A 115,343-nucleotide genomic window follows, 5' to 3' on the forward strand; every position below is an offset into this window, starting at 1 on the left:
GAGCTGTCCTCGGCGCGGGCGTCGAGCATCGTGCGCATGCTCGCGATGCAGGGTGTAAACCCCGGACGCCTGGCGTCGGTGGGGTATGGTGAGTTCCAGCCAGTGGCGAATAACGCCACGGTAGAAGGCCGCGCCAAGAACCGCCGGGTAGTGCTGGTGGTATCCCGCAACCTGGATGTGCGCCGCAGCCTGACCGGCACCGGCACCGCTAATGCAACACCGGATGCGGCCTTGAAGCGGGCTGGCACACAAACTGCACCGGCCCCTGCAAAGCCGCCGGTGCGTCAGAGCTCCGTCAATTCTCCGTCACCGGCTCAATAACCTATGCAATGTCTCGGTCGCGCCTGTGCCCACCGGGAGGAACTAACCGAATGAGAGTCTGGGCAGTTGCCAATCAAAAAGGTGGAGTCGGCAAGACCACCACCTCCATCGCCTTAGCCGGCTTGCTGGCCGAGGCGGGCAAGCGTGTGGTCGTGGTCGACCTCGACCCCCACGGCTCGATGACCAGCTACTTCGGCTACGACCCGGATGCGCTGGAACACAGCTGCTACGACCTGTTCCTGCACAAAGGCAGTGTGCCGGCCGACCTGCCGGGGCAACTGCTGCTGCCCACCAGCAACGACAACATTTCCCTGTTGCCGTCGAGCACCGCGCTGGCCACCCTTGAGCGCCAGTCGCCGGGGCAGAGCGGCCTGGGCCTGGTGATCGCCAAGACCTTGGCGCAACTGTGGCAGGACTTCGACTACGCCATCATCGACAGCCCGCCGTTGCTCGGCGTGCTGATGGTCAACGCCTTGGCGGCCAGCCAGCAACTGGTGATCCCGGTACAGACCGAGCACCTGGCGGTCAAAGGCCTGGAACGCATGGTCAGCACCCTGGCGATGATCAACCGCTCGCGCAAGCAGGCGCTGCCGTACAGCATCGTGCCGACCTTGTTCGACCGCCGTACCCAGGCGTCCCTCGGCACCTTGCGCGTATTGCGCGATGCCTACCCGGATACCATCTGGAACGGCTACATCCCGGTGGACACGCGCCTGCGTGACGCCAGCCGCGCCGGCCTCACGCCGTCACAGTTCGACGGCAAGAGCCGTGGCGTGATGGCCTACCGCGCGCTGCTCAAACACCTGTTGTCCCAGCAACTTGTGGCGCAGGTGGCTTGATGAACCGTCCTGTCGAACTTAAGACCCGGCCACAACTGGCACTGGAATCCTACCTGGATGCCCTGCTGCAGGAGGCGACCGCCGAAGAGTTGCCCGAGCCGATTCTGGTGCTTGAGCCAGAAAGCACGCTGGATGAATTCCAGTTGGCAGTGCTCGAAGAACAAGCCCGTGATGCCCACGTTGCCCCGGTTGTAGCGCCATTTGAGCCCGTGGTGGTCGCCCCGGTGGTGGTCGAGCCGGTGGTCGAAGTGCACCTGCCGCCGAGCATCACGCCACCGCCGGTCACTGGTGATGGTCGCCCAAGCTGGGCTGCCGAGCCGTTCGAGTGCCTGCTGTTCGACGTCGCCGGCTTGACCCTGGCGGTGCCGCTGGTGTGCCTGGGCTCGATCTACTCTCTGGAAGGCCAAGAGTTGACGCCATTGTTCGGGCAACCGGAGTGGTTCCTCGGCATCCTGCCCAGCCAGGCCGGCAACCTCAAGGTGCTCGACACAGCGCGCTGGGTGATGCCCGACCGCTACCGCGACGACTTCCGCCAGGGTTTGCAATACGTGATCTCGGTGCAGGGCTACGAGTGGGGGCTGGCGGTGCATCAAGTCAGCCGCTCGTTGCGCCTGGACCCGAACGAAATCAAATGGCGCAGCCACCGGGGCCAGCGGCCTTGGCTGGCGGGCACCGTGATCGAACACATGTGCGCATTGCTCGACGTGTCCGAATTGGCCGAGCTGATCGCCAGTGGGGCCGTCAAGTCGATGCCCGGTAACACACGCAGTTGATTGAACAATAAGGGCCGCGCGCAAGTGCGGCCAACGAAGTACACACGCCGTTTCAACGGCATTTGAAGGGGTCAGGGGTATGAACAACAAGTCAGCGTCCGCACAAGGTTTGGATGATCCGATCCTGCAATGGGTAACCTTCAAGCTGGACAACGAGTCCTATGGCATCAACGTAATGCGCGTGCAGGAAGTGCTGCGCTACACCGAGATCGCGCCGGTACCGGGTGCGCCGAGCTACGTGCTGGGCATCATCAACCTGCGCGGCAACGTGGTGACGGTGATCGACACCCGCCAGCGTTTTGGCCTGGTGCCGACCGAAGTCAACGACAACACCCGTATCGTCATCATCGAAGCCGACAAGCAAGTGGTCGGGATCATGGTCGACAGCGTGGCGGAAGTGGTTTACCTGCGCCAATCGGAAGTGGAAACCGCGCCGAACGTCGGTAACGAAGAATCTGCCAAGTTCATCCAGGGCGTGTGCAACAAGAACGGCGAACTGCTGATTCTGGTTGAGCTGGACAAGATGATGAGCGAAGAAGAATGGTCGGATCTGGAGAACATCTGATTGTTTCTTGAAGCGGCAGTGATCGTCCTGGCCCTGTTGTGGGTCGGGACGTTGGCCTTCCTGCTGCGCTATTTGCGCCAGCAACGGGAAGTGGCCCTGCAACAGGCCGAGCGCGACGCCGTGCGCGACCGGCGTGTGGTCGAGCTGGCCAAGCGTGTCGATCACTTCCAGCAAAGTGCGGTGCGGGTCGGGGACGAGGTGCATGAACTGCGCGCGATCCTCGCACCGTTGCCGGACAAGCTGGCGCAGATCGAGCAGCGTGATCCGTCGAGCCTGTCGTTTGCCCAGGCGGCGAAGCTGGTGGGCATGGGCGCGACGGTGGATGAGCTGACCCAGTCTTGCGGCCTGACCCAGGCCGAGGCGCAGTTGATGAGCAAGTTGCACAAGAGCTGATCCTTGGTTTCATCCCAACTGTAGTGAGCGGGCTTGCCCCGCGCTGGGTGGCGAAGCCGCCCCAATCCAGGTACCTCGGTCTTCCTGAAAAACCGCGTCGGCCCGTTTGGGGCGGCTGCGCCACCCAGCGCGGGGCAAGCCCGCTCACTACAGTTGTGTAGATCGGGATATGAAGCTGTACAAAAGTTGAATTTTTGTCGAGTCTGGAGAAATCAGCTCTAGGCCTCGAGATAGAGCCTTCAACACTAAAATCCGAGCCTTTCCCACCCCCCGTTTTTGCGAAATGTGTCACAAGGCCATACATCCCGATGGCACTTTTATGTCTTTGTGGTGACCAACCTGCGCATGTAGGAAGTTTCACTCACAAGGATGCGAAATGTCTTTCGACGCTCTACCTAGAACAAAACCCTCTGTTTTGCTGCAGTCTTGCGTCGCCACCTGCTCCCTTGTCGGTTTTCTAACCAGCGCGGCGGCACTCGCGGCTGAACTTCAAGTGCCTGCCCAGCAATTGCTCCTGCAGCAACAACGTGAACGTGCCCAGCGCGAGCAGTTGGAGCCGTCCCCCGACGTGCGTCTCGAAGCTCCGCAAGACAGCACCGGCACCCTGCGTCTGCCGCGCAATGAAACGCCGTGCTTCAAGATCGACCGCGTGGTCCTCACCGGCGAGCAATCCGAAGATTTCCAGTGGGCCTTGCGTGCCGCCAACCCGAGCGACGATCCGGTGCTGGGCCAATGCATCGGCTCTGCCGGTATCAACCTGACGATGAAACGCATCCAGAACGCGATCATCGCCAAGGGCTTCATCACCACCCGCGTCCTCGCCCAGGCCCAGGACTTGAACCAGGGCACGCTGGCGTTGGTGCTGGTGCCGGGGCGCATCAAGCACATCCGTTTCGCCCCGGGCACCTCCAGCCGCGCCAACTACTGGAACGCCATGCCCGCGTCGCCTGGCGATGTGCTCAACCTGCGCGACATCGAACAGGCGCTGGAAAACTTCAAGCGCGTGCCCACCGCCGAAGCCGACGTGCAGATCACGCCGGCCGAAGGCGCGGACGCGCAGCCGGGGGAGAGCGATGTGGTGATTGCCTGGAAGCAGGCGATTCCGGTGCGCGTCAGCCTGTCGGTGGACGACTCCGGCAGCAAACAGACCGGCAAATACCAGGGCAACGTCGCCCTGTCGCTGGACAACCTGGCGAGCCTCAACGACCTGTTCTACATCAGCTTCAACCACGACCTGGGCGGCGGTCAGAGCGGCGATCGCGGCTCGAAGGGCCACACCGTGCACTACTCGGTGCCCTACGACTATTGGCAGTTGAGCCTGACGTCCAGCGAATACGACTACCACCAGACGATCGCCGGGGTGAACCAGGCCTATTCCTACAGTGGCCGCAGCCGGACCAACGAGGTGCAGCTGTCACGGGTGATCTACCGCGACGCAGTGCGCAAGACCACCGTGTCGGTCGGCGGCTGGAGCCGCACTTCCAGCAACTACGTCGAAGACACCGAAATCGAATCGCAACGGCGGCGCATGGCCGGTTGGCAGGCCGGGATCAATCACCGTGAATTCATCGGCGCCAGCACCCTCGACCTTGGCGTGGGTTATCGCCGTGGCACCGGCGCCCGCGATGCACTGCGTGCCCCCGAAGAAGAAACCGGCGAAGGCACCTCGCGCTCGCAGATCATCAGCGCCAACGCGCAATTGCAGGTGCCGTTCACCCTGGCCGATCAACGCCTGCGTTACGTCGCGGGCTGGCGCGGGCAGTGGAACCGCACGCCGCTGATCCCTCAGGACCGCTTTTCGATTGGCGGGCGCTACACCGTGCGCGGCTTTGACGGCGAGCAGATCCTGTCGGCCGAACGCGGCTGGACGTTCAGCAACGACCTGGGCCTGAGCCTGGCCAACACCGGCCAGGAGCTGTACCTGGGCGTGGACTACGGCGAAGTCGGCGGGCATTCCACCCAGCACCTCGCGGGCCGACGCCTGGCTGGTGCGGTGGTGGGCCTGCGCGGCGGCTACAAGCAGTTTTCCTATGACATCTACACCGGCAAACCCCTGGAAAAACCCAAGGGTTTCCAGACCGCCGACGTGACCAGTGGCTTCAGCGCCAACTGGTCGTTTTGAAGGAGCCCAGCATGCGCCACGACACCCTGGAGGTGCTCGCCCCCGAGCGCGCCGACAGCGCCATCGACGAAGCCCAGGTGCTGGGCTCGGCGGTGTGGCTGTGGATGCACTCGGCGGCCCATCGCGATGCGCCGTTGCACAGCCTGTCGAGCCTGTTGTTGCCGGCGATCAAGCGGCGTCAGTTCATCTTGATCAGTGAGGAAGGGCGGCCGGTGTTTTTCCTGTCATGGCTCAACCTCAGTGCCGAGGCCGAGGCGCGCTACCTGCGTGCACCCGCGGTGTGCCTGCCGGCAGAAGACTGGGACAGCGGCGATCGGTTGTGGGTCAACGACTGGGTTGCGCCGTTCGGCCATACCCGGCGGATCAGCCGCTTGCTGCTGCGGCGTCTGTGGCCCACGAAGGTGTTCCGCGCGCTGCACCACAAAGGCGAAGAGCGCGGTTTGCGCGTCTTGAACTTCCAGGGTATCGCCGTCCTGGACCTGGAGGCGCAAGCCTGGTTTGCCACTCACCCGTTACCCAGCGACGCGCTCTGATCGGTCACCGCGCAAAGGATTTGCATGAACAAGCATCTATTTCGAGTTGTCTTCAACCGCGCCCGTGGCCTGCTGATGGTGGTGGCCGAGAACGTCAAGAGTGCCTGCAAGGCCCCCGGCACCACACGCGCCGTGGCCCAGGCCGGCCCGCTGGTGGCGACGCTCACGCCCCTGCGCTTTGCGCTGATGCTGGGCATGGGCTGGGTCGCGCTGGTCGCGCCCGTCCAGGCTCAGGTCGTGGCGGACGGCTCCGCGCCTGCGGGCCAGCGCCCGACTATCGGCGCCGCCGGTAACGGTGCGCCCGTGGTGAACATTACGGCGCCGAGCGGCGCGGGCGTGTCGCGCAACACCTATTCGCAGTTCGATGTGGACAAGCGCGGGGTGATCCTCAACAACGGCGCGACCAACAGCCAGACTCAACTGGGCGGCTGGATCGAAGGCAACCGCGCGCTGGCCAACGGCAGCGCACGGGTGATTCTCAACGAGGTCAATTCGAACAACCCGAGCCAGTTGCGCGGCTTTGTCGAAGTTGGCGGTTCCAAGGCCCAGGTGGTGATTGCCAACCCGTCGGGCATCACCTGTGAAGGCTGCGGTTTTATCAACGCCGACCGCGCCACGCTGACCACTGGGCGCGCGCAGTTCGAGAATGGCTTGATCAGCGGCTATCAAGTCTCGGGCGGCAAGGTCACGGTCGGCGGCGCAGGCATGGACAGTACCCGCGCCGACTACACCGAGATCATCGCGCGCACCGTCGAGGTGAACGCCGGGATCTGGTCGAAAGACCTGACCATCAAGACCGGCACCAGCGGCCAGCCGCCGGCAGACACGCCCGCAGTGGCCATTGACGTGGCGCAGCTGGGCGGCATGTATGCCGGCAAGATCACCCTGGTCGGCAACGGCGCCGGTGTGGGCGTGCGCAACGCCGGGCAGATCGGCTCCAGTGCCGGCGAAGTGGTGATCAGCAGCGACGGGCGTATCGAAAACCGTGGCCAGATCAGCAGCGCCACCGACCTGACGGCCACGGCCGACAAGGGCATCGACAACAGCGGCACGCTGTTCGCCCAGGGCAACCTGGCGCTGACCACTGGCGCCGATATCGACAACAAAGGCATCGCGTCGGCCCAAGGCAATGCACGCCTGAGCGCCACTGGAGCGATTCGCAGCCACACAGGTTCGGCCCTGGCGGCGGGCGTCGACAGTGCCGGCAAGCTGGGCAACAGCGGCTCGCTGACCCTGACCTCGGCGGGCACGATCACGACCAAGGGGCAGAACCTCGCGGCACAAAAACTCACCGCCAACGCCGCCCAGGTCGACCTGAGCGACAGCCAGACCTCGGCCCAGACCGTCGAGCTGACCAGCACCAATGGCAACCTGGACCTGCGCCGCAGCCGCGTCACCGCAGGCCAGGCGCTGACCGCCAACGCCAACCAGAGCTTGCTCAGCGATGCGGCCCAGGTGGGCGCGGCGCAGATCAGCGTCACCGCGCTGGACCTGTCCAACGCCGCCGGCAAATGGGTCCAGACCGGCAACGGCGGCATGCGTGTGACCGTCACGCGCAACCTCGATAACACCGGCGGCACCCTCGCCAGCGGCGGGCGCCTCGACGTGAGTGCCAACACCCTGGGCAACCGTGGAGGCCTGGTGCAGTCCGGTGCGCAGGGCGACCTGGCCGTCACTGCGCGCGAGCACCTGGACAACGCAAACGGCAAGCTGGTGACCGCCGCGCAACTGACCCTCGACGGCGGCACCCTGGATAACAGCAGCGGGCAGATCACCGCAGGCGGCGCGCTGGGTATCAACGCCGCGCAGTTGAACAACGCCAAGGGCACCGTCGCCGCCACGCAAAACCTGACAGTCACCGCCGGTAGCGTATTGAACCAGGGCGGTACGCTTGGTTCGGTGGCCGGCGATCTGCTGCTCAACAGCACTACCACAGCGCTCGACAACACCGGCGGCCGCCTCGAGGCGACCAAGGCATTGACCGTCAACGCCCAAGGGTTGACCAACAGCGGTGGCGTGGTCACCGCCGCGCAACTGCGCGTCGACACCCACGGCCAACAGCTGGACAACAGCGGTGGCACCCTCAACGCCAGCGACACCCTGACCCTCGACAGCGGCGCGCTGAACAACGACGGCGGCATCGTGCAGGCCAAGTCGAGCCTCAAGGTGGACACCCATGGCCAGTTGCTGACCAACCGCGATTCGGGCAGCACCGGCGGCATCCTCGGCCAGCGCGACGTCACCGTGCACGCCGGGCAGTTGCTCAACGACCGTGGCTTTATCGGCAGCGCCAGCACCTTGCAGGTATACGCCCAGCAACTGAGTAACCAGGCCGGTCTGTTGCGTGCCGACGGGCATCTGTTGCTGAGCAGCGCCAGCGTGGATAACAGCAGCACCCAGGGCGCCAACCAGGGCATCAAGGGCCAGTCTGTCGCGATGGATGCAGACAATGTCAGCAACCGCAGTGGTTCTATTGTTTCCGACACCACCCTGAGCGTCACCGGCAGCGGTACCGTGGACAACGAACAGGGGATTCTCTCGGCCGGTAGCAACCTGACCGTAGCCGACCGCGACCTCGCGCAAAAACGCCAGGTCATCAACAATGGCGCAGGCACCTTGATTGCCGGCCAATCGCTGTTGATCGACAGTGCCAACTACACCGGCAGTGGCAAGGTGTTGAGCCTGGGCGACCTGACGTTCCGCCTGACCCAAGACTTCATCAACAGCGGCCTGTTCCAGGCCAACGGCAATGTGGCACTGGCGACCGCCGGGCGGCTGACCAACGTGGGCACCTTGCAGGCGGGCAACCTGCTGCGCCTCGACGCCAACGTGATCGACAACGGCGCCGCTGGCGTGATCAGCGCACGTAGCGTGCAGGCCAATGCGGCCACACAACTGGACAACCGTGGCCTGATCGACGCCGAGACCACTCGCCTGGGCACCGCAACCCTGAACAACCTTGGCACCGGGCGCATCTACGGTGATCAACTGGCGATTGCCGCCGGCACGCTCAACAACACCCTCGAAGGCGCATCGGCCGCGACCATTGCCGCACGCAACCGCCTGGACATCGGCGCGCAGGTCCTCAACAACCGCGAACACGGGCTGATCTTCAGCACCGGCAACCTGTTCATCGGCGGTGCACTGGATGCCAACGACCAGGCCAGCGGCCAGGCGCAGGTGTTGAACAACGCCAGTGCCACCGTCGAAGCGCTGGGCAGCCTGACTGTCAACGCCAGGCAGATCAACAACACCAACGAACACTTCGCCACCCAGCAAGTGCAGGTGTCCACCCAGGCGTTGCAGGAATACCTGCTGTCGGGCTCGACCAACCGCTACCTGCCGGGGCAGATCTCGCTGTACAACGACGAGGTGCTGCACCTCGTCACCCCGGAAGGCTACGGCACGCGCTGGAACCGCTATGACTACACCCGCACCGTCACCCAGACGCAGATCGTCGCTTCGGACCCGGCGCAAATGCTCGCCGGCGGCAATATCAACCTGATTGCCGACCAGGTGTACAACGACAAGAGCCGGATCATCGCCGGCCAGGCGTTGAACGCCAGCGTCGGTTCGGTAATCAACACCGAATTGAGCGGCCAGAAAGTCACGTCCGACAGCGGCACTTTGTCCAGCTACTACCGCATCCAGCGCAAAGGCCGTGACCGCCAGGGCCTGAACGTCACGGCCTATACCCCGGCGCCGTTGATCGAGCAGATCTCGCTGACGCCGACCGTCTTTACCGAGTACGCGGCCATCAACGGCACGGGCACCCAGGTCGGCGCGCTGGTGCTGGCCAAGGTCACCGACAGCGCGGCGGGTACCGGTGACCTGGCCGGTGCCGGGCGCACCTATGCGGTCAGCCCGATCAGCCAGGTGCAGGCGCTGACCCAACAGAACGCGACCGGCGCGGTGGAGCAGATCCGTACCGGCGGTTTCAACCCGGACCTGCCCAACAGCAGCCTGTACCAGATCAACCCGAACAGCACCGCCGGTTACCTGGTGGAGACCGACCCGCGGTTTGCCAACTACGGCAAGTGGCTGTCGTCGGACTACATGCTCGAACGCCTGAACCTTGACCCGGCGGGCACTCAGCAACGCCTGGGCGACGGGTTCTACGAGCAGAAGCTGATCCGCGAACAAGTCGCGCAGCTCACCGGGCGCCGGTTTGTCGACGGCTATGCCAGCGACGAAGCGCAATACCGCGGCATGATCGACAGCGCCGTGACCCTGGCCGACCAGTGGAAACTGATCCCGGGCGTGGCGCTGACCGCCGAGCAAATGGCGCAGTTGACCAGCGACATCGTGTGGCTGGTGTCCAAGGACGTCACCCTGGCCAGCGGCGAAGTGCGCCAGGTGCTGGTACCGCAGGTGTATGTGCGGGTTCGCGAAGGCGATGTGGATGGCTCGGGCGCGTTGATGGCCGGGCGCACCCTGAACCTGGATGTACGCGGTGACCTGGTCAACTCGGGCAGCCTGGCCGGGCGCGACGGTGTGACCATCAGCGTGCAGAACCTCGACAACCTCGGCGGGCGCATCCAGGGCAACGACGTGTCGCTCAATGCCAGCCAGGACCTGAACAACATCGGTGGCCTGATCAGCGCCAACAGTCGCCTGGCGTTGAGCGCCGGCAATGACATCAACGTGCGTTCGATCACCACCGACAGCACCAGCGAGCAGGGCATCCGCACCGCGTTGTCGCGGGTGGCCGGGCTGTACGTGTCGGCCCCGGCGGCGAACCTGATTGCCACGGCGGGCCATGACATCAACCTGCAAGCGGCCCAGGTCAGCAACACGGGCGTCGGCGGCAAGACCGCGCTGGTGGCGGGCAACGACATCACCTTGAGCACGCTCAAAGAGTCCTATACCCAGGCCAACCAGTGGGACGGCGACAACTGGCGCAAGGAAGCCGGGCGCAATGAGGTCGGCAGTTCGGTACAAGCCAACGGCGACATTCGCCTGGGCGCCGGGCGTGACGTGCAGGCACGCGGTGCGCTGGTCAACAGTGACGCCGGCGCGGTGTCGGTCAGCGCGCTGCGCGACATCAACGTCGAGGCCAGCGAGCGCTTCAACAGTGCGGACGAGGCGCACAAGGTCAAGGGCAGCAACGGCATGTTCTCCAGCAAGACCACCACCACCCGCGACACGGTGGCCCAGACCACCGCGCAAGGCTCGACGTTCAGCGGCGAGCAGACGGTGATGCAGGCGGGCAACAACATCACCCTCACCGGCAGCAACGTGGTCTCGACCTCGGGCACGGCGCTGGTGGCGGGCAATGACATCAAGGTGTTGGCGGCCACTGAGACCCTCGACGAAAAACACACCAAGGACGTGAAGACCAGCGGCATGTTCAGCGGCGGCGCGATTGCCGTCACCATCGGCTCGCAGCAGCAGACCAACAAGGACAGCAGCCAGCAGATCACGGCCGCCGCCAGCAGCGTCGGGTCCACCGACGGCAATGTGCTGATCAGCGCGGGCGGCGAATACCGCCAGGTTGGCAGCAATGTGAGTGCGCCCAAGGGCGATGTGTCGATTGACGCATCCGAGGTCAATATCCTCGAAGCGCGCAATCTCGCCGCGCAGCAACAGGAGCAGCGCTTCAAGCAGACCGGCGTGAGCCTGACCCTGACCAACCCCATCGTGAACGCGGTGCAAACCGGCCAGCGCATGAACAAGGCCGCCGATCGCACCGACGACAAGCGCATGAAAGCCCTCGCCGCGCTGAACACCGCCTGGGCCGCCAGCGAAGCCCATACCCAGGTGATGGCCGACCCGGCAGCGGCGGGCGGGATCAACTTGAGCATCGCCTTGGGCATGAACAAGAGCGAGAACAAAAGCGAGCAGACTTCCAACACAGCGGCCGGCTCGACGGTAGCGGCGGGGCACGATGTGTCGATTGTGGCCACGGGCGGCAAGCGCAACAACGACCTGACCGTGCAGGGCAGCCAGATCACTGCCGGCAACGATGCGTTGCTCAAGGCCGACGGCAATATCCTGCTGGCGGGTGCGCAGAACACCATCGAGCAGCACAGCACCAACAAAAGCGTGAACGGCAGCCTGGGGATTGGGATCTCTTTCGGCAGCGAGAAAAACGGCCTGAGTTTCAACGCTTCAGCCTCCCAGAGCCGTGGCAATGCCGATGGCAACGACTTGGTCTGGAGCAACACCCACGTGACAGCGGGCAACCAGGCCAGCCTGATCTCCGGCAAGGACACCACCCTGCGCGGTGCAGTGGTCTCGGCCGACAAGGTCAAGGCCGACGTCGGCGGCGACTTGAATATCGAGAGCCTGCAAGACACCAGCACATTTGCCTCCGAGCAGAAGAGCATGAGTGCCGGCATCAGCATCTGCATCCCGCCGGTCTGCGCTGGCGCGGCGACGGCCAGCTTCAGCTCGAGCAACACCAAGCAGAAGTCCAACTTTGCCAGCGTCATCGAGCAATCGGGCATTCGCGCCGGCGACGGTGGTTTCGACCTCAACGTACGCGGCAACACCGGCCTCAAGGGCGGCGTGATTTCCAGCACCGACAAGGCCATCGCCGACGGCAAGAACAGCCTGACCACCGGCACGCTGACCGTGGCCGACATCCACAACACCTCCGAAGCCAGCGTCAAGACGTCAGGGGTGGAGCTCAGTTCGGACATGCTCGACGGCAAGCTCGGCACGGCCAAGGCGCTGCTCGCCAACAGCCTCGCCAACGGCTCGGACTCCGACTCCGCCGCCAGCGAGACCCGCAGCGCCATCAGCGCTGGCACCCTGGTCATCACCAATGCCGAGCGCCAGCGCGTGGTCGCCGGCATGAGCGTCGACCAGACGATTGCCAACCTCAACCGCAATACCGAGGCTGCCCATGCTGCCGTGGAGCGTCTGGACGTGGCGGAAATGGGGCGCAAGGTCGAGGCTGAGCAAGAGATCAAGCGTGAGTTCTACAACCAGGTGTCGCTGCTGGCGGATGAGGCGTATCGCAAGATCTTCCTTGAGAAGGCGCGGGTGTATGAGGTGTTGAAGGATGAGAATGGCAAGGCGCTGCTGCTCGATGGCAAGAAGGTTCAGTACCGCGAGTTGAGCGACGAAGAAAAGCAGCACCTCAAGCCTGGCCCGGACGGCAAGGTACATATCGCCAACAACGGCATTTTCAACGACGCCGACGGTGCCGCCAAATATGCCGAGCAACACAGTTCGGCCGACACTGGGCCGCAGTATCTGATCCATTTCGAGAAGGCCAACAACTTCACGTCGGAGTTGATGATCGCGGCGTATCAGAAGAACCTGGAAAACGATTTCTGGGGCCTGTCCAACGCGACGGTGCAGACCAAGGAATACATGGTCCAGTTCGGTCAGAGCGGGTTGCATATCGACGGGCATAGCCGTGGCACCATGACCACGGGCAATGCCATGGAGTCGTTGGTACGTGATCAAGCGAACGTTGGGCTGTTGGGTGATACATCGATGAACTTCTTCGGGGCGGCGTATGGGGTGAAAAAGGCCGATACGCTATTGGGGATATTGCAGGACCGTACAAAAATCACCTCGGCGGAACAGCGCGACGGGTTGATCTTGAAGTATCAGAACCATGACTTCGACCCCGTTGCCCGCACACCGGGCGTAGGGTTCAACCCGGGGACTGGCGGCAACATTCCCGATGGCAGTAATCGCTTGTGGGAGTGGTTGAAGGTATTTGGTGCTGAGAACACCGTGCATAACTGCTACGCCAATGGCGGAGAAGCGTGCCGCAAATACTGGAGCCACTCCCCCACGGGCAAGCCAGAGTTCGTCAAGGTCCCGCAATCATGAGGAATCCGAATATGTTCAAGATTACCGTTATGTTGAGTCTGTGCCTTTTGGCACTCGGCGCGTGTACGCCCTTCCAGCCTCCGCCTGGGTCCTACACCCAATGGAAAAAGAAGGGGGTCTCCCAGCAGGGCGTCGACGACGCAATGCGTGCTTGCGGGTACACCAACCTTGATGGTGTGGGAGACAAGTCGCCAATTGATGTGGTGCTGACGCGCTTCTACTGCATGAAGGATGCAGGTTTTACCCGCAAGGACAACCTGGACCTGTGCAAGGAAGGCCGCATCGGCGAATCGCCGGTTTGCGAAGGCCGCCGCTAATCCATCACTAAAAGGAACCAAGGAATGATCGATCTACGCAATGGACTGTACGGCGCCGCGCTGGTGCTGGCGGCAACCACCCTGGGCGGTTGCGCCTCGTCGGCCGCTGTTACGGGCGAGCCAGGAGTGAATATGGGTGACAGCTACCAGAAGGTACTCGCCGTGGTCAGCCGTAACAACACCGTGACCAAGCAAGTCGATGGCCAGGGCTTTCGCGCCGAGGGCTATTCGCCGATGTTCAAGGATTGCCGCGCCAAGTACTTCCTGTTCCAGGGCGCCGATGGCTTGCAGCGCGTGAGCTACGAGCCGGCGCCGCACCTGTCGGTCAACCAGAACTGCCGCCAGCCCCAGTAGTGAGCGGGCTTGCCCCGCGCCGGGTGGCGAAGCCGCCCCAATCCATACACCGCGTTTATCCTGTTAAACCGTGTCGCCAGGTTTTGGGGCGGTTTCGCCACCCAGCGCGGGGCAAGCCCGCTTACTACAAGGATGTGCTGATGAAGTATCCAAGCGTTATTGCTGTTGTGTTGTTCGCGCTAAGCGGCTGCGGCCAGGTGGCGAACATCCGTTCGTTGTCCACCGGCTACGTACCGCCGCAAAGCGGCGAGACTGCGCGGGTGCGCATTGTCACCGACGGCCTGGTGCGCGCCGTGCCTGGGCGTGATTGCCTGGACTGGAACGTGCCGGGCGCCGGGGTGATGGCGTCGGTGAAAGCAGGTTTTCCCGATCACAACGGCGAAAACCTCGGCATGCCCGGGCCGATCTACTCGTGGGCCGGTGCGGTCACGTCGGAGTTGGTGGTGCCGGCGAACAAACCCATCGCGTTCCATTATCTGGGGCGGCTGCAATACCCTCGCCAGTGCGCCAAGACCATGACCTTTGTCCCCAAGCCAGGGCGTGACTACATGGTGCAGGCGTCCATGTCGGCAGATTGTTCGATCCTGCTCGACGAGTTGCCGGTGGACGGCAAGCAATGGCTGCGGATCGAACCGACCCCGGTGGGCAAAGTCCCGATGTGCAACGCGATGGATAATTTCTAGGGCGGCAGATTAATTTGCCTCGCCGATGGCTTTTTTCCGGTTGCCAAAGGTCCACATCCTTCATGCACCTTTGAATCCAGGAGTAAGCCCGCTATGACCAGCCCCAAGGCACTGTTGATCCTTCACGGCAAGCAAGCCCTCAACGAGGACGTGCGCGCCGCGGTGCTGGCTCGGCGTGAGCAGGGCTGGGAGTTGGCGGTGCGCGTCACGTGGGAGGGCGGCGACGCCAGGCGCCTGGTGCATGAGGCGCTGGACGCGGGCTACACCCACCTGATCGCCGGCGGCGGGGATGGCACCTTGCGCGATGTCGCCGAAGCCATGGCCCAGGCCAAGACCGACGCGAGCCTGGTGCTGATGCCCCTGGGTACCGCCAATGACTTCGCCCGCGCCGCCGGTGTGCCGCTGGCGCCAGCCGAGGCCCTGGCCCTGTTGGACGTGCCGCCCAAGGCCATCGACCTCGGCCAGGCCGGCGAACAGATTTTTCTGAACATGGCCACCGGCGGCTTCGGCAGCCAGGTCACCGCCAACACCTCCGAAGACCTGAAAAAAGTGCTGGGCGGCGCCGCCTATCTGTTCACCGGGCTGACGCGCTTCAGCGAGCTGAAGGCGGCCTATGGCGAACTGGAAGGGCCGGGCTTTCACTGGAAGGGCGACCTGCTCGCGCTGGGCATCGGCAACGGTCGCCAGGCGGGCGGTGGGCATGTGCTGTGCCCGGGGGCGATGGCCGACGATGGGCTGCTCGACATCAGCATCCTGCCGGCGCCGCAGGAAGTGGTCGGCACGTTGCTGACCCTGATGACCGATGGCGGTCTGGACAATATCTTCGTGCGGGCGCGGTTGCCGTGGGTCGAGATCAAGGTGGCCGACGGGCTGTATATCAACCTCGACGGCGAGCCGCTCAAGGGCGACGACTTGCGTTTCAGTGCACTGCCCAAGGCCTTGCGCGTGCACCTGCCGGTGGGTTCGCCGCTAGTCGTCGAGGCTGATGATTTGCTCGCGCACCGCGAATAACACCAGGCCCGCCACGTCGAAAATCTGCAGGCGCTTCATGATCTGCGAACGGTGCGCCTCCACGGTCTTGATGCTCAAGCCCAGGCCGTGGGCGATCTCCCGGGTGGACTTGCCGCGCACGATCAAACGCAAAATCTCCAACTGGCGCGCCGTGAGGTTGTGACTGTGGGCGATGGCCGCGGCGGGCGCCTGGTTGCGCACCAGCGCCTGGTTGATCACCGTATGGGCAATCGCCGGGCTCAGGTAGCGTTCGTTGTTGCGCAGCGCCAGCAGGGCATGTTCCAGCTCGCTGGCGCTGGTGTCCTTGAGCAGGTAGCCGTGGGCGCCAGACTCCAGGGCACGCATGATCAGCTCCGGGTCGGTGTGCATCGACAGGATCAACACCTTGCACTTGGGATGGGCGCGCTTGAGCTGCTGCAACGCGTCCAGGCCGCCCATGTGCTTCATCGACAGGTCGAGCAGCACGATGTCCGGTTGCAGCGCGTCGAACTGCGCCAGCAACTGCGCGCCGTCGCCAGCCTCGCCGACCACCGCATAGCCGGGTATATCCATGATCAGCGCGCGCACGCCAGCCCGGATCAGCGCGTGATCATCCACCAGCAGTAAATTGCACGTCACTCTAGCACCTTAGGCGCGCTGGCCCGTTCGAGGGCGCGGGGTGCCCAGGGGAAAAGGGCGTCGATCCGCGTGCCGCAGCCTGGCTGGCTGAGCACCGCCAAGGTGCCCCCCAGTTGATCGATGCGCTCGACCATCCCGGCCATGCCCCGTTGCCCTTCCAGGCCGGGGTTGGAGGCGGGCAAAAAACCCTGGCCATCATCGCAGATGCTCAGCGACAGGCCTTCCGGCAAGCGTTGCAGGCGCACCCGCAGGTTGCGCGCCTGGGCGTGGCGCAACATGTTGGTCACCGCTTCCTGGGTGATGCGAAACGCGGCCACGGCCATTTCTTCGGGGATGCCGGTGAGCCGTTGCTGGCACTCCAGGCTCCAGTGGATGGGGGTGTTTTCCAGGGTCTTGAGCAGGTGCGCGCGCAGGCTCGCTTCCAGGCCCAGGCTCGCCAGCTGGCGCGGGTTGAGGATGGCGGACACATCGCGCACTTTCGCCAGGGTTTCACTCAGGGTGTTGCACAGCACCGTGCATTGGCCTTGCAGCTCTTGGGGCATGCGCCGTTGCAGCCATTCGCTTTGCAGCTTGGCGGCGGTCAGCAGTTGGCCAATGTCGTCGTGCAGTTCACGGCTGAGGCGGTGGCGTTCGTTTTCCTGGACTTGCAGCAGGCGGTCCGCCAGTTCCTGGGGTTGGAACTTGATGGATTTACGCGAGGACCACTGTTGCAGAGCAACGATGCTCAAGGTGCTCAGGTTGAGCAGGAGCAGCGCCAGCGGCACCGGCGCAGAGCGGCTGTAGGCCCAGAGGCTGATCAGCAGCGAACACAGGCACAACGCGAGAATGATGCGACGTGCCTGACTGCGGGAAATGGATTTGGCGAGGAGTGACTTGAGGCTGGCGTACATAGCGGATGCTTTTTCAGTTTTTATGCATCATGAAGTTGAGTCACTTCGAGGGCTGCATGGTAACACTTTGATTACCGTTGGTCGCCAAACGTCACTTTAGCAACGAAGGTTATATATCGCCGCTCGCGCTGTATAAGCGTGTGCTTATAACCGGCGTTATTTTGCCGGGATATAAGTGCACGTCGCGTATTAATTAATGTTGTCGTTTTTGGATAAGTCATTGATTAAAAGCGACAACTTTACCCAATCAGCATACAGTCATGACGCGTGATGCAGGCGCTGCTGTGGTTTATGGCCGAAGTTTTTCTGCGGGATCTGCAAGGCCACCGTCGCAATCAAAGTGGTTTGTTCGCTTTCGTCCAGGCCCAGTTCGCCGGTACGCGTGTCGATCAGTTCCAGTTGCCAGGCCAACAACGTCAGGCAGGCATGCAACGCATCCAGGGCCTGATCATGCAGTTGCAGCGGGTTGACGGCGTTGGCAATCAGGTACTGGATGTGCCGCGAGAATTCGCTGATGGCCTGCAGGGCCAGGCTATCGGCCTTTTCGGCTAGTTTGGTGAGGCTGAGTTTCATGCAGTCGATCGCATCGCTGTCGTTGCGGATCAGATGCAGGTGGCTCAGGCATTCTTCCGACTTGGCTAGCAGTGTTTCCGCTTCGAGCAGAAACTCTGGAAGTGCGGTTTGCCATTCGTTTGCGCTATTCATCATGCAAGTCTCCACAACGTAAGGTCGTAAGGTCGGGCGATGAGATGCCGCATCGGGTGAATGGCGTAAAACTAGCGCTGAAATATGACTTGGGTCTGTAGGGGGCGTCTGAACTTTTAGTAGGACGTTTATTTGAATGCACACAAAAACCGCGCATTGCCCACATCATTGGCGGCGTTTGCGCGGCTTTGGTTGCCAGCATGTAAATGTCTGGAAGACCCGTGGGCGGGGGGCTTGGCATAGCAAACAAAAGCCTGACTCCATTCATGCAAGTGAGAATGGCGTCACATTAATGGCTATTAGATATTGCGAATATCAGGTTGGGCCTGATTGCGTATAGGGGAATCCCTTATATGACGGAACCTTGCGTCGGTTTGAGTGTCGCCGTGGGTCGCAAGATTGCCATATGAAGCGTCAGGCCAGTAAAACATGATGTCAGTGTGACATCAATTAAATTACGTGGCATTTTAACGGGGTCAAGATCTGGCGGTCGCCGCCGATAAACAGCCATAAGTGAGCTACACAAACCCTTAGCGCATCAGGAGCTTTTAATGGCCGGCATTCTCGACACGGTAGATCAACGTACGCAACTGGTCGGTGAGAATCGCCTGGAGATCCTCATGTTTCGCCTGGCCGGGCGGCAGCTGTTCGCAATCAACGTGTTCAAGGTGCAGGAAGTCCTGCAATTGCCCAAGTTGACCCTGATGCCCCAGCGCCATCCGTTTGTCTGCGGCGTGGTCAACCTGCGCGGCCAGACGTTGCCGGTGATCGACCTGTCCCAGGCCATCGGCATGCGCCCATTGGTGCCGGGTCCGAACAGCACCATCATTGTCACCGAGTACAACCGCTCGGTGCAGGCGTTCCTGGTGGGCGGCGTGGACCGCATCGTCAACATGAACTGGGAAGCCATCCTGCCACCGCCGACCAGCGCCGGGCGCCAGCATTACCTCACGGCCATCAGCAAGGTTGACGACCAGTTGGTGGAAATCATCGACGTGGAAAAAGTCCTGGCCGAAATCGTGCCGTACAACGCCAAGGTCTCGCGGGAAAAACTCGAAGACCCGGTGCTGGAGCGTGCACGTGGCCGCGAAGTGCTGCTGGTGGATGACTCCAACGTGGCCCTGTCGCAACTGCGCGATACCCTCGGCCAACTGGGTGTGAAGATGCACATCGCCAGTGACGGCCTCAAGGCGTTGAACATGCTCAAGGCCTGGGCCGACGCCGGCCATGTGATGACCGACAAGCTGCTGATGATCTTCACCGACGCTGAAATGCCCGAGATGGACGGTTATCGCCTCACCACCGAGATCCGCAACGACCCGCGTCTGCGCAGTCTTTACGTGGTGTTGCACACCTCGCTGTCGGGCAGTTTCAACGAATCGATGGTGAAGAAGGTCGGCTGCGACAACTTCCTGTCCAAATTCCAGCCCGACAAGCTGGTGGACGTAGTACGTCAGCGCCTGATGTTGGACGAAGTGCCCGTTTGACCTGAGGCGAGGGAGCAAGCTCTGTCGCCACAGGTTCAGCACAAGGTGCCAGGAAGTGGGGATTGGGATAGGGTAGTGGCTTTCGTCCCAAGGAACGCAGGCCCATGCTTCGTCTCAGCGCGTTGTACCGTTACCCCTTGAAGTCCGGCAAGGCCGAGGTCTTGCAACAGATCGGCCTGGATAAACTCGGGCTGGACGGCGACCGACGCTGGATGCTGGTGGACGAGGCCAGCGGGCGTTTCCTCACCCAGCGTGCGGTGGCGAAGATGAGCCAGCTGTCGGCTCTGTGGAACAGCGCCGGTGGCCTGACCCTCAGCTCACCCGGCCACCCCGCGCTGGACGTGACGCTGCCCGGCAGCGACGCCGAGTTGCGCGGCGTGACCATCTGGCGCGACACCCTGCGCGTGCCGGATGCGGGTGATGCCGCGGCGGCCTGGGTCAGCCGTTTTATCGGCAAGCCCACACGCTTGGTACAGATCCCCCTGGAACGCGCCCGCACCACCGAAGCGGGTTACGGCAAGGACGATGACCAGGTCGCGTTCGCCGATGGTTACCCGTTGCTGGTGATCGGCCAGGCGTCCCTGGACGACCTGTCGCAACGCATCGGCCGTCCCATGGAAATGCTGCGTTTTCGCCCCAACCTGGTGATCGAAGGCAGTGCGGCCTTTGCCGAAGACGGCTGGAAACGCCTGCGCATCGGCGATGTGGAGTTTCGTGCGGTCAAGCCCTGCTCGCGTTGCATCCTCACCACCATCGACCCGCAGACCGGCGAGCGCAGCGCCGACCGTGAACCCTTCGCCACCCTGGAGACCTATCGCAAGACCGAGAACGGCGCGATCTTCGGGCAGAACCTGGTCAACGATGGCATCGGCCAACTGGCCGTCGGGATGCCGGTAACGATCCTGGAATAAAAAAAGCCCGTCTCCTGCGAGACGGGCTTTTTTTTCCGCACGCGACGGCTTAGCCGCGGTATTCGCACAGGTAAGCAGTATCTACGGCGACTTTCAGCTGGAACTTGCTGTTGGCCGGTACGTTGAACTGGCTGCCGGCGGCGAAGGTTTCCCACTCGCCGGCTTCAGGCAGCTTGACGGTCAGCGCGCCGGACACCACGTGCATGATTTCCGCTTGGGCGGTGCCGAATTCGTATTCACCCGGGGCCATCACGCCGATGGTCGCCGGACCTTCTGCGGTGCCGAAAGCGATCGACTTGACGGTGCCGTCGAAGTACTCGTTGACTTTAAACATGGGTGAATCCTCGGAAAAAGGGTCTGGAAAGGTCGGCCAGTATGCCCAAGGGCAGGGGAGCTGCCTAGACCGGCAAAATCAGCGGCAGCAGGCGTGCCGTGTTACGCGCATCCTCCAGGGCCCGATGTTGCTGGCCCTGGAACTGCATCCCCGCCAATTGCAGTGCGCCGTTGAGCCCCAGCGGCTTGTCCAGCCGCCGGGCCTTGGCGAAGCGTTGCTTGAGGTTCACATGGGGCGTTTGCGCCAGTGCGCTGGCCAGGCCATGGCGCTGCCATTCCAGCTCCAGTTGCTTGCGGTCGTAGTCACCCCAACTGCTCCAACCTTCCAGGCGCGCCTGATGCTGGGCCAGCCAGCGCTCGAACAGCGGCCACACCTCGGTGATCGGCGCGGCGCCGTCGATATTGGCCTGGGTGATGTGGGTCAGCTGGCGGCAGAAGGGCGTCAGCAAGGGCCGGCGCAGGGGCCGCACAAAGCGCTGGAAGTGATCCAGTTCGCGGCCCTGGCGGTTCACCAGACTCGCGCCGATCTCGATGACTTCCATCTCCGTCACGGGCCAGCCGCCGTCATCCGTGGTGGCTTCAAGGTCAATAACAAGCCAATGAGGCATCGTGCAGGTTCCCGTCTCTTCCCTTCTTGATGGGGATAGAGCGTAGCCCGGCCGCGTAGTTCCGCCTAGGCGTTATTCGATCTCCAGCAATACCTGGCGGTTGCGCACCTGGTCGCCAGCGATCACCTGCACGTCCTTGATCACCCCGTCGATGCCGGCCAGCAGTGGATGCTCCATTTTCATCGCTTCGAGTACCAGCAACAGTTGGCCTTTGCTGACGCTGTCACCGGCGCAGACGCGCACATCGACAATGGCCCCGTCCATCGGCGCCTTGACCGTGCCGCTGCGCGCGTCGGCCTGGCGGCGGGCGACTTGCTGGGTGCGGTTGGTCACGCTCAGGCCCGGCAGCCACAGTTGGTCGCCGTCGAGGTGGTAGGCGATGCGTCGGCGGATGCCGTTGAGTACGGCGCTGACGTGGCGGCCGTCGCTGGTCAGCGCCAGCGGGGCAACGCTGACACTATGCAGCTCGTGGTTGACCTCCAGGCGGTAAGTGCCCGGCACACCGACGTTGTTGCGCCAGCCCGCCAGGCCCGGGGGATGCCGCTCGGCGCTGTGCTGATAGAACAGCGCGGCGGCCAGGGCGAGTTGTTCGGCTGATACGGGTGGGGGCGCGATGTCGTTGAAGTGTTCGGCGATAAAGCCGGTGCTGAAATCGCCGCCGATAAAATCCGGATGCCTGAGCAACGCCACCAGTAACCGCTGATTGGTGGTCACGCCGAGCAACAGCGTGTCTTCCACCGCCCGCAGCAGCTTGCGCCGCGCTTCTTCGCGGGTGGCGCCGTGGGCGATGATTTTGCCCAGCATCGGGTCGTAGAACGGGCTGATGCGCTGGCCTTCGCTGACGCCGTGATCGATACGTACCCCCGCCGCTGGCGTCCAGCGCAGCACTTCGCCGGTTTGCGGCAGGAAGCCCTGGGTCGGGTCTTCGGCATACAGGCGCACTTCGATGGCGTGGCCGGTCAGGCTCACCTGCTGTTGCGTCAGCGGCAGTGGCTGGCCGGCGGCGATCTGCAATTGCCAGTCGACCAGATCGAGGCCGGTGATCAACTCGGTGACCGGGTGCTCCACTTGCAGGCGGGTGTTCATTTCCAGGAAGTAGAACCGGCCGTTGCGGTCGAGCAGGAACTCCACAGTGCCGGCACCCACGTAATTCACCGCGCGCCCGGCTTTCAGCGCGGCTTCGCCCATGGCGTGGCGCAGGTCGGGCGTCATCACCGGGCAGGGCGCTTCTTCGATGACTTTCTGGTGGCGGCGCTGGATCGAACAGTCGCGTTCACCCAGGTAGATCAAGTGGCCGTGGCTGTCGCCGAACAGCTGGATCTCGACGTGGCGCGGCTCGATCAGTGCCTGTTCGAGGATCAGTTCGTCGCTGCCAAAGGCGTTGCTGGCTTCGGAGCGTGCGGTGTGGAGGTTCTCCAGCAACGTCTCGGCACTGTGCACCAGGCGCATGCCGCGCCCGCCACCGCCGGCGCTGGCCTTGATCATCAGCGGGTAGCCGACGCGCTCGGCTTCGCGTTGCAGGGTAGCGTCGTCCTGGGCACTGCCCTGGTAACCGGCGATGCACGGCACACCGGCGTCGAGCATGGCAAGTTTGGACCGGCGCTTGCTGCCCATCAGCTCGATGGCCTCGGCGCTGGGGCCGATGAAGGTCAGGCCTGCCGCCAGACAGGCGCGGGCGAAGTCGGGGTTTTCCGAGAGGAAACCATAGCCGGGGTGGATCGCATCGGCGCCGGTTATTCGAGCCGCTGCGAGAATCGCCGCCGTATTCAAGTAGGACTGCTGCACGGGCGCGGGGCCGATAGGCACCGCTTCATCGGCCATCTGCACATGCAGGGCGTCGGCGTCGGCGTCGCTGTAGACGGCCACGGTGCGGTAGCCCAGGGCCTGGGCGGTGCGCTGGATGCGGCAGGCGATTTCGCCGCGGTTGGCGATGAGGATTTTGTTGAATGCGGGCATGGGTTATCCCTCGGCTGATGGGGTGTTTGTTCGGGCCTCTTCGCGAGCAAGCCCGCTCCCACAGGTGGAACGCATTTCAAAATGTGGGAGCGGGCTTGCTCGCGAAGGCGTCATTTGCACCACCCAGGCTTGCGCTTGTGCACAAACGCCCGCGTCCCCTCAATCCCTTCCTCCCCGCGCACCGCTTCGGCAAACCACTGCGCCCCGCGATCCAACACACGTTCCAGCGGCTCATCCACACTGGCCAACAACAACGCCTTGGTCCGCCCATTCGCCCCCGGCGCGCAGCGCAACACCTGGCCCAACACCTCATCCAGGCGCTCGGCCAATGCCTGGGGATCGCGCTCGGTAAAGTGCACCACCCCCAACCGCTGCGCCTCCACCCCATCGAACCGCGCTGCCGTCAGCGCCAGCCGCCGTGCCTGGGTCAGGCCGATACGCTTGACCACAAACGGCGCAATCTGCGCCGGCAGCAACCCCAGGCCTGTCTCCGGCAAGCCGAACTGCGCCTGATGATCAGCCAGTGCGATGTCGCTCACACAGGCCAAGCCAAACCCACCGCCGAGCACCGCGCCTTGCAGCACTACGATCACCACCTGCGGCACGGCTTCGACGGCTTGCAGCAAGGTGCCGAACGCCCGGTTCAGCGCCTGCAAATCACTGCCCGCAGCGGCCAGGTCCTTCACATCCGCGCCGGCGCAAAAATGCCCACCGGCGCCGCTGATCACCAGCGCTCGCGTGTGGCCATCCAGCTGAGCCAACACGGCATGCAGTTCGTTGACCATCTCCAGGCTCATCGCATTGCGCGATTGCGGGCGGTTGAGGGTGATGTGCAGCACACCGTTGTGTGATTCCAGCAGCAGGGTATTCATGGTTTTTTCCCCGGCAAGGTGCCCATCAGTTTGCAGATGATGCCCAGCATGATTTCGTCGGCGCCGCCACCAATCGACACCAGGCGCACATCGCGATAGGCGCGCGCCACCGGGTTGTCCCACATAAAGCCCATGCCGCCCCAGTATTGCAGGCAGCTGTCGCTGACTTCACGCCCCAGGCGCCCGGCCTTGAGCTTGGCCATGGACGCCAGGCGCGTGACGTCCTGGCCTTTGATGTATTGCTCGGTGGCCTGGTAGACCAGCGCGCGCAGGCATTCGATTTCGGTGGCCAGTTCGGCCAGGCGAAAATGGATGACCTGGTTGTCGATCAGCGCCTTGCCAAAGGTCTGGCGTTCCTTGCAGTACTCGATGGTGCTGTCGATGCAGTACTCCAGGCCCTTGATCATGTTGGCCGCGCCGAACAGGCGTTCTTCTTGGAACTGCAACATCTGCATCATGAAGCCCGCGCCTTCGTGGCCGATGCGGTTACGCTGTGGTATGCGCACATTGTCGAAGAACACCTGGGCGGTCTCGGAGCTGTGCATGCCGAGCTTTTCCAGGGGCTGGCTGACGCTGATCCCCGGTGTGTTCATCGGCACCATGATCAGCGATTTGTTGATGTGCGGCTTGTCGTCGGAGGTGTTGGCCAGCAGGCAGATAAAGTCGGCGCTGGGCGAGTTGGTGATCCACATTTTGCTGCCGTTGATCACGTAGTCGTCGCCGTCCTTGCGCGCATGGGTCTTGAGCCCGGCCACATCTGAACCGGCACCCACTTCCGACACGCCGATGCAGCCGACCTGCTCGCCGCTGATGGCCGGGCGCAGGAACTCCTCGCGCAGTTCATCGCTGCCGAAGCGGGCGAGGGCGGGGGTGCACATGTCGGTCTGCACGCCGATGGCCATGGGGATGCCGCCGCAGCGGATGCTGCCGAATTCTTCGGCGGCGACGATGGAGTAGCTGTAGTCCAGGCCCATGCCGCCGAATTGTTCCGGCTTGGAAATGCCCAGCAGGCCGAGGTCGCCGGCCTTGCGGAAGATCTCGTGGATAGGAAAGCGCCCGGCTTTTTCCCATTCATCCACATAGGGGTTGATCTCGCGGTCGACGAAGGCGCGCACGGTGCGGCGCAGTTCCTGATGTTCCTGGGTAAACAGCATTTTTATTGTTCTCCTAGAAGCGCGCTACGCCGAAGGTATTGGGTTGCAGTTCACGCATCTGGGCCTCGTGGCAAAGGTCCAGCAGAAAGCCGAGCAGGGTCCGTGTATCCCGGGGGTCGATCAGCCCGTCGTCCCACAGGTTGGCACTGCCGTAGAGCGCGGTGGACTGGCTGTCGAGCTTCTGCGCGGTGACTTGCTCCAGCATGTCCAGCACCTTGGGATCGGGCACCAGCCCGTCTTTCAATTGCTTGGCCTCGGTGACGATCCGCAGCACCTTGCCCGCCTGCGCGCCGCCCATCACCGCCGTGCGGCTGTTGGGCCAGGCGAAGATGAAGCGCGGGTCCAGGCCACGGCCGCACATTGCATAGTTGCCGGCGCCGTAGGAGCCGCCGAGCACAATCGTCAGTTTAGGCACCCGCGCATTCGCCACCGCCTGGATCATCTTCGCGCCGTGCTTGATCACCCCTTGCTGTTCGGATTCGGTGCCGACCATGAAACCGGTAGTGTTGTGCAGGAACAACAGTGGCGTGCGGCTCTGGTCGCACAGCTGGATAAATTGCGCAGCCTTGCCCGCGCCTTTTGGCGTGATCGGGCCGTTGTTGCCGATCACGCCGACGGCGCGGCCCTGGATGTGCAGGTGGCCGCAGACGGTGTGGGCATCGAACTCGCCCTTGAATTCGAGCAAGCGCGACGCGTCGGCCAGGCGCGCGAGGATCTCGCGCACGTCGTAGGGTTTTTTCGGGTCGTCCGGGATCAGGCCCAGCAGCTCTTCGATGGGGTAGAGCGGTTCGTCGTAGGCGCGCTTGGGCACCTGCGGCAGTTGATCATTCCATGGCAAAGCGCTGACGATCTCACGCACGATGCGCACGCCATCGGCATCGTTTTCCGCCAGGTATTCCGCGGTGCCGGCGATTTGGGCGTGCATTTCGGCACCGCCCAGTTCCTCATCGGTGGCGACTTCGCCGGTGGCCGCCTTGAGCAACGGCGGCCCGGCGAGGAACAGCTTGGCCTTGCCGCGCACCACCACCACGTAATCCGACAACCCCGGCTGATACGCCCCGCCCGCCGTGGCCGAACCGTGCACCACGGTGATCTGCGGCAAGCCCATGGCCGACATGCGCGCCTGGTTGGCAAAGCTGCGCGCGCCTTCGACGAAAATTTCGGCGGCATAGTTGAGGTTGGCACCGCCGCTCTCGGCCAGGGTCACCACCGGCAGTTTGTTTTCCATGGCGATCTGTTGCAGGCGCAGGGATTTTTTCAGCCCCGTGGGGGAAATCGTGCCGCCCTTGATCGCGCTGTTGTTGGCCACCACCAGCATGCGCACGCCACTGACGTAGCCGATACCGGCGATCAAGCCACCGCCGGCGGCGCTGCCGTCCTTGTCGTCGTGCAGCTTGTAGCCGGCCAGGCTGGCGAGTTCGAGGAACGGCGCGCCCGGGTCCAGCAGCAGATTGAGGCGCTCACGGGGCAGCAGTTGCCCGCGCTTGTCGAACTTGGGCCTGGCCTCCTCGGCCTTGTTCAGCAGGTTCTGCTCCAATTGGCGCAGGTGCTGGATGCCCACCAGCATGGCTTCACGGTTCTGCGCGAACTGGGCGCTGTGGGGGTCGATCAAGGATTCAAGCACCGGCATGGTTTATTGCTCCGTCTTGAGCACATCGGGCAAATACGCGCGGTGGAAGCCGTTGAACGGTTCGCTCGGCGGTTGCGCCTTGTGCAATGGCCAGGCGCGGCTGCCCAGGCTCGCGGCACCGTCGATGCGCAGGGTGCTGCCGCTGATAAAGGCGGCGGCGGGGCTGAGCAGGAACACGATGGCCGCGCTGACTTCCGATTCGGTGCCGATGCGCTTGAGCGGCACATGTTCGCCCAGGGTCGGGATTACCGCCTTGAATGCACCTTCGTAGGTGTCCATGCCGCTGGACGCAATCCACCCCGGCGCCACGGCGTTGACCCGCACCCCGGCACAGCCCCACTCGAAGGCGGCCGTCTTGGTGAAGTTGTCCATGCCGGCGCGCGCCGCGCCCGAGTGGCCCATGCCGGGCATGCCGCCCCACATGTCGGCGAGCATGTTGACGATGGCGCCGCCCTGTTTGCTCATGGATTGGTTGAACACTTCCCGGGCCATCAGGAAGCCGCCGACAAGGTTGGTGCGCAGCACGGTTTCGAAGCCTTTCTGGTTGATCGAAGCCAACGGCGACGGGTATTGGCCGCCAGCGTTGTTCACCAGGCCGTGGATCGGCCCGTGCTCCTTGAGGACCTGCGTGACCAGCGCCTTCACCGCCTCTTCATCGCGAATATCGCAGGCCAGCCAATGGGCGTTGCCGCCGTCTTCGGCAATTTCTGCCGCGACTTTTTCCAGCTTCTCGGGCTTGCGTCCCACCAGGATCACCCGCGCACCGAGCGCCGCCAGCTCATGGGCGGTGCAACGACCGATGCCGCTGCCACCCCCGGTGACTATCACGGTGTGCCCCTGGAACAGGTCGGCTTTGAAGATCGAATCGAAGGCCATGGGCACGCTCCTGTCAGTTGAGTTGGTCAGCAAGGTGTTGCGGCACGGCGATGGGGATTTCCAGCAGTTGCTGGGCGAAGGCCTTGCCTTGCGGGTCGATGCGCAGGCTGGCGATACCGCCGCCGCCCAGGGCGTTTTCCAGCAGGAAATTGAGGCTGTGGCTGCCCGGCAGATACCAGCGTTGAACGCGGCCGCGCTGTGGGTCGAGCACGTGGCCCATCCACTCGACGATCACCTCGGGGGTCAGCGCTTCAGCGATCCACGGCAGGTACTCGGGCGCACGGGCGATCACGCCGATATTGCTGTGGTTGCCCTTGTCCCCCGAGCGCGCCACGGCGAGTTTGACCAGCGGCACGCTGGCGTCGGCCTGGCCCTCGGGTTTGGGGGGCGCAACCGCGGCGGTGGGTGTGCTGGGGCGGGCGGCGGCGGGAAGTTCAACGTTGTGACGCTGGCCCTGGAAATCGATGAGCGGCGCGCACACGGATTTATCCACCAGGAACGAAAACAAGCGGATCAGCGGATACACCGTCGGCCGTCCGCCGACGATCCCGGTCAACCCCGGCGCCATGCCGGTGGCGGCCTGGGCAATCTCGCGGGCGAACAGCACCAGCGCCTGTTTGCTGGGGTGACGTACCGCCAGTTTCACCACCACTTCGCGGCAGTCGTGGCGCCTGGCGTGGGGGCCGTAGGTGGCTTCGCTGCCGAGCAGTTCGATGCTCACCTCGGTATACGGCGCCCAGCCGCGTTGGCGGAACAGTTCGGCGGTCTTGTCGATGATCGCCTGGCTGACCCGCTCGGCCTTGGCCACGGCGTCGATCCCGGCGATCAAGCAACTGGCGGTGCAACGGAAGCCGTCCGGCCAGGTGGCGCTGACCTTGTATCTGTCGCTGGGCGGCAGGCCCTTGGCGCCGTGCAGGCGCACGCGGTTGTCACCCTGTTGCTGCAAGGTGACCTGGCTGAAGTCGCAGATCACATCCGGGAGTAAATAGGCGCGTGGGTCGCCAATCTCATACAGCAGTTGTTCGGCCACGCTCAGTTCGCTGATCAGGCCGCCGGTGCCCTCGACTTTGCTCACCGTGAACTGACCGTCGGCGCTGACCTCGACGATGGGGAACCCGATGTGTGCGTAGTCCGGCACCTCGCGCCAATCGGTGAAGTTGCCGCCGGTGCACTGCGCGCCGCATTCGATGATGTGCCCGGCCAGCGCGGCTTGGGCGAGGCGGTCGTAGTCGTGCCATGACCAGTTGAAGGCATGCACCAGTGCCGCGCTGACCACTGCGCTGTCGACCACGCGGCCGGTGATGATGATGTCTGCGCCCAACCCCAGCGCTTGGGTTATGCCGGGCGCGCCGAGGTAGGCGTTGGCGGATACGCACATGGGGGGCAGGGGCGTGCCGTCGAACATGTCGGTGATGTTTTCGAGTTTTTTGAGTTGGGGTTGCAGGTCGTCGCCCAGCAGCACGGCGATTTTCAGCGCGATGCCGGCCTTGTCGCAGGCCGCTTGCAGGGCGGCGGCGCAGGCTTGGGGATGGATGCCGCCGGCGTTGCTGATCACGCGGATGCCCTGGCGCTGGATGTCTGCCAGCAGCGGCGTGAGCACCTCGACAAAATCCGTGGCGTAGCCGGCCTGGGGATCTTTCATCTGCGCTCCGGCAAGAATCGACATCGTGACTTCCGCCAGGTAGTCGAACACCAGGTAATCCAGCGCACCGCCATGCACCAACTGGGCGGCGGCGGTGCAGGTGTCGCCCCAGAAGGCGCTGGCGCAGCCGATACGAACCGTGTCACTCATGAGAAATCCTTGCTCTGATGGCTGTTGCCGAGACTACCAAGCAAGCGCTTGGTTTGTAAACTCTGGACATAGATTTTGCCCAAGCGCTTGCTTGGGTAGCGGCCACGGCCTAAATTGCCGGCCAAGACGTCAGTAGAAGTAGAGGAGAGAGGCATGGATGAGCACAAAGCCCTGGGGGTGATGCGCACCATGGTCGACGCCGGCCAATTGACCGACCCCGACAGTGCCCGGGGCAAGTTGCTGCAAACCGCGGCGCACCTGTTTCGCAACAAAGGCTTTGAGCGCACCACCGTGCGTGACCTGGCAAGTGCCGTGGGCATCCAGTCCGGCAGCATTTTTCATCACTTCAAGAGCAAGGACGAGATCCTGCGCGCGGTGATGGAAGAAACCATCCACTACAACACGGCGATGATGCGCGCCTCGCTGGAAGAAGCGAGCACGGTGCGCGAACGCGTGCTGGCGCTGATCCGCTGTGAATTGCAGTCGATCATGGGCGGCAGCGGCGAGGCCATGGCGGTGTTGGTGTACGAGTGGCGTTCGCTGTCTGCCGAAGGCCAGGCCCAGGTGCTGGCGCTGCGCGACGTGTACGAAGCCCTGTGGTTGCAGGTACTTGGCGAGGCCAAGGCGGCTGGCTACATCAGGGGCGATGTGTTTATCACCCGGCGCTTTTTGACCGGGGCCTTGTCCTGGACCACCACCTGGTTTCGCGCCGAGGGCAGCCTGACCCTGGAGCAATTGGCCGAGCAAGCGCTGCTGATGGTTCTGAAGGCCGATTGAGGCGCAAGCTATTAATTTGGCGGTGGAAAGTTGTCTCCCTCGACAAAAACGCCTAGCTTATCGCCATCACAGTATGAAACGGTGCGTGCCTCGATGTTTTCGCCATGGCGGCTGGCTGCAGGAGTTACTTTATGGGCACTGGGCACCGCATGTTGGGTGCCGGCTTCGGCTGCGCAATTGGTGAGGATCGGCGCGGCACACTTCCCGCCCTACACCGTACGCCCTGAGCAAGGCGCCGACACTGGGCTGCTGCCGCAACTGGTGGAGGCCTTGAACACGTCGCAAACCGACTACCAGTTCGTGCTGGTACCCACCTCCATTCCGCGGCGCTTCCGTGACTTCGAGCAGGGCCGGGTCGACATGGCGATCTTCGAAAACCCCGACTGGGGCTGGCAGAAGATTGCCCACACCAGCGTCGACATGGGGCTGGAAGACGCCGAAGTGTTCGTCGCTCAACGCCTGCCTGCACGCGACCAAAGCTATTTCACCGACCTGGATGGCAAACGTTTGGCGGTGTTCAGCGGTTATCACTACGCCTTCGCCAACTTCAACCCCGACCCCAAGTACCTGGTCGAACACTTCAACGCGACGTTGACCTATTCCCATGACAGCAACCTGCTGATGGTTGCACGCGGGCGTGCTGATATTGCCTTGGTGACCCGTTCGTACCTGAGCGATTTCATGGTGCGCAATGCACAGATGGCCGGGCAGTTCCTGGTTTCGCAACGCATTGACCAGGTGTATCACCACTATGCGTTGCTGCGGCCGAAAGCGCCGATTACGGCGCAGGCGTTTACCGAGTTGCTCAAGCGTTTGCGCGATAGTGGGCAGATGCTGAAAATATTCGAGCCCTATCGCATCGATGTAATGCCGATGCCCTGACCGGCACAACGCGGACCAACCTGTGGGAGCGGGCTTGCCCGCGAAAGCGGTGGTTCAGCCAACACTGTTCCCACAGAGAACTAGCAATGCGTGGGGATCTGCAGCCGAGCACTCACTCCCCAGCAACTCCCACAAAAGCCCACACAGTCAGTTTTGTGCTGTGTTCAGACCCGCCGTGCAAACGTATCGCTATGGCTGCCCGACACCTTGCGGCAGTGCACCAGCGCATCACGGATCATGAAGTTCACCAACGTCGGCGACACGCCGAGTTCCTTGGCGATGTCTTTTTGCGGCACGCCGTGCAAGCGGTACATCTCGAATGCGTAGCGGGTGCGCTGGGGCAACTCCGTCAACGCGTCGGCGATGTTTTCCAGGGTGTTGAAGTTGATGTGGGACGTCTCCGGTGAAGCGCCGTGAATAACCACATTCAAGCCTTCCTCTTCTGTCCCGGAGTACTTGAGCTCCAGGGCCTGCTTGCGATAGTGATCGATCGCCAGGTTACGCACGATTTGAAACAGGTAACTCAATTGGGCCTTGAACGATGACGTGATCGTCGGCGCCGATTGCAGTCGGAAGTAGGCGTCCTGCACTACGTCTTCGGCACGGGAACGGCACCCGGTAATGCGTGCCGCGATCTTCACCAGGATCAGTCGATTGTCGACAAATGCCTGTAGAAGGGGTGAGTCGCACCTGCCTGTGGATACTTGTTCCGTCATGGAAAATCACCTTGTCGCAAAGAGGTTAGGGGAGGGCGTCCTTGCTGAGGCCTCCTACACATCGGGCAACAAATTATGCTGAATGATAATGATTGTCAAATGAGAAGGCGAACTAATCTTATGCTTTCTGGTTCGATGTGAACCCCGTCTGGCGCAAAGCCTGCGACTAATTATTTGCCGGCTCCGTCCGTTCTCATGGGTGACAGGTCCGTTCGTAAAACGGCCAAGGATCAGCACCCGCAGGAGGGCGAAATGGGTTTTTATCGTGCACACAGCGTGTTTCAGTGTGGAGTGCTCGCCAGATGAGTACGCCGACGCGCCTGCGCCTGTTTTGCCTGCCCTATTCGGGCGCCAGCGCCATGGTCTACGCCCGCTGGCGGCGGTCTTTGCCGGATTGGTTGCAGGTCTGTCCGCTGGAATTGCCCGGGCGCGGCATGCGCATGGACGAGCCGTTGCAGCGCGACATCCAGGCCCTGGCCGCGCAGCTCGCCGAGGAAATCGGGCGCGACCTGAACGGTCCCTACGCCTTGTTCGGCCACAGCCTCGGCGGCCTGCTGGCATTCGAACTGGCCCACGCGCTCAGCGCCCGCAACCTGCCAGCGCCCCTTGCGCTGTTCGCCTCCGGCACCGCCGGCCCGGCGCGGCGTGACGTCAGCGAGTACGCCATCGAGAAGACCGATGAGCAACTGATCGCCCGCTTGCGCGAACTGCAAGGCACCGCCGAAGAAGCCTTGGCCAACCCCGAATTGATGGCGTTGATGCTACCGATCCTGCGGGCGGATTTTCTGCTCTGCGGCAGTTTCAGCTACGGCCGACGCGCGCCGCTGCGCATGCCGATCCACGTGTTCGGCGGCAAGCAAGACAGCGTGCGCGCCGATCAACTGCTCGACTGGCAGGACGACGCCGCCAGCGGCTTCTCCCTGGACATGTTCGACGGCCACCACTTCTTCCTCGTGCAGCACGAAAGCGCCGTGCTGCGTTGCATCCGCCGTTACGCCGACGAACACCTGGCCCGCTGGCGCAATGGCGCGGCGCGGCAATTGATCGCTGGCTGAACGCACCCGACTTCCCGAATTTCCCGTAAGCCGATTCCAGGCAGGAACCCCATGATGGACGCCTTCGAACTCCCCCCCACTTTGGTCCAGTCCCTTCAACGCCGCGCCGCGCAGACCCCGGACCAGGTTGCCCTGCGCTTCCTCGCCGAGTCCGCCGAGCACAGCGTCGTGCTCAGTTACCGCGACCTCGACAGGCGCGCACGTACCATCGCCGCCGCCTTGCAGGCCAATGCCGAACCGGGCGACCGCGCGGTGCTGTTGTTCCCCAGCGGCCCGGACTACGTCGCGGCGTTTTTTGCCTGCCTGTACGCCGGGGTGATCGCGGTGCCGGCCTACCCGCCGGAGTCGACCCGTCGCCATCATCAGGAGCGCCTGCTGTCGATCATCAGCGATGCCGAACCGCGCCTGCTGCTGACCATCGCCAGCCTCGGCGACGGCCTGGCTCAGATCGAAAATGCGCCGCCGGTGTTGAGCGTCGACACCCTGGAGGCAACGCTCGCCGACCGCTGGAGCGCCGTCGACCTGCAATCTGACGACATCGCCTTCCTGCAATACACCTCCGGCTCCACCGCATTGCCCAAGGGCGTGCAAGTCAGCCACGGCAACCTGGTCGCCAACGAGGTGCTGATCCGCCGTGGTTTTGGCATCGACCTCAACCCCGACGACGTGATCGTCAGCTGGCTGCCGCTGTACCACGACATGGGCCTGATCGGCGGCCTGCTGCAACCGATTTTCAGCGGCGTGCCGTGCGTGCTGATGTCGCCGGCGTACTTCCTGGGGCGGCCGTTGCGTTGGCTTGAAGCGATCAGCGAATACGGCGGCACCATCAGCGGCGGCCCGGATTTCGCTTATCGCCTGTGCAGCGAACGGGTCAGCGAGTCGGCCTTGGAACGCCTGGACTTGAGCAAGTGGCGCGTGGCCTATTCCGGCTCCGAGCCGATCCGCCTCGACACCCTGGAACGCTTCGCCGAGAAGTTCGCGGTGTGCGGTTTCAGCGCGGACAATTTCTTCGCCTCCTACGGCCTGGCCGAAGCGACCTTGTTTGTCGCCGGCGGCAGCCGTGGCCGTGGCATCCCCGCGCTGCACCTCGACGAACAAGCGCTGGCTGCCAACCGCGCCGAGCCGGGGCAGGGCAGGGCGATCATGAGCTGCGGTACCAGCCAGCCGGAGCACGCGGTGCTGATCGCCGACCCGCACACCCTCGCCGAACTGCCGGACAACAGCGTCGGCGAACTCTGGGCCACCGGCCCGAGCATCGCCCACGGTTACTGGCGCAACCCCGAAGCCAGCGCCAAGACCTTCGTCCAACACAACGGCCGTACCTGGCTGCGCACCGGCGACCTGGGCTTTATCCGCTTTGGCGAGGTGTACATCACCGGGCGCCTCAAAGACCTGCTGATCGTGCGTGGCCACAACCTGTACCCCCAGGACATCGAACAAACCATCGAACGCGAGGTGGAAGTGGTGCGCAAGGGTCGGGTTGCGGCGTTCGCGGTGAATGACGCTGGCCTGGAAGGCATTGGTATCGCTGCCGAGATCAGCCGCAGTGTGCAGAAGATCCTGCCGCCCGCAGCGCTGATCAAGGCGATCCGCCAAGCCGTCGCCGAGGCCTATCAAGAAGCGCCAAGCGTGGTGGTGTTGCTCAACCCCGGCGCCTTGCCCAAGACCTCCAGCGGCAAGGTGCAACGTGCCGCGTGTGGCCTGCGCCATGCCGATGGCAGCCTCGACAGCTACGCGCAGTTCCCCGACGCGGGCGCCTCAGTCAGCACTGCGGCGCTGGAATCCGACCTGCAAAACCAGATCGCCGCGATCTGGTGCGAGCAGCTGCAACTGGCCAGCGTCGCCGCCGATGACCACTTCTTTCTGCTCGGCGGCAACTCCATCACCGCCACCCAAGTGGTTGCCCGGCTGCGTGAAACCCTCGGCCTGGAGCTGAACCTGCGCCTGCTGTTCGAAGCGCCGACACTCTCGACCTTTGCCGCCAGCGTTGCGCAATTGCAGCAGGACGGCGGCGTCGCCCAAGGCGCCATCCACGCTCTGTCACGCCAGGACGAGCTGCCGCAGTCCCTGGCGCAAAATCGCCTGTGGATCACTTGGCAACTCGACCCGCAGAGCAGCGCTTACACCATCCCTGGCGCCTTGCGTTTGCGTGGCGAACTGGATGAAGACGCCGTGCGCGCCAGTTTCGAACACCTGATCCAGCGCCACGAAGCCCTGCGCACGCGCTTCTACGAGCGCGACGGCCAAGCCTTCCAGCGTGTCGATAAAAACACGGCGTTCGACCTGCAAATCATCGACCTCAGTGACCTGCCCGCCGCCGACCGCGAAGCCCGTGCCCGGCAGCTGCGCGAGGACGAAGCGCGCACCCAGTTCGACCTGGAACAAGGCCCGCTGCTGTGGGTCACCCTGGTGCGTCTGGACGATGAAGATCACCAGTTGTTGGTGACGCTGCACCACATCATCGCGGACGGCTGGTCGCTGAACATCCTCATTGACGAATTCTCACGCCTGTACGCCGCGGCCGCCCAAGGCCAGACCCTGGAGCTGCCGCCCCTGGCGCTGCAATACGCCGACTACGGCAGCTGGCAGCGTCAATGGCTGGCCGAAGGGGAAGGCCAGCGTCAACTGGCGTACTGGAAAGCCCAGCTGGGCGATGAGCATCCGCCGCTCGGCCTGGCCACCGACCACCCGCGCTCGGCGCAACACCTGCACAGCGCTTCGCGCCACAGCGTGCGCCTGGATGCCCGCCTCAGTGCGGCGATCCGCCAGACTGCCCAAGCCCATGAGTCGACGCCGTTCATGCTGCTGCTCGCGGCGTTCCAGACGTTGCTCTACCGCTACAGCGGCCAGCGCGACATCCGTATCGGCGTGCCCAGTGCCAACCGCCCGCGCCAGGAAACCCAGGGCCTGATCGGGTTCTTCATCAACACGTTGGTGTTGCGCGCCGAACTGGACGGGCGCCTGCCGTTCAACCAGGTGTTGGCCGCAACCCGCCAGACGACGTTGGGCGCCCAGGCCCATCAGGACCTGCCCTTCGAACAGTTGCTCGAAGCCTTCCCCCAGGCCCGCGAACAAGGCCTGTTCCAGGTCATGTTCAACCACCAGCAACGCGACCTCAGCGCCTTGCGCCGCCTGCCGGGGATGCTTGCCGATGAGTTGCCGTGGCACAGCCGCGAAGCCAAGTTCGACCTGCAACTGCACAGCGAAGAAGACCGCAACGGGCGCCTGAGCCTGTCGTTCGACTACGCCGACGAGCTGTTCGATACCGCGACCATCCAGCGCCTGGCCGAGCACTTCACCCACCTGCTGCAGGCCATCTGCGAACAACCGCATCAAGCCATCGGCGATCTGCAACTGCTGCAAACCGAACTCCAGCCGTGGGGCGCCGCGCCGTGCGCACCTGCCCAACAGTGGCTGCCCGAATTGCTCAACGCGCAGACCTCGGACAACACCGCACTGGTGTGGCAGGGCGGCACCTTGACCTTTGCCCAACTGCACACCCAGGCTAACCGCCTGGCCCACTACCTGCGCGACAAAGGCGTCGGCCCGGACGTGTGCGTGGCCATCGCCGCCGAGCGTTCGCCGCAACTGCTGATCGGCCTGTTGGCGATCATCAAGGCCGGCGGCGCCTACGTGCCGCTGGACCCGGATTACCCCGCCGAGCGCCTGGCCTACATGCTCAACGACAGCGGGGTTGAACTGCTGCTGACCCAAACCTCGCTGCTGGAACAACTGCCCACGGCGGACGGCGTGAGTGTGATCGCCATGGACAGCCTGCACCTCGACAGCTGGCCGACCCAGCCGCCGGGCCTGCACCTGCACGGCGACAACCTCGCCTACGTGATCTACACCTCCGGCTCCACCGGCCAGCCCAAGGGCGTGGGCAACACCCATGCAGCCCTGGCCGAGCGCTTGCAGTGGATGCAGGCGACTTACCGACTGAACGCAACCGACGTGCTGATGCAAAAGGCGCCGATCAGTTTCGACGTGTCGGTGTGGGAATGCTTCTGGCCGCTGATCAGCGGCTGCCGCCTGGTGCTGGCCGGCCCCGGTGAGCATCGCGACCCGCACCGCATCGCGCAGTTGGTGCAGCAACACGGCGTGACCACGCTGCACTTTGTGCCGCCGTTGTTGCAGCTGTTTATCGACGAACCGCTGGCAGCCGAATGCACCAGCCTGCGTCGCCTGTTCTCCGGTGGCGAGGCGTTGCCCGCCGAGCTGCGCAACCGTGTGTTGGCGCAGTTGCCGGCGGTGCAATTGCACAACCGTTATGGCCCGACCGAAACCGCGATCAACGTGACCCACTGGCATTGCCACGCCGAAGACGGCGAGCGTTCGCCGATTGGTCGGCCGTTGGGCAATGTGATCTGCCGTGTGCTCGACGAGCACCTGAACCTGCTGCCGGTCGGCGTGCCGGGCGAGCTGTGCATCGGCGGCATCGGCCTGGCGCGCGGTTATCTCGGGCGTGCCGGTTTGACCGCCGAGCGGTTTATCGCCGACCCGCTGGGCGAGGCGGGCGCACGCTTGTATCGCACGGGTGACCGTGTGCGCTGGAGCGCCGACGGTGTGCTCGACTACCTCGGCCGCCTCGATCAGCAGGTCAAGCTGCGCGGCTTTCGCGTGGAACCGGAAGAAATCGAAGCGCGCCTGCTCGCCCTTGAGGGCATCGCCCAAGCCGTGGTGCTGGTGCGTGACGCGCAGTTGATCGGCTACTACACCGCCCACACCGCATTGGACGAAGAGGACGTGAAAAGCGCCTTGGCCGCCGAGTTGCCGGAGTACATGGTGCCTGCGCTGTTGATGCGCCTGGATGCCATGCCCCTGAGCCCCAGCGGCAAACTCGAGCGCCGTGCCTTGCCGGAACCGGTGTGGCAAACCCGCGAACACGTCGAACCTCAAACGCCGCTGCAACAGCAGATCGCCGCGATCTGGCGCGAGGTGCTCGGCTTGCCACGCATTGGCCTGCGCGATGATTTCTTCGCCCTCGGCGGGCACTCGTTGCTGGCCACGCAGATCATCTCGCGCACCCGCCAGGCTTGTGACGTCGAGTTGCCGCTGCGGACCTTGTTCGAAGCCAGCGAGCTGGGCGCGTTTGCCGAGCAGGTCGGCTTGATCCAGGCCTCGGGCCGGCGCAACCAACAGACCGCCATCGCCCAGGTCGACCGCAGCCAACCCGTGCCGTTGTCCTATTCCCAGCAGCGCATGTGGTTCCTCTGGCAGATGGAACCGGACAGCCCGGCCTACAACGTCGGCGGCATGGCGCGCTTGCGCGGTGTGCTGGATGTGGGGCGTTTCGAGGCGGCGTTGCAGGCCTTGATCATGCGTCACGAAACCCTACGCACCACCTTCCCGAGTGTGGACGGCGTGGCTTATCAAAAAGTCTCGGCGCAGACCGGCCTGCGCATGGGCTGGCAGGACTTCTCGGCGCTGGACGAGAGCGAACGCCAGCAACGTTTGCAGCAACTGGCGGATCACGAAGCCCACACCCCGTTCAACCTGGAAACCGGCCCGTTGCTGCGCGCCTGTGTGGTCAAGGCCGGCGAGCGTGAGCACTACCTGGTACTGACCCTGCACCACATCGTCACCGAAGGCTGGGCCATGGACATCTTTGCCCGTGAGCTCAGTGCGCTGTACGAGGCGTTCATCGACGAGCGTACCTCGCCGCTGGCGCCGTTGCCGGTGCAGTACCTCGACTACAGCGTGTGGCAGCGCCAGTGGCTGGAGTCCGGCGAACGCCAGCGCCAACTGGACTACTGGACCGCGCAACTGGGCAGCGAACACCCGCTGCTCGAACTGCCCGGCGACCGTCCACGTCCGCCGGTGCAAAGCCACCAGGGCGAGCTGTACCGCTTCGACTTGAGCGACGACTTGGCTGCCCGCGTCCGCACGTTCAATGCCGAACGCGGCCTGACCCTGTTCATGACCATGACCGCCACCCTCGCCGTGCTGCTCTACCGCTACAGCGGCCAGACCGACCTGCGCATCGGCGCCCCCGTGGCCAACCGCATCCGCCCGGAAAGCGAAGGGCTGATCGGCGCGTTCCTCAACACCCAGGTGCTGCGTTGCCAACTCAGCGGGCAGATGAATGTCGCCGAGCTGTTTGAGCAGGTGCGCCACACCGTGATCGAAGGCCAGTCCCACCAGGACCTGCCGTTCGACCACCTGGTGGAAGCCCTGCAACCGCCGCGCAGTGCGGCGTACAACCCGTTGTTCCAGGTGATGTGCAACGTGCAGCGCTGGGAATTCCAGCAGAGCCGCGAACTCGCCGGCATGACCGTCGAGTACCTGGCCAACGATGCACGGGCGACCAAGTTTGACCTCAATCTGGAAGTCACCGATCTTGACCATCGTCTGGGTTGCTGCCTGACCTACAGCACCGATTTGTTCGACGAGCCGCGCATTGCGCGCATGGCCGAACATTGGCGCAACCTGCTCGAAGCGTTGATCGCCGACCCGCAGCAGCGTCTGAGCGAACTGCCGTTGCTCAGCCGCGATGAGCAGCGCGCCTTGCAGCACAGCCTGGGCAGCGAACCGGGCGAACACCGTCTCGACCAGTGCATCCATCAGTTGTTCAGCCAGCAGGCGCTGGCCCGCGGTGATGCGCCGGCGCTGACCTTTGCCGGTGCGACCCTCAGCTACCGCGAACTCAACGAACGCGCCAACCGCCTGGCCTGGATGCTGCGCGAGCGTGGCGTCGGCCCGCAGGTGCGGGTCGGCCTGGCGTTGCCGCGATCCCTGGAAATGGTCGTCGGCCTGTTGGCGATCCTCAAGGCCGGCGGCGCCTACGTGCCGCTGGACCCGGAATACCCGCTGGACCGCTTGCACTACATGATCGAAGACAGCGACATCGGCCTGCTGCTCAGTGACACCGCGATGTTCGAAGCCCTCGGTGAACTGCCGGCAACGGTGGCCTGCTGGTGCCTGGAAGATGACCTGCCAGTGCTTGACAACTACCCGCTGGACGAGCTGCCGTTGCTCAGCCTGGCGCAGCATCAGGCGTACCTGATCTACACCTCCGGCTCCACCGGCAAACCCAAAGGCGTGGTGGTGGCCCACGGCGAAATCGCCATGCATTGCCAGGCGGTGATCGAACGTTTCGGCATGCGCGCGGATGACTGCGAGCTGCACTTCTATTCGATCAACTTCGACGCCGCCACCGAGCGCCTGTTGGTGCCGTTGCTCAGTGGTGCGCAGGTGGTGTTGCGGGCGCAAGGGCAGTGGGACGCGCAAGAAATCTGCGCGCTGATCCGCACCCATCGCATCAGTATCCTCGGCTTCACCCCAAGCTACGGCAGCCAGTTGGCGCAGTGGCTGGCGACCCAGCAGCAGACCTTGCCGGTGCGCATGTGCATCACCGGCGGCGAGGCGCTGACCGGCGAACACTTGCAGCGGATCCGCGCGGCGTTCCAGCCCGAGGTGTTCTTCAACGCCTACGGCCCGACTGAAACCGTGGTCATGCCGCTGGCCAGCCTCGCCCCCGAGCAATTGGAAGAGGGCGCCGCCAGCGTGCCGATCGGCAGCATTATCGGCGAGCGCGTGGCGTACATTCTCGACGCCGACCTGGCCCTGGTGCCGCAAGGCGCGACTGGCGAGCTGTACGTCGGCGGCGCAGGCTTGGCCCAGGGGTATCACCAGCGTGCGGGGATGACGGCGGAGCGTTTTATCGCCGATCCGTTTGCCGGCAATGGCGGGCGTCTGTACCGCACTGGCGATCTGGTGCGTCAGCGCGCCGACGGTTTGGTCGAGTACCTGGGACGTATCGACCATCAGGTGAAGATCCGTGGCTTTCGCATTGAACTGGGCGAGATCGAAACCCGCCTGCTGGAACACGACGCGGTGCGCGAAGCGGTGGTGCTGGCGCTGGACGCGCCAAGCGGCAAACAGCTGGTGGCGTATCTGGTCAGCGATGCCGACCACGCCCCATTGCGCGAAGCACTCAAGGCCCATCTGAAAGCACAACTGCCGGACTACATGGTGCCCGCGCACCTGATTGTGCTCGATAGCATGCCGCTGACCGGCAACGGCAAACTCGACCGCCGCGCCTTGCCGCAACCGGACCCGCAGGCCAATCGTCAAGAGTACGTGGCGCCGCGCAACGAACTGGAAAGCACCTTGGCGGCGATCTGGTGCGCAGTGTTGAACGTCCAGCAGGTCGGCCTCGACGATAACTTCTTTGAGCTGGGTGGCGACTCGATCCTGTCGATTCAGGTGGTCAGCCGTGCGCGCCAGGCCGGGATTCATTTCAGCCCGCGGGACCTGTTCCAGCACCAGACCGTGCAAACCCTCGCCGCCGTCGCCACCCGCTCCGAGCAGGTCACCGCGGAGCAGGGCGTGTTGGTCGGCAGCTCGGGCCTTACGCCGATCCAGCACTGGTTCTTCGATACCGAGATTGCCCAGCGCCAGCACTGGAACCAGGCGCTGCTGCTCCAGCCGCTGCAGTTGCTCGAACCACATCGCCTGGAGCAAGCGCTGCTGGCGGTGCTGGAGCACCACGATGCGCTGCGTCTGAGCTTCACCCAGCGCGATGCGCAGTGGCACGCCGAGCACTTGGCAGTGCCTAAAGGCGGTGTGCTGATGCAGGCGCAAGTGCGCGAGATGAGAGATTGCACCGCGCTGTTCACCGACACCCAGCGCAGCCTTGACCTGGAACACGGCCCGTTGCTGCGTGCCTTGCTGGTGGACGGCCCCGAGGGGCAACAACGCCTGCTGATCGCGATCCATCACCTGGTGGTGGACGGCGTGTCGTGGCGTGTCTTGCTCGAAGACCTGCAAAACGTCTATCGCCAGTTGAGCGACGGCCAGTCCGTCAGCCTGCCGGCCAAAACCAGCGCGTTGCGCGATTGGGCGGCACGTTTGCAGGCGTATGCCGGCAGCGAATCCCTGCGCGAAGAACTCGGTGTGTGGCAAGAACAGTTGGCCGGGCCCGCGGTGAGCTTGCCGGTGGACCGTCCACACGGCAGCCTGCGCCATCGCGATGCCGAGACCGTCAGCGTGCGCCTGGATGCCGAACGCACCCGCCAGTTGCTGCAACAGGCGCCAAGCGCCTACCGCACCCAGGTCAATGACTTGCTGCTGACCGCCCTGGCCCGCGTGCTGTGCCGCTGGAGCGGGCATGCTTCGGCGCTGATCCAATTGGAAGGCCACGGCCGCGAAACCCTGTTCGACGACATCGACCTGACCCGCAGCGTCGGCTGGTTCACCAGCGCCTACCCGCTGCGCCTGACCCCGCTGCACATCGAAGAAGCCGCCGGGCAGGGCGCCTCGATCAAGGCGATCAAGGAGCAACTGCGCGGCGTGCCGCACAAAGGCCTGGGTTATGGCGTGTTGCGCTATCTCGCGGACGACGTGACCCAGCAGACCCTGGCGGCACTGCCGAGCGCCGAGATCACCTTCAACTACCTCGGCCAGTTCGACCAGAGCTTTGGCAGCGATGCGCTGTTCCACCCGCTGGACGAATCCGCCGGCCTCGCCCACGACCCGGACGCGCCGCTGCCCAACGCACTGAGCGTCGACAGCCAGGTGTACGGTGGTGAACTGGTGTTGCGCTGGACCTTCAGCCGCGAACGCCACGCCCCGCAAACTATCCACGAACTGGCCGACGCCTACCTCGCCGAACTGCACAGCCTGATCGCCCACTGCCTCAAGGACGATGCCGGCGGCCTCACGCCGTCCGACTTCCCACTGGCACAGCTGACCCAGGTGCAACTGGATGCCTTGCCCGTACCGGCCAGCGTCATCGAAGACGTCTACCCGCTGACGCCGATGCAGGAGGGCCTGTTGCTGCATACCCTGCTGGAGCCGGGCACCGGCCTGTACTACATGCAGGATCGCTACCGCATCAATAGCGCCCTGGACCCCGAGCGTTTCGCCCAGGCCTGGCAGGCAGTGATTGCCCGTCACGAAGCCTTGCGTGCGTCGTTCTGTTGGAACGTCGGCGAAGACATGTTGCAAGTGATCCACAAGCCGGGCAGCACGCCGATTGAATACCTGGATTGGAGCAATGCTCCTCAAGAAGAGCAGGAACCGCGCCTGCAAGCCTTGCTCAAGGCCGAGCGCGAAGCCGGTTTCGATCTACTCAACCAGGCGCCGTTCCACCTGCGTTTGATCCGCGTCGGCGCCGAGCGCTACTGGTTCATGATGAGCAACCACCACATCCTCATCGATGCATGGTGCCGTTCATTGCTGATGAACGACTTCTTCGACATTTACATGGCCCTCGGCGAAGGCCGCGAGGCGCAACTGGCGGCGCCGCCGCGTTATCGCGACTACATCGCCTGGCTGCAACGCCAGAACCTGGATGAGGCGCGCCAGTGGTGGCAGCAGAACCTGCAAGGCTTTGAACGCACCACGCCGATCCCGAGCGACCGCCCCTTTATGCGTGACCACGCGGGCCACGGCGGCATGGTGGTGGGGGATTGCTACACTCGTCTGGATGCCCGCGATGGGGCGCAATTGCGTGAGCTGGCCCAGGCCCATCAACTGACCGTCAACACCTTTGCCCAGGCTGCATGGGCTTTGGTATTGCGGCGTTTGAGCGGTGAGCGCGACGTGTTGTTCGGCGTCACCGTGGCCGGTCGCCCGGTGGAAATGCCGCAGATGCAGCGCACCGTCGGCCTGTTCATCAACAGCATCGCGCTGCGGGTGAAACTGCCCGAGGATGGTCAGCCGTGCAGCGTGCGCCAATGGTTGAGCGGCCTGCTCGACAGCAATATGCAACTGCGCGAGTACGAATACCTGCCGCTGGTGACGATCCAGGAACACAGCGAACTGCCCAAGGGCCAGCCGCTGTTCGACAGCCTGTTCGTGTTTGAAAACGCGCCGGTGGAAGTCTCGGTGCTGGACCGTGCGCAAAGCCTGAATGCCACCTCGGACTCCGGCCGCACCCACACCAACTTCCCGCTGACGGCGGTGTGTTATCCGGGGGATGATCTGGGCTTGCACCTGTCCTATGACCAGCGTTACTTCGACGAAACCACCGTGCAAGGCATGCTCGGCGAGTTCAAGCGTCTGTTGCTGGCGCTGGTGCAGGGCTTCCATGGCGACATGGCCGACTTGCCGTTGATTGGCGAGCAGGAGCGTGAGTTTTTGCTGGAGGGCTGCAATCAGAGCGACCACGACTATCCGCTGCAAAGCAGCTACGTGGAGCTGTTCGAAGCCCAGGTGGCGGCGCATCCACAGCGTGTCGCCGCCAGTTGCCTGGACCAGCACTGGAGCTATGACGAGCTGAACCGGCGCAGCAACGGCCTGGGCCATGCGTTGATCGAAGCCGGTGTCGGCCTTGATCAACCAGTGGCGTTGCTCGGCGAGCGCAACTTGGACCTGCTGGGCATGATCATCGGCAGCTTCAAGGCTGGAGCCGGTTACCTGCCGTTGGACCCGGGCCTGCCGAGCCAGCGGTTGCGCAGCATTATCGAGCTGAGTCGTACGCCATTGCTGGTGTGCAGCGAGGCGTGCCGCGAGCAGGCCATCGAATTGCTCGAAGGCTTCGACTGCCAGTTGCTGGTGTGGCAAGAAGTGCCGGCTCGCGGTGCCAACCCTGGGGTCTACAGCGGCCCAGACAACCTCGCCTACGTGATCTACACCTCGGGTTCCACCGGGTTGCCCAAGGGCGTGATGGTCGAACAGCGCGGTATGCTCAACAACCAGTTGAGCAAGGTGCCGTACCTGAACCTGAGCGACGCGGATGTGATCGCCCAGACCGCCTCGCAAAGTTTCGATATTTCCGTCTGGCAGTTCCTCGCCGCGCCGCTGTTTGGCGCACGGGTGGACATCGTGCCGAACGCCCTGGCCCATGATCCACAAGGCTTGCTCGAGCATGTCCAGGTGCAAGGCATCACGGTGCTGGAGAGCGTGCCGTCATTGATCCAGGGCATGCTCGCCCAGGACCGCATCCACCTCGACGGCCTGCGTTGGATGCTGCCGACCGGCGAAGCGATGCCACCGGAACTGGCGCATCAGTGGTTGCAGCGTTACCCCGGGATTGGGCTGGTGAACGCCTACGGCCCGGCGGAGTGTTCGGATGACGTGGCGTTCTTCCGCGTCGACCTGGCCTCGACCCGTGGCACTTACCTGCCGATTGGCACACCGACCGACAATAACCGTTTGTACCTGCTGGACGGTGCGCTGGAGCTGGTGCCGCAAGGCGCGGTCGGCGAGTTGTGCGTGGCCGGTACGGGCGTCGGGCGTGGTTACGTCAGCGACCCGCTGCGCACCGCACCGGTGTTTGTGCCGAATCCGTTTGGTGCACCGGGCGAGCGCCTGTACCGCACCGGCGACTTGGCGCGTCGGCGCAGCGATGGCGTGCTGGAGTACGTCGGGCGTATCGACCATCAGGTGAAGATTCGCGGCTACCGCATCGAACTCGGTGAAATCGAAGCACGCCTGCATGAGCAACCGGAAGTGCGCGACGGGGCGGTTGGCGTGCAGGACGGCGTCAACGGCAAACACCTGGTTGGCTATCTGGTCGCTGCCAATGAAACCCTCAACCCGAGCGAACGCCTGGACCGCATCAAGCAACGCCTGCGCGCCGAACTGCCGGAATACATGGTGCCGCTGCACTGGCTGTGGCTTGAGCGTCTGCCGTTGAATGCCAACGGCAAACTCGACCGCAAGGCGTTGCCTTTGCTCGAAATCGGCCAGCTCCAGAGCCAGGATTACCTGGCGCCGCGCAACCCGCTGGAAACCACCCTGGCTGCGATCTGGGCCGAGGTGCTGAAAGTTGAACGGGTCGGCGTGCAGGACAACTTTTTCGAACTGGGCGGGCACTCGTTGCTGGCCACGCAGATTGCCTCGCGGGTGCAAAAGAGCTTGCAGCGTGATGTGCCGTTGCGGGCGATGTTCGAGTGCAGCACGGTGGCGGAGTTGGCCGAGTATATCGATGGGTTGGCGGCCAATGAGGTCAGCGCCGAGAAGGTGGATCGGTTGAGTGATTTGATGGCGCAGTTGGAAGGGATTTGAGCGGGCCGCTAGTCAGAACTGTCAGATCTGACAGTAGGCAAAGCTCCTGATCCAAGCGTTAGATCACCGAAGGCTCTGGCCGATATGGCCAGCTATGACAGTGATCTAATGCTTGACAGGAGTCTTATCGTGGCTAAAAAACCGATCTCTGAAAATACCTCATCTCTTCAACCGGCCAGCACTCCACCGCGCTCGCCGAAAGGGCCCAAGGCGCAATTCCCCGTTCCTGTTGTCAAGTTCGCAGCCAATAACAGCGTGCTGTACCCCATGGATGCGATTGACGGGACGCAGGCCAAGTTGACGTTGCCTGCGGATGCCACGGGCTGCACATTTTTCATCGCTATCAAGGATCAGGCTGAGCCTGCATTCGAGCCCGTTTCTGTGGATGACGGCGATGATGTCGTTCCGATTTCTGCGCAGTCAGTCAGTTTGATGATCGGACACACGATGCAGATGTGGTACACGGCTATGGTGGGGGGCAAGGAGGAGGCTTCCCAAGTGCTGGAGCTGGAAGTTCAGTTCTTGCGGGAGAACGATCTGGTTGTATCGAGGCCGGTGTATACGCACGCAAAGAATGAGTGGAACACATTGTGGCTGAGGATGCAGGGTTTCACTGGTAATGAAATCGTCGCAGTCGAGGCCTGGCCTTTTATCTATGCAGGGCAACGGTTGTTTATCGCCGTCGCCGGCAACCAGCACGTCGCGCCGTACCGCTTCATCTGGGTTGCGCTGGATTATGTGGTACAGCCCCATGAGGCTCATGCAGGTTATGTCTTCAGGTTTCCTCTTTCACGCCCATGGATGGCCAGACTGGATGACTACTCGGCGCTGACGGCCCACTTAGGTGTTATCTGGGATACAAGCCAGCCTGTATTCCCTGAGCCAGGCGACCCTCTTTTTGAAACTCCACTGCCTATCAACGCCCAGGATTTCCACTTGCGTACCACCACGCTGCTGCAGGTGGACCCGTACCAGGAACTGAACCCTCCAAATCTGCGAGAGTCGGTCGAGCTGCGTCCCGGGCATTGGGAGGTCAACCCAACCAACACAGTCAACGGCGGACATGCGATTGTCAATTATGAGGGTATGACTGAAGGCGATCTTGTTTGCGCTCAGGCTGAAGGGGGCGACTATGGACCTATATCGCTTGGTTGTCAGCACGTAAGCGCGGGCGAAAGCAGCTTGTCATTTGAGGTTCCTCCCGAGGTCTTTGCTGCGCTATTCAATAAGACGCTGAAACTGGGCTACACCCTTCAATTCAATGATTACGCACCACAACCTTCGCCGCTGCGCTATATCGACGTGTTGGCGCCACAGCTTCCACACCCGGGCATTGAGCAAGCAACCGCGAGTACGGTGGATCTGAGCACATTCATGGGTGACGGCACAGGTATCGTTCCTCTCTTTGACTACGCCGCCGTGGGTCAATGCTGCTGGATGTGGGTAACCGGTGAGCTTGAGAATGGCAACATCCATGAGTTCGACGTATTGGTGGGTAAGCCCCTTACCGCAGATTGGGTGCAGAGGGGGGTGGATGCCCCCATCTCACGCAGTGAGTTGAAAAAACTGGCGGATTGCAGCGAATTCCAACTGCATTTCGCAGTGGGTTTTGATGGCAAATGCAATCGGGCGACCGCCATTGAGTTTCCTTCGCAGACGTTCACTATCGAGCAAGAGCCGCTGGTGTTGCTTGAGCCCAGCGTTACAGAGGCGGTGGGCTCCAACTTGACTGCTTACAATGGGCGCAATGGCGTACACGTTGAAGTGAATTACGTCGGCATGAACCCCAAGCACACCATCAGCGTCTGCTGGAAAAAGGCTGACGGTACGTGTTGGTCTCTGGCTTCCCAATCCGGCAGCGCTTCGGGGCCGGTCATCTTCCTTCTGCCGTCGGAAGCCGTGATCGAGAGTATGGGGAAAGTGGTGCAGATCACTTACACGGTCACCACTGCATGCAAGGTGCAGACCTCACTGCCTTTGAACTTGAACGTCAGTTTGCCTGTGCGCCTGGAAACGCCAAACGTGCTGGAGGCGACGCCACCCAGGACTCAGAACGCCGTTCTGGACCTGAGGACATTTACCGAGAATGCCAATTCTCTCGAAGATCCGATGTGGTTTCTGCGGGCAGGGCAGAAGTGCTGGTTACGAGCGGAGGGTACGGACAAAAACGGCAATGCCTACTCGTTTAATGTGTACTCGGCCAGAGCCATTACGTCGCCAGAGCTGACTGCAGGGGTGGCGGCTCCTGTACTGCGATCCGAGTTGGCTAAGCTAAAGGACACAACCAACTTGTCCCTCACATTCAGCGTCGCAACGTACGGTAGTTCAGATGAGAATGTGGTATGTCCAAAACGGATGTTGAGCGTGGTTACGCCAGCTTTAATTCTCTATGAGAACTTCGATGTTCGTGATGTACCCAACCCTCAAATTATCACTGCTGGCGGCAGTCTTGAAACTCCACGTATGACCGTCAGGCACATAAGTGGTCCCGGTCAGTCCGGTGTTATGTTTGAGCCATCCTCACCGTCGGGCCCTGGGCTCATGATAGGTTACCTCCACACGGGCCCTCAGAATATTGAGTTGGATTTAAAATTCTCGTGTCGACGCGTGACCTTTTCACTGATATGGCTTGATGGTTTATTTACGATTGAGTTTTTAGACAGCAGTCATTTCTCAATAGGGAGAATGGTGCTACGCGGCCAGGAAACGGGTGGACCACTTAATCATTGGGTCGATTTCTCCGCACCCTTGAACACTAGCATCTCAACAATTACTTTAAAAACGAGTACCAATGACTGGGTGATGGTTGATACGTTTACTTTCTATCTGACGTAAGACTGGGGCTCGATAAAGGTGCCCATGCATTTGAATGGTCACCTTTATTACAGAAAATCACTGCGGGCCAAGAATCTTCACCAACTTCTCCGGCGACGGCGCCCCCTGCTGTTGCTGCAACCCACCTTTGTCATCCAGATAGAAAATCGCCGGCGTCGCCGACAATTCCAGCTCATCCATCAGCTTCATATTCCCATCCAGCTTGGCTTCAATATCCGCCGGGATCTTCGCCAGTGCCTGCAACTTGCTGCCCTTGCCGGCGGCTTCGTGCTCTTGCAACGCCTTTTGCGGGTCTTTGGCGGCAAACAATGCGGCGGATTTGGCCGCGCTGTCTTCGCGGATGATGCCGACCATGATGTGGCGCAACTGCACCTTGCCGGCCTTCACCCATGGCCGCGCCTGTTCCCAGAACATGTTGCAGTAGGGGCAGTTGGGGTCGCTGAACAGGTAGACGATGCGTGGCGCCTTGACGTCGCCGTCCTGGATCCAGCTGCTTTTTTCCATCTTGGCCCAGACTTCCTTGGCCATTGGTGCGTACACCAGCTTCTCCAGCGGTGCGCTGCTCAGGTCGTTGCCTTGGGCGTCATACAGGTTGCCGGCGAGCACGCTTTTGCCGTCGGCGGTCAGGTACAGGGCCATGCCGCGGTTCTGGTATTGCGCGGCGTAGCCGGTGAGGCCGCTGGGGGCGTCGAATTTGCCGATGATCTTGGCACCCTTGGCCTCGATCTGTTTGATCGGCGCGGGCCAGTCTTCGGCGTGGGCCAGGGTAGCCGCCAGCGTCAGTGGCAGCAGGGTCAGCAGGTGGCGGAGGCTTGGCATGTGGGTTTCCTTGTTGGGGCAGTGTCGAAGGCTTCGAGCGAACGGGCCAGGCTGGCCTGGGACAGTTCGCCCAGGTGGCTGTGGATCAGGCGCCCGTCGGCCTGATAGAACAATGTGGTCGGCAGGGCCATGGAACCCACGGCCTGGCCAAGGCGGCCACTGGCGTCGAACAGCATATTGTCGAGGGTCAGGCCCTGGGTGGCGAGGAAGGTGCTGACGCTTTGCATGCTTTCGGCCTGGTTGACGAACAAAAAGGTCACGTCGGGGCGTTGGCGCTGTGCGCGTTCGAGCACCGGCATTTCCCGGCGGCACGGTGGGCACCAGGTGGCCCACAGGTTGATCACCAATGGGCCGCCTTTGTAGTCGGCCAGTTGCACGGCTTCACCGTTGGCATTGCGCAAGGCGATGTCCGGCAGTTGCACGCCTTTGTCGTACAGGCTCAGGGACAGGCTGGCCAGCCCCCAGAACACCAGGCCGGTAACCACCCCGGCGGCGAGTGGCTTGCGCAGGGGCGGGCGGCGCCAGCCATAGGCCAGGGCGCCGAGGACCAGGGCGATCACGCCGGGCCAGGCGAGGAAGCCGCCGTCGCGCACGTCGACCATTTGCAGCCAGTCGTTGCTGTAGTCGTTCCAGTACATCAACACAAAGCTGACCCGCGCCGCGAGCATCCCTAGCAGGAACAGGCTGAACAGCACCGATTCCGGGTTCTCGCCGCCCCGCTTGGCCACGCGCCAGCCCACCAGGGTGGCGAAGATCAGCGCGCTGATCAGCAGCAGGTGATTCAGGGCGATGGCAAAGGTGCCAATGGTCAGGGTCAGCATCAGCGCGCGTCCCGGGTTTGCGTCCAGCGTTGCAGGAAGCCGGCGGCATCCACTTCGCCGGTGATGCGTTGGGCGCGGCGCTCTTCACCGTCCGGGCCGATCCATACGAAGCTCGGCGGGCCGGGGACTTTGTAGCGGCCGAGCAGTTCGCGGCTGGCGGCGTTGTCGGCGGTGACGTCCAGGCGCAGCAGGCGCACGTCTTTCAGCGCGTCGAGGACTTCGGGTTTGCCGAACACCTGTTTTTCCATGATCTTGCACGACACGCACCAGTCGGCGTAGTAGTCCACCAGCACCCATTGGCCCTGGGCCTTGGCGCTGTCGAGTTGGGTTTGCAGCACGTCGGGGTCGTTTATGGTCATGAAGGTGTCGTGGGCTGTCGGCGCGGCAGCCGTCTGTGAACCGCCGTAGACCTTCAACGGTTGCCAGAGGTCGTCGCCGCCACCGGCCGCGCCCACCACCAGCACCGCCCCCCACAGGCCCAACACCAGGGAGCCGGAGCCGAACACCTTGGCGGTCAGGCCGTATTCGTGGGCCAGGGTCCAGCCGCAATAGGCCATGATCAACGCCAGTGCGCCCCACAGGCCGATCCACAGGCTTTCATCGACCACCGGGCGGATCATCAGCACGGCGGTGCCGAGGAACAGGAAGCCGAAGATACCCTTGAGCACGCTCATCCAACTGCCCGGCTTGGGCAGGAAGCGATTGCCCACGGTCACCAGCAGCAACAACGGGATGCCGATGCCAATGCCCATGGCGAACAGGATCAGGCCGCCATGCAGCGCGTTGCCGCTCTGGGCGATATACAGCAGGGCGCCGGCCAGCGGGGCGGTCATGCACGGGCCGACGAGCAGGCCGGACAGCGCGCCGAGCACCCCGGCGCCGACCAGGCTGCCACCGCTTTGCTGGCGGCTGGCGGTGTCCAGGCGGTCACGCAGGAAGGCGGGCAGTTGCAGTTCAAAGAAGCCGAACATCGGCAGGGCGAGGAACACGAACAACGCGGCGAAACTGCCGAGAATCCAAGGGGTTTGCAGCAATGCGGCAAGGTTGCCGCCGGCCAGCGCCGCCAACACGCCCAGCGCCGCGTACACCAGCGCCATGCACACCACGTAGCTGCTGGCCAAGGCAAAGCCGCGACGCGGGCTGGCGCCACTGCCGACTACCAGCCCGGCGAGGATCGGCAGCATCGGCAACGAACACGGGGCGAACGCCAGCAACAGGCCCAGGCCAAAGAACACCAGCAGGCTCCAACCCAGGCTGCGTTGTTGCAGGCCACTGGCCAGGCTTTGGTCGCTGGCTTCGGCGGTGGCGGCCACAGCCGGGTTGCCACCCAGGTCCACCGTCATTGACTGCGGCGGATAACACAGGCCCGCATCGGCGCAACCCTGCCAGCCCAGCTTGACCTTGCCGGTGACACCGGCGGGGATCTTCACTTCCAGCCCCTGGCGATACACTTGCTGCTCGCCGAAGAACTCATCGCTATGGGCTTCACCCTGGGGCAGCACGGGTTTCTCGGCCAGGCCGTCGAATTTCATGCGCTGCTGGTACAGGTAGTAACCGTCGGCAATCTGCCAATACAGCTGGGTTTCGCCGCTTTCCAGGCGCTCGGAGGTAAAGGCGAAGGCCTTGCCCACCGGGAGGAAGTCGGGTTTTGTCTCAAACGGATTGCCCGGCGCGGCCTGGGCGAACCCCGCGAACAACATCAGCAGAAAGATAAACAGATGCCGCATGGTCAAGCCTTAGTTCGATGCAAGTGAGGCACACAATGTGTGGCGTTGATTAACCGATGATTAACCGGCGCTATTCTAGAGTGTAGGGAGTGTCTGAGCGCGCCTCTTTTCACGGCATAATCTGCGCTTAATCCGTGGCACCTTTAATCTCCCCCATCTTTTATGAAGGGTTCAGCATGCACGTACTGGTCTGCGAAGACGATGAACTGATCGCCAGCGGCATCGTGGCCGGCCTCACCGCCCAGGGCTTCACGGTCGAGCGCGTGGGCACGGCGGCGGCTGCGCGGGCGATGCTCAAGGCGGCGACCTTCGACATCATGGTGCTCGACCTTGGCCTGCCCGATGAAGATGGCCTCAAGTTGTTGCAGCAGCAGCGCAGCCAGGGCCTGGAGATTCCGGTGCTGATCCTCACGGCACGGGATTCTGTGACCAATCGCGTCGACGGCCTGCAAGCCGGTGCTGACGACTACTTGCTCAAGCCCTTCGACCTGCGCGAATTGGCCGCACGCCTGCAAACCCTGTTGCGCCGGGTGGCGGGGCGCAGCGTCAACCTGATCGAACACGGACGCCTGGCCTATGACCCGAGCAGCCGCGAAACCTTCCTCGGCGGTCAGCCGGTGGACCTGTCCCGCCGCGAACAGGCGCTGTTGCAGGCGCTGCTGCACAACAAGGGCCGCGTGCTGTCCAGCGAGCAACTCAAGGACAGCGTCTACGGTTTCAACGACGAGCTGGAAAGCAACGCGTTGAACGTGCACATCCACCACCTGCGGCGCAAATTGGGCAACGGCATCGTCGAGACCGTGCGCGGCCTTGGCTACCGCCTGGGCCCGGCGGATGACGGAGAGAACGCGCCGTGAAAAGCCTGCGCCTGCGCCTGACGTTCAAGCTTGGCGCCGCCTTTGTGCTGATCTGGGCCCTGGCAGCGGCGTGGATGCTCAACGACTTGCGCAACCAGATGATGTTTTCCCTCGACCAGCGCCTGGTGGCATCGGCGCGCATGGTCGCCGGGCTGACCGAGCAGATGCCGGGCCTGGCCAGCATGAGCGGCGGTGCGCATTTCAGCGCGCAGCAACTGAATGTGCCGGGGGGCATGGCCTGTCAGGTCAGCTCCTTGCGCGGCGAAGTCCTGGCGCGCAGCCACGCAACGCCGGACGAAGGCCTGGAGTCGCGCAAGAGCGGTTTTCGCGACCAGGTGATCGATGGCGTGAATTGGCGCAGTTTTACCCTGTCCCGGGGCGATTTGTTGATCACCACCGCCGACCGCCAGGTGGAGCGCGAGGCGCTGAACCTGTCGATCCTGCTCGCTGCATCGGTGCCGGTGGGCGTGGCGATGCTCGGTTGCCTGTGCCTGTTGTGGCTGGGCATCGGCCAGAGCCTGCTGCCGCTCAACCGCATGCGTGACGCGCTGATGCGGCGCAGCGCCGACTCCCTCGAACCGTTGCAGATCCACCCGTTGCCCAGCGAACTCAAGCCGCTGCTCGACACCCAGAACCAACTGTTGCAGCGCATCGCCAAGACCATCGAGCGCGAACGTCGGCTCACCGGCGACGCTGCCCATGAGCTGCGCAGCCCGCTGACGGCGATCAAGACCCACCTGCAAGTGGCGCGCATGACCGACGGCGCGGCCCGCGACCAGTCCCTGGCCCACGCCGAAGAGGGCGCCGACCGTCTGCATCGCACCCTGGAACAATTGCTGCTGCTGGCACGGGTCGAAGGCAGTTTGTCGTTTGACGATGGTTTGCAGTCCAGCGCCGAGGAAGTGGCGCGGTTGGCGATCCAGGACGCCAACGCCGGCGATAACGGGCGTATCGACCTGATCCTGGCGGACAACCTGCGCACCACTCCGGTGGAAATGCCCGTGGGCCTGGCCGTTGCGGCCCTGCGCAACCTGCTGGACAACGCCTTGCGCCATACCCCGGCGCACACCCGGGTGGAACTGCGCGTGTTCACCGACGCCGACCATGTGGTATTTCGCGTACGTGACCATGGCCAGCAGATCTCCAGCGAAGACCTGCAATACCTGACCCAACGCTTCTGGCGCAACGGCAGCAGCGAAGGTTGCGGCCTGGGCCTGGCGATCGTGCAAGCGATTGTGCAGCGCTGCTCGTGCTCGTTGAAATTCGACAGCCAGGCCGATGGCCTGCGCGTCGACCTGGGTATGCCGCTGCGGCACTGATCTTTTTCTTTCAAGCGCCACATAGTTACCGCCCGCCTGAAGGTGAACCCTTCAGGATGGCGTTGGTTTTTTGCGCTTGAACGGGCCGAACGACTCGGCCTGGATTGAAAAGGACAGCTCTTATGTTGGTGATCGATACCAGTTTCCCAGCCAAGGATTTCAACGAACGCAATGGCGAACCTGTGCGCCAGTTGATCCTGCATTACACCGCCGCCCCCTTCGGCGCATCCCTGCGCACCCTCACGCAGGATGGCGTCAGCGCCCACTACCTGGTGCCGGACCCGGATGAGCCGAGCTACCGCGCCGCCGGGTATGACGAATTGCGTGCGTTCCGCCTGGTCGATGAAGGCAAGCGCGCCTGGCATGCCGGGGTCAGCCACTGGGGCGGGCAGGACAACCTCAACAGCCGCGCGATCGGCATCGAACTGGTCAACCTGGCACGGGATGACGCCGGGGTGTTTACCTTCCCGACCTACCCTGAGGAGCAGGTCGAAGTGCTGATTGCACTGGCACGGGACATCCTGGCGCGCCACCCGCAGATCGGCCCGAGCGACGTCCTTGGGCACTCCGATGTGGCCTATTGGCGCAAGAGCGACCCCGGGCCGCGTCTGCCGTGGCAGCGTTTGCACGAGGTGGGCGTAGGCGCCTGGTTCGATGACGCCACCCGTGCGATGTATCAGCGCCGGTTTTGCCTTGGTTTGCCGCCGGAGGTTGAGGTCGAGCGGGCGTTTCAGCGTTATGGGTACAAGCCTGCGCAGAATCGGCGAGCGTTTGAACAGCGCACGCGAGCGTTCCAGATGCACTTTCGGCCGCGGGATTATTGCGGTTTTCTCGACGCGCAGACCTGCGCGATCCTGTATGCCCTGAATGAAAAGTACCGAGGCCTGTGACCTTATGCCTGGTCGAGAGGTAGGAGGTGCATCCATCAGTTAGCGACCGTGCGGCCTAAATCCTTTCCTCGCTGGTGCGTTTCCAGAACAGGAATCAGATGAGGGATCGAGCAATGTCCGTCGCTATCAGCCATATCGAAGACACCCATCTTCACGAAACGCTGTACCAGTTTGACGAAAACCCGCTGTTGGCCCGCCAGCGCCAGCAGGAGTCCAACGCCCGCAGCTACCCACGGCGCATCCCTCTGGCGCTCAAACGCGCCAAGGGAATCTACGTGGAAGACGTGGAAGGTCGCAGTTTTATCGACTGCCTGGCGGGTGCCGGCACCCTGGCGCTGGGGCATAACCACCCGGTGGTGATCGCCGCCATTCAGCAAGTGCTCAGCGATGAGTTGCCGCTGCATACACTCGACCTGACCACGCCGGTCAAGGATCAGTTTGTGCAGGACCTGTTCGGCCTGTTGCCGCCAGAACTGGCGCGGCAGGCGAAGATCCAGTTCTGCGGCCCGACCGGCACCGATGCGGTGGAAGCCGCATTGAAACTGGTGCGTACCGCCACCGGGCGCAGCACGGTGTTGTCGTTCCAGGGCGGCTATCACGGCATGAGCCAGGGCGCACTGAGCCTGATGGGTAGCCTGGGGCCGAAAAAACCCTTGGGCGCGTTGCTCAGCAGTGGCGTGCAATTTCTGCCGTTTCCTTACGACTACCGCTGCCCGTTCGGCCTCGGCGGTGCCGAAGGCGTGCGGGTCAACCTGCATTATCTGGAAAACCTGTTGAATGACCCGGAAGCAGGCGTAACGCTACCGGCCGCGGTGATCGTCGAAGTGGTGCAGGGCGAGGGCGGTGTGATCCCGGCCGACCTCGACTGGTTGCGCGGCCTGCGCCGCATCACCGAACAGGCGGGCGTGGCGTTGATCGTCGATGAAATCCAGAGCGGATTCGGTCGTACCGGCAAGATGTTTGCCTTCGAGCACGCCGGCATCCTTCCGGACGTGGTGGTGATGTCCAAGGCTATCGGCGGCAGCCTGCCGCTGGCCGTGGTGGTGTATCGCGACTGGCTCGACACCTGGCTGCCGGGCGCCCATGCCGGCACGTTCCGTGGCAACCAGATGGCGATGGCGGCCGGCTCGGCGGTGATGCGCTACCTCAAGGAACATGACCTGGCCGGTCATGCAGCGGCCATGGGCGAGCGCCTGGGTGAACACCTGCGCATCCTGCAGCGCGATTTCCCGCACCTGGGCGACATTCGTGGGCGTGGGTTGATGCTTGGCGTGGAGTTGGTCGACCCGGATGGCACCCCGGATATTCAGGGGCATCCGCCGGTGCATCGCCAACTGGCGCCGCTGGTGCAGCGCGAATGCCTCAAGCGCGGGCTGATCCTGGAACTGGGCGGCCGCCATGGCAGCGTGGTGCGCTTCCTGCCGCCGCTGGTGATCACCGCGGCTGAAGTCGACCGCGTCGCCGAACGCTTCGGCCGCGCCGTCGCGGCAGCGGTCGCCAGCCTCTAATTTTTTGGCGGCTTGGTACGTTTCTACAGATATGAGCGCTGCGCACGGTGCGCAGCCGGCCTTTGAGCGATGGAGAACAGTAATGACCTCAGTATTTGACCGCGACGACATCCTGTTTCAGGTAGTGGTCAACCATGAAGAGCAGTATTCCATCTGGCCCGACTACAAGGCTGTGCCGGAAGGCTGGCGCACCGTGGGCAAGAGTGGCTTGAAGAAAGAATGCCTGGCCTATATCGAAGAAACCTGGACCGATATGCGTCCACTGAGCCTGCGCCAGAAAATGGACGGCACCGCCCTCGCCTGATCTGTTGTGAGCGGGCAAGCCCGCTCACTACTGGGGTGGCGTGGTGGTGACTACTTGCACGCTCAGGCGCGGTGTGGCCAGGTCCAGCCCTGCCTCATCCAGATGCCGCTTCAACGACAGGTTGAACGCCCGCGACACTTCCCATTGCTTGATCGGCGCCGTCTTGAAGCGTGCGCGCAGGATCGCGCTGCCCGACTCGAAACTCTCCACCCCTTGAATCTCCAGCGGCGACCAGATGTTGCGACGCTGCAACGGGTCATTGCGTATTTTCTGGCCGACATCGCGTATCAGCTTGATCGCGTCGTCGATTTCCATGTTGTACGGAATCGCTACCCGGAAGATCGCGTAGCCGAACTCCCGTGAGTAGTTCTTGATGCTCTTGATCTCGCTGAACGGGATGGTGTGCACGATGCCGTCGATGTCGCGCAGGCGCACGGTGCGGATGGTCAGGCCTTCGACGGTGCCGAGGTGGCCGCCGACGTCCACGTAGTCATCGATGGCCAGGGAGTCCTCGATGATGATGAACAAGCCGGTGATCAAGTCCGCCACCAGCGACTGTGCGCCAAAACCGATCGCCAGGCCGATCACACCGGCACCGGCCAGCAGCGGCGTGACGTTCATCCCCATGTTCGCCAGGGCGACGATGGCGGCGATGATAAAGATGGTCACGAACAGTACGTTGCGGATCAGCGGCATCATGGTTTGTGCGCGCGCATTGGCCAGGCCTTTGCGCGAGCGGGTGAGGGCGTGGTGGATCGCGGTGTCGCTGAGGATCCAGATCAGCCAGGCAAACAGCAAGGTCCCGGCCAGGCCGAACAGCTTGACGCTGACTTCATGGCCGTCGCCCTCGGTAAAGCGAATCAGCGACAGGCCCCACACCCGCAGGCCCAATTCGATAAAGGCCAGCCACACTACCAGGTGGGCCAGGGTGTAGAAAAAGCTCTTCAGCCGCTCGGAATACAACGCATGACGCTTGTGCCCACGGTGCGGCTTGAGTGCATGGCGGCGCACCAGGCCGTTGATCACCATGCACAACACCAGCAAAACCGTGCACAACAGGGATTGGCGCAGGGCGGTACTGGTGTCGCCGGCCGAAACAAAAGTGGCGAACAGCGAGATACCCACCAGCAGCAAGGCCGGGATGTACCAGAACGAACCGATGATTTCGATGGTGTCGCTCAGGGCGCGGCGTGTAAGGCGGCGCGACAGCGGCTGGTTGCGGATCAGGTGGGCAATCGGCCGGCGGAAACGCAGGATGAACACACCTGTGGACAGCGCCGCCATTACATTGGCCACAGTCGCGGCGGTATGGGACAAGTGCTGACCCAGGGCCTGGACCAGGCGCGGGTCGCTCAAGGCTTCACCAAACGCGGCAAAGCTGCCGATCCACCACAACGGGCGGAACGCCTGGTGGCGCAGGATATACAGCGCGCGATGGCGATGGGGGCCGTCGAGCACCGAGAAGGCAATCACGCAGATCGCCGAAAAGCAGGTGCCGACCACCAGCGCGTACGCCAACACCATCGCCAGGGATTTGCCCAGGGACGACGGCAGCGCGTAGCTCAGGTACACCGTGATCACCAGGGCGATCATCCACGGCCCGAGTTTGCGCAGGGCGAAGCGCACCATGTCCCAGGTGCGCGGGTGTTGCGGCAGTTCTTCGGGCAGGCCGAAACGTTCGCGCACGCGGTGGCTCAGCCAGATCAGCGCGTAGGCCAGCAGGCTCCACAGCGCGAGGATCAGGGCAAAGCCGAAAATGATCGGCAGCCATTCGTTGGCCGGCAGGATCAGGGCACTGAGCTCATCCTTGGCCTGGTCGATCTCATTCGACCAACGCCCCAGCGGGCTGTCGTCCCCGGAAAACTGCGCTTCGAGGCTGGCCAGGGTGCCGCCGATCAGACCCAGCACGCCCTCTTCGGCGGCCGGCTGGGCTTTTTGCGTGGCGGCACGCAGTTTTTTCAGGTCGCTCAGCAGCTGGGTACGCTGCTGATCGTTTTCCAGGGTCTTGATCACCTCGTCCAACGACTGCCCCAACGGCACTTCGGCCTGGGGTTGGGTCTTGTTGCCGCTGCCGAGCAGGCCGGGCAAACCCACGGCGTGGGCGGGCGCGAGCGGCAGCAGGGTGAGCAGGGCGATCAGCAGATAGCAGGGTAGGGCAAACAGGCGGGAGAGCACGAGGCGGTCAACCTTGAAAGCGACGGATCGACCGAGTGTACGAGTGCAGGGGTCATTCGGCCAGTTTGGCGAGGATTTTGTACACCACGGTGCCCAGGATCAGCAGCATGCCGATCCACATGCCGAACACGCCGAGGGGTTTGTCGCGAAAGTTGAAGCCCACGGCCAGCATGATCATGCCGATGAGGATCGGGATAAGCATGGCGTGGAAGGAGGACATGGAGATCATGGTGCGACGGCCTTGTCGGAGTGGGAATAGTGACAAGTCTAGGTCGGAATACGGGAAATGGCGTTGATGTGTGTCAGATAGCATTGGGGTGTTTGACATTGCCCCATCGCAGGCAAGCCAGCTCCCCCATTTGATGTGTTCACAAATCAAAATGTGGGAGCTGGCTTGCCTGCGATGACCGCACCTCGGTCTCAGGGCAGGTCGTGGCTCGCGTAGAACGCGCCGAGCACTTTCACCAGGTGTGCCAGGTCATGGCTGCCGCACAGCTCGCGAATGGAGTGCATGGCAAACGTCGGCAAGCCGATGTCCACGGTCCGCACGCCCAAGTGGCTGGCGGTGATCGGGCCGATGGTCGAGCCACACCCCATGTCGCTGCGCACCACGAAGCTCTGCACCGGCACTTCCTCGGCCATGCACAGGTGGCGGAAGAACCCGGCCGTTTCGCTGTTGGTGGCGTAGCGCTGGTTGCTGTTGACCTTGATCACGGGCCCGGCGTTGAGCTTGGGGCCGTGGTTGGCGTCGTGCTTGTCGGCGTAGTTCGGGTGTACGCCGTGGGCATTGTCCGCCGAGACCAGCAGGGATTTCTGAATGGTGCGTACGAATTCATCACCTTCCGGCAGCAGGCGGCGCAGGGTCTGTTCCAGCATCGGGCCATCGGCACCACAGGCCGAGCAGGAGCCGACTTCTTCGTGGTCGTTGCACACCAGCACACAGGTTTCATCGGTTTCGCTGGTGAGCAAGGCTTGCAGGCCGGCGTAGCACGACAGCAGGTTGTCCAGGCGTGCGCCGGCGATGAAGTCGCCGTTCAGGCCAATCACCGCAGCGCTCTGGGTGTCGTAGAAGCTCAGCTCGTAGTCGAGCACCACGTCGGCGTTCAGGCCATGTTCGCGGGCCAGTTGTTCGGTGAGCACGGCGCGGAAGTCCACGCGTTCGTCACCGGCAAATTGCGCGAGGATCGGCGGCAGTTCGGTCTGGGCATTGATCGCCCAACCCTGGTTGGCTTCACGGTTCAGGTGAATGGCCAGGTTGGGGATGATGGCGATGGGCAGCTTGAAGTCGATCAGCTGGCTTTCGACCCTGCCGTCGCGGCGGAAGGTCACGCGGCCGGCCAGGGACAGGTCGCGGTCGAACCACGGCGCCAGCAGCGCGCCGCCGTAGACTTCCACACCCAGCTGCCAGAAACCCTGGCGTTGCAGCTCGGGCTGGGGCTTGACCCGCAGGCACGGGCTGTCGGTGTGGGCGCCGACCAGGCGGATCCCGCCTTGCAACGGCGAGTGACGGCCGAGCTTGAAGGCGATGATTGAAGAGTCGTTACGGGTCACGTAGTAGCGACCGTTGGCTTCAGTGGCCCAGGTTTCGCGTTCGTCGAGACGCTGGTAACCGGCGGCCTCCAGGCGTTGGGCCAGGGCGGCAGTGGCATGAAAAGGAGTAGGGGAGGCCTTGAGGAAGTCGATCAGGCCTTGATTCAACGCTTCGCGCATAAATAGCTCCAGACAGCAATGCGCGGAGTTTACCGTCGGTGGCGAAAAGTGCACAGAACAAATGTGGGAGCGGGCTTGCTCGCGAATGCGGTGTGTCAGTCAATATTTTTGGTACTGAAAGACCGCATTCGCGAGCAAGCCCGCTCCCACACAAGCCCGCTCCTACATTTTGATTGTATTGCCAGCTTTAGAACGGTGCGGGGCACTCGAAACGCAAACGCTCGCCGCTTTGCGGATGGGTGAAGCTGAGCATGCTGGCGTGCAGGCACAGGCGTGGCCAGGCGGCCAGGGCTTGTTCGTGGGCGTACAGGCCATCCCCCAACAGCGGATGCCCGATCGACAGCATATGCACGCGCAACTGGTGCGAGCGCCCGGTAATCGGCGTCAGCTCCACGCGGCACCAGTCGCCACAACGCTCCAGCACTTTCCAGAAGGTCAGCGCGTGCTTGCCGAACTCGTGGTCGACCACATGGCGCGGCTTGGTCGGTGGGTCGTAGCGCAGCGGCAGGTCGATGCTGCCGCTGTCCAGTTCCGGTTGGCCCCAGGCCAGGGCGGTGTAGGCCTTTTCGGTTTCACGGTCGTGAAACTGGCGGGACAGTTCGCGGTGCGTGTCGGCGTCGCGAGCCAGCAGGATGATGCCCGAGGTTTCCCAGTCCAGTCGATGGACGATGCGGGCTTCGGGGTAACCGTTTTCCTGCAGGCGGGTGATCAGGCAGTCCTTGTTGTCGTCGGCGCGGCCGGGCACCGAGAGCAGCAGGGTCGGCTTGTTCACCACCAGGACAGCGTCGTCCTGATGGAGGATATGGATATTGGACAGCGGCATTAAACAGCCTCGTAACAAACGCCAACGGCGGCTCGCCCACCCGGTTCCCGAAACGGGATCAAGGTGTGCGAGCCGCCGTGGCGACCGCCTTGTCGATTAACGATCAGGCAGGGTGATATTGAGTTCCAGAATCGAGCAGCTGCCGTCGTTTTCCAGGGCGACATGCACGTCGTCGTTGCCGATGTTGACGTACTTGCGGATCACCTCCACCAGTTCCTTCTGCAAGGCTGGCAGGTAGTCCGGCGTGCTGCGTTGGCCGCGTTCGTGCGCCACGATGATCTGTAGACGCTCTTTCGCTACCGACGCGGTACTTGGCTTTTTGTTGGCGCGAAAGAAGTCGAGAAATTTCATTGTTTAGTTGCCTCCAAAGATACGCTCGAAGAATCCCTTCTTCTTTACATCGAGGAAGCGATGTTCCACGGTCTTGCCGAGCAAGCGATCAACCGCGTCACTGTAAGCCTGGCCTGCGTCGCTCTGGTCATCGAGGATGACCGGCACACCTTGGTTGGACGCTTTCAGCACGGCCTGGGATTCCGGGATCACGCCCAGCAGGGTCACGGCGAGGATGTCCTTGACGTCTTCAACGCCGAGCATTTCGCCATTGTTGACGCGCTCAGGGTTGTAGCGGGTCAGCAGCAGGTGTTCCTTGATCGGGTCTTCACCCTTCTCGGCGCGCTGGGACTTGCTGGCCAGCAGGCCGAGCATGCGGTCCGAGTCACGTACCGAGGAGACTTCCGGGTTGGTCACCACGATGGCTTCATCGGCGAAGTACATCGCCAGGTGAGCACCGGTCTCGATGCCGGCCGGGGAGTCGCAGACCACGTATTCGAAGGTTTCCTTCAGTTCAGCGAGGACTTTGCCTACGCCTTCCTTGGTCAACGCATCTTTGTCACGGGTCTGGCTGGCGGCCAGTACGTACAGGTTCTCAAGGCGCTTGTCCTTGATCAGGGCCTGTTGCAGGTTGGCTTCACCGTTGACCACGTTGACGAAGTCATACACCACGCGGCGTTCGCAGCCCATGATCAGGTCGAGGTTACGCAAACCGACGTCGAAGTCGACGATGACTGTCTTGTGGCCGCGCAAAGCGAGGCCGGTACCGATAGCGGCGCTGGTGGTGGTCTTACCCACACCACCCTTGCCGGATGTAACCACGAGAATCTTGGCCAAGGTGTTTCACCCCTAAGGAAAAAGGACTTTTCAGTCCCTGAAAAACATCTCTTGGAACTCGCCGCAGGCGGACAGTCTTTGTAGGGAAAAGACGGGTTGGCGTACGAAAAACGCCAGCCTTCAGATGTTCCTACACAAGTATTGCCGGTTTCGCTGTGCTATCAGAGTCTAGAGATGCTTGGAAAATGCGGCAGTATCCGTTAAAGCCGGATGATGTTCAACACATCGCCCGACAGGCTGACCTGCACCCCGGCCCCCCACAGTGGATCGCGGCGCAAATCTTCGGAAACCTTGTACCGGCCCGCGATGGACACTAGCTCAGCGGTCAACTGCTGGCAAAAAATCCGGGCTTTGGTATCACCCTTGATGCCGGCCAGGGCACGGCCGCGCATCGGGCCGTATACATGGATGTTGCCATCGGCGAGAAGTTCCGCCCCGGGACTGACCGAAGCGATCACCACAAGGTCGCTGCCCTCGGCGTAAATCTGCTGCCCGCCCCGTACGGGCGAGGTGATGATCTTTGTAGGCTTGATCGTCGGCTCTGGCGGTTTTTCCGGTTTTTTCTTCTCTTCACTGACCAATGGTTCCAGCGGACGCTCCCGAGCGCCGGACGGTGGCAGTACTGGCAGTTCAATGGCGATGGCTGCGGCAATGTCTTCGATGCGGCTGGCACGGATCGCCAGGGTGCGTAGGCCATGGGAGCGGCACACGCGCATCAGGCCGGGCAAATCGATCACGCCCTGGCCGGCCGGGAGTTTGTCCAGGGCCAGCACCAGCGGGGCATTGTTGAAAAAGTTCGGCGCCATGGCGACCTTGGCGGCGAGCTGGCGGTCCAGGGCGTCGAGGTCGTTGCGCGCCAGTTCCAGCACGGTGATGGCGAGCATGCTGCCTTTCAGCTGGAACACGGGATCTTGGTCTAGCGGTTCGGTTTGGCTCATGGTCGGCATAAAGCGGCTTGTCACGAAAAGTGTCGAGACTTATAACGAGAACATCCACTGGCCGCAAGCCGAGTCGAACCGTTGTAGAATGCGCGGCCCTGTCTTTACCGGAATCTGTAATGGATCGCCCGCGTTTTCGAGCTGTATTTTTTCACCCCCGTTTCTGGCTGTTATGGCTGGGGCTCGGCCTGCTGTGGCTGGTCACCCAATTGCCGTACCGTGCGCTGCTGACCATTGGTCGCATTCTGGGTGCGGGAATGTACCGTGTGGCCGGCGAACGTCGCCGTATCGCCGCGCGAAACCTGGAACTGTGCTTTCCGGAAAAGTCCGCCAAAGAGCGTAAGCAGTTGCTCAAGGAAAACTTCGCCTCCACCGGCATCGCCTTTTTTGAAATGGCCATGAGCTGGTGGTGGTCGCGCCAGCGCCTGGCGCGCCTGGCCCATGTCGAAGGGCTGGAGCATCTCAAGCAAGCCCAACTGGACGGCAAGGGCGTGATCCTCATGGCCCTGCACTTCACCACCCTGGAAATCGGCGCCGCGCTGCTGGGCCAGAAGCACACCATTGATGGCATGTACCGCGAACACGGCAACCCGCTGTTCGACTTTATCCAGCGCCGTGGCCGCGAGCGTCACAACCTCGACTCGCTGGCCATCGAGCGTGAAGACGTGCGCGGCATGCTCAAGCTGCTGCGCGCCGGCCGTGCCATCTGGTATGCGCCGGACCAGGACTACGGCGCCAAGCAAAGCATCTTTGTGCCGCTGTTCGGCATCCAGGCCGCTACCGTGCCGGCCACCAGCAAATTCGCCAAGCTGGGCAAGGCGCTGGTGGTGCCATTCACCCAGGAGCGCCTGGCCGATGGTAGCGGTTACCGACTGGTGATCCATCCGCCGTTGACCGACTTCCCGGGTGAAAGCGATGAAGCCGATTGCCTGCGTATCAACCAGTGGGTCGAAGCCTCGGTACGCCAATGCCCCGAGCAGTACCTGTGGACCCACCGTCGGTTCAAGAGTCGTCCGCCGGGTGAGCCGAAGCTGTACGAAAAACGCCGTCGATAAGACGTGAGAGCACTTGTGGCGACGGAGCAAGCGCCCTCGCCACAATAAGACTGACCTTTCCCCACATGGAGTGACGCGATGCGCCCAGCTGAACCGGTTACAGGCTTGATTCTTTCCGGCGGCGGGGCGCGAGCGGCGTATCAGGTAGGGGTATTGGCGGCGATTGCCGAACTGTTGCCGCCGGGGGCGCCCAATCCGTTCCCGGTGATCGTCGGCACCTCGGCCGGGGCGATCAATGCGGTGAGCCTGGCCAGTGGCGCCATGGACTTCACTGCGGCGATCCAACGCCTGACCGCCTTCTGGCAGGGCTTTCGCAGCCATCTGGTGTTGCGCAGTGACTGGCCGGGGGTGATTCGCCAGGCGAGCCGCTTCTTTATTCACAGCCTGCTGGGGCTGGGCGCGCAAGTGCCGGTAGCGCTGCTCAACAGCACGCCGCTCAAGGCGCTGCTCAAGGACAAGCTGCACCTGGCCGGCATCGACGAAGCCATCCGCAACAAACACCTGCATGCCGTGGCGATCACGGCGTTTGGCTACGAATCCGGGCAAGCGGTGACCTTCTATCAGGGCGGCGGCACCATCGATGCCTGGTTGCGCCACCGACGTATCGGTGTGCCCACCCAGCTGTCCGTAGAGCACTTGCTGGCCAGTTCGGCGATCCCGCTGTTGTTTGCCCCGGTCAAACTCGACGAGGAATATTTCGGTGACGGCGCCGTGCGCCAATCCGCGCCCATCAGCCCGGCGCTGCACCTGGGCGCCAGCCGCGTGCTGGTGGTCGGTGTCAGCGGCAACCCGCGCGGCAACGAGCCCGCGGTGCAGCGTACCTTCACCGGCCAGCAGCCGACCCTGGCGCAGATCGGCGGGCATATGCTCAACAGCACGTTCATTGACAGCCTGGAAAGCGACATCGAGTTGCTTGAGCGCCTTAACCAGTTCAGTCATTTCCAGCCGGCCGACAGCGCGGCCCGGGGCTTGGCGCCGGTGGAGGTGCTGGTGATCGCGCCGAGCCAGCCGATTGATGAAATCGCGGCACGGCATCGCCAGGAGTTGCCGGCGGCGTTGCGATTGTTCTTGCGTGGGCCGGGGGCGACCAAGACGAGCGGGGCAGGCGTGTTGAGCTACTTGCTGTTCGAGGCGGGGTATTGCAGCGAATTGATCGAGTTGGGGCGCCAGGATGCGTTGGCCAAGCGCGACGAAATCACCCGGTTCTTGGGGGTGTCCCCAGTCTAAATGTGGGAGCGGGCTTGCTCGCGAATGCGGTGTATCAGTCAACATTTTTGGTACTGACACACCGCATTCGCGAGCAAGCCCGCTCCCACACAAGCCAGCTCCCACAGGAGACTGGCACCGCCAGTTAAAAGTGGTACTTGACCAGGAAGCTCGCGGTGTCCTGGTTGGTCTTGAACGCACCGGAATCTTCGATCCCGTACTTGTTCTTCCAGTAGTCGTATTCGAAACCGACATACAACTGCTTCGCGCCCCAGTTCATCGCCTTGCCCAGGTCATATTTGACCTGCGGGTTGAAGTGCAGGTTGGCGTGGTAAGTGCCGCGGGCGTTCTTGTCGTTGTCCACCACCCAGTCCATGAAACCGTCGATCAGCACGTCGGAGTTGCCCACCGGGATGGTGTACGCCCACACCGGGGTGATCTGCCAAACGCCGTCACCCGCGCGATTGCCTTCGGTCTGGCGCTGGTAGAAGTTCAGCTGGAAGTAGTCGAAGCCCGGCACGTTCAGGTCGAAGCCTGGGCCGAGCAGGTACGACTCGTTGTCGCCTTCGCCGAACTCGTAGGTGAAGGCCAGCAGCACATCCTTGATCGGGCCGAAGGACAGGTCCTGGTCAAAGATCTTGCCGAACGACAAGCGTGGGCTGATCTCGCCGTAGTAGGTGCTCGGGCCGACGCTGCCGTCTTCCTTGCCGTTGTAAAAGATGCGGTCGACGAACAGGAAGTTGTCGCCGTATTTCCACGCGTCGGCATGTTCGAACGTGACGGTCTGCTGGATCTGCGGGTTGACGGTGAAGTTCTTGCCCCACAGGTAGGTCAGGCTGTTGTTCTGCCACTGCAACAAATCGCCGGCCACGGCTTGGCCACCGGCCAGCAGCGATCCCGCCAGCATCAGGCCTTTGAACATAGGTTTCATTCGGTGCTCCCGAGTTAAGGTTTTATGTTTTTTTCTAAGGGGCGCTCTGGTGTGGCGCCTTTGGGTTCGCTGAAAAACTCGTCTGATTGGTCAGCTTTATTGCTACAGCAAAAGCCGCGCCAAGGCGGTAAGAAACCGTCGATTTAAGCGGGCGCGGAGAATACTGGCTCCCACGTCTGCGCTCAAGTGCGCCGTTACAGCGCGCACCGGGCGACGATGGGGCATGCCTCAGGTGTGGGCATGCTCGACAGCAGGTCGTTCAGCACCGCCGAGGATGTTGAACAGGATGTTCAGCGACAACGCGCTGAGGGTGGCCATGGCAATGCCACTGTGAGTAATCGGGCTCATCCACAGCGGCAGTTGCGCGAAAAACTCGGGACGCACCACCGGGATCAGGCCCATGCCGATGCTCACCGCCACCAGCAACTGGTTGCGCCGGTCGGCGATGTCGGCTTCCTGGAGGATCTTGATCCCGGTGGCCGCGACCATGCCGAACATCGCAATTGCCGCGCCGCCCAATACCGCCGGCGGGATCGACGCCACCAGGTAAGCAGCCTTGGGCAGCAGGCTGAGCACAATCAGGAAGGCCCCGGCCATGATCGTCACCGAGCGGCAACGCACGCCGGTCATCTGCACCAGGCCGATGTTCTGCGCGAAGGAGGAGTGGGTAAACGTGTTGAAGAACCCGGCAAAAAATGACGCACCGGCATCACACAACAGGCCACGGCGCAGCATCCTAGGGGTGACGTCCTGGCCGGTGATCTTGCCCAGCGCCAGGAACATCCCGGTGGATTCGACAAAGATGATCACCACCACCAGGCACATCGACAGGATCGGTGCCAGCTCGAACTTGGGCATGCCGAAATGCAGCGGCGTGACCACCTGCACCCACGGCGCCTGGGCCAGGCCGCTGAGGTCGACCATGCCGAGCAGGCCGCACAGCATGTAGCCCAGGCCCATGCCGATCAGCACCGAAATATTCACCCAGAAGCCGCGCATGAAGCGGTTGATCAGCAGGATGGTGCCCAGCACCAGCGCGGCAATCGCCAGGTAGATCGGCGAGCCGAAGGTGGCCGCCGCACTGCCGCCACCGGCCCAGTTCACGGCCACCGGAAACAACGACAGGCCGATCGCCGTGATGACGGTGCCGGTGACCAATGGCGGGAAAAAGCGTACGACCTTGGACATGAACGGCGCGATGATCATGCCAAAGAACCCGGCGGCGATGGTCGCGCCGAAGATCCCCTGCAGGCCGATACCGGGCATGCCGGCCATGGCGACCATGCTGCCGACGGCGGCGAAACTGGCGCCCATCATCACGGGCATGCGGATGCCCACCGGGCCGATGCCGAACGACTGCACCATGGTGGCGATACCGGCCACCAGCAGGTCAGCGTTGATCAGGAAGGCGATTTCTTCACGGCTCAGCCCGGCGGCCTGGCCAATGATCAGGGGGACGGCGACGGCGCCGCCGTACATCAGCAAGACGTGTTGCAGGCCTACCAGAATCAGTTGCAAGAGGGGCAGCCGCACCATGGCGGGTGCGGCAGGAATCTGCGGTTCGGCTAACTCGGTCATGCAACACCTCGGATCTTTTTTATTGTTGTGTTGTTTGGCATTCAATTGCCATTTGGAGCGCGATCTTTCAAACACTGCCAATCCCCTGTGGAAGCGGGCTTGCTCGCGAATGCGGTCGTTCAGTCAATGCTTGGTTGAATGACACACCGCTTTCGCGAGCAAGCCCGCTCCCACATTTGGATTTGCATCAATCAGTTAATTTGTGCGAGCCCCCTGATTGATCCAGGTGCCAATCAAATCCCGCTCCTGCTGGGTCATCTGAGTGATGTTGCCCAGCGGCATGATCTGGCTGGCCACGGCCTGCGCTTGGATGCGCGCCGCCTGCTGCTGGATCTGTGCTGGCGTATCAAACATCACCCCCGCCGGTGCGGTGCTGAACAGCGGGCTGGTGGGCTTGGCCGAATGGCACACGGCGCAGCGTTCCTGGATCACCCCGTGGACCTTGTCGAAATCAATCGTGGCCTGGGCGGGTGCCGGTTCGGCAGCAGGAGCAGGGGCGGGCGCAGCGGGTTTCAAGCCACCGCCCAACGCCGTTTCGGGCAATGGCTGGTACTCGATGGCCGCGGGGGCTTTGGCGACTTCAGCCACCGGCTTGGGACCGGTCACGTACGCCAGGCTGATCATCGCCAATGCGCCGACCGGCAGGGTCCACGCGTACTTCTGGCTGTCATGCCGGGTGTTGAAGTAGTGCCGCACCAACACCGCCGCCACCGCGATACCCGCCAGGATCAGCCAGTTGTATTGGCTGCCGTAGGTGCTCGGGAAGTGGTTGCTGATCATGATGAACAGCACCGGCAAGGTGAAGTAGTTGTTGTGACGCGAACGCAGCAGGCCCTTGGCCGGCAGTGCCGGGTCCGGCGTGCGGTTCTCGGCGATGGCCGCGACCAGGGCGCGTTGCGCCGGCATGATGATGCGGAACACGTTGCCGACCATGATGGTGCCGATGACCGCACCCACGTGCAGGTAGGCGCCACGGCCGCTGAACACCTTGCTGAAGCCATAGGCCGCTGCAATCAACAGCACAAACAGGATGAAGCCGAGCAAGGCAGGGCGTTTGCCCAGGGCCGAGTCGCAGAGGAAGGAGTAGATGAACCAGCCGGCGAACAGTGAGCCGATGCCCAGCAATACGCCTTCGGTGCCGCTGAGGCTGCTGCCGGGGGCAAGCAGGTACAGCGTCGGGTTGAGGTAGAACACCACGCACAGCAGCGCGACGCCCGACATCCAGGTGAAATAGGCTTCCCATTTGAACCAGTGCAGGTTGTCCGGCATGGTCGGTGGGGCCAGTTTGTATTTTTCCAGGTGGTAGATGCCGCCACCGTGGATCGCCCACAAGTCACCGGCCAGGCCGTTCTTGGGGTTGACGCGATTGAGGTTGTTTTCCAGCCAGACGAAGTAGAAAGAAGCGCCGATCCACGCGACGCCAGTGATCATGTGAACCCAGCGCACGCTAAGGTTCAGCCATTCCAACAGATGTGCTTCCACAGTCTTTACCTCTCGCCTGTCACCCTTGTTGTCGGGTGATCAAGCCTTCTCTTATTGGTGGGGGGCGAGGATCAACCGCTCATCCTCTTTGAAAAAATGCTCATCGCAGTTATTGCCTGTGCCACTGCGATCAACCACCAGGAAGTCATCCCGCTTTTCGATCGTCAGCACCGGGTGGTGCCAGACGCCGCGATGGTAATTAATGCCCTGCCTGCCGTTGGTGACGAAGGCGCGGACCAAGCCCGATACAGGTTCATCGCCAAGTGGCGCGACCACGATCAGAAAGGGGTTGCCGAGCAGCGGAATGAAAGCCTGGCTGCCCAGCGGGTGTCGTTCCAGCATGCACACGGTCAGCGGCATGTCCTGCGCGTCGGCGCGGAAGATGCTGATGATGGCGTGGTCTTCCGGCTTGGCGGTTTCGACCGTGGCCAATTTGTGAAAGCGCATGGTCGACCCGTTGTTGATCATGAAGTGGTCGCGGCCGTCGGTTTCGATAACGTCTCCGAAAGGGGCGAAGGCTTCTTTGGTCAGGGGTTCGATCACTAGTGTGCGCATGGCTGTCTTCTTATCCGAATGCTGTGTTGGTTTTCTTGCTTTTGTGTAGTGAGCGGGCTTGCCCCGTGCTGGGTGGCGAAGCCGCCCCAAAACCCAGGCACTGCGGTCTTGCTGAAACACCGCAGCGGTCTTGTTGGGGTGGCTTTGCCACCCCGCGCGGGGCAAGCCCGCTCACTACCAGTTCAGCGTTTACTTGGCGACTTTGCCGAGTACACGCAGGCGGCTCACACCGCCATCCGGGAACACGTTCAGGCGGATGTGGGTGATCGGGCCCAGCGCCTTGATCTGTTCGGCGAAGGTATGTTCGGCGTGCATTTCCAGTTTTTGTGCCGGCAGCAGTTCGCGCCAGAACAGCGATTGGGTTTCGATCTGGCTGTCGGTGCCGCCTTTCACGAATGCGCCCTGGATCGAGCAGGTGTCCGGGTAGTTGCCCTTGAAGTGCAGGGTGTCGACGATGATTTTCTCGATCTCGCCCGGATGGCCCAGCGCGACGATGACCCAGTCATTGCCTGGCGTACGACGACGTGCGGTTTCCCAGCCGTCGCCCATGTTGATGCCACGGCCCGGGTTGAGGATGTTGCTCATGCGGCCGAAGTGTTCATCGGAGCAGGCCAGGGCACGACCACCGTTGAGGGCGGCAGCCAGGTCGACCTGTTCGTTGTCGCCTACCGACGACCAGTCGCGGAACGGCACGCCGTACACGCGCAGACGGGCCACGCCACCATCCGGGTAGATGTTGAAACGCAGGTGGCTGAACGCCTGGTCGTTGCTGATCTCGTGGTAGTGGTGGCTGTTGCCTTGCAGCTCGACGGCCGACAGCACTTCCACCCACTGGGTGTTGGCGTCTGGCTCGCCCGAGGCGAGGAAGCAGGCTTCCAGGGAGGCCGATGGCGGGAAGTTGCCGGTGAAGAATGAAGTGTCGATGTCCACGCCCTTGATCGAGCCCGGCACGCCCAGGCGGATCACCGCGCTGTCGTAGCCTTCGAAGCGCTTGCGGCGTGACTCCCAGCCGTCCATCCACTTGCCGTTGTCATCGAAAACGCCCTCCTTCCACACGGCCGGGGTCGGCTGGAACAGGCGGTTGGCGTCGGCGAACCAGTCATCAGTCACGGAGATGATCTTGGTGCCCAGGCGGGCGTCGGCCAGGTTGACGAACTTCTCGAAAGGTACGGCGTAAGCTTTCATTCTTCTTGTCTGCCTTAGATAGAGTGGCTTGGGATGCTTGCCCGGCCCTGGGCGTCATGAGCGCTCGGGCCAGGGTTGCTTTAAAGGGTCAGTAAACGGAACAACGCGATCTTGTTGATCTCGGCCAAAGCGCATTTGAACTCGGCTTCCACCGAGTTGTGAATGCGCGTTTCGAACGCGGCCAGGATCTGGTGCCGGTTGCTGCCTTTTACCGCCATGATGAAGGGAAACTTGAACTTGGCCTTGTAGGCGTCGTTCAGCTCGGTGAAGCGAGAAAACTCTTCGGCCGTGCATTGGTGAATCCCCGCGCCAGCTTGCTCATCGGTGCTGGCTTGGGTCAGTTGGCCCTGGACGGCGGCTTTGCCGGCCAGGTCCGGGTGAGCGTTGATCAGGGCCAGCTGGCTGGCGTGATCGGCGCTCAACAGGATGTCGCTCATGCGCTGGTGCAGGGTTTCGATCTCGTCGATCGAAGGGTCCTGGCCCAGGTCGAAGGCCTTTTCGGCCACCCATGGCGAATGTTCGTAGATGTCGGCGAAGGCCTCGACGAATGCGTCGCGGCTCAGGCTCGAGGGTTTCAGGGTCTTGAACGCAGTCATTTGGCCGCTCCCTTGAACGGGTGGGTTTCATGCCAGTGGCGGGCGATATCGACACGGCGGGTGAACCACACCTGTTCGTGACCTTTGACGTATTCGATAAAGCGCTTCAACGCGGCCAGGCGTGCAGGACGGCCGATCAGGCGGCAATGCAGGCCGATGGAGAGCATCTTCGGGGCATCCAAGCCTTCGGCGTAGAGCACGTCGAACGCGTCCTTGAGGTATTCGAAGAAGTCATCGCCCTTGTTGAAACCCTGCACCTGGGTGAAGCGCATGTCGTTGGTGTCGAGGGTATAGGGGATCACCAGGTGCGGGTTGCCAGTGGGATTGTTGGGCTCCCAGTAGGGCAGGTCGTCGTCGTAGGTGTCGCAGTCGTAGAGGAAGCCGCCTTCCTCCATCACCAGCCGGCGCGTGTTCGGGCCGGTGCGCCCGGTGTACCAGCCCAGCGGGCGTTCGCCGGTCAGTTCGGTGAGGATGCGGATCGCTTCGAGCATGTGCTCGCGCTCCTGGGCCTCGTCCATGTACTGGTAGTCGATCCAGCGGTAGCCGTGGCTGCAGATTTCGTGGCCGGCCTCGACCATCGCGCGGATTACATCCGGGTGACGCTGGGCGGCCATGGCCACGGCGAAGATGGTCAGCGGAATATCGAATTCTTTGAACAGCTTGAGGATGCGCCATACGCCGGCACGGCTGCCGTATTCGTACAGCGACTCCATGCTCATGTTGCGTGCGCCTTGCAGCGGCTGGGCCGAGACCATTTCCGAGAGGAACGCTTCGGACTCCTTGTCGCCGTGCAAAATGTTGCGCTCACCGCCTTCTTCGTAGTTGAGTACGAAAGACAACGCAATGCGTGCCTTGCCCGGCCAGTGGGGGTGAGGAGGGTTACTGCCGTAACCGATCAGGTCGCGTGGGTAGTCAGCGCTCACTGCAGTCTTCCTTCTTGTTCGTGATCATTCATGTGGCGGCCGGGCAGCGAAATGACTGGGTGGCGTCACAGCGATGAGTGATTGTATACAACTTATCTGTCACTTTGTAAGCCTACATTTCTGCATTTTTTCCGCAGGCCTCTGTGTAAAGGGTGTAGCAAGAAACTTGCCCAGTTGGTCAGCTAATGGACAAAAGGTCGTTTAAAAGCAAGGATCACAGGTCAATCGCCTGCACAAGCAATGAGCGCGGGTGGATCGCAAGGTTTGTGATTTTTATTGTGTACAATTTTTTTTAAAAGTGTCTTAATCAGCCATCGCCGGCTTTTTCGCTGCCCTGAAAAAGTGCGGATCTCTCTTCTACTGACTTCGGGAGGCGCGTAGACGCCATGGGACGTTTGACCACACACGTTTTGGATGCCGCACACGGTTGCCCCGGCAGCGCGATCAAGGTTGAGCTGTACCGCGTCGAAGGCGCGCAGCTGGAACTGGTCGCCACTACCTTGACCAACAGCGACGGCCGCTGCGACGCACCTCTGCTGCAAGGCGACGACTACCGCAGCGGTGTGTACCAACTGCAATTCAGCGCCGGCGACTACTATCGCGCCCGTGGCGTGCCATTGCCGGAACCGGCCTTTTTAGACGTGGTGGTGCTGCGCTTTGGCATCAGCGCCGAACAGGATCACTACCATGTCCCGCTCCTGATTTCGCCCTACAGCTACTCCACCTATCGCGGTAGCTAGCGTCACCTCGCTTCACACCCCCAAAGCTCTTCGTTGGTTTTTCGCCCGCCCACACTGCGGGCTTTTTTTCGTCCGCTCAAAGGCGCGGCAAGTATGTAAAGCACGGCGCGCGGCAAGCTGCTTAGGCTGGACTTTTGTGTGGACAGGAACCCGCCATGAACAACCCTATCGACGCTCAACCTGAAGAATGCGTTCAGACGCTGCTGACCCGGCGGATCAATGCGGTTGGCGATCCCGGCAGGCTGATCAATCAGTTGCACGCAGCCCAGACGCGCTGTATCGAAGCGGGCAAAGGGCTCAAGCGCTTGATCGCGCGTGCGCCGCGTATTTCACGGATGGTCCGGCTGGCATTGCAGGATGCCTTCGCCCTGAATCCCGATCACCTCTTGTTTACCGAGCCGGGTCAGGTCAATAGCCTCACCGAGCGCGCCCTGGCCTTGCTGGTCGATCCGTTTATACCGGCCAATATCAACCAATTCACCCAGTTGAGCGTCAAGGACGATGGTGCGCGAAAACTGCCCTACAGCCCCCTTCAGGCCCTGGAGAAGGTCAGGGCGCTGGGTTTGCTGGAGCACTTCAACCAGACTGTGGCGGCGTATTGGAGTCGCCTGGCCTACGGCTCCTGGCGTACGCGGCGCGAGCGGTGGGTGCAGTTGTATGGTGCGCAGTTTGCCGACCAGGCATTCATTGCGTGTCAGTTGTATGAGCTGTCGGAACCGGGGCTTGCCATGGTCCGGCAACTGGCGGACGCACCCACCCCCCAGGCGCGGCGGCTTGCCGGTGGCGAATGGACGGGCATGCAGGTGCGTCAATTGTTTTGGCCGGGGAGCAACCAGGCGGCGCTGGCGATTCCGGGTGCGCTGTATGTTTCACGGGGGGCGCTGCACGTCGCCTACCTGCCCGGCCTGGCGCGTGGGTTTTATGAATATCAGTCCTGGGCGCAGATGCAACAAGGGTTGGGGGCGTTGCTTCAGGGGCGCTTGTTCACCCTGTTGTGGCAATGTCTGCCGCTGCGACGGCGTGATGCAGTCCTCGAGCAGGGCCCGATCGTGCATGACGACGCGTTGGCCCACAGTGCATTGGCCCTGCTCGACGGGCAGTGGGACAACGAGTTGGCATGCGCCCTGACGATCAATCACATCGCTGTCGCCGCGCCGGGGCAACCACCGCCCCAACCCCGTCGCTTTCTTGCCCAGATCGAAAAGGCCCGCAAGCACTTGGTGTGCGAGCCGCGCCTGGTGCCGTCGCTGGCAGCGTTGCTGAAATGGGATGGGCAGCGGCAGGCGGCGCAAGTCATGTTGGGGCGCTTTACCCAGGGGCTCTCACTGGCCATTCGCGAACACCGGGTGCGCCGTCATGAACAAGGCCTGCTCGCGTTGCTCGATAGCCAGGACTTGGAAAAAGACACTGAACCCTATCTCGCATTTGTGGCCCTGCAAGCGCGCTGGCAGGCGCAGCGCGAACGTGTGCGGCAGTGGACCGAGGTTGCGCCCGAACGTGCATTCGACCCCGCATTCTGGCTGGAGCGCCCGGACGGCACGCGCAAGCGTGCGACCCTGATGCTTGAGGCCCGGCGCCAGGCGCTGCTCGCCGAAGCTGAGTTGCTGCAGCGTGCACAGCTGATCAGTGCGGCGCATCAGCAGTGCCTCGTCGACGCACTGGAGACTCCCCTGGCCGGCCAACGCACCGGCAATGACACGTGTGTGTTGCGTATCCGAGTGGGGCGCGAAGGAGAACGCGGCGTGCCATTGAACGATGTGTTTGTGGTGACCACGTGCAAGGGGCGCAGCCATCCCACTCGGCAACAGCCGGTATTACTGGTGGTGGGCGGCGCGCACGGCGGGATGTCGGCGTTCAATTGCCTGGCTGACTTGAGCCACAGCCTGCAGGCCAGCCTGCAAAGCCCCGACGGATCGCCGTTGTGGCGCAGCGTTGCGCGGGATCAGCGTGCCCTGCGCGCAGCGGGGGTGGAAGTGACTTACGCGCCGGTCACGGGCAATGTCCTGCATGAAGGCTTCAAGGGGCTGGTCAAACTGTATGCTCGGCTCGCCGCGCAACTCGATGACAAGGTCCGGCTGTACAGTGAGGTCAGCGACCCCGCCCTGGCTCGGCTGTTGCTGGCCGATGAGCTGCGCGAACATGTGCAGGTGCCGGTGGACGACGCCCGAATGTTGGCATTGGCCAATGTACAGTTGTTGCGCGTTGCCGCGACACAGGCGAAAAAACTGCCGGCATGGCTCGGCACCGCCACGACGACACTGCGCCAGCGCTATAGGCATTTGCAAAACCACTACCTGACCAGCGCCTTGGCTTTTGAGGAAAAGCTCTGGAGCCTGCTGCCCGAGCTGGAAGATTTTGCCCGCGAGCGACTGATCGCACAGCTGACCCTGGATGGCTTCTATCCGCAACTGGATGTCGACCGCCCATTGTTCGATATTCCCGACGATGTCAGCGCGCATTTTTGTGGCTGGTCGAGCCAGTGCGCGGTGGGTGACCGGCACGTGAAAAAGGTCGTGAGCGCGCAACGCAGCACCTACAGCCTGCTGCAATTGGCCCTGCATAACCTTGACCCCCAGGCGCCATGGACCGAATGGCGGCTGAACCGTGCCCGCTATCTCGACCCGGCCTGGAAAGACCGCCTGAACGTGCGCTACCTGATCAAGACCCTGTCCGCCCTGGACATCGGCGGGCATTACGAAGCACGCATCCGCCAGGTGTTTTACCCGGAGTCGGGCTACCCTGGCCTTTGCCCTGCACTCAGCTACCGGGTCGTTCGGCAGCACGCACGATGGCAGCTGTTTTCGGCCGAACAGCAAGGCCTGAGCGCCCAAGGGCGAAGTTTGTTCAATACCGCTATCGCCGCCTCTGTACCTGCCGACCTGGAACGCAATGGCCATCGCGTGCAACTGTGTTTCGTCCGATTGGTGGGCTACACCCTTGAGCACGACCGGCATATTGCCGGGATGCTGGTGATGTTTGACCGGGTATCGCAACGCTGCGTGGTGTATTGGCCGGCGGCGCAGGGGTTTCCAGTGATCAGCGAATACCCGCACTGGGATGCCATGAGGGACACCCTCAACCACGGCTGTGCTTTGCCCGCGCCGATCAAGGTGCTGGCGCGGCAGGTTGCACCTGGCTGGGCGCACGAGGCGTTGGCCAGTTATCCCGGGGCGCCGCCGTCAACCGAATCGGCGCGGGGCACCTTTAGGCGATTGCGCATGAAGGGCTTTTTTATCTTGACGATAGGCGAGGCCGTTGCCCGATTTGTGCGTTCGTTCAAGGTCCGGCATCGCGTGGCGTCCGTGTTGCCGGAGGAGATCGAGGCGCAGATTCGCGAGCAGATCCAGGCGGTTGCGCCACGTTGGCTGGACATCGCCGTCACTGACCACAGCCACGCAGTGGCGCTGCTGGTACATGCGCGGTTGTTTGAAATCCAGCATCGTAGCCAGGCCAGTGCCCGCTCCGCTCATGCCTTGGCGGAGTATCGCGAATTGCGCCTGGGTGAACAGCGCTCGGCGACGGTGCGTGGTGCGTTGTCGTTTATCCCGCTGATTGGCGTAGGTATCAGTGTGTACGAGTTGCTGCTGGCTGCACGGCACTATCACCACAGTGGCGATGCCAAGGCGGCGGTGGACGTGGCCTTTCTGACGTTGATCGCCTTTGTCGATGTGCTGACGACATTAGTGCCTGGCCCCAAGGGGCTCTCCAGCGCCGGCTCCGCGACCGCACGGGCGACGATGCGCAATGCCATGGTGCGCTTTTCGCAGCGCCAAACACTGACGGGCCTGAAACAATCGTTGCCCAGGCCGCTGAAGCTGTTGGAGCGTTACAAGAAAGGTGGCATGCCCAGTGATGCGCTGCAGTTGCAAAGCCCGGGGAACAGAGGCAGCTACATCAAGGACGGTGAGCAGTTTGTGGTTATCGATAGCGAGCGCTACCCGGTCTACCGGCGCAAGGATGAGCAAGTGCTGCGTTTTAGAAACCAGCAAGCGCACGGCCATGATGAATTGATCCTGTACATCGACGAGCCGCGAGAGTGGCTGCTGGGCGCCGATGCGCCGCAGCCAGGGCCCAGTGCAGCCCCGTGGCGACCTTGGGCTTCGTCTTCGGCTGCCACTGAATGGGCCCGACCTGCGCAAGCATTGCTGGAACAAGCGATACGTCAATCGCCAGAGGCGCCTGGCGGTTGGCAGGTGTGGGGGTTCGTGACGGAAATGACGTTAGTTGAAGCAACGCCACCAAGGAATATCTTTACGGTGTCCAGCGCGACGCCCGACCAGGCCTTCAGCGTGTTGAGGCTGGGAACTCGCTATTACCGGCTATTGCCCGAGGCGCAGGAGGGGTTGTCGCAGCGCCTGGTGTTCATCACGCCCAACCATGCCGTGGTCCACCCGGCCTCGATCGACGTGTACTACTGGACCGGGCCAGGCATTGCACACCAGCCGATCCCGGCGACCCTGGGGGCCAATGGCGTTTGGACGTTGCATCGAGGGTTGTTTACGGAACCGGTGTCGGCGTCGTTGAACCGGGCCTTTCCCTTGATGACCCGTAGCAGTCGGCATTTTCTGCTGGAGCGTCTGTTGCATCTGTCGGACTCCAGCGGGAGCACGCTGACTGCCACCCAGTGGTTCGATCTCAGGGCGACACTCGACAAATGGCTGGCCCCGGCGGCCGTTGGGCAGACGGACGATGTGTTGAGGATGTTGCGACCCATCGAGAGCTCGACCAGAACCAGTATTTTCATTGGCGACGAAGGCCTGACCCCAGGGTTTGATCGCTTGGACTTCTCTTTGACGCAAGCCCCCGAAGCTTCGTTGCAAGTTGCGACTCAGCACAATCTGACTGAGCGACGTCACTTGGCCCAGGGGCAGGTTCGAGTGCACCTTGAGCAGATGGGGTTCAGCTTGCACGTGGTGGAAAAACGCTCTGGCGCCTTGCTGGCGTCGGACTTCTACTGCACGCACCCACAGTCCGACACGGTGTATTTCGTCATGACGCGCTGGGCGAGTGGCAGCTCGCTGGATCTAAAGGCCCGCGTGGGCATTCAAATGACCGATGAGTGGTTCCGGCGACGACTTTTCGCGACTCCCATCGCTGCCGCCTATGCGCCGATCTCTGCGGCGATGGACGAAGGGCGCCTGGTGAAGATCATTGCCGGTGTGCAATGGACGTCCAGGCGTGACCCTTCGGTGTATTTCGTCAGGTTCGGCAGCGTTATGCCCGGAGCAAAGCAGCAACGCCCGCGCTACCAAAAAAAGCGGCACTGACCCGGTTGAACCAGCCCTGGCCGCTGCCGCTGCGCAGATACCGGGCCGCTCCGTGTGCGCCGAGACCGTAGGCCAGCTTGCAGAGCAGGTCGAGCAGGGTCCAGGTGGCAATCATGATCAGCAGCTGTGGCAGGAACGGCTGCTGGCTGCTGAGAAATTGCGGCAGGAACGCGGCGAAGAACAGGATGTCCTTTGGGTTGCTGGCGCCCAGCACAAAGGCACGCCCGAACAGTGTGCGAAAGCGCGGTACGGCGGCCAGTTGCGGTACTTCGGCACCCTGGGCCGGTTGCCGCGACTGCTGCCAGCTCTGCCAGGCGAGGTAGAACAGGTACGCCGCGCCGACGACCTTCAGGGCGCTGAACAGTTGCTCGGAGGCCAGCAGCAGTGCGCCCAGCCCCAGGGCCGAGGCGCTGAGCAGGCAGATCGAGGCAAACACCCCACCGAGAAACGCTGGATACGAACGGCGCAGGCCGTAGTTCAGACTGTTGCTGATCATCAACAGTGACAGCGGCCCCGGGATCAGGATCACCACCAATGCCGCGCCGCTGAACAGTAGCCAGGTTTCCAGGTTCATCATGTGTTCCTTTTATAGAAATATGAATTTGGCAATAAAGATCGCGCACAGCACCCACAGGCTGACGGAAATCTCGCGGTACTTGCCGGTGCCCGCCTTGAGCGCCACGTACGTGATAAAGCCCAGGGCGATGCCGTCGGCCACCGAGAAGGTCAGCGGCATCATGATCGCCGTGACAATCGCCGGAATGCTGTCGGTGGCTTCGTCCCAATTGATATGGGCCATGCTCGCCATCATCAGCATCGCCACGTAGATCAGCGCACCGGCGGTGGCGTACGCGGGAATCATGCCGGCCAGTGGCGCGAAAAACATCGCTGCCACAAACAGGATGCCCACGGTCACGGCGGTCAGCCCGGTTCGGCCACCCGCGGCAACACCGGCGGCACTTTCCACGTAGCTGGTCACCGGCGGTACACCGACCATGGCGCCAAACACGCTGGACGCACTGTCGGCTTTGAGCGCACGGGACAGGTTATCGATCTTGCCATCGGCATTGACCAGTCCGGCGCGTTGCGCGACGCCCATCAGTGTACCTGCAGTGTCGAACATGTGTACAAAAAGAAAGGCAAATACAACGCTAATCATGCTTACATTGAATACACCTTTTACGTCCATGGCCATCCAGGTCGGCGCCAGGCTCGGTGGGGTGGAGATCATGCCGTTGTAATGCACCAGGCCCAAGCCCCAACCGGCCAGGGTCACGGCGATGATGCTGATCAGGATTGCGCCGAACACGCGGTGGTAGCTGAGGATCGCGATCAGCAGGAAACACACGGCCGCCAGTAGCGGTGCCGGTTCATGCAGCGAGCCGAGCTTGATCAGCGTGGCCGGGCTGTCGACGATGATCCCGGCGGTTTTCAGGCCGATCACCCCGAGGAACAGCCCGACACCGGCACCCATGGCGTGGCGCAGGCTCACCGGGATGCTGTTGAGCAGCCACTCACGCACCCGCGACAGCGTCAGGCCCATGAACAGCACGCCCGAGATAAACACCGCACCCAGCGCGGTTTCCCAGGTGTAGCCCATGGTGCCGACCACGGTGTAGGTGAAAAACGCATTCAAGCCCATGCCCGGCGCCAGGCCTACCGGCCAGTTCGCATACAGGCCCATCAACAGGCAACCGAGCGCGGCGGCGATGCAGGTGGCGACAAATGCCGCGCCATGGTCGATGCCGGCGTCGGCCATGATGTTGGGGTTGACGAAGATGATGTAGGCCATGGTGATGAAGGTGGTGAGACCGGCGATCAACTCGGTCCTCACTGTGGTGCCATGCAAGCTGAGTTTGAACAGGCGTTCTAGCCAGCTGTTGGTGGGCGGGGCGACGTCCAGCGTAGGGGCTTCGGATTTGCGGCTATCCACAGCGAGTACTCCTCAAGAGTTTTATTGTTATTTCCAGCGCCGGTCACAGATGTGGGCAACAGCGCTTTGAGGTACTGGCGGGTTTTGTTGACCGATAGGTCAGGAACTCGCACGAGGCGAATTATGCTTTTGTATACAAAGAAAGCAAATAATGTTTTCGAATAGCTTTGCGCTGGGCTAGTTCGCCGCACTCAATGCCTGGTTTACAGCCAACCATCCGGCCACCGCTTCTTCACCGGCTTCACTGAACGCGCGTTGCAGCAGCTTCACCTGTTCACGGCGCAACGACTGTTCGAAACGCAGGCCTTCCTCGCTCAATTCCAGCAAGCGTTTGCGCTTGTCGGTCGCGGAGGCAACGCTGTGCACCAGGTGCATTTCCTGCAATTGGCGCAGCGGCATGTTCAGCGCCTGCTTGCTCACGCCGAGCAGTTCCAGCAGTTCTTTCACGCTCAAGGTCGGGTAACGCGCGATAAAAAACACAATGCGCTGGTGCACCCGGCTCAGGCCCCGGCGTTCGAGCATTTCGTCGGCCTTGGCGGTAAACGCCTGGTAACCGAAGAAGAACGCTTGCATGGCTTCCTGCTGGGCGGTGGGGTTTTTAAGGTCAAGCATATTGACGTATCCGTGGGAGCTGTCGTAATTTCGGTCAACCAGTTTGACGTATTTCCCACAGTTTTCGCTACCGGTGACCCCATGGCCTTCTCTGAACGTGTTACGCGCCTCAAAAGCTCCTTGATCCGTGAAATCCTCGCGGCAGCCCAGCGCCCGCAAGTGATGTCGTTCGCCGGTGGCCTGCCGGCCGAAGCCATGCTGCCGGCGCTGAACTGGGATGACATGCCGTCGAACATCGGCCAATACGGCATGAGCGAAGGCGAACCGCAGTTGCGTGAATTGCTCGCCGCCCAAGCACGGGCCCTGGGCGTGCCGTGCCAGGCCAGCCAGGTGCTGGTGGTCAGCGGCTCGCAGCAAACCCTGGACCTGGCGGCCAAGTTGTACATCGACAAAGGCACGCCGGTCCTGTTGGAGGGCCCGACCTACCTGGCCGCGTTGCAGATCTTCCAGCTGTTCGGCGCCGACTGCCTCAGCGTCCCGTTGGAAGCCGACGGCCCCGACTTGAGCACCCTGCGCGCCAACCTCGAACGCCATCGTCCGGCGTTCATCTACCTGATCCCGACCTTCCAGAACCCGTCGGCCGTACGCTACAGCGAAGCCAAGCGCGAAGCGGTCGCCGCGTTGCTCGATGAGTTCGGCGTGACCCTGATCGAAGACGAGCCGTACCGCGAACTGAGCTTCGACGGCGGCAGCGCCAAACCCATCGTCGGGCGCCTGAAAAAAGCCAGTTGGATCTACACCGGCACCGTGTCCAAGACCCTGTTGCCGGGCCTGCGTGTCGGTTACCTGATCGCCAGCCCGGACCTGTTCCCGCACCTGCTCAAGCTCAAGCAGTCGGCCGACCTGCACACCAACCGCGTCGGCCAATGGCAGGCGATGCAGTGGATCGGCACGCCAAAATACCAGCAGCATCTGGAGCAACTGCGCAGCTTCTACCGCGAGCGCCGCGACGCTTTCCAGGCTGCGCTGGAGCGCCATTTCGCCGACCTCGCCGACTGGCAAGTGCCCCAGGGCGGATTATTCTTCTGGCTGACCTTGAAACAGCCGCTCGACACCCGCACCTTGTTGGCGCAAGCGTTGGATCAGGACGTCGCGTTCATGCCCGGTGAACCGTTCTTCTCCGAGCCCGACCAACACCTGGGTTCATTGCGCCTCAATTTCAGCCATATCGACCCGGCCCGCCTGGATGAAGGCCTCAAGCGCCTGGCCGCGGTGGTCCGTCAAGCACAGCACGCGCAAGCGGCATAAGGGGAGCCCCCATGTACAAGGTTTATGGCGATTACAAATCGGGCAACTGCTACAAGATCAAATTGATGCTCAACCTGTTGGGCCTCCCGTACCAATGGATCGATGTGGACATCCTCAACGGCGATACCCAGACCGCTGAGTTCCTGGCCAAGAACCCCAACGGCAAGATCCCGGTACTGGAACTGGAAGATGGCACCTGCCTGTGGGAGTCCAACGCGATCCTCAACTTCCTCGCCGACGGCAGCGAATTCCTGCCGACGGAACCGCGTTTGCGCACCCAGGTGTTGCAGTGGCAGTTTTTCGAGCAGTACAGCCATGAGCCGTACATCGCGGTGGCGCGGTTTATCCAGTTCTACCTGAACATGCCGGAGGATCGCCTGGAGGAATACAAGACCTGCCACAAGCGCGGCCACAAGGCGTTGAAGGTTATGGAGCGGCAGCTGCAAGCCACGCCGTACCTGGTGGGTGAGCAGTATTCGATTGCCGATATTGCGTTGTATGCCTACACGCATGTGGCGCATGAGGGTGGGTTTGATCTGACGCCGTATCCGGCCGTGCAGGCGTGGCTGGCGCGAGTGGCCAGCCATCCAAGACATGTGACGATGCTGGACTGACAATGAGGTAAAAATGTGGGAGCGGGCTTGCTCGCGAAAGCGGAGTGTCAGGCACTATATCTGTCACTGATACACCGCATTCGCGAGCAAGCCCGCTCCCACATTTATCTCTGCGGTGTGTCAGGTAATGCTTCATTGAGCATATCGAAACAGCGCTGTGCCGCAGGGCTCAAACCGATCCCGCTGCGACTGATCAAGCCGATCTCCCGATTCACCCCAGGATGATCGATGTTGATCCGCTTCAACCCCTCCAGGCTGTCCGCCGCCGACTCCGGCAGCACACTGATCCCCAGCCCCTGGCGCACCAGCGCCAACACCGTCGACATGTAGTTGGCCTCCATTCCCGCGTTCATCGTCAGCCGCGTTTCATCGAACAACGCGTCTACCTGCTCACGCACGCTGCTGTCGCGGCCGGTGAGGATGATCGGTTGGTCCGCCAGTTGCTCCAGGGTCAGCTGGCGATGGCGGGTGAGGGGATGATCCAGCGGCACAAAGGCACACAAACGATCATTCAGGACGGGGACGAACGCTAGGCCGTGGCTGAGTCGCGCGCGCACGCCGATGCCGAAATCCACTTCGCCGGAGCGCACCTGGGCATGAATGCGATGGGCCACCAGGTCATGCAGGCGCACTTCAATTCCGGCAAACCGTTCACGGAACAGCCGCAGTGCCGGCGGCAGGGCGCCAGCGCAGACGGAGGGCAGGGCGGCGATGGTGACGACGCCTCGGCGCAGGGCGGCAAGGTCGCGGGAGCCGGTGACGATGTTGTCCAGGTCCAGCAGCAGCTTTTCCATCGGTCCGCGCGCTTCCTCGCCGGCGGCCGTGATGCTCACGTGACGCGGGCTGCGGTCGAGCAAGGCGACGCCGAGCCAGTCTTCCAGCTGTTGCACCTGCACGGTCAGCGCCGACGGTGACAGGTGCAGCTCGTTGGCCGCCTTGGTAAAGCTGCCGGTGCGGGCCACCGCGAGGAACGCTTGAATATGTTGGATACTGTTCTTCATTTTGTTTTTCCGAATGTACTCGGCTGAATATTCCAATTTACAAAGACTAACCCGCTTCCAATACTCCAGGGAAAACAATAACCGGCCAACAAGGCCGCTCTGGAGTAACCCATGCTCGCTACCCTGGGTGTCATTACCATCCTGTGCCTGCTCGCTGCCGTCATGAGCAAACGCCTCTCGCCACTGGTGGCCCTGATCGCCTTGCCGATCATTGCCGCACTGCTCGGTGGGTTCGGCCTGCAAACCAGCGCCTTCATCATTACCGGTATCAAGAACGTCGCCCCCGTGGTGGGCATGTTTGTGTTTGCGATCCTGTTTTTCGGGATCATGACCGACGCCGGCATGCTTGACCCGATCATCGACCGCATCCTGCGCACCGTCGGCACACGTCCTACGCGGATTGTCGTCGGCACCGCGACCCTCGCTTTACTGGTGCATCTGGACGGTTCCGGCGCGGTGACCTTCCTGGTGACGGTGCCGGCGATGCTGCCGCTGTATACGCGGCTGGGCATCGATAAACGTATCCTCGCCTGTGTTTGCGCGATGGCTGCCGGGGTCAACTTCCTGCCCTGGACCGGCCCGGTGCTGCGCTCGTCCGCTGCTTTGCATGTGCCCGTCGCGGACCTGTTCCAGCCGCTGATCCCGGTACAGATCGTCGGCCTGATCTTTGTGTTCGCCTGTGCCTGGTGGCTCGGTCGCCGGGAAGAAAAACGCCTGGGCCTGGGCGCCGGCACCCGCGTCGATGCCATGCCGCAACGGGTGCTCAGCGAGGATGACATCAAGCTGCGCCGCCCGCGTCTGTTCTGGGTCAACCTGATGCTCACCGTGCTGGTGATGGTGGTGATGATCGCCGGCTGGGTCGATCCGGTGGTGATGTTCATGCTCGGCACCGTGGTGGCGCTGTGCATCAACTACCCGAACGTGGACGCCCAGCGCGCCCGCATCGATGCGCATGCCAAGACCGCACTGACCATGGCCAGCATCCTGCTCGCCGCCGGGGTGTTCACCGGCATCATGCAAGGCACCGGCATGCTCAAGGCGATTGCCGAAGTGGCGGTGGCGCAGATTCCGGCGGGCCACGGCAAGTTGATCCCGGCCGTGGTCGGTTTCATCTCCATGCCGTTGAGCATGCTGTTTGACCCCGATTCCTACTATTTCGGCGTGATGCCGGTGATCGCCGAAGTGGGCAAGGCCCTGGGCGTCGACCCGCTGCAAGTGGCCCAGGCCTCATTGCTTGGCGTGCATACCACCGGCTTCCCGGTCAGCCCGCTGACCCCCGCGACCTTCCTGTTGGTGGGCCTGTGCAAGATCGAATTGGCCGATCACCAGCGCTTCACCATTCCGTTTCTGTTTGCCGCGTCGGTGTTGATGACCCTGACTGCGCTGCTCCTGGGAGTGATTTGAGATGAAAACCTTGCGCATCGGTTCCGGCGCCGGCTATTCCGGCGACCGTATCGAACCTGCCGTCGAGTTGGCCGAGCAGGGCGACCTGGATTACCTGGTGTTCGAGTGCCTGGCCGAACGCACCATCGCCCTGGCGCAACAGGCGCGGATCAGCGACCCCGAAGGCGGTTATGACCCGCTGTTGAGTGAGCGTATGCGCCGTGTACTGCCGTTCGTGGGCGATAAGACTGGGCGTCGCCTGCGGGTGATCACCAATATGGGCGCGGCCAACCCCGTGTCGGCGGCGCTTGAAGTGCGGCGTATTGCCCGCGAGCTGGGCCTGGAACTCAAGGTGGTCGCCGTGGTTGGCGATGACGTGTTGGACGTGTTGCACGCCGATTTTCGGCTGGATAACGGCCAGACCGTTGGCTCCCTCGGTGAACGGCTGATCTCGGCGAATGCCTACCTGGGTGTCGAGGGCATCCTGGAGGCGCTGCACGCCGACGCCGATGTGGTCATCACCGGGCGGGTGGCCGACCCTTCGTTGTTCCTCGCGCCGCAGATGTTTGAGTTCGGCTGGGCGGCGGACGATTGGCAGCGCCTGGGGCGCGGTACGTTGGTCGGGCATCTGCTTGAGTGTGCCGGGCAAGTCAGCGGCGGTTATTTCGCAGATCCCGGCTTCAAGGACGTGGATGACCTTGCGCGCCTGGGCTTCCCCTTGGCCGAAATCGATGCCGACGGTGAAGCCTTGATCACCAAGGTCGCGGGCTCGGGTGGGCGGGTCAGCCGCGCTACCTGCACCGAACAATTGATCTATGAAGTGCATGACCCGGCGGCATACCTGACGCCGGATGTGACCGCGGATTTTTCCCAGGTGGGGTTTGTCGAGGAGGGCGTTGACCGCGTGCGTGCCCAGGGCGCCGGTGGCCGCGCGCGTCCCGAGCAATTGAAAGTCAGCGTCGGCTATCTGGACGGTTGGATTGGCGAAGGGCAGATGTCCTACGGCGGCCCTGGCGCGGTCGCACGTGCAGAGTTGGCGCGGGCTGTCGTCCTCAAGCGCCTGGAGTTGATGGGCGTAAAGATGCAGGACGTACGCGCCGAGCTGATCGGCATGGACTCGCTGCACGGCCCGCGCAGCGGCGTCGAGCCTTGGGAAGTACGCCTGCGCGTGGCGGCTCGCTGTGAGGATCGCCTTGAGGCGGTGCGGGTTGGTAATGAAGTGGAAACCCTCTACACCAACGGCCCGTCCGGCGGCGGTGGCGCGAGCAAAAGTGTGCGGCAGGTGGTGGCGGTGGCATCGTTGCTGCTGCCGCGTGATGCGGTCAACCCGAGGATCGAAGCATGAAGTTGCACACGCTGGCCCATTCCCGCACCGGGGATAAGGGCGATACGTCGAACATCTCGATCATTGCTTATCGCGCAGAGGATTACCCGTTGCTGTGTGAGCAACTGACGGCCGAACGCGTGGCCGAATTCTTTGCAGGGTTGCTGCCACCGGGTGCGGCGCCGGTGCGGCGCTACGAATTGCCCAATGTGCAGGCGCTGAATTTTGTGCTGCCGGGGATCTTGCGCGGCGGCGTCACGCGTTCGCTGGCGCTGGATGCCCATGGCAAGTGCCTGGGTTCGGCGCTGCTTGATCTTGATCTGATAACACCGAACTAAATGTGGGAGCGGGCTTGCTCGCGAATGCGGTGTGTCAGTTGAAATATCTGTGACTGACACACCGCATTCGCGAGCAAGCCCGCTCCCACATTTTGATCTGTGCCAGCCTGTTAGATAGCGGCGAAGCGCTTGTCCAGGTAATCAATGATCACCTTGGAGTCATACATCCACGTGACCTGGCCATGTTCTTCAATGCGCAGGCACGGCACCTTGATCTTGCCGCCTTGCTCCAGCAGGGTCTGGCGGTCCTGTTCGTTGTTTTTCGCGTCCTTCAACGCCACCGGTACATTCAGGCGGTGCAGGGTGCGGCGGGTCTTCACGCAGAACGGGCAGGCGTGGAACTGATACAGCGTCAACTCCTTGGCCGCTGCGTTGACCTGAGCCTGTTGCTCGGCCGAACGCTGCTTTTTGCTTGGGCGCGTTAGAAAGTCGCCCGCGATGATGATGTGGCCGAGGCCCACACGAAGTGCTTTGACGAACATGGCTGAAACCTCTTGCCCATGAAGAAGGGGCCGCAGCTTACCTGATTTCTGCAGGCGAAAAAAAACCGACGATGAACGCCGGTTTTTTCCTACCCAGCCGCTTACTTGATCAGGCTGAGGAATTCGCTGCGGGTCGCCGCGTTTTCGCGGAACTCACCCAGCATCACCGAAGTGATCATCGACGAATTCTGTTTCTCCACACCGCGCATCATCATGCACATGTGCTTGGCCTCGATCACCACGGCCACGCCCAGGGCGCCGGTGACTTGCATCACGGCATCGGCGATCTGGCGGCTGAGGTTCTCCTGGATCTGCAGGCGGCGCGCGTACATGTCGACAATCCGCGCGACCTTCGACAGGCCCAGCACTTTGCCGCTCGGGATATACGCGACGTGGGCCTTGCCGATGAACGGCAGCAGGTGGTGTTCGCACAACGAGTACAACTCGATGTCCTTGACCAGCACCATTTCGCTGTTGTCAGAGCTGAACAAGGCACCGTTGGTGACTTCTTCCAGGGTCTGCTCATAACCGCGGCAGAGGTACTGCATCGCCTTGGCGGCACGCTTTGGCGTGTCGAGCAGGCCCTCGCGGGAAACGTCCTCGCCGAGTTGGCCGAGGATCGCGGTGTAATTCTGTTCCAGGGACATGAAACTACCTGTGGGATTTTTGCAAAGCGCAAGGTTACGGTGGCGGACACAACGCTGCAAGCCTGACGATGGCACCGGTTACTCGTCACGCCCTTCCATCATGGTGCGCTTGAGCATCACATACACCGCACCGGCCCCACCGTGGCGGGCCTGGCATGAGGTGAAGCCGAGCACTTGGGCATGCTGGCGCAGCCAGGTGTTGACGTGGCTTTTGATCATCGGGCGCTTGCCATCGAGCCGCACGGCCTTGCCGTGGGTGACGCGCACGCAGCGGATCTCGAATTTGGTCGCTTCGGCGAGGAAGGCCCAGAGGGTTTCTCGGGCTTTCTCCACGGTCATGCCGTGCAGGTCGAGGCTGCCTTCGAAGGGGATCTGCCCGACCTTGAGCTTGCGCATCTGGCTTTCCTGCACGCCGTCGCGGGCCCACATCAGTTCGTCTTCGGGGCCGACATCGATCACGAACTGGTCCGACAGGCCATCCACGGTGGTGGCATCGGTGCGCACGGTCGCGGCCTGGCGCAGCTTGGCGATCTGCGCGCGGTCGGCCTTGGGTTTGCCGGTGTCGGCACGGTCGTGCTTGATCGGCTTGACGCCGCGCAGCTCGTTTTTGAACAGGGAAAAATCGTCGTCTTGCATGTCAGCCTCCGCGAAGGGCGGGCAGTTTACCTAAATCGCGGCGGCCAGGGCGCAGGAAACGCTATCCAAGCGCCATCAGTCGTGCTTTTTCATCAGGTGTGCGGAGATGTTCAGCGACAACGGTTGGCGCATTTTCCGACGGCTGCGTCGCCACAACCACACTCCCAACCACAGTACCAGCAGCCCGGTCCCCAGCAGAATCGCCGAGCCGCCGGGGCTGGCATTCAGTTCGCCAAGGGCCGGTGAGTGGCCAAATAAACCGGCGCCACCAGCACCGGCCAACAACAGACCTACGATCGCCAGCAGCGCAGCAAAGCCCGCCACCAGGCGCAGACGCCAGTTGCTCGGGCCCTTGGGGCGCAAGCGACGAGCATCAAAACCATCGGATATCTTCATTCCGACCTTTCCTCCAGGGTATCGGCCCTTCGACCGGACAATACACAGGTTGTTCCGGGGGGAGGGCTAAATGCGCCAAATGAGAAGGCTTTGCGGATGAGCGGGGCCATAAACACGCCGCTCACCGGCAGGACGATCAGATCAGATCTTTGGTCAACGCGAGGGTGGCGAAGTTGTCGGCCATGATGGCCATTTCGGTTTGCTGCACGTGTTCGGCGCTCAGGATGCCACCTTTGTAGGGCAGGTCGCGGGTGGCGCAGGCATCTTCCACCAGGGTGCAGCGAAAGCCCAGGTTCTTGGCGGCGCGCACGGTGGTGCTGACGCTGGAGTGGCTCATGAAACCGGCCACGATCAAGTCCAGGGACCCCAGGTCTTGCAGGTGTTTTTCCAGGCCGGTGCCGTGGAAGGCGCTGGGTAGCAGCTTGCCGATGATGGTTTCGTCGCCCACTGGCTCAAGGCCAGGAATGAACTCGCCGCGCTCGCCCTGAGGGTCGAACAGGCCGCCGACGGTGCCCAGGTGACGCACATGCACAATCGGGCGCCCGGCGTGGCGCGCCGCTGCAACCAGTTGCTTGATGTTGTCAACCGCGGCGTCCATGCCCGAGAGGGCGAGTGGGCCGCTGAGGTATTCCTTCTGGGCGTCGATGATCACGAGGGTCGCATGGTTGAGATTGGCTGCTGCGTAACCGCGACCGCTGAGTTGAAACATCGTCTTTGGAACGGACATTCTGGGGCTCCTGTGAGGGGGGCTTTTGCGACATTGTCCACTGGCTGAGCGGTTCTGTGAATCGCTACCATCGTAAGGTACGCCGTTGTTGACGTGCAGCGATGTCAAGAGGTGGGCTTGTTTAACGCAATGATGGCAATTTGGATGAAATCCGACGGATGGCGGCGGCGTTTCGTACATCGTCGGTACAGGCGAAGGCTGCTAGAATCGCCAGTCGTTTTTTCCAGGAGTCTGCCCCCGTGATCACTTCCCGCCTGCGCACCTTGCGCGACCACATCCGTTGGGCTGTCAGCCGTTTCCATGGGGAAAACCTGTTTTTTGGCCATGGCACCGACAATGCCTGGGACGAAGCCCGCCAATTGGTGCTTGGTGCCTTGAATTTGCCGTGGGAAATTGCCGACAGCTACCTGGACTGCAATCTCGAAGAAGAGGAAGTCTCCCATGTGCAGCGCTTGCTGCATCGCCGTATCCACGAGCGTGTTCCTACCGCTTACCTGTTGAAGGAGGCGTGGTTCTGCGGCATGTCGTTTATCGTCGATGAGCGCGTGCTGATCCCGCGCTCACCCATTGGCGAGCTGATCGAAAACCGCTTCGAACCCTGGCTGGCCCAGGCGCCGGCACGCATTCTCGACCTGTGCACGGGGTCCGGTTGCATCGGTATCGCCTGTGCTTACGAGTTCCAGGACGCCGAAGTGGTACTGGCTGACCTGTCCTTCGAAGCGCTGGAAGTGGCCAACCAGAATATCGAGCGCCATGGCGTCGATGAGCGCGTCTACACCGTGCAGGGGGACGGTTTCGATGGCCTGCCGGGCCAGCGCTTTGATCTGATCGTGTCGAACCCGCCGTATGTGGACGCTGAAGACTTCGCCGACATGCCCGACGAATACCAGCACGAGCCTGAGTTGGGCCTGGCCTGCGGTGACGATGGTTTGAACCTGGTGCGGCGCATGCTGGCCGAAGCGGCGGATCATCTGACCGAGAAGGGCCTGTTGATCGTTGAAGTGGGCAATAGCCAGGTGCATGTCGAGGCGTTGTACCCGGAAGTCGACTTTGCCTGGCTGGACTTCCAGCGCGGTGGGCATGGGGTGTTCATGTTGACGGCGGAGCAGTGCCGCCAGCATCAGGCGGTGTTTGCCGCCAGGGTCTGACCCGTCTATCCCTGTAGGAACAGGGTCAGTGTGGGAGCGGGCTTGCTCGCGAATGCGGTGGACCAGTCATCGGATGTATTGGCTGATCTACGGCTTTCGCGAGCAAGCCCGCTCCCACACAAGCCCGTTTCCACAGGTTGATTGCATTTCACCCCGCTGTCAGCGGTGCGTGGCAATCCAGATCAGCAGCCCCGCCTGGAACACGGTAAACGCCACCAGGCAGGTAATGGTAAAGCGCAGCCCGCTGTCTTCGCGCTTGAACTTGGTGACCTTTTCCTCTTCCTTGCGCAGCTTGATTTCCTGCTCCGCCAGGTTCTGCTCGGCCTGTTGCAGCATCTGCGCCGCTTCAAGGATCTCGACGAACTGCACCTTCTCGGTGTTCCAGCTCTCCAGCACATCGCCGACCTTGCCCGGCTGCACGTTGCCCTTGAGGTGCTGCACATCGGCGTAGGCCACATCAAAACCGTGGACCCGCAGGAAGTGGTCGCGACGCAGGCGCGTGGCTTCGTTCAGCGCGTCCTTGTTGGACAGGTCAACGCCGTCGATGCGGTAGCTGGCCCATCGTTTCTTCGCCCACGCCGCGCCTTGGGCCACCAGGAAGCGCCCCAGGCCGCGGTTGGGCGGTTCGATTTCGAGGCTGTTGCCCGGGCCGAAGTGCACGCGGTGTTTATCGTGATCAACCCACACATCCAGGTGATTCTGCTCGCGGCGCACCCGTTGCCCCGGCAACTGGATGACCATGCGCAACAGGCTGTGATGCGCGTCATTGCGCTCGGCATAGCCAAATTGCACGAAACGCAGCGGCCGCACGCCGGTGGCACGGTCGGTGGCCAGGGGCGCGAGGCGCAGCATCTTGAAATGCTCGGCCTGAACATCCGCCCACGGCAGGGGCGCCGCGTCGACGGCCTCGGTGTTTTCAGCCTTGGTGTCGGCGGTGGGTTCCGGTGTTGCTTCTGTGGTTGTCATGCGGCGCGATCCTGTCCAAGCCCTGCAAGTCGACAGTCTTTTTGCGGTCGACACCCGCTTATCGGCCGCGTTCTGCAGGACTGGAGGCAAATTGTCGCTTAACGGGGCTGAAGTCCGGCGATAAAGCGCACCACGCGGTTGCCCAGCTCGGCGGCGAGGGGTAATTGCGGGTTGTTGTAGGAGGCCAATTGCCGCTTCACGTCGTTGGGCACGATGCGCATCACGTGGTTCATGCCCTCAATCAGCACGAGCTGCGCGTCGGGCTTGGCCTGCTTCAGTTGCCGGGCATCCGCCACGCCTACCTGGATGTCGTTGGTGCCCTGGATGATCAGCGCCGGCATATCCAGTCTGGCAAAGGCGGCCGATGGGTCGGCGCGGAACAGGCTGATCAGATACGGTTGCACACTCGGTCGGAAAATACCTTGCAGCGGGTCCGGTACGTCCGCATCCACCTGGCCGGCCTTGAGGTGGTCGAGGATTTGATTGCTGCGCAGCAGCAGGGCAGGGGGCAGGTGATCGGCCAACTGTTGGCGGATCACCTGATCGACTGGCCTTGCACTGCCGGACAACGAAATCACTCCCGCCGGTTCCAGCTGCGGCGCGGCGAGGGCCGCGACCAATGCACCTTCGCTATGTCCCAGCACGACCAGCGGGCCCATGCGCGGGTCGGCCTTGAGCAGCTTGCCCCAGGCCACGGCGTCGGCCACGTAGGCGTCGAGGGTCAGGTTGCGTTCGTCGGGGGTGGCGGCCAGGCTGGCGGCGACGCCGCGCTTGTCGTAGCGCACGCTGGCGATGTTATGCCGCGCCAGTACCCAGGCCAGGCGCTTGAGGCTGTCGTTGCGGGCGCCGTCGGCGCTGTTGCCATTGCGGTCGGTGGGGCCGGAACCGGCGATGATCAGCACCACTGGCACCGGTTTGTCGGATTGGGGCAGCAGCAATGAACCAAACAGCTCGCCGCTGCCGGTGTCCAGGCTGATCGGCCGTTGCAGCACCACGGGGGAGGCGGCATGGGCCACGGCGGTAAACAGGGTGAGGGTCAGCAGTAAAACTCGAAGCATCATCGCGCCATCATCGTAGGAGGTGCCGGTTCGACCAATGTCTACCCGGAAGGTTTCGAGGATGAACTAGTCGGTTGGCCCGCGTATACTGGCGCGCTTGGTTATCACCCCTGAGTGATTACAACTGATTTCACGGAGCGCCCTGCATGTCCGGCAATACCTTCGGCAAGCTGTTCACTGTCACCACCGCGGGCGAAAGCCATGGCCCGGCGTTGGTCGCCATTGTCGACGGCTGCCCGCCCGGCCTCGAGCTGTCCCTGGAAGACCTGCAGCGTGACCTCGACCGCCGCAAGCCCGGCACCAGCCGCCACACCACCCAGCGCCAGGAGCCGGACGAAGTCGAGATCCTCTCCGGCGTGTTCGAAGGCCGCACCACCGGGTGCGCCATCGGCCTTTTGATCCGCAACACCGACCAGAAGTCCAAGGACTACTCGGCGATCAAGGACCTGTTCCGCCCGGCCCACGCCGACTACACCTACCACCACAAATACGGCGAGCGCGACTACCGTGGCGGTGGCCGCAGCTCGGCGCGCGAAACCGCGATGCGCGTGGCCGCGGGTGCCATTGCCAAGAAATACCTGGCCACCCAGGGCATCGTGATCCGTGGCTACATGAGCCAGCTGGGCCCGATCGAGATCCCGTTCAAGACCTGGGACAGCGTCGAAGACAACGCCTTCTTCAGCCCCGACCCGGACAAGGTGCCGGAACTGGAAGCCTACATGGACCAGTTGCGCCGCGACCAGGATTCGGTCGGCGCCAAGATCACCGTGGTTGCCGAGGGCGTGAAACCGGGCCTGGGCGAGCCGATCTTCGACCGCCTCGACGCCGAACTGGCCCATGCGCTGATGAGCATCAACGCCGTGAAAGGCGTGGAAATCGGCGCCGGCTTTGCCTGCGTGTCCCAGCGCGGCACCGAGCACCGTGACGAGCTGACCCCGCAAGGTTTCCTCAGCAACAATGCCGGCGGCATCCTCGGTGGCATTTCGTCCGGCCAGCCGATCGTGGCGCACCTGGCGCTGAAGGCCACGTCGAGCATCACCACGCCGGGCCGTTCCATTGACGTGCACGGCAACCCGGTGGACGTGATCACCAAGGGGCGTCATGACCCGTGCGTCGGCATCCGTGCCACGCCGATTGCCGAAGCCATGATGGCCATCGTGCTGATGGACCACCTGCTGCGCAATCGTGGGCAAAACGCCGACGTCCGCGTCGACACCCCGGTGCTGGGCCAACTGTGACAGCCTGTTGTGGCGAGGGAGCTTGCTCTCTGTGGGCTGCGAAGCAGCCCCAACCCCAACAGACATGACGCTCCCCTACTGGCGCCTCTCCAGCTTCTACCTGTTCTATTTCGCCTTGCTGGGGGCGACCGCGCCCTTCCTGGCCCTGTACTTCGACCACCTGGGATTCACCAGCGCGCGCATCGGCGAGCTGGTGGCCATCCCCATGTTGATGCGCTGCGTGGCGCCCAACCTGTGGGGCTGGCTCGGCGACTACACCGGGCGGCGCCTGGCCATCGTGCGGTTCGGCGCGGTGTGCACCCTTATCAGTTTTTCCCTGATCTTCGTCAGCAAGGCCTACGCCTGGCTGGCCCTGGTTATGGCTCTGCACGCCTTCTTCTGGCATGCGGTGCTGCCGCAGTTTGAAGTGATCACCCTGGCCCACCTGCAACAACAGACCGCGCGCTACAGCCAGATCCGCCTGTGGGGTTCCATCGGCTTTATCCTCACCGTGGTCATCATGGGGCGCCTGTTCGACTGGCTGAGCCTGGATATTTACCCGGTGGTGGTCGTGGTGATCATGGCCGGCATCATCGGCGCCAGCCTGTGGGTGCCGAACGCGCAACCCGCCAGCCACGGCAACCGCTTGGCCGGCGATGGTTTCCTCAAGCAATTGCGCAGCCCCGGCGTGCTGGCGTTTTATGCCTGCGTGGCGCTGATGCAAATGAGCCATGGCCCGTACTACACCTTTCTTACGCTGCACCTTGAACATTTGGGCTACGCCCGTGGTGTGATCGGCCTGCTCTGGGCGTTGGGCGTCGTGGCTGAGGTGCTGATGTTCCTGGGCATGAGCCGCATCCTCACGCGCTTTTCCATCCGTCGGGTGCTGCTGGCGAGCTTTTTGTTGGCGGCGCTGCGCTGGTTGCTCCTGGGCACGTTTGCCGAATTTTTCTGGGTGCTGTTGCTGGCGCAGGTGATGCACGCCGCCACCTTCGGCAGCTTTCATGCGGCGGCGATTGCCTTTGTGCAACGCAGCTTCGGCGCCAAACAACAAGGCCAGGGCCAGGCGCTGTACGCCGCACTGGCTGGCACCGGCGGCGCGCTGGGCGCGTTGTACTCCGGCTACAGCTGGAACCTGTTGGGGCCGACCCTGACCTTTAGTATTGCCAGCATCGCGGCGCTGGCCGCCGCCATTATCATTGGCCTTCGATTGCAAGAGCCCAACAAAGGAACCGTGCAATGAGTTATGTCGCCGTCTACCACGTTGCTTCGCCGGATACCCCGAACAAAGTCCTGACCCACCTCGATGACATCGCGGTGACGTTGGCCGAGCATGGCGTGCGTTTCGAGCGTTGGCAGCCGAGCCCTATCGAAAAGGGCGCCAGCGACGCGCAAATGATCGCGGCGTACCAGGCGCAGATCGACGCTTCGGGTTACGCCGGCGCACAAGTGTTCAGTGTCAGCGGCGATCATCCGCAAAAGGCGCAGCTGCGTGCGCAGTTCCTCGATGAGCATCGTTACAGTGAAGACGCCGCGTGTTTTTTCCTCGCCGGCCAAGGCTTGTTTAGCCTGCACATTGGCGACTACGTGTACGCCGTGCGTTGTGAGAAAAACGACCTGCTGGTCGTCCCGGCCGGATTGCCACATTGGTTTGACATGGGGGAGAACCCGCACGTAGTGGCACTGCGTTTGTTCAATGCAACGACTGTCCGGGTCCCCGAGTTCAGCGGCGATGACATTGCCCGACGGTTTCCCGGTTTGGATGACTAAGCACTAATCCTTGAATGTTCAACCCTGGCAAGGTGGAAGTTTCTGTGGGAAGTGCCTTATTTAGTTGTAGGGTTCGGATGTTTATTGTTGACCCTACGCACTAATACTATTCGTTATGTAACGCTCTCCGGCCTCAATGTTTATATCGCCTGTCAATAGGAGCAATCCGAAGGGTGATGGAGCATCAGCTAATAAAAAGGAGAGCACCTCATGAGCGTCCCCGAGGAATCGTTGCCGTATTCCGTGCCCACCGCTGTGAGAAGACGTCTGAACTTGTCCGGCAAGCCCTTGACGCCCACGGAGCGGGTCATCCTGCGATGGGCTTCGGAGGGCAAGACCGTCTGGGAGATCAGCCAGATTCGCAGCACCTCTCAAGCCACGGTCAAGTTCCACCTGCGCAATATCTACGGCAAGCTGGACGTCAACAACCGTGTACAGGCGCTGAATGCAGCGGCACGCCAAGGGCTGTGCTGAACCGAAAAAAAAGGCCGCGACACCTGGGGGCGTCGCGGCCTTTTTGTACCTGTCACTCAGGCTGAGTGATAAGTCGGCAAGGCAAAGCGGTTCTGGCTTTGCAGCATGGAAATCTGCGGCAGATCGCTGGCTTGCTCGGCCAGGTCGCGGCGAATCGCGCTGATCACCCACGTCAGTTGGTCGGCGGTGTGCAATTGCTGGTAAGAGATCGAGCGCTTGACCTGCTTGCCTTCGCTGTTGCGCAGGGTCAACAGGATGCCGCCGTCGGGACGTGGCTGAGTGGTGACGTCGTAGTTGGAGAATACTGAAGCGAATTTATCTTGGATCAGGCTCATGTCTATCAGCTCCGTTGGCTCAAGTTGGCAAGCATGGAGTGATAGGTGCAGTGATTGTGCCATCTAGTGATATTGAAAAATATCGTTATAAATCAACAAGATATAAAAAATTGAAATTTTCGTTTTCGTGCAATTTGCATGAATGGCCATCATGCATCCTGCATTTTGCGCTGCTCAGGGCGGTGGTTTGGCGTGCCGATATGTTTAAAGACTGCCTGCGCGTCGCTAAATTCCTTTTTTCCATGGCCTGCCCGATGGGATACAAAACTTTTCAAATCCCGCGTGTACAGCGCCAGAACGGCTGACGTATTTTCCTGCAACGCATACGAACAATAAGAAAAAGGACGTTCCTCCATGAGCCACCCGCAAAACGACATGATCAGTTGGGGCATGCTGCTGCGTAAGGTGCCCGCCATTGTTCGCGCCTTGCCGCGGGTCCTGCGTGGCATGCGTGCCGCCAACGTCACCGACCCGGCGCAGCCCTGCGGCCTGGGCTGGCACTTCGAGCAGGCCACCTTGCGCAATCCGGACGGCATCGCGTTGTTGTACGGCGATCAGGTGCTCAGCTACCGCGAAACCAACCGCCGCGCCAACCGTATCGCTCATTACCTGCAGGCCCAAGGCATCCGCAAGGGTGACGTGGTGGCGCTGTTTATCGAAAACCGTCCCGAATTGCTGCTGAACGTGCTGGCCGTGGCCAAGATCGGCGGCGTCTGCGCGATGCTGAATACCGCGCAGACCCAGGCCGCGCTGGTGCACAGCCTGAACCTGGTGAGGCCGGTGGCGATTGTGGTGGGGGCGGAATTGGTTGGGCCCTATGACGCGGTACGTGAACACGTGGCGATCCCGTCCGAGCGCACCTGGTTTGTCGCCGATCAGGCCTCGAGTGCGCTGCCTGCGGGTTATGTCGACCTGCTGGCCGCCAGCGCCGAGAGCCCGGAGGGCAACCCGGCCAGCACCGCGCAGATCTTTTTCAATGACCCCTGCTTCTATATCTACACCTCCGGCACCACGGGCCTGCCCAAGGCCGGCATCATGAAGCACGGGCGCTGGACCAAGACCGCCGTCAGTTTCGGCAGCATTGCCCTGGACATGGGCCCGGACGACGTCCTCTATTGCACCTTGCCGCTGTATCACGCCACCGGCCTGTGTGTGTGCTGGGGCTCGGCGATTGTCGGCGCGTCGGGTTTCGCCATCCGGCGCAAATTCAGCGCCAGCCAGTTCTGGGACGATGTGCGCAAGTTCAACGCGACCACCTTGGGGTATGTCGGCGAGTTGTGCCGCTACCTGCTCGACCAGCCTGCCAGCGCAAACGACCGTGACAACCGCGTGACCAAGATGGTCGGCAACGGCCTGCGTCCCGGCGTGTGGGCGCAGTTCAAGCAGCGCTATGGCGTCGAGCATATCTGCGAGTTGTATGCCGCCAGCGACGGTAACATCGGCTTCACCAACGTACTGAATTTCGACAACACCATCGGCTTTTGCCTGCAACACTGGGCGCTGGTGGACTACGCCCACGACAGCGGTGAGCCGTTGCGTGGCAGCGATGGCTTTATGCGCAAGGTGCAGACGGGCGGGCAGGGCCTGTTGCTGGCGCGCATCGATGAAAAATCCCCGTTCGATGGCTACACCGACCCGGAAAAGAACCGCAAGGTAATCCTCACCGACGTGTTCGAGAAGGGTGACCGTTACTTCAACACCGGCGATTTGCTGCGCAGCATCGGCTTTGGCCATGCGCAGTTTGTCGATCGCCTGGGGGACACCTATCGCTGGAAGGGCGAGAACGTCTCCACCACCGAGGTCGAGAACATCCTGCTGCAACACCCGCAGATCGCCGAGGTGGTGGCCTACGGGGTGGAGATCGAAAACACCAATGGCCGCGCAGGCATGGTTGCGATTACCCCAAGCGAGTCGCTGGCTTCGCTGGACATGCGCGAGTTGCTGCAATTTGCCCACGGCCAGTTGCCGCACTATGCGGTGCCGCTGTTCCTGCGGATCAAGGTGAAGATGGAGACCACCGGGACCTTCAAGTACCAGAAGGTCAAGCTCAAGGAGGAGGCGTTCGACCCGGACAAAGCCGGAAACGACCCGGTCTACGCCTGGTTGCCGGGCTCCGACTGCTATGTGCCGGTGACCGGGCAGTTGTTGGCGCAGATCCAGGGCGGCCACTTCCGTTATTAAAAGCCGCGTTATTGATTCTGCCTATGGCGGCTTTTGGCAAAAAAACCATGACAGTGAGGAACTCCGTAGCGACACTGGCGCCCTATACAGCATCAGACAAGGAGCCCCTCACATGTCCAAACAAATGACCGAAACCGAAGCCGCCGAATTTGCCGAACAGGTCTTTGATGTCGCGCGCCGGGGCGACGCCGCGATGCTCGCCGCGCTGCTGGCCAAGGGCTTGCCGGCCAACCTGCGCAACCACAATGGTGACACCTTGTTGATGCTCGCGGCGTACCACGGCCATGCCGAAGCGGTAAAAGTGCTGCTGGAATTCAAGGCCGACCCGCAGATCCCCAACGACAAGAACCAGCTGCCGATTGCCGGCGCCGCGTTCAAGGGCAACCTGGACGTGGTCAAGGCGCTGATCGAAGGCGGCGCGCCGGTGGATGCGGCGTCTTCCGATGGGCGTACCGCGTTGATGCTGGCGGCGATGTTCAACCGCGTCGAAATGCTCGACTACCTGCTCGGCCAGGGCGCCAACCCCCAGGCCACTGACGCCCAGGGCGCCACCGCACTGGCGGCGGCACACACCATGGGCGCGGTGGATACGGCGGCGCGCTTGCAGAAACTGGTGTAGGCTACGCGCCCTCGAAAACCCGCCCGCCACAGGACCATCGTCATGAAAACCGCCCTCGTCGAACTCATCAGCAAAATCAGCGCCGGCGTCATGGGCGAGGACGAGGTGGCGCGCATCGCCGACGAAGCGGCCCAGGCCTACGCGGACCCGGCGGCGTTTCTGGCGGCCAACCCGGACATCAACTACGACGACAGCTTCCCGATCCCACTGGGTGAATGGGTTGTGGTCGGCAGCCTGCCGGACACCGTGCTGTTCCAGGCCGACACCTATGGCGACCTGTTCGCGCAGATCGTCGCCTCCTTCGGCCCGGGCGTGGCGTTCAACCTCAAGCCCAAGCAACTGGCCAAGACTGAAGCCCTGACCGCACTGAACCGCATCCAGATCCAGATGAGCGCCCTGAGCCCACAAGACGGTGGCTACGTGCTGCTCAACTTCAGCGAATTGCTGGATGACGAGATCCAGGCGGTGCTGGTGTACGGCAACGACCTGCCGCGCGTGCTGGAACTGTGTGCCGAAGTCGGCATCAAGGCCGAGCCTTCGCTGGAAGCTCTACGAATCGCCCTACACGTCTGAAATAAAACGGAACCCCCGTCAGGGCTGACTATCCTACAAGTGCATGCCCTCACTTTAGGAGCGACACCATGGGTTCCACTTTTAATGGCTTGATCGGGCTGATCATCCTTGCGCTGGACATCTGGGCGATCATCAACGTGTTCAAAAGCGGCGCGAGCACCGGTGCCAAAGTGCTGTGGATTCTGTTGATCCTGTTGTTGCCGGTACTGGGCTTGATCATCTGGGCCATCGCCGGGCCACGGGGCAACGTGCGCATCTGATCACTCAAAGGATCTAGAGCAAGCGCCGTCGATGTGGGGGCGGGCTTGCTCGCGAATGGGGTGTGCCAGTCAAAGCATCTGTGACTGACACGCCGTATCCGCGAGCAAGCCCGTTCCCACAATGGTTTCAGTACAGTCATGAGATTTGTGTATCGAAATATTCGCTACACACAATTTTCACATTCCATCCAAGACAATTCGCCAGATTTCCTTCCCGCCGGGGCTCTATCTCAAGTGCCGTCACGGTGGGGCAGGTGCGCGCGCTCAGTAATTAATAGCCTTGCTGCTGTTGATCGGGCACCATTCGCGCCACTGCATTATCCAGCCACTTAAACTTCCAATGGGTCCTAAAACGACATGGCAAACCCGGACGCCCTGAATCAGCAGCGAGCTTCAACTCGCCTGCTGCAACCGACCGTCAAATCCCATCTGGCGTACACGCTGCTCTGCGCACTGGTCATGATGGTGATGTTCTCGCTGCTGCGCCTGGCGCTGCTGGTGTACAACCGCGAGATGATCCTCGACACACCGGCCTCGACCTTCCTCGAAGCGTTCGGCAATGGCCTGCGCCTGGACATCCGCCTGGTGGTCTACCTGATCATCCCGCTGCTGCTGGCATTGTTCAGCGTACGGGCCATGGCCGCGCGCGGGTTCTTCCGGTTCTGGCTGACGGTGGCGTCGAGCATCGCGCTGTTCCTCGGCCTGATGGAAATGGACTTCTACCGCGAGTTCCACCAGCGCCTCAACGGCCTGGTCTTCCAGTACGTGAAGGAAGACCCGAAAACCGTGATGAGCATGCTCTGGTACGGTTTCCCGGTGGTGCGCTACCTGTTGGCCTGGGCCGTGGGCACGCTGATCCTGAGCATCGCCTTCAAAGGCGCCGACCGTGCGACACGCCCACGCGGCCCATTCAGCGGCGGCAGCATCGGCACCCGCCAGGTGGCACCGTGGTACAGCCGCATCGCGGTGTTCGTGGTTTGCCTGTTGATCGCCGTGGCCGCCGCCCGCGGCACCCTGCGCCAGGGCCCGCCGCTGCGTTGGGGTGACGTGTACACCACCGACTCCAACTTCGCCAACCAACTGGGCCTCAACGGCACGTTGTCGCTGATCGCGGCGGCCAAGTCGCGCTTCTCCGAAGATCGTTCGAACGTCTGGAAGGCCACCCTGGACCAGCCGCTGGCGACTCAGACCGTGCGCGACATGCTGGTACTGCCGCAGGAAAAACTGGTGGATCCTGACACCGCTGCCGTGCGCCGCGACTACACGCCACCGGCCGAGAAGACACTGCCGATCAAGAACGTGGTCGTGATCCTGATGGAAAGCTTCGCCGGTCACTCGGTGGGCGCCCTGGGCCGTCCGGGCAACATCACGCCGTACTTCGACAAACTGTCCAAGGAAGGCCTGCTGTTCGACCGTTTCTTCTCCAACGGCACCCACACCCACCAGGGTATGTTTGCCACCATGGCCTGCTTCCCGAACCTGCCGGGCTTCGAATACCTGATGCAGACCCCGGAAGGCAGCCACAAGCTGTCGGGCCTGCCGCAGCTGCTCAGCGCGCGCAAGTTTGACGACGTGTATGTCTACAACGGCGATTTCGCCTGGGACAACCAGTCGGGTTTCTTCAGCAACCAGGGCATGACCAACTTCATCGGCCGTAACGACTTCGTCGACCCGGTGTTCTCCGACCCGACGTGGGGTGTGTCCGACCAGGACATGTTCAACCGTGGCCTGGAAGAGTTGAAAGCCCGTGAAGGCGGCAAGCCGTTCTATGCCCTGCTGCAAACCCTGTCCAACCACACGCCGTACGCATTGCCGACCCCATTGCCGGTCGAGAAGGTCACCGACCGTGGCAGCCTCAACGAGCATTTGACGGCCATGCGCTACTCCGACTGGGCCCTGGGCCAGTTCTTCGAGAAGGCCCGCAAAGAGCCGTACTTCAAGGAAACCCTGTTCGTCATCGTGGGCGACCACGGCTTCGGCAACGAACAGCAGATCACCGAGATGGACCTGGGCCGCTTCAACGTGCCGATGCTGATGATCGCACCGGGCGTGCAGGAAAAGTTCGGCGAGCGTGACCACACCGTGGGCACCCAGATCGACATCGTGCCGACCATCATGGGCCGCCTGGGTGGCGACACCCTGCACCAGTGCTGGGGCCGTGACCTGCTGAACCTGCCGGAAGGCGACAAGGGCTTCGGCGTGATCAAGCCTTCGGGCAGCGATCAGACCGTGGCCCTGGTCACCGCAGACCGCATCCTGGTACTGCCCAAGGAAATGCCACCGAAGCTGTGGGAATACGAACTGGGCGCCGAGCCGACTGGTAAAGTGATTCCCGATTCGCCGGACGAGGCCGCACTCAAGCAGAAACTTGAGTCGTTCCTGCAGACCGCCACCAAGAGCCTGTTGGATAACACCGCTGGCGTCGTGGATGGCAAACCGGACTAACTAATCGGCAATAAAAAAGAGGCCCTCTAGAGGGCCTCTTTTTTTTGCCTGGTGTTTATATCCGGCCGAGTAACAACAGCACCAGCAACACTACCAGGACGACGCCGAGGATACCCGAGGGGCCATAACCCCAATTGCGGGAGTGCGGGAATACCGGCAGGCCGCCGACCAGCAGGAGGATCAGGATGATGATCAGAATAAGGCTCATGGGTTACTTCCTTCTGGTTATTGAGCGATAGGCTTGCACGTTTAATTGCAGGCGCCTTAACAACTCCGACTGTGTTGTTGTGCGGAAAATTCCAAGTTTTTTTAAAGCTTTTTGCAAACTTGCTTATTTCTTTTAAAGCATCGACTTAGTTGAAAAAGATTGAACTTACCCCTGCGTCAATGCTCCGACCCGGCCGTGGGTTTGCCTGGGGCATTCATCAATCTGATGGTGCGTGGGTGCAGGAATAACCTTCGCTACACTGCCGATCACTTCTTCCGTGAACCACAAGGCTACTTCCTATGCAAAATCGCATGATGATCACTGGCGCCGGGTCCGGCTTGGGTCGTGAAATCGCTCTGCGCTGGGCTCGCGAGGGCTGGCAGCTGGCCTTGTCGGATGTCAGCGAACCGGGCTTGCAGGAAACCCTCAAGCTGGTGCGCGAGGCGGGTGGCGACGGCTTCGTGCAACGCTGCGACGTGCGCGACTACAGCCAGCTCACCGCGTTTGCCCAGGCTTGCGAAGTCAAGCTCGGCGGCATCGATGTGATCGTCAACAATGCCGGTGTGGCCTCGGGCGGGTTCTTCGCCGAACTGTCCCTGGAGGACTGGGACTGGCAGATCGCAATCAACCTGATGGGCGTGGTCAAGGGCTGCAAGGCGTTCCTGCCGCTGCTGGAAAAGAGCCAGGGCCGCATCATCAATATCGCTTCGATGGCCGCGCTGATGCAGGGCCCGGCCATGAGCAACTACAACGTGGCCAAGGCCGGTGTGGTGGCGTTGTCGGAAAGCCTGCTGGTGGAGCTCAAGCAACAGAACGTCGGGGTGCATGTGGTGTGCCCGTCGTTCTTCCAGACCAACCTGTTGGACTCGTTCCGTGGCCCGACCCCGGCGATGAAGGCCCAGGTAGGCAAACTGCTCGAAAGCTCGCCGATTTCGGCGGCGGACATTGCCGATTACATCTACCAGCGTGTGGCTGAAGGCGAATTCATGATCTTGCCCCACGAACAGGGGCGGATGGCCTGGGCGTTGAAGCAGAAGAACCCGCAGTTGCTGTATGACGAAATGACCACCATGGCCGACAAGATGCGCGCCAAGGCGCAAGCCACCAAAGCTTGAGCGTAGCCCTGGTGTAAATGTGGAACGGGCTTGTGTGGGAGCGGGCTTGCTCGCGAAAGTGGAGTGTCAGTCACTGAATGTGTAGCCGATATACCGCATTCGTGAGCAAGCCCGTTCCCACATTTTTAGCCGTAGTCTGTCAGGTAAATTACCTGTTGGTGTAGGCCTCGCCTGATTTTGCCGCGAGCCATTGCTGCACTCCCTTGCAAGCGCGCATGGTCAAGGTCCTGTCACTCTCAAAGGACAACCGCCATGCTGGTACTAAGCCGCGCTGTAGGCGAAATCATCTCCATCGGCGATGACATCGCCTTGCACATCGTCGAGTTGAATGGCTCACAGGTGAAATTCGGCGTCCAGGCGCCGGTGGGGGTCAATGTGCATCGTGCCGAGGTGTATCAGAAAATCCTCGAACGCCAAGCCACAGAAACCCCCGCCGTTACCAACCCATAACCTTCTCAGTCGAACAGATGCTTGGGCACGTCGTGCTTGAGCATCAACTGACATTGCTCGCTTTCCGGGTCGAACACGATCAGCGCCTGGCCTTTGGTCAGCGCTTGGCGCACGCGTAATACGCGGGTTTCCAGGGGCGTGTCGTCGCCATTGTCGGTGCCGTCACGGGTGACGAAATCTTCGATGAGGCGGGTCAGGGTGTCGACTTCAAGTGCGTCGTAGGGAATCAGCATACAAGCCTCGGCTGGAGAATCCCGGCGATGCTACTGCGCCGGGACCCAGGTTGCCAGTCTCAGGATTTCTGACCGACCAGGCTGTCCACCGACGGTACCCGCGTGTCGCTCTCCATTTGCGTTTCATGTTCCAGCTGGTGACTGAACCGATCCAGTGAACCCTGGGCCGGTTGCGCGTCGCTGGCGAACACCGGCGGGCTGAGGATGTATGCGCCCAGCAGGCGACTCAACGCCGCCAGGCTGTCGATATGGGTGCGTTCGTAGCCGTGGGTCGCATCGCAACCAAACGCCAACAGGGCGGTGCGGATGTCGTGGCCGGCGGTCACGGCCGAGTGCGCATCACTGAAGTAGTAGCGGAACAGGTCGCGGCGTACCGGCAGATCGTTGTCCGCCGCCAGCCGCAGCAGGTGCCGCGACAGGTGATAGTCGTACGGGCCGCCGGAATCCTGCATCGCCACGCTGACCGCATGCTCGCTGGAATGCTGGCCGGGGGCGACGGGGGCAATGTCGATGCCGACAAACTCGCTGACATCCCAGGGCAGGGCGGCGGCCGCACCGCTGCCGGTCTCTTCGGTGATGGTGAACAGCGGGTGGCAGTCGATCAGCAACGGCTCGCCACTGTCGACAATGGCCTTGAGTGCGGCGAGCAGGGCGGCCACGCCGGCTTTGTCGTCGAGGTGGCGGGCGCTGATATGCCCGCTCTCGGTGAATTCGGGCAGCGGGTCGAAGGCCACGTAGTCGCCGACGCTGATGCCCAGGGAATCACAATCGGCACGGGTGGCGCAGTAGGCGTCGAGGCGCAACTCCACGTGGTCCCAGCTCACCGGCATTTCATCTACGGCGGTGTTGAACGCATGCCCGGAGGCCATCAACGGCAACACGCTGCCACGGATCACGCCGTTGTCGGTGAACAGGCTCACACGGCTGCCTTCGGCAAAGCGGCTCGACCAGCAGCCTACTGGCGCGAGGGTCAGGCGCCCGTTGTCCTTGATCGCCCGCACGGCGGCGCCGATGGTGTCCAAATGCGCGGACACCGCGCGGTCGGGGCTGTTTTTCTGGCCCTTGAGGGTGGCGCGGATCGTGCCGCGCCGGGTCATTTCGAACGGGATACCCAACTCTTCCAGGCGCTCGGCGACGTAGCGCACGATGGTGTCGGTGAACCCGGTGGGGCTGGGGATGGCGAGCATTTCCAGCAGGACTTTTTGCAGGTAGTTCAGGTCCGGCTCGGGGATGGTTCGGCTCATAAAGACTCCTCTGTGCTTATGGTCAGGTGGTGCTTGTGCCAGTGCCTTCGCGAGCACGCCCGCGCCCACAGGGGAATGCGGTCTAAATGTGGGAGCGGGCTTGCTCGCGAAGGCGCCAGGTCAGGCAATGCACCTCTCAAGCCATCAGCTAACTGTGCGGAAACAACAAATCCACAAACCGCTCAGCCGTCGGTTGCGGTTCATGATTGGCCAGCCCGGCCCGCTCATTGGCTTCGATAAACACGTACTCGGGCTGGTCGGCGGCGGACACCATCAGGTCCAGGCCCACCATGGGGATGTCGAGGGCGCGGGCGGCACGCACGGCGGCGTCCACCAGCGTGGGGTGCAGGATTGCAGTGACGTCCTCCAGGCAACCGCCGGTGTGCAGATTGGCGGTGCGGCGCACGGCCAGGGTCTGGCCGCGTGGCAGGATGCTGTTGTAGTCGTAGCCGGCGGCGTGCAGGGTGCGTTCGGTTTCGGCGTCCATGGGGATTTTGCTTTCGCCGTCCGTGGCGGCCTGGCGGCGACGGCTTTGCGCTTCGATCAACGCACCGATGCTGTGATGCCCATCGCCGGTCACTTCAGCCGGGCGACGGATCGCGGCGGCGACCACTTCAAAGCCGATCACCAGGATGCGCAGGTCCAAGCCCTCGTGAAAGCTTTCCAGCAGCACGCGGCTGTCGAACCGCTGCGCCGCTTCGATCGCCTGCTGCACTTGCTCGATGGTCTGTAAATCCACCGCCACGCCTTGGCCCTGCTCGCCATCCAGCGGCTTGACCACGACGCGCAGATGTTCGTCGAGGAATTCCAGGTTGTCATCGGCGCTGCCCGCCAATTGTTGCGATGGCAGTTGCAGGCCGGCGGCCTTGAGCACCTTGTGGGTCAGGCTCTTGTCCTGGCACAGGGTCATGCTGATGGCGCTGGTCAAGTCGCTCAACGACTCGCGGCAACGTACGCGGCGACCGCCGTGGCTCAAGGTGAACAAGCCTGCATCGGCGTCATCCACCTGCACGTCGATGCCGCGTCGATGCGCCTCTTCGACAATGATCCGCGCATACGGATTGAACCCGGCCTGCGGACCAGGGCCGAGGAACAGCGGCTGGTTGATGCCGTTCTTGCGCTTGATCGCAAAGGTGGTCAGCGCGCGAAAGCCCAGTTTGGCGTAGAGGTTCTTGGCCTGGCGGTTGTCGTGCAGTACCGACAGGTCCAGGTAGCTCAGGCCACGGCTCATGAAATGCTCGACCAAGTGACGCACCAGCACTTCGCCGACGCCGGGGCGCGTGCAACGCGGGTCGACTGCCAGGCACCACAGGCTGGAGCCGTTCTCCGGGTCGTGAAACGCCTTCTGGTGATTGAGGCCCATCACGCTGCCGATCACCGCGCCGCTGTCTTCATCCTCAGCCAGCCAATACACCGGGCCACCTTGATGGCGCGGCGTCAGGCGGTTGGGGTCGATGGGCAACATGCCGCGCCCTTGGTATAACTGGTTGACCGCCTCCCAATCGGTGTCGCTCTGCACACGGCGGATGCGAAAGCCGCGAAACACACGGGTCGCCGGGCGATAGTCGGTGAACCACAGGCGCAGGGTGTCAGAAGGGTCGAGGAACAGCTGCTGCGGATCGATGCCGAGGATCTGCTGGGGCGCGGCCACGTACAGGGCGATGTCCCGTTCGCCGGCCTGCTCATTGAGCAACTCCAGGGCCAGGCTCGATGGGTCGGCGAAGGTGTGCCCGATCAACAGGCGCCCCCAGCCGCAATGCACGGCGATGGGGTCAGGGCTCTGCGGGCTGCCATCTTCGGCCAGTCGGGCTTGCAGGCGCTCGTAGGATGGCGCCTGGCCCCTCAGTAGGCGTTGGTTGTAAGCCGCTGCATGAGGTTTCATCAATCAGATTCCTTGTTCGCTGAGCCACAGGTTCAGCGCCGCCAGTTGCCACAGCTTGGAGCCGCGCAACGGGGTCAGTTGGCCCTGCGGGTCGGTGAGCAGGCGGTCGAGCATGGCCGGGTTGAACAGGCCACGATCCTGGCTGGGGTCCAGCAGCAGGTCGCGTACCCAGTTCAGGGTGTCGCCTTGCAAATGCTTGAGGCCAGGGACGGGGAAGTAGCCTTTCTTGCGGTCGATGACCTCACTTGGAATCACTCGGCGCGCGGCTTCCTTCAGCACTTGCTTGCCGCCGTCGGGCAGCTTGAACTTGCCCGGCACACGGGCCGACAGCTCCACCAGGCGGTAGTCGAGGAACGGTGTACGGGCTTCCAGGCCCCAGGCCATGGTCATGTTGTCGACGCGTTTGACCGGGTCGTCCACCAGCATCACCGTGCTGTCCAGGCGCAAGGCCTTGTCCACGGCGGCAGTCGCGCCGGGCATGGCGAAATGCTCGCGCACGAAGTCGCCGGCGGCGTCATTGGTGGTCAGCCATTGCGGTGCGACGGTGGCCGCATAGTCGTCGTAGCTGCGGTCGAAAAACGCCTCCCGATAAGCCGCGTAGGGGTCACTGGCGCCGTCCACCTGCGGATACCAGTGGTAACCGGCGAACAACTCGTCGGCGCCCTGGCCGCTTTGCACCACCTTGCAGTGCTTGGCCACTTCCCGCGACAGCAGGTAGAAGGCGATGCAGTCGTGGCTGACCATCGGCTCGCTCATGGCGCGGAACGCCGCCGGCAGTTGCTCGATGATCTCGCTTTCGGCGATGCGCAGTTGGTGGTGACGGGTGCCGTAGTGCTTGGCGATCAGGTCCGAATACTGGAATTCGTTGCCAGCCTCGCCGCCGGCGTCTTCAAAACCGATGGAGAAGGTCGACAAGTCCTTTACCCCGGCTTCACGCAACAGGCCGACGAGCATGCTCGAGTCGACGCCACCGGAGAGCAGCACACCCACATCCACGGCGGCACGTTGGCGAATGGCCACGGCTTCGCGGGTGCTGTCGAGGACGCGGTCGGTCCAGTCTTCCAGCGTCAGGTTTTTTTCATCTTCATGTGGGCCGTAGGGCAGGGTCCACCAGGTTTTCTGCTCGGTCTTGCCGCTGGCGTCGATGCGCATCCAGCTTGCCGGTGGCAGTTTTTCAATGCCCGCCAGCAAGGTGCGCGGCGCCGGGACCACGGCGTGGAAGTTCAGGTAGTGGTTGAGCGCCACCGGATCGAGGATCGGGTTGATGTCGCCACCTTTCAGCAGTGCTGGTAGCGCCGAGGCAAAGCGCAGGCGCTGGCTGGTGCGCGACAGGTACAGCGGCTTCACGCCGAGACGGTCGCGGGCGATAAACAGGCGCTGGGTGTCACGCTCCCAGATGGCGAAGGCAAACATACCGTTGAGCTTGGGCAGCAGCGCTTCGCCCCAGGCGTGATAGCCCTTGAGCAGCACTTCGGTGTCGCCACCGGAATAGAAGGCGTAGCCCAGGGCTGCCAGCTCTTCTCTGAGTTCCGGGAAGTTGTAGATCGCGCCGTTGAAGGCCAGGGACAGGCCCAAGTGGGCGTCGACCATCGGTTGGGCCGAGCCGTCCGACAGGTCCATGATTTTCAGGCGTCGATGGCCCAGGGCAATCGGCCCCTGAGCGTGGAAGCCCCAGGCGTCGGGGCCACGGGGGGCCAGGTGATGGGTGATGCGTTCTATCGCTGCCAGGTCGGCAGGTTGTTGATCAAAACGTAGCTCGCCAGCTAATCCGCACATAAATTCCTTACCGGTTTTTCCGTTGGGGAGGGGGAAACACTCAATACGCCCGGAGGGCGCGTACCCAGAAACTGACACGGGGCTATGGTGGGAGTTTTAGATCAATAAGTTATAAGTCTGCTGGCCTGGTCCGCGCTTGTATGCCCCTCGGCGCTGCGCGGCCCGTAAGGCAGGGGTGTTACATACCGCCAGGATGCATTGGGATTGCCGCTCGTTTGGCGGGCTGACCACGTCGATATTCGAATGCGTTTTTTGCTGCCGCGCGCTTAGGGTGAGCACTCAGTTAGCAGTGCGACAAGGACGCCTACCCATGACGGAGAAACGCGATTTGAGTGCAGTCACGGAACCTGTGACTGAAGATGAACTGTTGGCAGTCGTGTTGGACATGACCGGTGACCTGGACAAGGCACGGGTGCTGCGCAGCACCCTGCCGCCGTGGTTGGTGGAAGCCAGGCCCGCCACCCTGGCTGCCCTTGAGCAAGCCCATCGCGACAGCCAGCAACCGCGACGCCAACTCAAGGCGCTCCTGCAGCGCGTGCAGCCCCTGGATGAGTTCTGTGCCGAGCGGTTGCATACCTTTCTGCTGAGCAAAGGCGTGGAGCAGGTGGATGTAAAGCAGGATCGCCTGGAGCTGCCAAGACGTAGCCTGACAGGCGTTACCCCCGACCTGGGTGGCGCGTTGATCGAAACCACCACCTGGGAAAAACGCAGCCTGGTGCAAGCCGCCATGCAGAACTTCGACGCCGCCCGGGCCAGAAGGGGCGGCATGTCGCCGCGGGCGGTGATCCGTTCAGCCGCCACGGGCAAGCCAATACCGGACCTCACGGTGCAACAGTTCGTCGAGTACTGTCGCGAACTGGACCTGGGGGGGGCCTACCAACGCCATCTGTGCGACGTCTTTGGCTTGCCACAACCGACGGATCCACTGCAAAACAGTGGCTTGAGCTACAACACGGCGGCCACGCATATTGGCCAATCGAAGAACCTCGACATGCAGATCGACCTGCACATTGCCTGCGCCAAGGAGCATGTCAGCGCGGCGTTGGGCGAGCGCATGCTCAAGTTGATCAAGGCCGACCGCCCCGCCAGTGAGCTGGCGTACCTGACCCCACTGGAAAAACCCCTGATATGGCAAGGCCTGAACATCGATAGCACCTGCCTGTGGAGCGTGTTGGTGGTGTGTGACGACGACCCCGGCAAGCTCGGGGGCGGGGCGTTCCTGGTGTACATGCCCAATGAGCCCTTCAGGCCCTGGTATGAGTACGAATCCCTGGAGGACTTCCGGCTTTACCTCACGTTGAAGTTGCAGGTGGCCAGTTATCGCGAGGTTTTCCAGCAGTACCTGGATGAAAACGACCGCCTGGGCTTCTTTGAGCGTTTCGACGTGAACAAACGTCTGGGGCGGTTGGAGCCCGTACCGACGACCAGTGAATTTTCGGCGTTCTTTTTCCATGCCTACACCGGAAAAATCCAGCGCGATGCCCTTGCCCTGGCAGTGCCGACGTTGCAGGTCGACCAGGACGCTGACGAGGCTCGCTGGCAAGGCTACCTGGAGGCGGGCCTGAATATCTTGAACGTTGCAGCCTTGATGGTGCCGGTGCTGGGCCAACTGATGACCGGCGTGGCCATCGGGCAACTGTTGGGCGAGGTGTTCGACGGTGTCGAGGACTGGCTGGATGACGACAGTACCGAGGCCTTGCGGCATCTGGTCAACATCGCAGAAAGCCTGGCGGCCATGGTGGCGTTCGCGGCGGGGGGGCGAATAGTCGGTGCGTTGAAACCGCGCGAACCCTCGACGGATTTCTTCAATAAGGTCGAGGCCATTACCCGCACGGACGCGCGTCCGGGTTTATGGCGCCCGCGCCTGGCGCCCTACCGGCAAGCGCCCGCCAAGGATGCGCGCTGGGTTACCAACAGTAAGGGCCTGTATCAGTCAAAAGGGCAGTCGTGGATCAAGATCGACGGGGCGCTGTATTCGATCGGCTTCGACCCCGGCATTGGCCAATGGCGGATCAACCATCCGCTGCGCCCTACGGCCTACCGTCCGCCGCTGTATCACAATTATCGTGGTGGCTGGCAGCACGCTTTCGAACGCCCGGAGCACTGGCAGGACTTGCGCTACAGCTTGAAGCGTCTCGATCCCAGCCTTGAAGAGATCAATGGCGAGCAGTTGGACACCATTGCCGGCATCACGGATATGACCATCCCCGAAGCGCGGCGCCTGGCCCGGGGGCATGAAGCGCTGCCGGAGCGCTTCCAGGATTGTGTGGTGCGGGTCAAGCAGCATCAGAAAGTCGTCGACCTGATCAGCCAGCTGCAACGAGGTGAGTCGCCCTCGGTCGACACTGCGCGCACCCAGTTGCTGGTGATTCCGATGATGCCGGGTTGGCCCAAAGGGCGCTTTTTCGAAGTGTTGGATGATGAGGAGTATTTGCTGGAGCGCCATCCGGATCTTGAGCCTTTCGATTACGAAGACCTGAGCATCCATATCACCCAGCACGAGCTTAAGGAGGGCCGGGTGATGCAGACCGTACTGCAGGCGTTGAACGATGAAGAACGTCATGCGCTGCTCGGTGAGAGTATCCCGCGGGACCAGGCGCAGCCGGTGTTGGAGCGGCGTTTGCTGGAAACTCTCAAGGCGCATCACCAGGTGCTGACGCACAAACTCTATCTGGATCAGGAGGGCGTGGCCGAGGGCGAGTTGCAGTCTCTGAAAGAGGCACATCCCAGGCTTTCCAACCGCTTGGCCAGGGAAGTGCTGATCGAATCTCCGGACGTCCAGCGCCAGCGTTTGCGCAAGACCGGCCGTGTGCCGTTGGGTATGGCCGAGCGCGCGCACGGCGCGCTTGAGCGAATGCACGAGGATCGCGCCCTGACCGGTCTGTACCTGCCGGAGCAGGCGCTGCCCGACACCCGTCGCATTGCCCTCGGGGCGGCGCAGGACTTGGCGGGGTGGCCACGGGACCTGTCAGTGCAACTTCGCCGGCAAAGCGTGCGCGGCGAGGTGATGGCCCGGGTGGGGAGCCCCTCGGCCACTGTCCAACGCACGTTGGTGGAGACTGAGGAGGGGGTCCAGGCGTTCGATGAGGTGGGTCGGCCGCTGTCAGGCCGAGCCGATGGCCCTTATGGGTTCTACCAGGCCTTGGTGGATGCATTGCCCGCGCGCCATCGCACAAGCATGAACCTGATGGGCGAGTCGGCGCCCCAGCAGTTGCTCAGTCGCATACGCTCGAGCACCCAGAGTCAACGCAGACGGGTAGCGGCCTACCTGCGTTCCGACTGGGCTGCGGTCGAGCCCGACCCACTCCCCTGTTTCCAGGCGGCGCCGCCAGGCCTGTCAGAGGCCGAGCCGGCATTGATGCGCAAGCTGAGGAAACTCTATCCCCTGGAGGATGACCACAAGCTGACCAACATTATTCAGGACGCGGGCGTTGATCATCTCGGGCGGGCCAAGTTCGTGGAGGCGCTGGAGCAGCAGTTCGACGCGTTGCACCGAGCCTTGAAAATCTGGCGCAGTGACCGTTCTGCGGAAAACCCTGAGGTTACATCACACAGGGACTACCGCTTGAGCCGCCATCAGGTGGCCAAGGCCATTGAGCACGGCTGGAAGCGCATGACGAGCCTGCTCGATCATAACGCCAGGAAAGTGCCGGGCCTGTCGCTGGACGGTATGCTGCATGACCCCTTGCCGACGTTGCCGCCGCAAGTCAGCTTTGATGGGGCGCGGCTGTTGTCCCTTGGCAACATGGGCCTGGACGATAGGGTGGCCTACTTTCTCAAACACTTCAAAAACCTGATGTCCCTGAACCTGGCGGACAACCAGGTCAAGCGGATTCCCCAAGTGCTGGCGCAGATGCCGCAGCTGGAGTACCTGTGCATGGCCAACAACGGCCTGCAACTGAATGAATACTCGCGTGCCACACTGGCCGGGCTGCGCAGCCTGCAAGTGTTGAACCTGAACAACAACCCGCTGCTGGACCCGCCCGACGTCAGTCAGCTGTTCGTGCTGCGCGAGTTGATGCTGCGCAATTGTCGTCTCACGGAGTTCCCCAAGGGCGTTGCCCGCCTGCCGTATCTGGAAACCCTCGACCTTAGGGAAAACGATATCAGTGTATTGCCCGCCTGGTTGTTCGAGGCGCCGCGCAGCTATGCCCAGACGATCAATCTGCGGCATAACCCTCTGGATGTGCGCAGTCAGCAGTTACTGCGCAACTACCGCAGTGCCCATGGTGTGGGCATGGGGTTTCTGGAGGACGACCTCGCTCGCCTGACGGAACAGAGGGCACGCGACCTGTGGCTGTCGGATGAGCGGGTGGCCGGCTACACCGAAAAGGACCAGACCTGGGCGGGGTTGAGGGACGAGCCGGGCTCGGACGGTTTGTTCACCCTGCTCGCCGAACTGGGCGGTACGGCGGATGCTGCTCAGGTCCGCGAAGACATGGATCGGCGCGTCTGGCGCGTACTCGAGGCCACCGGCAAAGACGCCGAGTTGCGCGAGGAAATCTTCGAGCGCGCCGCAACCCCTCTCAATTGCGATGATGCCGCGGCAGTCAATTTCAGCAGCCTGGAGGTGCTGGTGGAAATTCGCGAGGCCGCCCGGCTGGCGGCAACCGGGCGCCTGACCGCCACGCCGCTGTTGAAGTTGGCCAAAGGATTGTTTCGTCTCGACCAGCTTGAGCGGCTGGCCCATAACCACAGCCTCGAACATCCCTT

Annotated in this window: 93 protein-coding genes (2 of these 93 only partly in view); 46 read left to right on the forward strand and 47 right to left on the reverse strand. The window is 62.5% G+C overall.

The features are described 5' to 3' along the window. The 12 genes from motD to yegS form a co-directional block, all read left to right on the forward strand. Nucleotides 1–321, forward strand: partial view of a flagellar motor protein MotD gene (motD, locus tag LIY36_RS05210; protein WP_226455006.1) — the end only. 567 nt of this gene lie to the left of the window's left edge; 321 of the gene's 888 nt are visible here — the last part of the coding sequence; its start codon lies beyond the left edge, outside the window; its stop codon occupies nt 319–321. 50 nt (nt 322–371) lie between these two features. Then, nucleotides 372–1,160, forward strand: coding sequence for a ParA family protein (locus LIY36_RS05215; protein WP_226455007.1), 789 nt, complete (start codon nt 372–374; stop codon nt 1,158–1,160). Then, nucleotides 1,160–1,933 (forward strand): CheW domain-containing protein, encoded by a 774-nt coding sequence (locus LIY36_RS05220; protein ID WP_192296987.1) that lies wholly within the window; start codon nt 1,160–1,162, stop codon nt 1,931–1,933. Before LIY36_RS05215 ends, LIY36_RS05220 begins: the two co-directional genes overlap by 1 nt. Nucleotides 1,934–2,012: 79 nt before the next feature. Then, nucleotides 2,013–2,498 carry a chemotaxis protein CheW gene (locus LIY36_RS05225; RefSeq protein WP_017735234.1) on the forward strand — a complete coding sequence of 162 codons (486 nt, stop codon included), beginning with the start codon at nt 2,013–2,015 and terminating at the stop codon, nt 2,496–2,498. After that, a complete protein-coding gene (locus LIY36_RS05230) occupies nt 2,499–2,891 on the forward strand; it encodes a DUF2802 domain-containing protein (RefSeq protein WP_226455008.1) in 393 nt (130 codons plus the stop codon). A 493-nt stretch (nt 2,892–3,384) separates the two neighbouring features. Next, nucleotides 3,385–5,013: a ShlB/FhaC/HecB family hemolysin secretion/activation protein gene (locus LIY36_RS05235; RefSeq protein WP_329959600.1), complete on the forward strand. Its 1,629-nt coding sequence runs from the start codon at nt 3,385–3,387 to the stop codon at nt 5,011–5,013. 11 nt (nt 5,014–5,024) lie between these two features. Further along, nucleotides 5,025–5,546 carry a toxin-activating lysine-acyltransferase gene (locus tag LIY36_RS05240; protein WP_192296984.1) on the forward strand — a complete coding sequence of 174 codons (522 nt, stop codon included), beginning with the start codon at nt 5,025–5,027 and terminating at the stop codon, nt 5,544–5,546. A gap of 24 nt (nt 5,547–5,570) precedes the next feature. Further along, complete coding sequence (locus tag LIY36_RS05245) at nt 5,571–13,340, forward strand: hemagglutinin repeat-containing protein (RefSeq protein WP_226455010.1); 7,770 nt, start codon at nt 5,571–5,573, stop codon at nt 13,338–13,340. Nucleotides 13,341–13,351: 11 nt separating this feature from the next. Continuing rightward, on the forward strand, nt 13,352–13,657 hold the full coding sequence (locus LIY36_RS05250; RefSeq protein ID WP_192296982.1) for a hypothetical protein: 306 nt from the start codon (nt 13,352–13,354) through the stop codon (nt 13,655–13,657). A 24-nt stretch (nt 13,658–13,681) separates the two neighbouring features. After that, nucleotides 13,682–14,011, forward strand: a complete 330-nt coding sequence (locus LIY36_RS05255) for a hypothetical protein (RefSeq protein ID WP_226455011.1) — start codon at nt 13,682–13,684, stop codon at nt 14,009–14,011. 140 nt (nt 14,012–14,151) lie between these two features. Next, nucleotides 14,152–14,694: a hypothetical protein gene (locus LIY36_RS05260; protein WP_192296980.1), complete on the forward strand. Its 543-nt coding sequence runs from the start codon at nt 14,152–14,154 to the stop codon at nt 14,692–14,694. 93 nt (nt 14,695–14,787) lie between these two features. After that, the gene (gene yegS / locus LIY36_RS05265) at nt 14,788–15,705 is read left to right on the forward strand and encodes a lipid kinase YegS (protein ID WP_192296979.1); all 918 of its coding nucleotides are present in this window, start codon (nt 14,788–14,790) and stop codon (nt 15,703–15,705) included. On the opposite strand, the gene LIY36_RS05270 is transcribed toward yegS, so the two are convergent. The 3 genes from LIY36_RS05270 to LIY36_RS05280 form a co-directional block, all read right to left on the reverse strand. After that, a complete protein-coding gene (locus tag LIY36_RS05270) occupies nt 15,664–16,323 on the reverse strand; it encodes a response regulator transcription factor (protein ID WP_226455012.1) in 660 nt (219 codons plus the stop codon). The two genes, yegS and LIY36_RS05270, sit on opposite strands and share 42 nt — an antisense overlap. After that, nucleotides 16,320–17,213 (reverse strand): sensor histidine kinase, encoded by an 894-nt coding sequence (locus LIY36_RS05275; RefSeq protein WP_226455013.1) that lies wholly within the window; start codon nt 17,211–17,213, stop codon nt 16,320–16,322. The genes LIY36_RS05270 and LIY36_RS05275 overlap by 4 nt, the downstream gene beginning before the upstream one ends. A gap of 258 nt (nt 17,214–17,471) precedes the next feature. Next, nucleotides 17,472–17,921, reverse strand: a complete 450-nt coding sequence (locus LIY36_RS05280) for a hypothetical protein (RefSeq protein ID WP_192296976.1) — start codon at nt 17,919–17,921, stop codon at nt 17,472–17,474. Between the two features lie 548 nt (nt 17,922–18,469). Between LIY36_RS05280 and LIY36_RS05285 the strand changes: the two genes are divergently transcribed. Both LIY36_RS05285 and LIY36_RS05290 read left to right on the forward strand, forming a co-directional pair. After that, complete coding sequence (locus LIY36_RS05285) at nt 18,470–19,405, forward strand: chemotaxis protein CheV (RefSeq protein ID WP_226455014.1); 936 nt, start codon at nt 18,470–18,472, stop codon at nt 19,403–19,405. 104 nt (nt 19,406–19,509) lie between these two features. Then, nucleotides 19,510–20,316: an MOSC domain-containing protein gene (locus tag LIY36_RS05290; protein ID WP_192296974.1), complete on the forward strand. Its 807-nt coding sequence runs from the start codon at nt 19,510–19,512 to the stop codon at nt 20,314–20,316. Between the two features lie 49 nt (nt 20,317–20,365). On the opposite strand, the gene ppnP is transcribed toward LIY36_RS05290, so the two are convergent. From ppnP to LIY36_RS05330, 8 genes are all read right to left on the reverse strand, one after another. Then, a complete protein-coding gene (gene ppnP / locus LIY36_RS05295) occupies nt 20,366–20,650 on the reverse strand; it encodes a pyrimidine/purine nucleoside phosphorylase (RefSeq protein WP_192296973.1) in 285 nt (94 codons plus the stop codon). A gap of 64 nt (nt 20,651–20,714) precedes the next feature. Then, on the reverse strand, nt 20,715–21,257 hold the full coding sequence (locus tag LIY36_RS05300; protein ID WP_192296972.1) for an exonuclease domain-containing protein: 543 nt from the start codon (nt 21,255–21,257) through the stop codon (nt 20,715–20,717). 72 nt (nt 21,258–21,329) lie between these two features. Further along, nucleotides 21,330–23,213, reverse strand: coding sequence for an acetyl-CoA carboxylase biotin carboxylase subunit (locus tag LIY36_RS05305; RefSeq protein ID WP_226455015.1), 1,884 nt, complete (start codon nt 23,211–23,213; stop codon nt 21,330–21,332). A 110-nt stretch (nt 23,214–23,323) separates the two neighbouring features. Further along, nucleotides 23,324–24,085, reverse strand: a complete 762-nt coding sequence (locus LIY36_RS05310; RefSeq protein WP_226455016.1) for an enoyl-CoA hydratase/isomerase family protein — start codon at nt 24,083–24,085, stop codon at nt 23,324–23,326. Next, complete coding sequence (atuD, locus tag LIY36_RS05315; RefSeq protein ID WP_226455017.1) at nt 24,082–25,239, reverse strand: citronellyl-CoA dehydrogenase; 1,158 nt, start codon at nt 25,237–25,239, stop codon at nt 24,082–24,084. Before atuD ends, LIY36_RS05310 begins: the two co-directional genes overlap by 4 nt. Nucleotides 25,240–25,252: 13 nt before the next feature. Beyond that, entirely contained in the window at nt 25,253–26,869 is a 1,617-nt protein-coding gene (gene atuC / locus LIY36_RS05320) for an acyl-CoA carboxylase subunit beta (protein WP_226455018.1), read from the reverse strand. A gap of 3 nt (nt 26,870–26,872) precedes the next feature. Next, on the reverse strand, nt 26,873–27,745 hold the full coding sequence (locus tag LIY36_RS05325) for an SDR family oxidoreductase (RefSeq protein ID WP_226455019.1): 873 nt from the start codon (nt 27,743–27,745) through the stop codon (nt 26,873–26,875). A gap of 13 nt (nt 27,746–27,758) precedes the next feature. Continuing rightward, on the reverse strand, nt 27,759–29,537 hold the full coding sequence (locus LIY36_RS05330; protein WP_226455020.1) for an acyclic terpene utilization AtuA family protein: 1,779 nt from the start codon (nt 29,535–29,537) through the stop codon (nt 27,759–27,761). Nucleotides 29,538–29,690: 153 nt separating this feature from the next. Here LIY36_RS05330 and LIY36_RS05335 point away from each other — a divergent pair, with 153 nt between their 5' ends. Together LIY36_RS05335 and LIY36_RS05340 are read left to right on the forward strand one after the other, a co-directional pair. Then, a complete protein-coding gene (locus tag LIY36_RS05335) occupies nt 29,691–30,314 on the forward strand; it encodes a TetR/AcrR family transcriptional regulator (RefSeq protein WP_192296965.1) in 624 nt (207 codons plus the stop codon). Nucleotides 30,315–30,407: 93 nt separating this feature from the next. Beyond that, nucleotides 30,408–31,196 carry a substrate-binding periplasmic protein gene (locus LIY36_RS05340; protein ID WP_226455021.1) on the forward strand — a complete coding sequence of 263 codons (789 nt, stop codon included), beginning with the start codon at nt 30,408–30,410 and terminating at the stop codon, nt 31,194–31,196. Between the two features lie 164 nt (nt 31,197–31,360). Here LIY36_RS05340 and LIY36_RS05345 read toward each other — a convergent pair whose 3' ends face one another. Continuing rightward, nucleotides 31,361–31,912: an RNA polymerase factor sigma-70 gene (locus LIY36_RS05345; RefSeq protein WP_005789991.1), complete on the reverse strand. Its 552-nt coding sequence runs from the start codon at nt 31,910–31,912 to the stop codon at nt 31,361–31,363. A gap of 302 nt (nt 31,913–32,214) precedes the next feature. Here LIY36_RS05345 and LIY36_RS05350 point away from each other — a divergent pair, with 302 nt between their 5' ends. The 3 genes from LIY36_RS05350 to LIY36_RS05360 all read left to right on the forward strand — a co-directional run bounded on the left by LIY36_RS05350 (nt 32,215) and on the right by LIY36_RS05360 (nt 48,759). Beyond that, nucleotides 32,215–32,967 (forward strand): thioesterase II family protein, encoded by a 753-nt coding sequence (locus LIY36_RS05350; RefSeq protein ID WP_192296963.1) that lies wholly within the window; start codon nt 32,215–32,217, stop codon nt 32,965–32,967. 51 nt (nt 32,968–33,018) lie between these two features. Then, entirely contained in the window at nt 33,019–45,924 is a 12,906-nt protein-coding gene (locus LIY36_RS05355) for a non-ribosomal peptide synthetase (protein ID WP_226455022.1), read from the forward strand. 129 nt (nt 45,925–46,053) lie between these two features. Continuing rightward, nucleotides 46,054–48,759, forward strand: coding sequence for a hypothetical protein (locus LIY36_RS05360; RefSeq protein WP_226455023.1), 2,706 nt, complete (start codon nt 46,054–46,056; stop codon nt 48,757–48,759). A 57-nt stretch (nt 48,760–48,816) separates the two neighbouring features. Here the strand turns inward: LIY36_RS05360 and dsbG are convergent, their stop codons facing one another. Genes dsbG through dsbD form a run of 3 tightly spaced genes read right to left on the reverse strand, consistent with a single transcriptional unit; the run spans nt 48,817 to nt 52,126 of the window. Further along, complete coding sequence (gene dsbG, locus LIY36_RS05365; protein ID WP_226455024.1) at nt 48,817–49,578, reverse strand: thiol:disulfide interchange protein DsbG; 762 nt, start codon at nt 49,576–49,578, stop codon at nt 48,817–48,819. Beyond that, entirely contained in the window at nt 49,554–50,399 is an 846-nt protein-coding gene (locus LIY36_RS05370) for a TlpA disulfide reductase family protein (protein ID WP_226455025.1), read from the reverse strand. Before LIY36_RS05370 ends, dsbG begins: the two co-directional genes overlap by 25 nt. Beyond that, entirely contained in the window at nt 50,399–52,126 is a 1,728-nt protein-coding gene (dsbD, locus tag LIY36_RS05375; protein WP_226455026.1) for a protein-disulfide reductase DsbD, read from the reverse strand. The genes LIY36_RS05370 and dsbD overlap by 1 nt, the downstream gene beginning before the upstream one ends. 176 nt (nt 52,127–52,302) lie before the next feature. Between dsbD and LIY36_RS05380 the strand changes: the two genes are divergently transcribed. The 5 genes from LIY36_RS05380 to LIY36_RS05400 all read left to right on the forward strand — a co-directional run bounded on the left by LIY36_RS05380 (nt 52,303) and on the right by LIY36_RS05400 (nt 57,004). After that, nucleotides 52,303–52,983, forward strand: coding sequence for a response regulator (locus LIY36_RS05380; protein WP_226455027.1), 681 nt, complete (start codon nt 52,303–52,305; stop codon nt 52,981–52,983). Beyond that, nucleotides 52,980–54,302: an ATP-binding protein gene (locus LIY36_RS05385; protein ID WP_192296956.1), complete on the forward strand. Its 1,323-nt coding sequence runs from the start codon at nt 52,980–52,982 to the stop codon at nt 54,300–54,302. Before LIY36_RS05380 ends, LIY36_RS05385 begins: the two co-directional genes overlap by 4 nt. A gap of 122 nt (nt 54,303–54,424) precedes the next feature. Then, nucleotides 54,425–55,192, forward strand: a complete 768-nt coding sequence (locus LIY36_RS05390) for an N-acetylmuramoyl-L-alanine amidase (protein ID WP_226455028.1) — start codon at nt 54,425–54,427, stop codon at nt 55,190–55,192. A gap of 113 nt (nt 55,193–55,305) precedes the next feature. Next, complete coding sequence (locus tag LIY36_RS05395; RefSeq protein WP_226455029.1) at nt 55,306–56,700, forward strand: aspartate aminotransferase family protein; 1,395 nt, start codon at nt 55,306–55,308, stop codon at nt 56,698–56,700. Nucleotides 56,701–56,782: 82 nt separating this feature from the next. After that, on the forward strand, nt 56,783–57,004 hold the full coding sequence (locus tag LIY36_RS05400; RefSeq protein WP_192296953.1) for an MbtH family protein: 222 nt from the start codon (nt 56,783–56,785) through the stop codon (nt 57,002–57,004). A gap of 27 nt (nt 57,005–57,031) precedes the next feature. Here LIY36_RS05400 and LIY36_RS05405 read toward each other — a convergent pair whose 3' ends face one another. From LIY36_RS05405 to minC, 7 genes are all read right to left on the reverse strand, one after another. After that, on the reverse strand, nt 57,032–59,179 hold the full coding sequence (locus LIY36_RS05405) for a mechanosensitive ion channel family protein (protein ID WP_192296952.1): 2,148 nt from the start codon (nt 59,177–59,179) through the stop codon (nt 57,032–57,034). 52 nt (nt 59,180–59,231) lie between these two features. Further along, the gene (locus LIY36_RS05410; protein WP_010208820.1) at nt 59,232–59,408 is read right to left on the reverse strand and encodes a hypothetical protein; all 177 of its coding nucleotides are present in this window, start codon (nt 59,406–59,408) and stop codon (nt 59,232–59,234) included. Nucleotides 59,409–59,599: 191 nt separating this feature from the next. After that, on the reverse strand, nt 59,600–60,889 hold the full coding sequence (locus LIY36_RS05415) for a M18 family aminopeptidase (protein WP_226455030.1): 1,290 nt from the start codon (nt 60,887–60,889) through the stop codon (nt 59,600–59,602). Between the two features lie 187 nt (nt 60,890–61,076). Further along, entirely contained in the window at nt 61,077–61,712 is a 636-nt protein-coding gene (locus LIY36_RS05420; protein WP_005789965.1) for an RluA family pseudouridine synthase, read from the reverse strand. Between the two features lie 96 nt (nt 61,713–61,808). Beyond that, nucleotides 61,809–62,063, reverse strand: coding sequence for a cell division topological specificity factor MinE (minE, locus tag LIY36_RS05425; RefSeq protein ID WP_003175252.1), 255 nt, complete (start codon nt 62,061–62,063; stop codon nt 61,809–61,811). A 3-nt stretch (nt 62,064–62,066) separates the two neighbouring features. Beyond that, nucleotides 62,067–62,879, reverse strand: coding sequence for a septum site-determining protein MinD (minD, locus tag LIY36_RS05430; protein WP_192296950.1), 813 nt, complete (start codon nt 62,877–62,879; stop codon nt 62,067–62,069). A 200-nt stretch (nt 62,880–63,079) separates the two neighbouring features. Further along, complete coding sequence (minC, locus tag LIY36_RS05435; RefSeq protein ID WP_192297237.1) at nt 63,080–63,817, reverse strand: septum site-determining protein MinC; 738 nt, start codon at nt 63,815–63,817, stop codon at nt 63,080–63,082. A gap of 119 nt (nt 63,818–63,936) precedes the next feature. Between minC and LIY36_RS05440 the strand changes: the two genes are divergently transcribed. Both LIY36_RS05440 and LIY36_RS05445 read left to right on the forward strand, forming a co-directional pair. Then, nucleotides 63,937–64,872, forward strand: a complete 936-nt coding sequence (locus LIY36_RS05440) for a lipid A biosynthesis lauroyl acyltransferase (protein ID WP_226455031.1) — start codon at nt 63,937–63,939, stop codon at nt 64,870–64,872. Between the two features lie 78 nt (nt 64,873–64,950). Further along, a complete protein-coding gene (locus tag LIY36_RS05445) occupies nt 64,951–66,099 on the forward strand; it encodes a patatin-like phospholipase family protein (protein ID WP_226455032.1) in 1,149 nt (382 codons plus the stop codon). A gap of 124 nt (nt 66,100–66,223) precedes the next feature. Here the strand turns inward: LIY36_RS05445 and LIY36_RS05450 are convergent, their stop codons facing one another. From LIY36_RS05450 to puuE, 7 genes are all read right to left on the reverse strand, one after another. Further along, nucleotides 66,224–67,009 (reverse strand): outer membrane protein OmpK, encoded by a 786-nt coding sequence (locus LIY36_RS05450; RefSeq protein WP_226455033.1) that lies wholly within the window; start codon nt 67,007–67,009, stop codon nt 66,224–66,226. Between the two features lie 228 nt (nt 67,010–67,237). After that, entirely contained in the window at nt 67,238–68,587 is a 1,350-nt protein-coding gene (locus LIY36_RS05455) for a nucleobase:cation symporter-2 family protein (protein WP_226455034.1), read from the reverse strand. Nucleotides 68,588–68,782: 195 nt separating this feature from the next. Continuing rightward, nucleotides 68,783–70,069, reverse strand: coding sequence for a urate hydroxylase PuuD (locus LIY36_RS05460; protein WP_226455035.1), 1,287 nt, complete (start codon nt 70,067–70,069; stop codon nt 68,783–68,785). A gap of 51 nt (nt 70,070–70,120) precedes the next feature. Continuing rightward, entirely contained in the window at nt 70,121–70,624 is a 504-nt protein-coding gene (locus LIY36_RS05465) for an ureidoglycolate lyase (RefSeq protein ID WP_226455220.1), read from the reverse strand. 189 nt (nt 70,625–70,813) lie between these two features. Next, nucleotides 70,814–71,809, reverse strand: coding sequence for an allantoicase (gene alc / locus LIY36_RS05470; protein WP_226455036.1), 996 nt, complete (start codon nt 71,807–71,809; stop codon nt 70,814–70,816). Between the two features lie 80 nt (nt 71,810–71,889). Next, nucleotides 71,890–72,405 (reverse strand): 2-oxo-4-hydroxy-4-carboxy-5-ureidoimidazoline decarboxylase, encoded by a 516-nt coding sequence (uraD, locus tag LIY36_RS05475; RefSeq protein WP_226455037.1) that lies wholly within the window; start codon nt 72,403–72,405, stop codon nt 71,890–71,892. Continuing rightward, nucleotides 72,402–73,328, reverse strand: a complete 927-nt coding sequence (gene puuE, locus LIY36_RS05480) for an allantoinase PuuE (RefSeq protein ID WP_226455038.1) — start codon at nt 73,326–73,328, stop codon at nt 72,402–72,404. The genes uraD and puuE overlap by 4 nt, the downstream gene beginning before the upstream one ends. A gap of 386 nt (nt 73,329–73,714) precedes the next feature. On the opposite strand from puuE, the gene uraH reads away from it, so the two are divergent. Both uraH and LIY36_RS05490 read left to right on the forward strand, forming a co-directional pair. Beyond that, nucleotides 73,715–74,068 carry a hydroxyisourate hydrolase gene (uraH, locus tag LIY36_RS05485; protein ID WP_226455039.1) on the forward strand — a complete coding sequence of 118 codons (354 nt, stop codon included), beginning with the start codon at nt 73,715–73,717 and terminating at the stop codon, nt 74,066–74,068. Between the two features lie 155 nt (nt 74,069–74,223). Beyond that, a complete protein-coding gene (locus LIY36_RS05490) occupies nt 74,224–79,335 on the forward strand; it encodes a dermonecrotic toxin domain-containing protein (RefSeq protein WP_226455040.1) in 5,112 nt (1,703 codons plus the stop codon). On the opposite strand, the gene LIY36_RS05495 is transcribed toward LIY36_RS05490, so the two are convergent. The 3 genes from LIY36_RS05495 to LIY36_RS05505 all read right to left on the reverse strand — a co-directional run bounded on the left by LIY36_RS05495 (nt 79,283) and on the right by LIY36_RS05505 (nt 81,880). Then, nucleotides 79,283–79,909, reverse strand: a complete 627-nt coding sequence (locus LIY36_RS05495) for a LysE family translocator (protein WP_226455041.1) — start codon at nt 79,907–79,909, stop codon at nt 79,283–79,285. The two genes, LIY36_RS05490 and LIY36_RS05495, sit on opposite strands and share 53 nt — an antisense overlap. Nucleotides 79,910–79,921: 12 nt before the next feature. Beyond that, nucleotides 79,922–81,268: an NCS2 family permease gene (locus LIY36_RS05500; protein WP_192296938.1), complete on the reverse strand. Its 1,347-nt coding sequence runs from the start codon at nt 81,266–81,268 to the stop codon at nt 79,922–79,924. A 177-nt stretch (nt 81,269–81,445) separates the two neighbouring features. After that, nucleotides 81,446–81,880, reverse strand: a complete 435-nt coding sequence (locus tag LIY36_RS05505) for a MarR family winged helix-turn-helix transcriptional regulator (RefSeq protein ID WP_192296937.1) — start codon at nt 81,878–81,880, stop codon at nt 81,446–81,448. Nucleotides 81,881–81,961: 81 nt separating this feature from the next. Between LIY36_RS05505 and LIY36_RS05510 the strand changes: the two genes are divergently transcribed. Together LIY36_RS05510 and LIY36_RS05515 are read left to right on the forward strand one after the other, a co-directional pair. Next, on the forward strand, nt 81,962–83,128 hold the full coding sequence (locus LIY36_RS05510; RefSeq protein ID WP_226455042.1) for an aminotransferase-like domain-containing protein: 1,167 nt from the start codon (nt 81,962–81,964) through the stop codon (nt 83,126–83,128). An 11-nt stretch (nt 83,129–83,139) separates the two neighbouring features. After that, nucleotides 83,140–83,742, forward strand: a complete 603-nt coding sequence (locus LIY36_RS05515; protein WP_192296935.1) for a glutathione S-transferase family protein — start codon at nt 83,140–83,142, stop codon at nt 83,740–83,742. Nucleotides 83,743–83,846: 104 nt separating this feature from the next. Here LIY36_RS05515 and LIY36_RS05520 read toward each other — a convergent pair whose 3' ends face one another. Continuing rightward, entirely contained in the window at nt 83,847–84,743 is an 897-nt protein-coding gene (locus LIY36_RS05520; RefSeq protein ID WP_226455043.1) for a LysR family transcriptional regulator, read from the reverse strand. A gap of 111 nt (nt 84,744–84,854) precedes the next feature. Between LIY36_RS05520 and LIY36_RS05525 the strand changes: the two genes are divergently transcribed. Genes LIY36_RS05525 through LIY36_RS05535 form a run of 3 tightly spaced genes read left to right on the forward strand, consistent with a single transcriptional unit; the run spans nt 84,855 to nt 87,788 of the window. Continuing rightward, on the forward strand, nt 84,855–86,147 hold the full coding sequence (locus tag LIY36_RS05525) for a CitMHS family transporter (protein ID WP_192296933.1): 1,293 nt from the start codon (nt 84,855–84,857) through the stop codon (nt 86,145–86,147). A gap of 1 nt (nt 86,148) precedes the next feature. Next, complete coding sequence (locus LIY36_RS05530) at nt 86,149–87,471, forward strand: acyclic terpene utilization AtuA family protein (protein ID WP_226455044.1); 1,323 nt, start codon at nt 86,149–86,151, stop codon at nt 87,469–87,471. Next, a complete protein-coding gene (locus tag LIY36_RS05535; RefSeq protein WP_226455045.1) occupies nt 87,468–87,788 on the forward strand; it encodes an AtuA-related protein in 321 nt (106 codons plus the stop codon). The genes LIY36_RS05530 and LIY36_RS05535 overlap by 4 nt, the downstream gene beginning before the upstream one ends. Nucleotides 87,789–87,898: 110 nt before the next feature. Here LIY36_RS05535 and LIY36_RS05540 read toward each other — a convergent pair whose 3' ends face one another. The 5 genes from LIY36_RS05540 to LIY36_RS05560 all read right to left on the reverse strand — a co-directional run bounded on the left by LIY36_RS05540 (nt 87,899) and on the right by LIY36_RS05560 (nt 90,676). Continuing rightward, a complete protein-coding gene (locus tag LIY36_RS05540; RefSeq protein WP_192296930.1) occupies nt 87,899–88,270 on the reverse strand; it encodes a glutathione S-transferase N-terminal domain-containing protein in 372 nt (123 codons plus the stop codon). A gap of 101 nt (nt 88,271–88,371) precedes the next feature. Further along, a complete protein-coding gene (folE, locus tag LIY36_RS05545) occupies nt 88,372–88,917 on the reverse strand; it encodes a GTP cyclohydrolase I FolE (RefSeq protein ID WP_003442011.1) in 546 nt (181 codons plus the stop codon). 78 nt (nt 88,918–88,995) lie between these two features. Continuing rightward, nucleotides 88,996–89,553, reverse strand: a complete 558-nt coding sequence (locus tag LIY36_RS05550; protein ID WP_032888029.1) for a Smr/MutS family protein — start codon at nt 89,551–89,553, stop codon at nt 88,996–88,998. Nucleotides 89,554–89,628: 75 nt separating this feature from the next. Continuing rightward, nucleotides 89,629–89,949, reverse strand: a complete 321-nt coding sequence (locus LIY36_RS05555) for a hypothetical protein (RefSeq protein WP_192296929.1) — start codon at nt 89,947–89,949, stop codon at nt 89,629–89,631. A gap of 136 nt (nt 89,950–90,085) precedes the next feature. Beyond that, on the reverse strand, nt 90,086–90,676 hold the full coding sequence (locus tag LIY36_RS05560) for a cysteine hydrolase family protein (RefSeq protein ID WP_192296928.1): 591 nt from the start codon (nt 90,674–90,676) through the stop codon (nt 90,086–90,088). A 239-nt stretch (nt 90,677–90,915) separates the two neighbouring features. Here LIY36_RS05560 and prmB point away from each other — a divergent pair, with 239 nt between their 5' ends. Next, a complete protein-coding gene (gene prmB, locus LIY36_RS05565) occupies nt 90,916–91,824 on the forward strand; it encodes a 50S ribosomal protein L3 N(5)-glutamine methyltransferase (protein ID WP_226455046.1) in 909 nt (302 codons plus the stop codon). Nucleotides 91,825–91,983: 159 nt separating this feature from the next. Here the strand turns inward: prmB and LIY36_RS05570 are convergent, their stop codons facing one another. Further along, the gene (locus LIY36_RS05570; RefSeq protein WP_192296926.1) at nt 91,984–92,790 is read right to left on the reverse strand and encodes a hypothetical protein; all 807 of its coding nucleotides are present in this window, start codon (nt 92,788–92,790) and stop codon (nt 91,984–91,986) included. 98 nt (nt 92,791–92,888) lie between these two features. Continuing rightward, the gene (locus tag LIY36_RS05575) at nt 92,889–93,851 is read right to left on the reverse strand and encodes an alpha/beta hydrolase (protein WP_226455047.1); all 963 of its coding nucleotides are present in this window, start codon (nt 93,849–93,851) and stop codon (nt 92,889–92,891) included. Between the two features lie 143 nt (nt 93,852–93,994). Here LIY36_RS05575 and aroC point away from each other — a divergent pair, with 143 nt between their 5' ends. The 4 genes from aroC to LIY36_RS05595 all read left to right on the forward strand — a co-directional run bounded on the left by aroC (nt 93,995) and on the right by LIY36_RS05595 (nt 97,309). Next, nucleotides 93,995–95,086 (forward strand): chorismate synthase, encoded by a 1,092-nt coding sequence (gene aroC / locus LIY36_RS05580; protein ID WP_192296924.1) that lies wholly within the window; start codon nt 93,995–93,997, stop codon nt 95,084–95,086. 64 nt (nt 95,087–95,150) lie between these two features. Continuing rightward, nucleotides 95,151–96,308 carry an MFS transporter gene (locus LIY36_RS05585; protein WP_226455048.1) on the forward strand — a complete coding sequence of 386 codons (1,158 nt, stop codon included), beginning with the start codon at nt 95,151–95,153 and terminating at the stop codon, nt 96,306–96,308. After that, nucleotides 96,305–96,835 carry a 1,2-dihydroxy-3-keto-5-methylthiopentene dioxygenase gene (locus LIY36_RS05590; protein ID WP_226455049.1) on the forward strand — a complete coding sequence of 177 codons (531 nt, stop codon included), beginning with the start codon at nt 96,305–96,307 and terminating at the stop codon, nt 96,833–96,835. Before LIY36_RS05585 ends, LIY36_RS05590 begins: the two co-directional genes overlap by 4 nt. A gap of 210 nt (nt 96,836–97,045) precedes the next feature. Continuing rightward, nucleotides 97,046–97,309 carry a response regulator transcription factor gene (locus tag LIY36_RS05595; protein WP_192296921.1) on the forward strand — a complete coding sequence of 88 codons (264 nt, stop codon included), beginning with the start codon at nt 97,046–97,048 and terminating at the stop codon, nt 97,307–97,309. 56 nt (nt 97,310–97,365) lie between these two features. Here the strand turns inward: LIY36_RS05595 and LIY36_RS05600 are convergent, their stop codons facing one another. Both LIY36_RS05600 and LIY36_RS05605 read right to left on the reverse strand, forming a co-directional pair. Continuing rightward, complete coding sequence (locus LIY36_RS05600; RefSeq protein WP_010208870.1) at nt 97,366–97,644, reverse strand: DUF3509 domain-containing protein; 279 nt, start codon at nt 97,642–97,644, stop codon at nt 97,366–97,368. 149 nt (nt 97,645–97,793) lie between these two features. Beyond that, nucleotides 97,794–98,000, reverse strand: coding sequence for a hypothetical protein (locus LIY36_RS05605; RefSeq protein WP_226455050.1), 207 nt, complete (start codon nt 97,998–98,000; stop codon nt 97,794–97,796). Here LIY36_RS05605 and LIY36_RS05610 point away from each other — a divergent pair. From LIY36_RS05610 to LIY36_RS05630, 5 genes are all read left to right on the forward strand, one after another. After that, nucleotides 97,999–99,825 carry a long-chain-acyl-CoA synthetase gene (locus LIY36_RS05610; protein WP_226455051.1) on the forward strand — a complete coding sequence of 609 codons (1,827 nt, stop codon included), beginning with the start codon at nt 97,999–98,001 and terminating at the stop codon, nt 99,823–99,825. The two genes, LIY36_RS05605 and LIY36_RS05610, sit on opposite strands and share 2 nt — an antisense overlap. A 112-nt stretch (nt 99,826–99,937) precedes the next feature. Continuing rightward, entirely contained in the window at nt 99,938–100,444 is a 507-nt protein-coding gene (locus LIY36_RS05615; RefSeq protein WP_226455052.1) for an ankyrin repeat domain-containing protein, read from the forward strand. A gap of 42 nt (nt 100,445–100,486) precedes the next feature. Further along, on the forward strand, nt 100,487–101,017 hold the full coding sequence (locus LIY36_RS05620; protein WP_192296917.1) for a hypothetical protein: 531 nt from the start codon (nt 100,487–100,489) through the stop codon (nt 101,015–101,017). Between the two features lie 68 nt (nt 101,018–101,085). Beyond that, on the forward strand, nt 101,086–101,277 hold the full coding sequence (locus LIY36_RS05625) for a PLDc N-terminal domain-containing protein (protein ID WP_003172956.1): 192 nt from the start codon (nt 101,086–101,088) through the stop codon (nt 101,275–101,277). 357 nt (nt 101,278–101,634) lie between these two features. Next, nucleotides 101,635–103,722 carry an LTA synthase family protein gene (locus tag LIY36_RS05630; protein ID WP_226455053.1) on the forward strand — a complete coding sequence of 696 codons (2,088 nt, stop codon included), beginning with the start codon at nt 101,635–101,637 and terminating at the stop codon, nt 103,720–103,722. A gap of 55 nt (nt 103,723–103,777) precedes the next feature. Here LIY36_RS05630 and LIY36_RS05635 read toward each other — a convergent pair whose 3' ends face one another. Further along, nucleotides 103,778–103,930, reverse strand: coding sequence for a DUF3309 family protein (locus LIY36_RS05635; RefSeq protein ID WP_015885095.1), 153 nt, complete (start codon nt 103,928–103,930; stop codon nt 103,778–103,780). A 299-nt stretch (nt 103,931–104,229) separates the two neighbouring features. Here LIY36_RS05635 and LIY36_RS05640 point away from each other — a divergent pair, with 299 nt between their 5' ends. Next, nucleotides 104,230–105,045: an SDR family oxidoreductase gene (locus LIY36_RS05640; protein WP_226455054.1), complete on the forward strand. Its 816-nt coding sequence runs from the start codon at nt 104,230–104,232 to the stop codon at nt 105,043–105,045. 252 nt (nt 105,046–105,297) lie between these two features. Then, nucleotides 105,298–105,495, forward strand: a complete 198-nt coding sequence (gene csrA / locus LIY36_RS05645) for a carbon storage regulator CsrA (protein WP_226455055.1) — start codon at nt 105,298–105,300, stop codon at nt 105,493–105,495. Nucleotides 105,496–105,500: 5 nt separating this feature from the next. Here the strand turns inward: csrA and LIY36_RS05650 are convergent, their stop codons facing one another. From LIY36_RS05650 to LIY36_RS05665, 4 genes are all read right to left on the reverse strand, one after another. Next, complete coding sequence (locus tag LIY36_RS05650) at nt 105,501–105,728, reverse strand: YheU family protein (protein WP_003192759.1); 228 nt, start codon at nt 105,726–105,728, stop codon at nt 105,501–105,503. Between the two features lie 59 nt (nt 105,729–105,787). Beyond that, entirely contained in the window at nt 105,788–106,972 is a 1,185-nt protein-coding gene (locus tag LIY36_RS05655) for an osmoprotectant NAGGN system M42 family peptidase (RefSeq protein ID WP_192296913.1), read from the reverse strand. A gap of 148 nt (nt 106,973–107,120) precedes the next feature. Further along, nucleotides 107,121–108,854 (reverse strand): N-acetylglutaminylglutamine synthetase, encoded by a 1,734-nt coding sequence (gene ngg, locus LIY36_RS05660; RefSeq protein ID WP_226455056.1) that lies wholly within the window; start codon nt 108,852–108,854, stop codon nt 107,121–107,123. A 3-nt stretch (nt 108,855–108,857) separates the two neighbouring features. Then, on the reverse strand, nt 108,858–110,630 hold the full coding sequence (locus tag LIY36_RS05665; RefSeq protein WP_226455057.1) for an N-acetylglutaminylglutamine amidotransferase: 1,773 nt from the start codon (nt 110,628–110,630) through the stop codon (nt 108,858–108,860). 310 nt (nt 110,631–110,940) lie between these two features. Between LIY36_RS05665 and LIY36_RS05670 the strand changes: the two genes are divergently transcribed. Then, nucleotides 110,941–115,343: the 5' portion of an NEL-type E3 ubiquitin ligase domain-containing protein gene (locus LIY36_RS05670; RefSeq protein ID WP_226455058.1), read on the forward strand. 424 nt of this gene lie beyond the right edge of the window; the window shows 4,403 of its 4,827 coding nt (coding positions 1–4,403); it begins with the start codon at nt 110,941–110,943; the stop codon falls past the right edge of the window.

The sequence above is a fragment of the Pseudomonas sp. AF03-9 genome (genome assembly GCF_020515815.1).
Lineage (GTDB): Bacteria > Pseudomonadota > Gammaproteobacteria > Pseudomonadales > Pseudomonadaceae > Aquipseudomonas.

Bases quoted from the DNA above. Each gene is read 5' to 3' on its own strand.
- LIY36_RS05215 (WP_226455007.1), top strand. From the start codon at position 372: ATGAGAGTCTGGGCAGTTGCCAATCAAAAAGGTGGAGTCGGCAAGACC.
- LIY36_RS05220 (WP_192296987.1), top strand. From the start codon at position 1,160: ATGAACCGTCCTGTCGAACTTAAGACCCGGCCACAACTGGCACTGGAA.
- LIY36_RS05225 (WP_017735234.1), top strand. From the start codon at position 2,013: ATGAACAACAAGTCAGCGTCCGCACAAGGTTTGGATGATCCGATCCTG.
- LIY36_RS05240 (WP_192296984.1), top strand. From the start codon at position 5,025: ATGCGCCACGACACCCTGGAGGTGCTCGCCCCCGAGCGCGCCGACAGC.
- LIY36_RS05245 (WP_226455010.1), top strand. From the start codon at position 5,571: ATGAACAAGCATCTATTTCGAGTTGTCTTCAACCGCGCCCGTGGCCTG.
- LIY36_RS05250 (WP_192296982.1), top strand. From the start codon at position 13,352: ATGTTCAAGATTACCGTTATGTTGAGTCTGTGCCTTTTGGCACTCGGC.
- LIY36_RS05255 (WP_226455011.1), top strand. From the start codon at position 13,682: ATGATCGATCTACGCAATGGACTGTACGGCGCCGCGCTGGTGCTGGCG.
- LIY36_RS05260 (WP_192296980.1), top strand. From the start codon at position 14,152: ATGAAGTATCCAAGCGTTATTGCTGTTGTGTTGTTCGCGCTAAGCGGC.
- yegS (WP_192296979.1), top strand. From the start codon at position 14,788: ATGACCAGCCCCAAGGCACTGTTGATCCTTCACGGCAAGCAAGCCCTC.
- LIY36_RS05275 (WP_226455013.1), bottom strand. From the start codon at position 17,213: ATGTACGCCAGCCTCAAGTCACTCCTCGCCAAATCCATTTCCCGCAGT.
- LIY36_RS05280 (WP_192296976.1), bottom strand. From the start codon at position 17,921: ATGATGAATAGCGCAAACGAATGGCAAACCGCACTTCCAGAGTTTCTG.
- LIY36_RS05285 (WP_226455014.1), top strand. From the start codon at position 18,470: ATGGCCGGCATTCTCGACACGGTAGATCAACGTACGCAACTGGTCGGT.
- LIY36_RS05290 (WP_192296974.1), top strand. From the start codon at position 19,510: ATGCTTCGTCTCAGCGCGTTGTACCGTTACCCCTTGAAGTCCGGCAAG.
- ppnP (WP_192296973.1), bottom strand. From the start codon at position 20,650: ATGTTTAAAGTCAACGAGTACTTCGACGGCACCGTCAAGTCGATCGCT.
- LIY36_RS05300 (WP_192296972.1), bottom strand. From the start codon at position 21,257: ATGCCTCATTGGCTTGTTATTGACCTTGAAGCCACCACGGATGACGGC.
- LIY36_RS05305 (WP_226455015.1), bottom strand. From the start codon at position 23,213: ATGCCCGCATTCAACAAAATCCTCATCGCCAACCGCGGCGAAATCGCC.
- LIY36_RS05310 (WP_226455016.1), bottom strand. From the start codon at position 24,085: ATGAATACCCTGCTGCTGGAATCACACAACGGTGTGCTGCACATCACC.
- atuD (WP_226455017.1), bottom strand. From the start codon at position 25,239: ATGCTGTTTACCCAGGAACATCAGGAACTGCGCCGCACCGTGCGCGCC.
- atuC (WP_226455018.1), bottom strand. From the start codon at position 26,869: ATGCCGGTGCTTGAATCCTTGATCGACCCCCACAGCGCCCAGTTCGCG.
- LIY36_RS05325 (WP_226455019.1), bottom strand. From the start codon at position 27,745: ATGGCCTTCGATTCGATCTTCAAAGCCGACCTGTTCCAGGGGCACACC.
- LIY36_RS05330 (WP_226455020.1), bottom strand. From the start codon at position 29,537: ATGAGTGACACGGTTCGTATCGGCTGCGCCAGCGCCTTCTGGGGCGAC.
- LIY36_RS05335 (WP_192296965.1), top strand. From the start codon at position 29,691: ATGGATGAGCACAAAGCCCTGGGGGTGATGCGCACCATGGTCGACGCC.
- LIY36_RS05340 (WP_226455021.1), top strand. From the start codon at position 30,408: ATGTTTTCGCCATGGCGGCTGGCTGCAGGAGTTACTTTATGGGCACTG.
- LIY36_RS05345 (WP_005789991.1), bottom strand. From the start codon at position 31,912: ATGACGGAACAAGTATCCACAGGCAGGTGCGACTCACCCCTTCTACAG.
- LIY36_RS05350 (WP_192296963.1), top strand. From the start codon at position 32,215: ATGAGTACGCCGACGCGCCTGCGCCTGTTTTGCCTGCCCTATTCGGGC.
- LIY36_RS05355 (WP_226455022.1), top strand. From the start codon at position 33,019: ATGATGGACGCCTTCGAACTCCCCCCCACTTTGGTCCAGTCCCTTCAA.
- dsbG (WP_226455024.1), bottom strand. From the start codon at position 49,578: ATGCCAAGCCTCCGCCACCTGCTGACCCTGCTGCCACTGACGCTGGCG.
- LIY36_RS05370 (WP_226455025.1), bottom strand. From the start codon at position 50,399: ATGCTGACCCTGACCATTGGCACCTTTGCCATCGCCCTGAATCACCTG.
- dsbD (WP_226455026.1), bottom strand. From the start codon at position 52,126: ATGCGGCATCTGTTTATCTTTCTGCTGATGTTGTTCGCGGGGTTCGCC.
- LIY36_RS05380 (WP_226455027.1), top strand. From the start codon at position 52,303: ATGCACGTACTGGTCTGCGAAGACGATGAACTGATCGCCAGCGGCATC.
- LIY36_RS05390 (WP_226455028.1), top strand. From the start codon at position 54,425: ATGTTGGTGATCGATACCAGTTTCCCAGCCAAGGATTTCAACGAACGC.
- LIY36_RS05395 (WP_226455029.1), top strand. From the start codon at position 55,306: ATGTCCGTCGCTATCAGCCATATCGAAGACACCCATCTTCACGAAACG.
- LIY36_RS05400 (WP_192296953.1), top strand. From the start codon at position 56,783: ATGACCTCAGTATTTGACCGCGACGACATCCTGTTTCAGGTAGTGGTC.
- LIY36_RS05410 (WP_010208820.1), bottom strand. From the start codon at position 59,408: ATGATCTCCATGTCCTCCTTCCACGCCATGCTTATCCCGATCCTCATC.
- LIY36_RS05415 (WP_226455030.1), bottom strand. From the start codon at position 60,889: ATGCGCGAAGCGTTGAATCAAGGCCTGATCGACTTCCTCAAGGCCTCC.
- LIY36_RS05420 (WP_005789965.1), bottom strand. From the start codon at position 61,712: ATGCCGCTGTCCAATATCCATATCCTCCATCAGGACGACGCTGTCCTG.
- minE (WP_003175252.1), bottom strand. From the start codon at position 62,063: ATGAAATTTCTCGACTTCTTTCGCGCCAACAAAAAGCCAAGTACCGCG.
- minC (WP_192297237.1), bottom strand. From the start codon at position 63,817: ATGAGCCAAACCGAACCGCTAGACCAAGATCCCGTGTTCCAGCTGAAA.
- LIY36_RS05440 (WP_226455031.1), top strand. From the start codon at position 63,937: ATGGATCGCCCGCGTTTTCGAGCTGTATTTTTTCACCCCCGTTTCTGG.
- LIY36_RS05445 (WP_226455032.1), top strand. From the start codon at position 64,951: ATGCGCCCAGCTGAACCGGTTACAGGCTTGATTCTTTCCGGCGGCGGG.
- LIY36_RS05450 (WP_226455033.1), bottom strand. From the start codon at position 67,009: ATGAAACCTATGTTCAAAGGCCTGATGCTGGCGGGATCGCTGCTGGCC.
- LIY36_RS05455 (WP_226455034.1), bottom strand. From the start codon at position 68,587: ATGACCGAGTTAGCCGAACCGCAGATTCCTGCCGCACCCGCCATGGTG.
- LIY36_RS05465 (WP_226455220.1), bottom strand. From the start codon at position 70,624: ATGCGCACACTAGTGATCGAACCCCTGACCAAAGAAGCCTTCGCCCCT.
- alc (WP_226455036.1), bottom strand. From the start codon at position 71,809: ATGAAAGCTTACGCCGTACCTTTCGAGAAGTTCGTCAACCTGGCCGAC.
- uraD (WP_226455037.1), bottom strand. From the start codon at position 72,405: ATGACTGCGTTCAAGACCCTGAAACCCTCGAGCCTGAGCCGCGACGCA.
- uraH (WP_226455039.1), top strand. From the start codon at position 73,715: ATGGGACGTTTGACCACACACGTTTTGGATGCCGCACACGGTTGCCCC.
- LIY36_RS05490 (WP_226455040.1), top strand. From the start codon at position 74,224: ATGAACAACCCTATCGACGCTCAACCTGAAGAATGCGTTCAGACGCTG.
- LIY36_RS05495 (WP_226455041.1), bottom strand. From the start codon at position 79,909: ATGAACCTGGAAACCTGGCTACTGTTCAGCGGCGCGGCATTGGTGGTG.
- LIY36_RS05505 (WP_192296937.1), bottom strand. From the start codon at position 81,880: ATGCTTGACCTTAAAAACCCCACCGCCCAGCAGGAAGCCATGCAAGCG.
- LIY36_RS05510 (WP_226455042.1), top strand. From the start codon at position 81,962: ATGGCCTTCTCTGAACGTGTTACGCGCCTCAAAAGCTCCTTGATCCGT.
- LIY36_RS05515 (WP_192296935.1), top strand. From the start codon at position 83,140: ATGTACAAGGTTTATGGCGATTACAAATCGGGCAACTGCTACAAGATC.
- LIY36_RS05520 (WP_226455043.1), bottom strand. From the start codon at position 84,743: ATGAAGAACAGTATCCAACATATTCAAGCGTTCCTCGCGGTGGCCCGC.
- LIY36_RS05525 (WP_192296933.1), top strand. From the start codon at position 84,855: ATGCTCGCTACCCTGGGTGTCATTACCATCCTGTGCCTGCTCGCTGCC.
- LIY36_RS05530 (WP_226455044.1), top strand. From the start codon at position 86,149: ATGAAAACCTTGCGCATCGGTTCCGGCGCCGGCTATTCCGGCGACCGT.
- LIY36_RS05535 (WP_226455045.1), top strand. From the start codon at position 87,468: ATGAAGTTGCACACGCTGGCCCATTCCCGCACCGGGGATAAGGGCGAT.
- LIY36_RS05540 (WP_192296930.1), bottom strand. From the start codon at position 88,270: ATGTTCGTCAAAGCACTTCGTGTGGGCCTCGGCCACATCATCATCGCG.
- folE (WP_003442011.1), bottom strand. From the start codon at position 88,917: ATGTCCCTGGAACAGAATTACACCGCGATCCTCGGCCAACTCGGCGAG.
- LIY36_RS05550 (WP_032888029.1), bottom strand. From the start codon at position 89,553: ATGCAAGACGACGATTTTTCCCTGTTCAAAAACGAGCTGCGCGGCGTC.
- LIY36_RS05555 (WP_192296929.1), bottom strand. From the start codon at position 89,949: ATGAAGATATCCGATGGTTTTGATGCTCGTCGCTTGCGCCCCAAGGGC.
- LIY36_RS05560 (WP_192296928.1), bottom strand. From the start codon at position 90,676: ATGTCCGTTCCAAAGACGATGTTTCAACTCAGCGGTCGCGGTTACGCA.
- LIY36_RS05570 (WP_192296926.1), bottom strand. From the start codon at position 92,790: ATGACAACCACAGAAGCAACACCGGAACCCACCGCCGACACCAAGGCT.
- LIY36_RS05575 (WP_226455047.1), bottom strand. From the start codon at position 93,851: ATGATGCTTCGAGTTTTACTGCTGACCCTCACCCTGTTTACCGCCGTG.
- aroC (WP_192296924.1), top strand. From the start codon at position 93,995: ATGTCCGGCAATACCTTCGGCAAGCTGTTCACTGTCACCACCGCGGGC.
- LIY36_RS05585 (WP_226455048.1), top strand. From the start codon at position 95,151: ATGACGCTCCCCTACTGGCGCCTCTCCAGCTTCTACCTGTTCTATTTC.
- LIY36_RS05590 (WP_226455049.1), top strand. From the start codon at position 96,305: ATGAGTTATGTCGCCGTCTACCACGTTGCTTCGCCGGATACCCCGAAC.
- LIY36_RS05595 (WP_192296921.1), top strand. From the start codon at position 97,046: ATGAGCGTCCCCGAGGAATCGTTGCCGTATTCCGTGCCCACCGCTGTG.
- LIY36_RS05600 (WP_010208870.1), bottom strand. From the start codon at position 97,644: ATGAGCCTGATCCAAGATAAATTCGCTTCAGTATTCTCCAACTACGAC.
- LIY36_RS05610 (WP_226455051.1), top strand. From the start codon at position 97,999: ATGAGCCACCCGCAAAACGACATGATCAGTTGGGGCATGCTGCTGCGT.
- LIY36_RS05605 (WP_226455050.1), bottom strand. From the start codon at position 98,000: ATGGAGGAACGTCCTTTTTCTTATTGTTCGTATGCGTTGCAGGAAAAT.
- LIY36_RS05615 (WP_226455052.1), top strand. From the start codon at position 99,938: ATGTCCAAACAAATGACCGAAACCGAAGCCGCCGAATTTGCCGAACAG.
- LIY36_RS05620 (WP_192296917.1), top strand. From the start codon at position 100,487: ATGAAAACCGCCCTCGTCGAACTCATCAGCAAAATCAGCGCCGGCGTC.
- LIY36_RS05625 (WP_003172956.1), top strand. From the start codon at position 101,086: ATGGGTTCCACTTTTAATGGCTTGATCGGGCTGATCATCCTTGCGCTG.
- LIY36_RS05630 (WP_226455053.1), top strand. From the start codon at position 101,635: ATGGCAAACCCGGACGCCCTGAATCAGCAGCGAGCTTCAACTCGCCTG.
- LIY36_RS05635 (WP_015885095.1), bottom strand. From the start codon at position 103,930: ATGAGCCTTATTCTGATCATCATCCTGATCCTCCTGCTGGTCGGCGGC.
- LIY36_RS05640 (WP_226455054.1), top strand. From the start codon at position 104,230: ATGCAAAATCGCATGATGATCACTGGCGCCGGGTCCGGCTTGGGTCGT.
- csrA (WP_226455055.1), top strand. From the start codon at position 105,298: ATGCTGGTACTAAGCCGCGCTGTAGGCGAAATCATCTCCATCGGCGAT.
- LIY36_RS05650 (WP_003192759.1), bottom strand. From the start codon at position 105,728: ATGCTGATTCCCTACGACGCACTTGAAGTCGACACCCTGACCCGCCTC.
- LIY36_RS05655 (WP_192296913.1), bottom strand. From the start codon at position 106,972: ATGAGCCGAACCATCCCCGAGCCGGACCTGAACTACCTGCAAAAAGTC.
- ngg (WP_226455056.1), bottom strand. From the start codon at position 108,854: ATGAAACCTCATGCAGCGGCTTACAACCAACGCCTACTGAGGGGCCAG.
- LIY36_RS05665 (WP_226455057.1), bottom strand. From the start codon at position 110,630: ATGTGCGGATTAGCTGGCGAGCTACGTTTTGATCAACAACCTGCCGAC.